Origin of the sequence: Pseudomonas nunensis, assembly GCF_024296925.1 — a bacterium.
Lineage (GTDB): Bacteria > Pseudomonadota > Gammaproteobacteria > Pseudomonadales > Pseudomonadaceae > Aquipseudomonas > Aquipseudomonas nunensis.
Genome location: NZ_CP101125.1, coordinates 2,232,875 through 2,348,217 on the forward strand (window position 1 = coordinate 2,232,875; position 115,343 = coordinate 2,348,217).

Consider the following 115,343-nt stretch of genomic DNA (forward strand, 5'->3'; position numbering starts at 1 on the left):
TCGACCCGCAAGCCGGGGACATCACCGAACAACTGCACCAGCGTTTCGACGCCCGCCACTATGGCCTCGACATCACCCAGGCGCCGCTGATGCGCCTGGCCTTCGCCGAGGACCAACCGAATCAGCGCTGGGTCGCAATGTTGCTGTTCCACCACATGGCGCTCGACCACACGGCGCTGGACGTGGTGCGCCACGAAATGCAGGCACACCTGCTCGGCCACGCGGATCAGTTGGGCGCGGCCATGCCGTATCGCAACTACGTGGCCCAGGCGCGCCTGGGTGTCAGCAGCGCGGAGCACGAAGCCTTTTTCAGCGACATGCTCGGCGATATCGACGAGCCAACGCTGCCGTTCGGCTTGCAGGATGTGCAAGGCGATGGCGGTGATATCGAGGAAGCCCGCGTTGTCATCGACCGCGACTTGAGCCGACGCCTGCGCCGTCTCGCTCGCCAGTCGGGTGTCGGTGCGGCGAGCCTGCACCACTTGGCCTGGGCACAAGTGTTGGGCCGTGTTTCCGGCCAGGACGACGTGGTGTTCGGCACCGTGCTGATGGGCCGGATGCAGGGCGGCGAGGGTGCTGATCGTGCCTTGGGCATGTTCATCAATACCTTGCCGTTGCGGGTCGATGTGGCCGCTCAAGACGTCAAGGCCGGCGTGCGAACGGTCCACGAACGACTGACCGCGTTGTTGGGGCATGAGCATGCTTCGCTGGCTTTGGCCCAGCGTTGCAGCGCAGTGGCCGCACCGACGCCGCTGTTCAGCGCGTTGCTGAACTACCGTCACTCTAGTGAACAGTCAGAGGAAGTGAATGCAGCGTGGCAGGGCATTGATGCCCTGGGCGGTGAAGAACGCACCAACTACCCGCTGACCCTGTCGGTGGACGACCTGGGCGATGACTTCGCCCTGACCGTACTGGTCGGCGGCGGTGTCAGTGCCGAGCGGGTTTGCGCCTACATGAATGCCGCGCTGCAAAGCCTGGCTACCGCGCTGGAATCCGTGCCTGCATCGGCCTTGCACAACCTGGATGTACTGCCGCAAATCGAGCGTCGACAAGTGTTGACCGGTTTCAACGCGACCGCTCGCGGCTACCCGCAGAGCAGCACCGTGCAGGCGGCGTTCGAAGCGCAGGTTCTGGCCCGTCCGACCGCCACCGCAGCGGTCCACGATGGACGCAGCCTGACCTACAGTGAACTCAACGTCCGCGCCAACCGACTGGCGCATCACCTGATCAGCCTTGGCGTGCAACCCGGCAACAACGTGTCGATCCTGCTGGAGCGGTCGCTGGACCTGCTGATCAGCCAGTTGGCGATCCTCAAGTGCGCCGCCGTTTATGTACCGCTGGACGTCAACGCCCCGACTGAGCGCCAGCAGTTCATGCTGCAAGACAGCCAGGCTGAATTCGTACTGACTCGCCGCGAAGAAGACGTCGCGCTCGACGTACAGCGAATCGATCTGGACACCCGCGCGCTCGACAACCTGCCAAGCCATAACCCGCAACGGCCGCAGTCCAGCGAGACGCCGGCCTACATCATGTACACCTCCGGTTCGACCGGCACGCCGAAGGGTGTGTTGGTGCCACACCGGGCGATCACGCGACTGGTGATCAACAACGGCTATGCGCAATTCAATGCCCGAGACCGCGTGGCCTTCGCCTCGAACCCGGCCTTCGACGCCAGCACCCTCGACGTCTGGGCGCCGCTGCTCAATGGCGGTTGCGTGGTGGTGATTGCGCAGGATGTGTTGCTCTCGCAAGAGCGCTTCAGCGCATTGCTGCTTGAACAAAAGATCAGTGTCTTGTGGATGACCGCAGGGCTGTTCCATCAGTACGCCGCCGGTTTGATGAGCATGTTTGGCCAGTTGCGCTACTTGATCGTTGGTGGCGATGTACTCGACCCAACGGTGATCGGTCGCGTGCTCAAGGAAGGCGCGCCGCAGCACTTGCTCAACGGCTACGGCCCGACGGAAGCGACCACGTTCTCCACCACTTATGAGATCAGATCGGCCGGCGCGGGCAGCATTCCGATTGGTCGTCCGGTCGGCAATACCCGGGTTTATGTGCTGGACGCCTACCAACGCCCGGCGCCCATCGGCGTGGCGGGCGAGTTGTACATCGGTGGCGACGGCGTAGCCAACGGCTATCTGAACCGCCCTGAGCTGACCGCCGAAAAATTTGTCGCTGACCCGTTCAGCACCGAACCGCAGGCGCTGCTGTATCGCACCGGCGACCTGGCGCGCTGGTTGCCGGACGGCAATGTCGAATACCTGGGCCGCAACGATGACCAGGTGAAGATTCGCGGTTTCCGCATCGAACTGGGCGAAATCGAAGCCCGGTTGGCGCAATACGCCGAGATCAAGGACGCGGTGATCCTGGCCCGCGAAGACGTGCCGGGCGACAAACGCCTGGTCGCCTACTACACCTCGGCAAACGCGCTGGACATCGATGCATTACGCAGCCACCTGCGAGCGCAGTTGCCGGACTACATGGTCCCGGCCGCCTACGTGCGCCTCGATGTGCTGCCCCTGACTGCGAACGGCAAACTCGACCGTAAGGCGCTGCCGGCACCGGACCTCGATGCGCTGATCACCCGCGAGTACGAAGCTCCGGTGGGCGACACCGAAATCATCCTGGCACGCATCTGGGCGCAGATCCTCACTGTGGAACAGGTCGGCCGTCACGATCATTTCTTCGAACTCGGCGGCCATTCGCTGCTGGCGGTGAAACTGATCGAGCAAATGCGCCAGTCCGGACTGAGCGCCGATGTACGTGTGCTGTTCAGCCAGCCGACCCTGGCTGCGCTGGCGGCAGCGGTTGGCAGCGGCAGCGAAGTGCGCGTCCCGGCGAACCTGATTCCTGTGCAATGCGAACACATCACCCCGAGCATGCTGCCGCTGATCGAGCTTGATCAAGCGGCCATCGATCACATCGTCAGCAGCGTTCCGGGCGGCGTGGGCAACGTGCAGGACATCTACCCGCTGGCGCCGTTGCAGGAAGGCATTCTCTATCACCATTTGGCCGCTGAGCAGGGCGACCCGTACGTGTTGCAGACGCTGTTCGAGCTGAGCAGCCGTGACCGGCTGACGGCGTTCGTCGCCGCGCTGCAAAACGTCATCGACCGCCATGACATCCTGCGCACCAGCGTGGTGTGGCAAGGGCTGGACGCACCGACGCAAGTGGTCTGGCGCGAGGCGAAGTTGCATCTGGAACAGGTCGATCTTGATGCCGCTGCCGGCGATATTGCCGCGCAGTTGCAGAACCAGTTCGACCCGCGACATTACCGACTGGATATCACCCAGGCGCCGATGCTGCGCCTGGCTTTCGCCGAGGACGCAGCCAATCAGCGCTGGGTCGCGGTGTTGCTGTTCCACCACATGGCGCTCGACCACACCGCGATGGAAGTGGTGGTGCACGAGATGCAGGCGCACCTGTTGGGTGAGGCGGATCAACTGAGCGTGGCGGTGCCGTATCGCAACTACGTGGCTCAGGCTCGGTTGGGTGCGAGCCAGCAGGATCACGAAAAATTCTTCCGCGAGATGCTCGGCGATGTTGACGAACCAACCTTGCCGTTCGGTTTGCAGGATGTGCAGGGCGATGGCCGCGATGTCGAAGAGGCGCGGCAGGCGGTGGACGCGAAGTTGAACCTGCGTCTGCGGGCTCAGGCGCGGCAGCTCGGCGTGAGTGCCGCGAGCCTGGTGCATCTGGCTTTTGCCCAGGTGCTGGGCAGGGTGTCCGGCAAGCAGGACGTGGTGTTCGGCACCGTGCTGATGGGCCGGATGCAGGGCGGCGAGGGTGCCGACCGCGCGCTGGGGATGTTCATCAACACCTTGCCGTTGCGGGTCGATGTCGGCGCGCAAGCGGTTCGCGACGGGGTGAAAGCCACCCATGCGCGGCTGACCGCACTGCTGGGGCATGAACATGCGCCGCTGGTGCTGGCGCAGCGTTGCAGTGGCGTGGTTGCGCCGGTGCCGCTGTTCAGTGCGTTGTTGAATTATCGACACAGCGCGGTGGCCGAGCCGTCGGCGATGTATCAGGCGGCATGGCACGGTATCGAGGTGCTTGGCGGGGAAGAACGGACCAACTATCCGCTGACGCTGAACGTCGACGATCTGGGTAACGGGTTTGCGTTGTCGGTGTTGGTGGCCGCGCAGGTTGGGGCGCAGCGGGTTTGCGCTTATGTGCATACGGCGCTGGAAAGTCTGGTGGAGGCGCTGGAGCAGGCGCCTCGGGCTTCGCTGAACAGCTTGGCGATTTTGCCGGTGTCGGAGCGTGAGCAGGTGTTGGTCGGGTTCAATGCGACTGATGCGTTGTATCCGCTGGATCAGACGGTTCATGGGTTGTTTGAGTCGCAGGTTGAGCGTACGCCGGATGCGGTGGCGGTGGTTTATGGCGATCAGCGGTTGAGCTATCGCGAGTTGAATGAACGGGCGAACCGGTTAGCGCATTACCTGCGCGGGCAGGGCGTGCGGCCGGATTCGCGGGTGGCGATTTGTGTAGAACGTAGTGCCGACATGGTCGTCGGGTTGTTGGCGATTCTGAAGGCGGGCGGGGGGTATGTGCCACTGGATCCGGCGTATCCGCTGGACCGGATTGCCTACATGCTCGAAGACAGCGCGCCGGCCGTGGTGTTGGCTCAAGCTTCGACATTGGGCTTGTTGGCCGAAGCTTCGATGCCGGTCATCGATCTGGATAACAGCGTTTGGCAGGACGAATCCGTCGCAAATCCTTCGATTGAAGGCCTGACACCGGCGCATCTCGCTTATGTGATCTACACCTCCGGCTCTACTGGTCTGCCGAAAGGCGTAATGATTGAACACCGCAACACGGTGAACTTCCTGACCTGGGCGCATCGTTCGTTCGATGACGCCACGTTGGCCAAGACGCTGTTCTCGACCTCGCTCAACTTCGACTTGGCGGTCTATGAATGCTTCGCGCCACTGACGTCGGGCGGCAGCATCGATGTCGTGACTAATGTGCTGGAACTGCGAGACGACATCACGCTGATCAACACTGTGCCGTCGGCGCTAAAGGCGTTGCTGGAATCCGGCGGACTCAGCAAAAACGTGCACACGGTGAACGTCGCCGGTGAAGCGCTCAAACGCAGCCTGGTCGAAAACCTGTTTGAACAAACCGGCGTCCAGCGCCTGTGCAACCTCTACGGCCCTTCGGAAACCACAACCTACTCCAGCTGGGTCTCGATGGACCGCGAAGACGGTTTTGCGGCGCACATCGGCAAACCGGTAGCTAACACCCAGTTCTACCTGCTTGATGAACATCAACAACCGGTTCCACTGGGCGTGCCGGGCGAAATCTACATCGGCGGCGCTGGCGTAGCGCGTGGTTACCTGAACCGCGACGACCTGACTGCCGAACGTTTTCTTAACGATCCATTCCGCACCAACGCCCGCATGTACAAAACCGGTGACCTCGGCCGCTACCTGCCCGACGGCAACATCGAATACCTCGGCCGCAACGACGATCAAGTCAAAATCCGCGGTTTCCGCATCGAACTCGGCGAGATCGAAGCCAAACTCGCGCAACACGTCGATATCCAGGAAACCGTAGTCCTGGCCCGCGAAGACGTCCCCGGCGATAAACGCCTGGTCGCGTACTACACCGCGCCGACAACCCTCGATATCGACGCGTTACGCCGCCATCTACAAGCACAACTCCCGGACTACATGGTCCCGGCAGCCTACGTCCATCTCGACAAACTGCCACTGACCCCCAACGGCAAACTCGACCGTAAAGCTCTGCCGATCCCGGACCTGGACGCCGTGATCACCCGAGGCTACGAAGCCCCCCTCGGCGAAACCGAAACGACACTCGCGCAGATCTGGCAAGACCTGCTGGGCCTGCCGCAAGTCAGCCGCCACGACCACTTCTTCGAACTCGGCGGTCACTCACTCCTAGCCGTCAGCCTGATCGAACGCATGCGTCAGGCTGGCCTCAGCACTGATGTCCGCGCATTGTTCAGCCAACCGACCTTGGCTGCACTGGCCGCAGCAGTTGGTAGCGGCAGCGAGGTCCACGTCCCGGCCAACCTGATCCCCGCAAACGGCGACTACATCTCCCCGGCCATGCTGTCACTGGCCACACTGACTCAAGAATCCATCGACAGCATCGTCGCCACGGTCCCCGGCGGCGCCCGCAACGTGCAGGACATCTACCCGCTGGCACCCCTGCAGGAAGGCATCCTCTACCACCACCTCGCTGCCGAGCAGGGCGACCCGTACGTGCTGCAAACCCAGTTCGCTTTCGACAGCCGCGAACACCTCGACGCGTTCACCCAAGCGTTGCAAATCGTGATCGACCGCCACGACATCCTCCGCACTTCGATGGTCTGGGAAGGGCTGGACGAACCGGTGCAAGTGGTCTGGCGTCACGCGCAACTGTCTGTGGAAGAAGTGGTGTTGGCAGCGGCCGAAGGCGATATCGCCGATCAGTTACGTGAACGTTTCGACTCCCGCCACCATCGTCTCGACATCCGTCAGGCGCCGCTGCTGTGCATTAAATTTGCGCAGGATGCGGCCAATCAGCGCTGGGTCGCGACCTTGCTGTTCCACCACATGGCACTCGACCACACCGCGCTGGACGTGGTGCGCCACGAAATGCAGGCGCATTTGTTGGGTCAATCGGACCAGCTGGGCGCTGCCGTGCCGTATCGCAACTACGTGGCCCAGGCGCGTCTGGGCGTCAGCGAACAAGCGCACGAAACCTTCTTCCGCGAGATGCTCGGCGACATTGACGAGCCGACACTGCCGTTCGGTTTGACCCAGGTCCTGGGCGATGGACGCGAGATCGAAGAAGCGACGCAAGCCGTCGATCAGGCCCTGAGCCTGCGTCTGCGAGCACAGGCCCGGCGCCTTGGTGTGGGTGCCGCGAGCCTGGTGCATCTGGCCTGGGCTCAGGTGCTGGGCATGGCTAGCGGTCAGCCGGACGTGGTGTTCGGCACCGTGCTGATGGGCCGGATGCAGGGCGGTGAGGGCGCTGATCGTGCCTTGGGCATGTTCATCAACACCTTGCCGATCCGCGTGCAGGTCGATGCACAAAACGTCCGCGCCGCTGTCACCGCCACCCACACACGATTGACCGGACTGTTGGGGCATGAACACGCCTCGCTGGCCCTGGCCCAGCGTTGCAGTGGCGTGGCCGCGCCAGCGCCGCTGTTCAGCGCACTGTTGAACTACCGCCACAGTTCGGTCCAGCTGACCGATGAAGTGCTGTCCGCCTGGAGCGGCATGCACCTGCTCGCCAGCGAAGAACGCACCAACTACCCGCTGACCCTCAACGTTGATGACTTGGGCCAGGGCTTCAGCCTGACCGCGCAGGTCGAGGCGCAGATCGGCGCGCAACGCATCTGCGGCTATATGCAGGTGGCGCTGGAAAGCCTCGTCCACGCCCTGGAGCACGCACCGCACACCGCAATGCGCGACTTGACCGTGTTGCCGCTGGCAGAACGTCAACAACTGCTCGAGACCTGGAATGCACCGACCGGCGAATACGGCCATGACTTCACCATTCATGGTCTGTTTGAAGCGCAAGCAAGCGTGCAGCCCGATGCAGTGGCGGTGGTGTTTGAGGATCAATCGCTGACTTATGGCGAACTCAACGCCCGGGCCAATCAGGTCGCCCATCGCCTGCTGTCGCTGGGTATTCGCCCGGATGACCGAGTGGCGATTTGCGTCGAACGTGGCCTGGAAATGATCGTCGGCCTGCTGGGTATCCTGAAATCCGGCGCCGGCTACGTGCCGCTGGACCCGGCGTATCCGGCAGAACGCATTGCCTACATGCTGGAAGACAGCACGCCCGTGGCGATCCTGGTTCACGCCGCCACCCGCGAGTTGCTGGCGGAAGAATCGGTGCGGGTGATCGACCTCGATTGCGCGTCGTTGCACAGCCAATCGACGACCAATCCGCCGGTGCCGGAGCTGACGTCGGCGCACCTGGCTTACGTGATCTACACCTCGGGTTCCACTGGCCTGCCGAAAGGCGTGATGGTCGAACACCGCAACGTCGCGCGGCTGTTTGCCGCGACGCAGGCATGGTTCGAATTCGGCCCGCAGGATGTCTGGGCGCTGTTCCATTCCTTTGCCTTCGACTTCTCGGTCTGGGAAATCTGGGGTGCGTTGACTCATGGCGGCCGTCTGCTGGTGGTGCCGCAAGCAACCAGCCGTTCGCCGGACGAGTGTTATGCCTTGCTGTGCGAGGCCGGTGTCACGGTGCTCAACCAGACGCCGAGCGCCTTCCGTCAACTGATTGCCGCCCAAGGCGAAAAACCTAGAGCCCACAACCTGCGCCAAGTGATTTTCGGCGGCGAAGCGCTGGAGCCGGGCCTGCTCAAACCATGGTATGCCCGTGCGGTTAACGACCAGACGCAACTGGTCAACATGTACGGCATCACCGAAACCACGGTGCACGTGACCTATCGCGCGTTGCAGCCAGTCGATGCGCAACGGGCCGGCGTCAGCCCGATTGGCGGGCGCATTCCGGATTTGCAGTTGTACATCCTCAATCCGCAGCGCGAGCCGGTGCCGGTGGGTGTCATCGGCGAAATGTACGTCGGTGGTGCCGGTGTCGCGCGGGGTTACCTGAACCGCGACGAATTGACCGCCGAACGCTTCTTGAGCAACCCGTTCAGCTGCGAGCCGAACGCACGCATGTACCGCACCGGTGACCTCGGTCGCTGGCTGGCGGATGGCACGGTCGAATACCTTGGCCGAAACGATGAGCAGGTGAAGATTCGCGGTTTCCGCATTGAGCTGGGTGAAATCCAGGCCACGTTGGCTACCTGCGCAGGCGTCAGTGAAGCGCTGGTCATCGCCCGCGAAGATGTGCCGGGTGACAAGCGCCTCGTAGCGTATGTGATTGCCGAAGATGGTGCGGAACTCAGCGCCGCCGAACTGCGCGCCCAACTGCTGGACACCCTGGCCGACTACATGGTGCCGAGCGCCTTCGTGACATTGACTGCGTTTCCGCTGACCGCCAACGGCAAGCTCGACCGCAAGGCACTGCCGGCACCGGATCAGGCTTCGGTGGCGTCCCAGGCCTACGCCGCCCCACAAGGCATCGTGGAAACAACCCTCGCGTCCATCTGGCAAGAGCTGCTGGACCTCGAGCAAATCGGTCGTCACGACAATTTCTTTGAGCTGGGCGGCCACTCGCTGCTCGCAGTGAAGTTGATCGAGCGCATGCGCCACGCCGGTTTGAGTGCCGACGTGCGAGTGCTGTTCGGCCAACCGACACTGGCGGCGCTGGCGGCTGCGGTCGGTGGCTATACCGAAGTGATCGTGCCGCTGAATCTGATTGCCACCGATTGCCAACGCATCACCCCGGACATGCTGCCCCTGGCGCGTCTGGAGCAGTCGGTGATTGATCACATCGTCTCGATGGTGCCTGGCGGCGTCAGTAATGTGCAGGACATCTACCCGCTGGCGCCGTTGCAGGAGGGGATCTTGTATCACCACCTCGCGGCCGCCCAGGGTGATCCGTACCTGCAATATGTGATGTTCGGCTTCGACAGCTTCGCGCGCCTGAACAGTTTCAGTCAGGCGCTGCAAGCCGTGGTCGCGCGGCACGACATCCTGCGCACCGGTGTGCTGTGGGAAGGTCTGGCCGAACCGATGCAAGTGGTCTGGCGTGACGCGCGACTGGTGGTAGAAGCCGTTGAACTGGAGTCGGCGGCCGGCGATATCGCCACACAACTGCACCAGCGCTTCGACCCACGGCACTATCGCCTGGACATCCGCGAAGCACCGATGATGCGCATCGCCTATGCGCAGGACACGGCGAATCAGCGCTGGGTCGGCATCTTGCTGTTCCATCACCTGGTGGACGATGCCACGTCGCTGGCGGTACTGGCCTCGGAAATCGAGGCGCACATGCTCGGCCAGGCACAACGCCTGCCGATGTCGGTGCCGTACCGCAATTACGTGGCCCAGGCTCGACTCGGTGTCAGCCGCGAAGCCCACGAAGCGTTCTTCCGCGACATGCTTGGTGAGGTCGACGAACCGACCTTGCCGTTCGGCTTGCAGGATGTGCAAGGCGATGGCAGCGGCATAGAGGAAGTGCGCGAGGACATCGACACCGACCTTAGCCGTCGCTTGCGGGTACAGGCCCGTCAGCTCGGGGTGAGTGCGGCGAGTTTGTATCACCTGGTCTGGGCGCAGGTGCTGGCCAAGGTCTCGGGCCGCGACGACGTGGTGTTCGGCACCGTGCTGATCGGCCGCATGCAGGCCGGCGAGGGCGCTGATCGTGCCTTGGGCATGTTCATCAACACCTTGCCGTTGCGCGTGCAAGTGGGCGAACAGGCTGTGCGAGCCGGCGTGAAAGCCACGCACAAACAACTGACCGCGCTGCTGGGCCACGAGCACGCCTCGCTGGTGCTGGCGCAACGTTGCAGCGGCGTGGCGGCACCGACACCGCTGTTCAGTGCCTTGCTCAATTACCGCCACACCGGGGCGATGACGTCGAAGGAAGCGTTGTCAGCGTGGAATGGCATCGAATTGCTCAGCGGCGAAGAACGCACTAACTACCCGTTGACCTTGTCGGTGGATGATCAGGGCGAGTCGTTCAGCTTCACCGTCATGACCCCGGCGCGGATCGGTGCGCAGCGTATCTGCGGTTATGTGCAGCAGACGTTGCAAGGCCTGATCAGCATGCTCGAACAGACCCCGGATGCGCCGCTGCACCAATTGTCGATCCTGCCGGCTGCCGAAACCGAGCAGCTGCGGGTGACGTTCAACGCCACCGAGCGCGATTACCCACGGGATCTGTTGATTCACGAGCTGTTCGAGCAGCAAGTCGCCCGCCGTCCCGAGGCCTGTGCGGTCAGCGATGACAGCGGCCAGGTCCTGACCTACGCCGCGCTCAATCGCCGGGCCAACCAAGTCGCCCATCAGTTGATCGAACTCGGCGTCGGTCCCGATGCACGGGTTGCCGTGTGCCTGCGCCGTAGCCCGGAGATGGTGATTGCACTGTTGGCGATCCTCAAGGCCGGCGGCGCCTATGTGCCGATCGACCCGGATCTGCCGGACGCTCGCCGCGAATACATGCTCGACGACAGCGCGCCGTTGGCGGTGTTGAGCAGCGCGGAGTTGGCGCAAACCCTGCCAATGCCGGGCGCGCCGGTGTTGGTGCTGGATCGCGATACTTATGACTTCCCCGACACCAATCCGCAAACACCGGGCCTCAACGCCACGCACCTGGCCTACGTGCTCTACACCTCGGGCTCGACCGGCATGCCGAAAGGCGTGATGAACGAGCATCGCGGCGTGGTCAATCGCCTGCTCTGGGCGCGGGACGAATACCGCGTCGATGAAACCGACCGCGTCCTGCAAAAGACCCCGTTCGGCTTCGACGTGTCGGTCTGGGAATTCTTCCTGCCATTGCTGGCCGGTGCGCAACTGGTGATGGCGCGGCCCGGTGGCCATCAGGAACCGGATTACATCGCGCACACCATTCGCAGCGCTGGCATCACCCTGTTGCACTTCGTGCCGTCGATGCTCGAGCTGTTCCTGGAACGTCGCGACAGCCAAGGCTTCCCTGGCTTGCGTCGAGTGTTGTGCAGTGGCGAGGCATTGCCCCGCAGTTTGCAAAAACGCTTCGAACAACAACTGGCCGAGGTCGAGCTGCATAACCTCTACGGACCGACCGAAGCGGCCATCGACGTCACCGCGTGGCAGTGCCGTCCGACGGATCAGGGCGACAGCGTGCCGATTGGCCGACCGATCGCCAACATCCAGATCCACATACTGGACAACCACGGCGCGCCAACGCCACTGGGCATTGCCGGGGAAATCAACATCGGCGGCGTCGGCGTGGCTCGGGGTTACCTGAACCTGCCGGAACTGAGTGCCGAGCGCTTTGTGGCTGATCCGTTTTCCAGCGATCCCGAGGCTCGCCTGTACAAAACCGGTGACCTCGGTCGCTGGCTGCCCGATGGCTCGGTCGAGTACCTGGGCCGTAACGACTTCCAGGTGAAGATTCGCGGTTTCCGCATTGAGTTGGGCGAGATTGAAGCCAAGCTGGCCAATCACCCCGAGGTCAAGGAAACCGTGGTGTTGGCCCGTGAAGACGTGCCGGGCGAAAAACGCCTGGTGGCTTACTACACGACCCCGGGTGGCGCGCTGGAGGTGGAAATCCTGCGCTCGCACCTGCAAAGCCGACTGCCGACCTATATGGTCCCGGCGGCCTATGTACACCTCGAGGCCTTGCCACTGACCGCCAACGGCAAACTCGACCGCAAGGCGCTGCCGGCACCGGACCTGGCGTCCCTGATCACCCGCGGCTACGAAGCACCCATCGGCGACACCGAAATCACCCTGGCCCAACTCTGGGCGGAAGTCCTCAACGTGGAGCGCGTCGGCCGTCACGATCACTTCTTCGAACTCGGCGGGCACTCGCTGCTGGCCGTCAGCCTGATGGAGCGCATGCGCCAGGAAGGTCTGGAAGCGGATGTCAGGACGTTGTTCGAGCAACCCACGCTCTCGGAATACGCAGCAACGACAGAAAAAATGGAGATTGTCCTGTGACTGTGATCGAACTGTTGGCAACACTAAAAGAAAAAGACGTACAGCTCTCAGTCAAAGGTGACCAGCTTGTTGTTCGAGGCCGCAAACAGTCTCTGGGCGAACCGGCCGTGCTGGCCTTGCTGCGTGAGCACAAAGCGACGCTGATCGAGTTGATCCAGACCGGGCAATATGACGCTAGCAAAGCCGGCGAAATCGAGATCCCCGGCAACGGCATACCGCTCGGCTGCACGCGCATCACGCCGTCGATGCTGACCCTGGTGAGCCTGGATCAACCAGCCATCGAGCGCATTGTCGCCACGGTGCCGGGCGGTGCGGCCAACGTACAGGACATTTATCCCCTGGCGCCGTTGCAGGAAGGGATTCTTTATCACCACCTGACCGCCAGCCAGGGCGACCCCTATGTCCTGCAAGCGCAGTTCAGCATCACCACCCGTGAACGCCTGGCGGATTTTGCCGACGCCTTGCAAAGCGTGGTCGATCGTCACGACATCCTGCGCACCGCCATCGTCCGCGAAGGCCTGGATGAGCCGGTGCAAGTGGTGTGGCGCCATGCGCGCCTGGGCCTGCAAGACATCAGCGCCGAGATCGTCGACGGCGATGCCATGGCGCAACTGCAAGCGCGTTTCGACCCACGCCATCATCGCCTCGACGTCAGCCAGGCGCCGTTGCTGTTGCTGGTGTTCGCCGAAGACCCGCTGAACCAGCGCTGGGTCGCGATGCTGCTGTTTCACCATATGGCCCTCGACCATGCGGCGCTCGCCGTGGTCCAGCATGAAATGCAGGCGTACCTGATGGGGCAGGCCGAGCAGTTGCAAGCTGCCGTGCCATACCGCAACTACGTCGCGCGCACTCGGCAGGCCGGTCAGCGCCAGGCCGACGAAGCGTTTTTCGGCGAGATGCTCGGCGATGTCGACGAGCCGACCTTGCCCTTCGGCCAGCAGGATGTACTGGGCGACGGCAGCGCCATCGAAGAAATCCAGCGGCCATTGCCGTCGGAACTGAGTCGTCGTCTGCGAGCACAGGCGCGATTGGTCGGGGTCAGCGCGGCGAGCGTGATCCATCTCGCCTGGGCCCAGGTGCTGGGCTGTGTGTCGGGCCGCGAGGATGTGGTGTTCGGCACGGTGATGCTGGGGCGCATGCAGGCTTCGGAGAACATGAGCCGGGCGCTGGGCATGTTCATCAACACCTTGCCGTTGCGGGTCGGCGTGGGCGCGCAAAGTGTGCGCGACGGGGTCAAGTCCACACACGCGCGGCTCAGCACCTTGCTCAGTCATGAATACGCGTCCCTGGCATTGGCCCAGCGCTGCAGCGGGGTGGCGGCGCCGACGCCGTTGTTCAGCGCCTTGTTGAATTATCGCCACAGCACCAGCGCGAGCCAAGCGATCCCGGCCGACGCGAGCCTGGCCTGGAGCGGCATCGAAACCCTCAGCGCCCAGGAACGCACCAACTACCCGCTGATTATCTCGGTCGATGACTTTGCCGATGACTTTGCCCTGACCGTGCAAGCGAGTGCGCAGATCGGTGCGGCGCGCCTGTGCGAATACATGCAGACCGCCGTCGAAAGCCTGGTCGCAGCGCTGGAAGAGGCCCCGGATTCGCAGCTCAACAGCCTGTTGATCCTGCCGGCCGCCGAGCGTGAGCAAGTGTTGCTGACGTTCAACCAGACCGAGCGCGAGTACCCTCGGCAGCAGACCGTTCACGCCTTGTTCGAAGCCCAGGCCGAGGCTCGCTCCGACGCGCCCGCCGCCGTAGAAGCAGGGCAAACCCTGACCTATGCCGAGCTGAACGCCAAGGCCGAACGCCTGGCCGCACACCTGACCAGCCTTGGCCTGCAACCGGGCGAAGCGGTGGCGATCCTGCTGCCACGCTCGCTGGATTTGCTGGTCAGCCAACTGGCGATCCTCAAATGCGCGGCGGTGTATGTGCCGCTGGACATCAATGCGCCCGTCGAACGCCAGCACTTCATGCTGCAAGACAGCCGTGCCGTGCTGGCCTTGACTCGCAGTGGCGAGGGGTTGGCCGACGGCGTGCGCAGGGTCGATCTGGATACGATTGATTACGCCAATCAACCGGTCCGCAACGCACCGCGCCCGCAATCCAGCGAAACCCCGGCGTACATCATGTACACCTCGGGTTCTACCGGCACCCCCAAAGGCGTGCTCGTACCACACCGGGCGATCAGCCGACTTGTGATCAACAACGGCTATGCCGATTTCAATTCAGCGGATCGGGTGGCCTTCGCCTCCAATCCAGCCTTCGACGCCAGCACCCTGGAAGTCTGGGCGCCGTTGCTGAATGGCGGTTGCGTGGTGGTGGTCGAGCAAGAGGTGCTGCTGTCACAGGCACGTTTACGCGAATGGTTGCTGGCGCAATCGGTGAGCGTGTTGTGGATGACGGCGGGGCTGTTTCATCAATACGCCGATGGCTTGATGCCGGTGTTCGGGCAGTTGCGTTACCTGATCGTCGGCGGCGATGTGCTGGATCCGGCGGTGATCGGCCGCGTCTTGCGGGACGGCGCGCCGCAGCATCTGCTCAATGGCTACGGCCCGACCGAAGCCACGACCTTTTCCACCACGTTCGAGATTACCTCGGTCGGTAGCGGTAGCATTCCGATTGGCCGGCCGATCGGCAACACGAAGGTCTACGTGCTCGACGCACAACTGCGCACCGTGCCCCTCGGTGTGCCCGGTGAGCTGTTTATCGCTGGCGCTGGGGTTGCCAACGGCTATCTGAACCGCCCCGAATTGAGCGCTGAAAAATTCATCGCCGACCCGTTCAACGGTCAATCGATGTACCGCACGGGCGACCTTGGGCGCCACTTGCCGGACGGCACGATTGAGTACCTGGGCCGCAACGACGACCAGGTGAAAATCCGTGGCTACCGCATCGAACTGGGTGAAATCGAAGCCCGCTTGGCGCAACACGAAAGCGTGAAAGACGCGGTGGTGCTGGTACGTGAAGACGTGCCGGGGGAAAAACGCCTGGTGGCGTATTTCACCGGCGCTGGTACGGCGGATCTCGACAGCCTGCGTACTCATCTGCAATCGGCGCTGCCGGACTACATGGTGCCGGCGGCGTATGTGCAGCTCGACCGCTTGCCGTTGACCGCCAACGGCAAGCTCGACCGCAAGGCGCTGCCGGTGCCGGACCTGGCGTCCATCGTCACCCGGGGCTATGAAGCGCCGCAGGGCGAAATCGAAATCACCCTGGCCCGGCTCTGGGCGCAGGTGCTTAACGTCGAGCGCGTCGGTCGCCACGATCACTTTTTCGAACTGGGCGGGCATTCGCTGCTGGCGGTCAACCTGATCGAGCAAATGCGTCAGGTCGACCTCAGCGCCGATGTGCGCGTGCTGTTCGGCCAGCCGACCCTGGCCGCCCTGGCCGCCGCTGTGGGTGGCGGCAATGAAATCCAGGTGCCGGCGAATGGCATCACCCCGGACTGCGAACGGATCACCCCGGCGATGTTGCCGCTGGCCGCGTTGGACCAGGACGCGATTGATCGCATCGTCGCCACGGTTCTCGGCGGCACGGCCAATGTGCAGGATATTTACCCGCTCGCGCCGTTGCAGGAAGGCATTCTCTACCACCATATTTCCGCCGGGCAGGGTGACCCTTACGTCCTGCAATCGCTGTTTGCCTTCGACAGCGAAGCGCGTCTTCAGGCGTTCACCCAGGCGTTGCAAGGCGTAATCGACCGCAACGATATCTTGCGCACGGCGGTGCTCTGGGAGGGCCTGGAGCAGCCGGTGCAAGTGGTCTGGCGTCAGGCCCGGCTCGACGTCGAGCACGTAGCGTTAAGCCGCGAAGACGGCGATGTCGTGACCCAGTTGCACGCACGTTTCGACTCCCGTCATCACCGCCTCGATATCCGCCAGGCGCCGTTGATGTGCCTGCGGGTGGCCGAAGATCCGGCCAACCAGCGTTGGGTGGCGATGTTGCTGTTCCACCACATCGCCCTCGACCACACCGCGCTGGAGGTGGTGCAGCAGGAAATGCAGGCGCATTTGCTGGGTCAGGAAGGTGGTCTGGCTGCGGCGATGCCGTACCGCAACTACGTGGCCCAGGCTCGCTTGGGTGTCAGTCAGACGCAGCACGAAGACTTTTTCCGCGAGATGCTCGGCGATATTGACGAGCCGACGCTGCCCTTCGGTTTGCAACAGGTGCAGGGCGACGGCAGTGGTATCGAAGAGGCAAAACTTGAGGTGAACGCCGAGCTGAGCCGACGCCTGCGGGCCCAGGCGCGGCAGCTTGGCGTAAGCGCCGCCAGCCTGCATCACTTGGCCTGGGCGCAGGTGATCGGGCGTTTGTCCGGGCGCGAAGACGTGGTGTTCGGCACCGTGTTGATGGGCCGGATGCAGGGCGGCGACGGCGCGGACCGGGCGCTGGGCATGTTCATCAACACCTTGCCGCTGCGGGTCAGCCTGGACGAGCAGGGCGTGCGCGCCGGGGTCAAGGCCACGCACGGGCGGTTGACGGCATTGCTCGGTCACGAACACGCTTCGCTGGCGTTGGCCCAGCGTTGCAGCCGCGTGGCGTCACCGGCGCCGCTGTTCAGTGCGTTGCTCAATTACCGCCACAGCGCGACCGGCGAAGTCTCGGCTGAAGCCACGAACGCGTGGCAGGGTATGCAAAACCTTGGTGCCGAAGAGCGCACCAATTATCCGCTGACCCTGTCGGTGGATGACTTGGGCGCCGGATTCCTGCTCAGCGCCCTGGTGCAGAAAGGCATCGGCGCCGCACGTATCTGCGCCTACATGCACACTGCGCTGGAGCAGTTGGCCCAGGCGCTGGAACAGGCGCCGCAAACACCGCTGCGTCACCTGGAGATTTTGCCGGACACCGAACGCCGCCAATTGCTGGTGGATTTCAACGCCACCACCCGCGCCTATCCCCAGGACAAAACCGTCCTGGCGCTGTTCGAAGCGCAAGTGGCACGTACACCGGACGCGGTCGCGGCGGTGCACGGTCAGGAAACCTTGAGCTACGCCGCATTGAATCAGCGGGCGAACCAACTGGCGCATCACCTGATCGGCCTGGACGTGCAACCGGACGACCGCGTGGCGATCCTGCTGCCGCGTTCCCTCGACTTGCTGGCCAGCCAACTGGCGGCGCTCAAATGCGCGGCGGCCTATGTGCCGCTGGACCGCAATGCGTCCCTGGAACGCCAGCGCTTTATGCTGGAAGACAGCCAGGCCTCGGTGTTGCTGACGTTCAGCGATCAGGATGCGCCTGAAGGTGCGCGCCGTATCGATCTGGACCGGTTGAATCTGGACGGCCGAACCGCTCACGACCCGGCTCTGGCGCAGTCCGCCGAAACCATCGCCTACATCATGTACACCTCCGGTTCCACCGGTCAGCCCAAGGGCGTGCTGGTGCCGCATCGGGCGATCAATCGTCTGGTGATCAACAACGGTTACGCCGATTTCAATGCGCAGGACCGCATCGCTTTCGCCTCGAACCCGGCGTTCGACGCCAGCACCATGGACGTGTGGGGCGCCTTGCTCAATGGCGGTCGGGTGATTGTGATCGACCACGAAACCCTGCTGGAACCGTCACGCTTCGCCGCCGTCCTGACCGAATCCGGCGCGACGGTGTTGTTCGTCACCACGGCGATTTTCAACCAATACGTGCAGCTGATCCCGCAAGCCATCGGTGGCCTGCGCATCCTGCTGTGTGGCGGTGAACGGGCGGATGCGGCGTCCTTCCGACGCCTGTTGAGCCTGGCGCCGAATCTGCGCCTGGTGCACTGCTACGGTCCGACCGAAACCACCACTTACGCCACCACCTATGAAGTGAAGACCGTGGCGCCCGACGCCGAAAGCGTGCCGATTGGTGGGCCGATTTCCAACACGCAATTGTATCTGCTCGACGCCCGCCAGCAGCTCGCACCATTGGGCGTGGTCGGCGAAATCTACATCGGTGGTCGCGGCGTGGCGAAGGGTTATCTCAACCGCCCGGAACTGACGGCGCAGGCGTTTATCGCCGATCCGTTCAGCGATGAGCCCGGCGCCTTGCTGTACCGCACCGGCGATCTGGGACGTTGGTTGCCCGAGGGGCAGTTGGAATGCCTGGGGCGTAATGATGATCAGGTGAAGATTCGCGGCTTCCGCATCGAACTCGGTGAGATCGAGGCCAAACTGGCTGCCTGCGCTGGCGTCAAGGACACAGTGGTATTGGTCCGGGCCGATGAGTCCGGCGAAAAACGCCTGGTCGCCTACGTGGTGGCGCAACCCGAGGTCACGCTGACGGTGGCGTGGTTGCGCGAGCAATTGTCCGCGTCCTTGTCCGAATACATGGTGCCGAGCGCGTTTGTGATCCTGCCGGTGTTTCCCCTGACCCTGAATGGCAAGATCGATCGCAAAGCGCTGCCCGCGCCACAAGCCGACGCCTTCGCGAGCCAGGCCTACGAGGCGCCGCAAGGTGAGATCGAACAGACCCTGGCCGGTTTGTGGGCAGACCTGCTGAATGTGGAGCAGGTCGGTCGTCGCGATAATTTCTTCGAACTGGGCGGGCATTCGCTGTTGGCCATGCGCCTGATCGAACGGATGCGCCAGGTTGATCTGGCGGTGGATGTGCGGGTGCTGTTCAGCCAGCCGACGCTGCTGGCGCTGGCCGCTGCCGTGGGCGGACACGCCGAAGTGGAGGTGCCGGCCAACGCGATCGTCGAAGGCTGTGAACGCATTACCCCGGCGATGCTGCCGCTGGCGACCTTGAGCCAGTCGGCGATAGACCGGATCGTCGAAAGCGTGCCCGGTGGTGTCGCGAATGTGCAGGACATCTATCCATTGGCACCGTTGCAGGAGGGCATCCTGTTTCACCACCTCTCGGCGGAACACGGCGATCCCTATGTGCTGCAATCGCAATTCGGCTTTGAGAGCCGTGCGCGTTTCAATGACTTCGCCCAAGCGTTGCAACAGGTTATCAATCGCCATGACATCCTCCGGACCTCAATGGCCTGGGAAGGTCTCGCAGAGCCGATGCAAGTGGTGTGGCGCCAGGCACCGCTGGTGTGCGAGCAGTTTGAGCCGGCCAGTGGCGATGTTGCCGAGCAGTTGTATGCGCATTTCGACGCCCGGCATTACCGCCTCGATGTGCGCCAGGCGCCGATGCTGCGCCTGGTGTTCGCCGAGGACGTGGCCAATCAACGCTGGGTCGCGACGCTGTTGTTCCACCATATGGTGCTCGACCACACGGCGCTGGAAACCCTGGAACATGAAATGCAGGCGCATTTGCTCGGTCACGGGCAGCGTCTGGGCGCTGCGGTGCCGTATCGCAACTACGTGGCGCAGGCGCGGCTGGGTGTCAGCCAGGATCAGCACGAAGCGTTCTTCCGCGAGATGCTTGGCGATATCGATGAGCCGACCCTGCCGTTTGGATTGCAGGATGTGCAGGGCGATGGCACCGGCGTCACTGAAGTGAAACGCGCGGTTGATGCCGGGTTGAGCCAACGCCTGCGCGCCCAGGCCCGGCAACTCGGGGTCAGCGCCGCCAGCGTGGTGCATTTGGCCTGGGCCCAGGTGTTGGGGCGGGTCAGTGGTCGCGACGAAGTGGTTTTCGGCACCGTGCTGCTAGGGCGGATGCAGGGCGGCGAGGGCGCCGACCGCGCGCTGGGGATGTTCATCAACACCTTGCCGTTGCGGGTCAGCCTCGGCGGGCAAGGCGCGGGTGCGGCGGTGAAAGCCACGCACATGCGCCTGACCGGCCTGCTCGGTCACGAACACGCGCCGCTGGCATTGGCCCAGCGTTGCAGCGGCGTGGTCGCGCCGACGCCGCTGTTCAGCGCCATGCTCAACTATCGCCATAGCGCCACCGAAGTCACTGAACAAATGGTCTCGGCTTGGCAAGGCATCGAGGCGCTGGGCGGTGAGGAACGCACCAACTATCCGCTGACACTGGCCGTGGATGACGAGGGCCAGGGTTTCAGCCTGGTGGTTCAGGCCGTGGAAGGGATCGATGCGCAGCGGATCGGCGATTACATGCAGATTGCGCTTGAGCGTTTGGTTAACGCACTGGAACGGGCGCCGGAAACGCCGCTGCATCAACTCGATAGCCTGCCGGACGCAGAGCGTCGGCAGTTGCTGGAGACCTTCAACGCTACGGCGGTCGAGTATCCGCAGGGTTTGACCTTGCATGGGTTGTTTGAAGCGCAGGTGAGTTCGGGGCCTGATGCGGTTGCGGTGAGCTTTGAAGACAGTCACTGGACGTATGCTGAGCTGAATCGCCATGCCAACCAGATTGCCCATCGCCTGATTGAACTGGGTATTCGCCCGGATGACCGCGTCGCAATTTGCGTGGACCGTAGCCTGGAGATGGTCGCGGGGTTGCTGGGGATTCTGAAATCCGGCGCCGCGTATGTGCCGCTGGACCCGGATTACCCGGCTGATCGGCTGGCCTACATGCTGGAGAACAGTGCTCCAGCCGTAGTCCTGACCCAACGTTCATTGCAGGGCAGTTTGCCGGCAACAGACGCGGACATTTTGCTGCTGGACGGTGACGGCTTCTCGAATCAACCGACCGTAGATCCCGTCGTAGAAAGCTTGAGTGCGGACAATCTGGCCTACGTGATCTACACCTCAGGCTCCACAGGTATGCCCAAAGGCGTGATGAACGAACATGGCGGTGTGGTTAACCGTCTGCTGTGGATGCAGGACGAATACCAACTGACGCCGTCGGACTCCGTGCTGCAAAAGACCCCATTCAGCTTCGACGTCTCGGTCTGGGAGTTCTTCTGGCCACTGTTCACCGGTGCACGCTTGGTCATGGCGCGTCCGGGCGGTCACCGCGAGCCTGCCTACCTGCGCGAAGTCATCCAAACCGAACGCATCACCACACTGCACTTTGTGCCGTCGATGCTGGACGTGTTCCTTGCCGCTGGCGATGTCAGCGACTGCAAAGGTCTGGTGCGCGTAATGTCCAGCGGCGAGGCACTACCGGGCCAACTGGTACGACGCTTCAAGCTGCAACTGCCGGGCACCGAGTTGCACAACCTCTACGGCCCGACCGAAGCCGCCGTCGATGTCACCGCGTGGAACTGCGCCGGCCCTGATACGCCGGACAGCACACCGATCGGCAAACCGGTGGCCAACACGCAAATTTACCTGCTCGATGCCCATCAACAACCCGTGCCCATGGGCGTGGCGGGGGAGATCTACATCGCTGGCGTTCAAGTCGCCCGTGGTTATCTGCACCGTCCTGAGCTGACAGTCGAACGCTTCCTGACCGACCCGTTCAGCACCACGCAAAATGCACGGATGTACCGCACCGGCGACCTCGGCCGCTACCTGGCAGACGGCAATATCATCTACCTGGGCCGCAACGACGATCAGGTCAAGATTCGCGGTTTCCGCATCGAACTGGGTGAAATCGAGGCGCGTCTCGCCGAGCATCCAGCGGTCGCGGAAGCGGTGATCCTGGCCCGTGAGGACGCCAGCGGCGACAAACGTCTGGTGGCCTATTACACAACACCGACAACGGACGAACCCCTCGACATCGAGACCTTGCGTGCCTTCCTGCAAGCCCGACTGCCGGAGCACATGATCCCGGCGGCCTACGTACATCTCGACGCATTGCCACTGACCCCCAATGGCAAGCTGGATCGCAAGGCGCTACCGGCGCCGGACGCGGATTCGGTGATCAGTCGTGGTTATGAAGCACCGCAGGGTGAAGTGGAAACCACCCTGGCGCAGCTCTGGAGCGACTTGCTCAACGTCGAGCAGGTCGGGCGTCACGATCATTTCTTTGAACTGGGCGGGCACTCCTTGCTGGCGGTGAAGCTGATCGAGCAGATGCGTCAGGCCGGTTTGAGCGCCGACGTGCGCGTGCTGTTCGGCCAGCCGACGCTGATGGCGCTGGCGGCGGCCGTGGGCGGAAGCAGCGAGATCGTGGTTCCGGTCAACGGCATCCCGGACGGCTGTGAACGGATCACCCCGGACATGCTGCCGCTGGCGCAACTGGATCAATCGACGATTGATCAGATTGTCGCAAGAGTGCCCGGTGGCGCGTGCAATGTGCAGGACATCTATCCGCTGGCACCGTTGCAGGAAGGGATCTTGTATCACCACCTCGCGGCGGCCCAGGGCGATCCGTACTTGCAATACGTGGTGTTCGGTTTCGACAGCTTTGCCCGTCTGGAAGGTTTCAGTGAGGCGCTGCAAGCCGTGGTCGCCCGTCACGACATTCTGCGTACCGGCGTGCAATGGGAAGGTCTGGCCGAAGCGGTGCAAGTGGTCTGGCGCGATGCGCCGTTGGCCTTTGAATCCGTGACGCTGGACCCGGCGCTCGGCGACATCGCCACGCAACTGCACGAACGTTTCGACCCGCGCCACTATCGCCTGGACATCCGCCAGGCGCCGATGATGCGCATCGCATATGCCCAGGACACCGCGAACCAGCGCTGGATCGGCATGCTGCTGTTCCATCACCTGGTCGACGACGCCACCTCCCTGGCGGTGCTGGCCTCGGAAATCGAGGCGCATATGCTCGGTCAGGGGCAACGTCTGGCGGCGTCGGTGCCATATCGCAACTACGTGGCCCAGGCGCGATTGGGTGTGAGCCGTGAAAAGCACGAAGCGTTTTTCCGCGACATGCTCGCCGATGTCGATGAGCCGACGTTGCCCTTCGGTTTGCAGGATGTGCAAGGGGATGGCAGCGGTATCGAGGACCTTCGCCAGGATGTCGACGCCGACCTCAGTCGTCGTTTGCGCCTTCAGGCCCGGCAGCTCGGCGTGAGTGCGGCGAGCCTGTATCACCTGGTCTGGGGCCAGGTGCTAGCCAAGATCTCCGGCAAGGACGATGTGGTGTTCGGCACGGTACTGATCGGCCGCATGCAGGGGGGCGAAGGCGCCGACCGGGCGCTGGGGATGTTCATCAACACCTTGCCGCTGCGGGTAACGCTGGGCGCACAAAGTGTGCGTGACGGCGTCAAGGCCACCCATGCACGACTCACCGCGCTGCTGGGGCACGAGCACGCTTCCCTGGCGCTGGCGCAACGCTGCAGCGGCGTGGAAGCACCGACGCCGCTGTTCAGCGCCTTGCTCAATTACCGTCATGCGTCCGCGACGGCCTCGACCGAGGCGCTGTCGGCCTGGAGCGGGATCGAGATGCTCAGCGGCGAAGAACGCACCAACTATCCACTGACTTTGTCGGTGAATGACCTGGGCGAAGGCTTCAGCTTCACGGTCATGACCCCGGCGCGGATTGGCGCGCAGCGTATCTGCGGCTATGTACAGACTGCGTTGGAAAGTCTGGTGCGGGCGTTGGAGCATGGATCGAAGGCGCCGCTGCATGGTTTGCGGATTTTGCCGGCGGATGAGCGTTTGAAACTGCTGGTCGAGTTTAATGCGACTGAAGCGGCCTATCCGCTGGACGAGACGGTTCACGGGTTGTTTGAGGCGCAGGTGGAGCGTACGCCAGATGTTGTGGCCGTAGTTTTTGGCGAGCAGCGGCTGAGTTATCGCGAGCTGAATGAGCGGGCGAACCGCTTGGCGCATCATTTGCGCGGGCAGGGCGTCCGGCCGGATTCTCGGGTGGCGATTTGTGTTGAGCGCAGTGCCGACATGGTCGTCGGGTTGTTGGCGATTCTGAAGGCGGGCGGGGGTTATGTGCCGCTGGATCCTGCATATCCGCTGGATCGGATTGCCTACATGTTGCAGGACAGCGCGCCGGCGGTGGTGTTGGCGCAAGCCTCGACATTAGGACTGTTAGCTCAAGCGTCGATGCCGGTGATCGATCTGGATAGCAGCATTTGGCAGGATGAATCCGTCTCCAATCCTGTGATTGAAGGGTTGACCTCTGCGCATCTGGCTTATGTGATCTACACCTCGGGTTCGACCGGTTTGCCGAAAGGCGTGATGATCGAACACCGCAACACGGTGAATTTCCTGACTTGGGCGCATCGTTCATTCGACGGTGCCACATTGGCTAAAACCCTGTTCGCGACATCTCTGAACTTCGACCTGGCGGTCTACGAATGCTTCGCGCCGCTGACCTCGGGCGGCAGCATCAATGTCGTGACCAACGTATTGGAACCACGAGACGACATCACCCTGATCAACACCGTGCCGTCAGCACTCAAGGCGTTACTGGAATCCGGCGGACTCAGCAAAAGCGTGCACACGGTCAACGTCGCCGGTGAAGCGCTAAAAAGAAGCTTGGTCGAAAACCTGTTCGAACAGACCAGCGTTCAGCGCCTGTGCAACCTCTACGGCCCTTCGGAAACCACCACGTACTCAAGTTGGGTATCAATGGACCGCGAAGACGGTTTCGCCGCCCACATCGGCAAACCCGTCGCCAACACCCAGTTCTACCTGCTGGATGAACATCAACAACCAGTCCCTCTGGGCGTTCCCGGCGAAATCTACATTGGCGGCGCCGGTGTAGCGCGCGGCTATCTGAACCGCGACGACCTCACCGCCGAGCGCTTCCTCACCGACCCATTCCGCACTAACGCCCGCATGTATCGTACCGGCGACCTCGGCCGTTACCTGAAAGACGGCAACATCGAATACCTCGGCCGCAACGACGACCAGGTGAAAATCCGCGGCTTCCGCATCGAGCTCGGCGAAATCGAAGCCAAACTGGCCCAACACGAGGACATCCACGAAACCGTCATCCTCGCCCGGGAAGACGTGCCCGGCGAAAAACGCCTGGTCGCGTACTACACCGCGCCGACAACCCTCGAAATCGACACATTACGCCTCCATCTGCAAGCGCAACTCCCGGACTACATGATCCCGGCGGCCTACGTCCACCTCGACAACTTGCCGCTGACCCCCAACGGCAAACTCGACCGCAAGGCCCTACCGGCACCCGACAGCAGCGCCTATTCCACCCGTCACTATGAAGCCCCTGTAGGTGACATCGAGACGAAACTCTCGGTGCTGTGGGCCGAGCTGCTGAAGGTCGAACGGGTGGGGCGTCACGACCACTTCTTTGAACTCGGCGGGCATTCGCTGTTGGCGGTCAGCCTGATCGAGCGCATGCGTCAGGACAACATGGAGGCCGATGTCCGCGTGCTGTTCGGTGCGCCGACACTCGCGTCGGTGGCAGCCGCCGTGGGCCAGGTGCAAAGGGTCGACGTGCCGCTGACGACCATCCCCGCGCTCACGCGCAAACGCCGTATCTGATTGATCCGCGATCCCGATCCGATGGGGTTCTCCCATCGGATTGCCTGCCTCCACACAAATCCGCAGCGCTCGACGCCGGGGGCTTGTCCCTGCTTCCCATGACAGACATTCAGCCCCGAATGTTCTAATTTTTTCGACCAGTAAAGGGCGTCATTGCTGCGAGTAGACCACTCCCGATCAGCGATCGCTTTTGACCCGATATTCATTCAAAGCCCTGACCCAAGCGCCGCCCTCGGCCCCTGAAACGCTGCCGATTCCCGCGTTCAGGCGCCACGCCGTATCTGAAAAGCACAATTTTCATCGTCAACCACCCCCGAATTCACACAGCAGGTTCTTCGATGCAATTCAGCGATTTGATGGCCGTTCTTTCTCTGCACCCGATTCGTCTCCAACTGGATGATGGCGACCTTGTGATCCTGGGCGATGACGAAGGGCTGGACAGCGCGCTGTGGGACAGTCTTGGTCTCCACAAGAACGAATTGATCGCGCTGGTGACGAGAAATGGCGGTGACTGGCTCAGCCCGGCGTTCCGCATCACCCCGGACATGCTGCCGCTGGCCAGCCTCAGTCAGGCCGAAATCGACCGCATCGTCGAAACCGTGCCCGGCGGCGCCGGTAATGTGCAGGACATCTATCCGCTGGCGCCGTTGCAGGAAGGCATTCTTTACCATCACCTCGCCGCCGAGCAGGGCGACCCGTACGTGTTGCAGGCGCTGTTCGGCGCCGAGCAACGTTCGCACCTCGAAAACTTCACCCAGGCCTTGCAGGGCGTGATCGATCGCCATGACATCCTGCGCACTTCGGTGGTGTGGGAAGGGCTCGACGAGCCGGTGCAAGTGGTCTGGCACGCGGCAACCCTGCCTTTGGAAGAGTTGGCGCTAGACCCCGCGCATGGCGACATCCTCGGGCAACTGCGTGAACGCTTCGATACCCGCCAGCATCGTCTGGACGTGGGCCGGGCGCCGCTAATGCGCCTGGTCTGCGCTCAGGACCTTGAGCAAAACCGTTGGGTTGCGATTCTGTTGTTCCATCACATGGCCCTGGATCACGCGGCACTGGAGCTGGTGCAGCACGAAATGCAGGCCTTCCTGCTCGGCGAAGGCGATGCCTTGCCCGCCGCGATGCCGTTTCGTAACTACGTGGCGCAGGTTCGGCTCGGTGTCGGTCGCGATGCGCATGAGGCGTTTTTCCGCGACATGCTGGGCGAGGTCGATGAACCGACCCTGCCATTCGGTTTGGCCGGTGTGCCTGAACTCGACCCGGTCATCGAAGAGGTGCATCTGTCGGTCGACGCCTCGCTCAGCCTGCGCCTGCGCGCCCAGGCCCGACAGTTGGGCGTGAGCGCCGCGAGCCTGCATCACTTGGCGTGGGCGCGAGTCTTGGGCTGTGTGTCGGGGCGTGAAGACGTGGTGTTCGGCACCGTGCTGATGGGCCGGATGCAGGGCGGCGATGGTTCGGATCGGGCCTTGGGCATGTTCATCAACACCCTGCCGCTGCGGGTCAAACTGGCTGGGCAGGGCGCGCGCGACAGCGTCAAAGCCACGCATGCCGATCTGGCAGCGCTGCTCGGTCATGAACACGCGTCGCTGGCACTGGCCCAGCGTTGCAGCGGGGTGCCGGCACCGGCGCCATTGTTCGGTTCGCTGCTCAATTATCGCCACAGTGGCACCGCCCAGGCGCCGACCACCGAATCGCTGAAAGCGTGGGCGGGTTTGCAGTCGCTGGGCGGTGAAGAACGTACCAACTACCCGCTGACGTTGTCGGTGGATGACCTGGGCGAAGGTTTCAGCCTGAGCGTGCTGGCGTTGGCTGAAATCGGCGCGCAACGGGTCGGCGATTACATGTTGACCGCGCTGGCGGGACTGGCCCGTGCACTGGAACAGACGCCGGAGTTGCCGCTGCATGAGCTGTTGGTTTTGCCGGACGCCGAGCGCCAGCACTTGTTGCTGGATTTCAATGCGACCACGCGCAGCTATCCGCAGGACCAGACCGTGCATGGACTGTTTGAAGCGCAGGTTCTGGCTCATCCCGATGCGACAGCGGCGGTCCACGACGGGCAACGCCTGACTTATCGTGAACTCAATGCCAAGGCCAATGGCCTGGCCCATTACCTTGTCGACCTCGGCGTGCGGCCGGGCGAATCCGTGGCGATTCTGCTGGAGCGTTCCCTTGAACTGCTGATCAGCCAGTTGGCCGTACTCAAATGTGCTGCGGTCTACGTGCCGCTGGACATCAGTGCGCCGGTCGAGCGCCAGGGCTTTATGGTGCAGGACAGCGGTGCGCGGATGGTGCTGACGTTGAGCACGGAATCGGTGCCTGAAGATGCTCGGCGTGTGGATCTGGATCGCGTGGCGCTTGATGGTTTTGCTCATGATCAGCACCTGCCACAGTCCAGCGAATCGCCGGCCTACATCATGTACACCTCCGGCTCGACCGGCACGCCAAAAGGCGTTTTGGTCCCGCACCGGGCGATCAACCGCTTGGTGATCAACAACGGCTACGCCGACTTCAACGCCGAAGACCGCGTGGCCTTCGCCTCGAACCCGGCCTTTGACGCCAGCACCCTCGATGTCTGGGCACCGTTGCTCAATGGCGGTTGTGTGGTGATCGTCGAGCAGGATGTGTTGTTGTCGCAAGAACGTTTCCGCGCGCTGCTGCTGGAGCAAAAGATCAGCGTGTTGTGGATGACCGCCGGTTTGTTCCATCAATACGCCGCCGGTTTGATGTCGGTGTTCGGCCAATTGCGCTACCTGATCGTCGGGGGCGACGTGCTCGATCCGGCGGTGATCAGCCGCGTACTGAAAGAAGGCGCGCCGCAACATCTGCTCAACGGCTACGGCCCGACGGAAGCGACCACGTTCACCACGACTTATGAAATCAACACCGTGGGCGAGGGCAGCATTCCGATTGGTCGTCCGGTCGGCAACAGCCGGGTTTATGTGTTGGACGCCTGGCAGCGGCCAGTGCCGGTCGGTGTGGCGGGCGAGTTGTATATCGGTGGCGACGGCGTGGCCAACGGGTATTTGAATCGTCCCGAGCTAACTGCAGAGAAGTTTGTCGCCGATCCATTTAACGCAGATCCGAGCGCCTTGCTTTATCGCACCGGAGACCTGGCGCGCTGGCTGGCGGACGGCAATGTGGAATACCTGGGGCGCAATGATGATCAGGTGAAGATCCGCGGTTTCCGCGTCGAACTGGGCGAAATCGAAGCCCGATTGAGCGACTGCGCGGGTGTGAAAGACGCCGTGGTGCTGGCGCGTCAGGACGAGTCGGGCCCTAAACGTCTGGTCGGTTATGTGATTGCCGAGCCCGGTGTGAGCTTGTCAGCGCAGGACCTGCGCGCCGAACTGGTCGCCTCGTTGGCCGAATATATGGTGCCCAGCGCCTTCGTGGTGCTGGAAAGTTTCCCGCTGACCGCCAACGGCAAGCTCGACCGCCGCGCGCTGCCGGCCCCTGATGCAGACGCTTATGCCAGTCGCGAGTACGAAGCGCCACAAGGCGAAGTCGAGGAAGTCCTCGCACGTCTGTGGGCCGATGTGCTCAAGGTTGAACGTGTGGGTCGCCACGACCACTTCTTCGAACTCGGCGGCCATTCGTTGCTGGCGGTGACGCTGATTGAGCGCATGCGTCAAGCCGAATTGAGCGCTGATGTACGCATTCTGTTCAGCCAGCCGACATTGGCGGCACTGGCTGCGGCCGTGGGTAGCGGTAAAGAAGTCAGCGTTCCCGAGAATCTGATTCCGCTGGACTGCGCACACATCACCCCGGACCTGCTGCCGCTCGCCAATCTGACTCAGGACACCATCGACCGTATCGTCGCCACCGTCCCGGGCGGTTCCCGCAACGTACAGGACATCTACCCGCTGGCGCCGTTGCAGGAAGGCATCCTCTATCACCATTTGGCCGCCGAGCAGGGCGACCCGTACGTGCTGCAAACGCAATTCGCCTTTGAAAACCAGGAACGCCTCGATGCGTTCATTCAAGCGTTGCAGGTGGTGATCGATCGCCACGACATCCTCCGCACCGGCGTGGTGTGGGAGGGTCTGGAGTCCCCAGCCCAAGTGGTCTGGCGCGAAGCGAAATTGCATCTTGAACAGGTCACTCTCGATCCGGCGGCCGGCGATGCCGTGGCGCAGTTGAGCCAGCGCTTCGACCCGCGTCATCACCGACTCGACGTCAGCCAGGCCCCGATGATGCGCCTGGCTTTCGCGCAGGATGAAGCCAATCAGCGCATTGTCGCGACGCTGTTGTTCCACCACATGGCGCTGGACCACACCGCCATGGAAGTGGTGCAGCACGAGATGCAGGCGTACTTGCAGGGTGAGGCGGATCAACTCACCGACGCCGTGCCGTATCGCAACTATGTGGCGCAAGCGCGGCTTGGGGTCAGCCGTGAGGAACATGAAGCGTTTTTCCGCGAGATGCTTGGCGATATCGACGAGCCGACGCTGCCGTTCGGTTTGCAGGATGTGCAGGGCGATGGCCGGGATATCGAAGAACATGCGCGGTTTGTCGACACGGAGCTGGACCTGCGGCTGCGGGCACAGGCACGCCAGCTCGGCGTGAGCGCAGCAAGCCTGGTGCATCTGGCGTTTGCCCAGGTGCTGGGCAAGGTGTCGAGCAAGCAGGACGTGGTGTTCGGCACCGTGCTGATGGGCCGGATGCAGGGCGGCGACGGCGCCGACCGCGCGCTGGGGATGTTCATCAATACCCTGCCGTTGCGCGTGGATGTCGGCGCCCAAGGTGTGAAAGCCGGGGTCAAGGCGACCCATGCAAGGCTGACTGCGTTGCTCGGTCATGAGCATGCATCGCTGGCATTGGCCCAGCGTTGCAGTGGCGTGACCGCACCGACGCCGCTGTTCAGCGCGTTGCTCAACTATCGCCACAGTGCGACGGGCGCGGTATCGGCTGAGGCTGTGGACGCGTGGCGTGGGATGCAAGTGTTGAGTGGTGAGGAACGTACCAACTATCCGCTGACGTTGAACGTGGATGATTTGGGTAATGGCTTCAAGTTGACGGTGTTGGTGGCCGCGCAGGTTGGGGCGCAGCGGGTTTGCGCGTATATGCAGGCGGCGCTGGAAGGGTTGGTATTGGCGCTGGAGCAGACGCCGCAGGCTGCGTTGTATCGGTTGCCGATATTGCCGGTGGCGGAGCGTGAGTTGTTGCTGGTTGGGTTCAATGCGACTGAGGCTGTGTATCCGCTGGACGAGACGGTTCATGGATTGTTTGAGGCGCAGGTAGAGCGCACGCCGGATGCGGTGGCGGTGGTTTATGGCGAGCAACGGTTGAGTTATCGCGAGCTGAATGAGCGGGCGAACCGCTTGGCGCATTATCTGCGCGGGCAGGGTGTGAAACCTGATTCGCGAGTGGCGATTTGTGTTGAGCGTAGTGCCGACATGGTCGTTGGGCTGTTGGCGATTTTGAAGGCGGGCGGGGGTTATGTGCCGTTGGATCCTGCGTATCCGCTGGATCGGATTGCCTACATGCTCGAAGACAGCGCGCCGGCTGTGGTGTTGGCGCAGACCGCAACGCTGGGGCTTCTGAGTGAAGCGTCGATGCCGGTGATCGATCTGGATCACAGCATTTGGCAGGACGAATCCGTCGCCAATCCCGTGATTGAAGGTCTGACGTCTGCGCATTTGGCCTACGTGATCTACACCTCGGGTTCGACCGGCCTGCCGAAAGGCGTGATGATCGAACACCGCAATACCGTGAACTTCCTGACCTGGGCGCATCGTTCATTCGATAACGCCACGTTGGCCAAGACCCTGTTCTCGACCTCGCTCAACTTCGACTTGGCGGTTTATGAATGCTTCGCGCCACTGACGTCCGGCGGCAGCATCGATGTCGTGACTAATGTGCTGGAACTGCGAGACGACATCACGCTGATCAACACCGTGCCGTCCGCGCTCAAAGCTTTGCTTGAATCCGGCGGACTCAGCAAAAACGTGCACACAGTCAACGTCGCGGGCGAAGCGCTCAAACGCAGCCTCGTCGAAAACCTGTTCGAACAAACCCAGGTTCAACGCCTGTGCAACCTCTACGGCCCTTCAGAAACCACGACCTACTCAAGTTGGGTCTCGATGGACCGCGAAGACGGTTTCGCCGCCCACATCGGCAAACCCGTCGCCAACACCCAGTTCTACTTGCTGGACGAGCACCAACAACCAGTCCCACTCGGCGTCCCAGGCGAAATCTACATCGGCGGCGCCGGCGTGGCGCGCGGTTACCTTAATCGCGACGACCTGACTGCAGAACGCTTCCTCACCGACCCATTCCGCACCAACGCCCGGATATATCGTACCGGCGACCTCGGCCGTTACCTGAAAGACGGCAACATCGAATACCTCGGCCGCAACGACGATCAGGTCAAAATCCGCGGCTTCCGCATCGAACTGGGCGAAATCGAAACCAAACTCGCCCAATACCCCGACATCAACGAAGCCACCGTCCTGGCCCGCGAAGACGTGCCGGGCGAAAAACGCCTGGTCGCCTATTACACCGCACAAGCATCGCTGGACATCGACGCACTCCGCCGCCACCTGCAAACCCAACTCCCGGACTACATGATCCCGGCAGCCTACGTCCATCTCGACAAACTGCCACTCACCCCCAACGGCAAACTCGACCGCAAAGCCCTGCCAGCCCCCGATTCCGCAGCCGTCATCACCCGCACCTACGAAGCCCCGGTCGGCGAAGTCGAAATCGCCCTCGCACACATCTGGCAAGACCTGCTCGGCCTGCAGCAAGTCGGCCGTCACGACCATTTCTTCGAACTCGGCGGCCACTCCCTGCTGGCCGTCAGCCTGATCGGCCGCATGCGCCAACTCGACCTGTCGGCCGACATCCGCGTCCTCTTCGGCCAACCCACCCTGGCCGCGCTGGCCGCAGCGGTGGGTGGCAGCACCGAAGTCGTGGTTCCGGCGAACAATATTCGCCTGGGCTGCACGCACATCACCCCGGACATGCTGACCCTGGTCAAACTCGACCAGGACGCCATCGACCGCATCGTCGCCAGCGTATCCGGCGGCGCGCGCAATGTGCAGGACATCTACCCGCTGGCGCCGTTGCAAGAAGGCATTCTTTATCACCACATCGCCGCGTCTCAGGGCGACCCCTATGTGCTGAAAGCCACGTTCACGGTTGCCGATCGCGAGCGGTTGGACGCTTTCGCCCATGCCCTGCAAAGCGTTATCGACCGCCACGACATCCTGCGCACCTCGGTGGTGTGGCAAGGCCTCGACGAGCCGGTACAAGTGGTCTGGCGCAAGGCGCAACTGGCGGTCGAGGAAATCAAGTTCGACGCCGGCGAAGGCGAGATTGCTGATCGCTTGCGCGCACAATTCGACACCCTGCATTACCGTCTCGACATGCAACAGGCGCCGCTGATGCGCATCGCCTTCAGCCAGGACGTCCCCAACCAGCGTTGGGTCGCCATGCTGTTGTTCCACCACATGGCCCTCGATCACGTGGCGCTGGAAGTGGTGCAGCAGGAAATGCAGGCGCATTTGCTCGGTCAATCCGAGCACCTCGGCGACGCGGTGCCGTATCGCAACTACGTGGGCCAGGCGCGGCTGGGTGTCAGCCGCGAGGAGCACGAAGCGTTCTTCCGCGACATGCTCGGCGATATCGACGAGCCGACGCTGCCGTTCGGTTTGCAGGATGTGCGCGGCGATGGCAGCGACATCGAAGAATCTGCGCTGGACCTCAGCACCGACCTGAGCCGCCGTCTGCGCGCCCAGGCCCGTCAGTTGGGCGTGAGCGTCGCGAGCCTGCATCACCTGGCCTGGGCGCAAGTGCTGGGTCGGGTGTCGGGTCGTGAAGACGTGGTGTTCGGCACTGTTTTGATGGGCCGGATGCAGGGCGGCGAGGGCGCCGAACGGGCGCTGGGGATGTTCATCAACACTTTGCCGCTGCGGGTCAGCCTCGGCGAACTCGGTGTGCGCGACGGGGTAAAAGCCACCCACGCACGGTTGAGCGGTTTGCTCGGGCACGAACATGCCTCGCTGGCCCTGGCCCAGCGTTGCAGCGGGGTGGTCGCGCCATTGCCGTTGTTCAGTGCTTTGCTCAATTACCGCCACAGCTCCGTCCAAGCGCATTCAAGCGAAACCCTGACGGCGTGGGAGGGGATCGAATCCCTCAGTAACGAAGAACGCACCAACTACCCGCTGACCTTGTCGGTGGACGATCTCGGTGAAGGCTTCCGCGTCACTGCGCTGGCCATGCCGCAAATCGGTGCCGAGCGTATTTGCGCCTATCTGAATATTGCTCTGGAGCATCTGGTCGATGCCCTGGAACAGGCGCCACACACCGCGCTGCTCAGCCTGCCGATCCTGCCGCCCGCCGAGCGCGAGCAACTGCTGGTGGACTTCAACGCCACGACGCGCAGCTATCCGCAGGACAGAACCGTTCATGCAGTGTTCGAAGCGCAGGTCCACGCCCAGCCAGAGGCCACAGCGGCAGTCCACGACACGCAAATGCTGACTTACAACGAACTCAACATCCGCGCCAATCAACTGGCTCACCACCTGATTGGCCTCGGCGTACAACCGGGCGATTCCGTGGCAATTCTGCTGGAGCGCTCCCTTGAGCTGTTGATCAGCCAGTTGGCGATCCTCAAATGCGCGGCGGTCTATGTGCCGCTGGACTTCAGCGCGCCCACCGAGCGTCAAGGTTTCATGGTGCAGGACAGCGGGGCACGAATGGTGCTCACGTTGAGCACAACCACGGTGCCCGAAGACGCGAAGCGCGTGGATCTGGACAGCGTAACCCTCGATAACCTGACCACTGACCCGCAACTGCCACAGTCCAGCGAAGCCCCGGCCTACATCATGTACACCTCGGGCTCGACCGGCACGCCAAAGGGCGTTTTGGTCCCGCACCGGGCGATCAACCGCTTGGTGATCAACAACGGCTACGCCGAATTCAACGCCCAGGATCGCGTGGCGTTTGCCTCGAACCCGGCCTTCGACGCCAGCACTCTCGACGTCTGGGCACCGCTGCTCAATGGCGGTTGCGTGGTGATCGTCGAGCAAGACGTGTTGCTCTCGCAAGAACGCTTCAGTGCATTGCTGCTCGAGCAAAAAATCAGTGTGTTGTGGATGACCGCAGGGCTGTTCCATCAATACGCCGCCGGCTTGATGTCGGTATTCGGCCAGTTGCGCTACCTGATCGTCGGCGGCGATGTGCTCGATCCGGCAGTCATCGGTCGCGTACTGAAAGAAGGCGCGCCGCAGCACCTGCTCAACGGCTACGGCCCGACGGAAGCGACCACGTTCTCCGCGACTTACGAAATCAAGAAAGCAGGCGAGGGCAGCATTCCGATTGGTCGCCCGGTCGGCAACACACGACTTTACCTGCTGGACCCACAGGGCAGCCCGGTGCCAATTGGCGTCGCGGGCGAGTTGTATATCGGTGGCGACGGCGTGGCCAAGGGATATCTGAATCGCCCCGAACTCACCGCCGAAAAATTTGTGGCAGATCCGTTCAGCACTGAGCCACAAGCCTTGCTCTACCGCACTGGCGACCTCGGTCGCTGGCTGCCGGATGGCAATGTCGAATACCTCGGTCGTAACGACGACCAGGTGAAAATCCGTGGTTTCCGTATCGAACTCGGCGAGATCGAAGCGAGATTGGGCCAGTGTGCCGGCGTGAAAGACGCCGTGGTGCTGGCGCGACAGGACGAATCGGGGCCAAAGCGCCTGGTCGGTTATGTGATTGCCGAACCGGGCAACATCCTGTCAGTACAGGACCTGCGCGCCGAACTGGCCGCCTCACTGGCCGACTACATGGTGCCGAGCGCCTTCGTGGTACTGGACCTGTTCCCGCTGACCGCCAACGGCAAACTCGACCGCCGCGCATTGCCAACCCCGGACGCAGACGCCTACGCCAGTCGCGAGTACGAAGCACCACAAGGCGAAGTCGAGGAAACCCTCGCACGCCTGTGGGCCGACGTGCTCAAGGTCGAACGCGTCGGTCGTCACGACCACTTCTTCGAACTCGGCGGCCATTCGCTGCTGGCGGTGACGTTGATCGAGCGCATGCGCCAGGCCGAATTGAGCGCCGATGTGCGTGTGCTGTTCAGCCAACCGACCCTGGCCGCATTGGCGGCGGCGATCGGCAGCGGCAAGGAAATAACGGTTCCGGCCAACCTGATTCCGCTGAACTGCGAACACATCACCCCGGACTTGCTGCCGTTGGCCACGCTCACTCAGGAAACCATCGACCGCATCGTCGCCACCGTCCCCGGCGGTTCGCGCAATGTGCAGGACATCTACCCGCTGGCGCCGCTGCAGGAAGGCATCCTCTATCACCACTTGGCCGCCGAGCAGGGCGACCCGTACGTGCTGCAAACGCAATTCGCCTTCGACAGCCGCGAGCGCTTCGACGCATTCGTCCAGGCCTTGCAGGTGGTTATCGGTCGTCACGACATTCTGCGCACCTCCGTGGTTTGGGAAGGGCTCGACGAACCGGTGCAAGTGGTATGGCGTGACGTCCTGCTGACCCCGGAACACATCGAACTGGACCCGGCCGCCGGCGATATTTCCACGCAATTGGGTACGCTTTTCGACGCCCGGCATTACCGTCTCGACCTGCGCCACGCGCCCCTCATGCATCTGGCGTACGCCCACGACGCTGCGCAAAACCGCTGGGTGGCGATCCTGCTGTTCCACCATTTGGCGCTGGACCACACCGCGCTGGACGTGATGCAGCACGAAATGCAGCTGCACCTGCTGGGTCAGGACGATCAGCTTGGCGAGGCGATGCCGTACCGCAACTACGTGGCCCAGGCGAAATTCGGTCTGAGCGCCGACGATCACGAAGCGTTCTTCCGCGAAATGCTCGGCGAGGTCGATGAACCAACGCTGCCGTTCGGCCTGCAGGATGTGCAGGGCGACGGACATGGCATCGACGAAGCGCGCCAACCGGTGGATCTGGCGCTGTCCAAACGCCTGCGGGCCCAGGCGCGGCAGCTCGGTGTGAGCGCGGCGAGCCTGGTGCATCTGGCCTGGGCGCAAGTGCTGGGCAAGGTGTCCGGCAAACAGGACGTGGTGTTCGGCACCGTGCTGCTGGGCCGTTTGCAAGCTGGCGACGGCGCGGATCGGGCGTTGGGGATGTTCATCAATACCTTGCCGCTGCGGGTGGATGTCGGTGCCCAAGGCGTGAAGGCCGGGGTCAAGGCAACCCATGCGCGGCTGACCGCGTTGCTCGGCCACGAATACGCGTCACTGGCCCTGGCCCAGCGTTGCAGCGGCGTGACCGCACCGACGCCGCTGTTCAGTGCGTTGCTCAACTACCGGCACAGCGCTGGCGAAGTCAGCGAAGAAGCCTTGTCAGCGTGGCAAGGCATCGCGGCACTCGGAGGCGACGAACGTACCAATTACCCGTTGACCCTAAACGTCGACGACTTGGGCGAAGCCTTCCACCTGACTGCTTTGGTCGCCCAACCGATCGGCGCGGAGCGTATTTGCGCGTACATGCAAGTCGCGCTGGAGAATCTGGTCGCAGCGCTGGAAACCGCGCCGCACACGCCACTGCAAGCGTTGACCGTGCTGCCAGCCGCCGAGCGTCAGCAACTGCTCGACACCTGGAACACCACAGACGTTCTCTACGAACATGACGCGCTGATCCACCACCAATTCGAAGCCCGGGCCGCCGCGCAGCCCGACGCCGTGGCGGTGGTCTATGAAGACCTGAGCCTGACCTACGGCGAACTCAACGCTCGCGCCAATCAGATGGCCCACCGTTTGCTCGCACTCGGTGTGCGCCCGGATGATCGGGTGGCGATCTGCGTCGAGCGTGGTCTGGAAATGATCGTCGGTCTGCTCGGCATCCTCAAGTCCGGCGCCGGCTACGTGCCACTGGACCCGGCTTACCCGGCCGAGCGCATCGCCTACATGCTCTACGACAGCGCCCCGGTGGCACTGCTGACTCAACTGCCATTGCGCGATCAACTGCCGCAAATGAACATCCCGACGCTGCTGCTCGACCTGATCGAAGCCAGCCACGAAGCGCCGCCCGCGCAACACAACCCAGACATTCCGGGCCTGACCTCGGCGCATCTGGCCTACGTGATCTACACCTCCGGTTCCACCGGCCTGCCCAAAGGCGTGATGATCGAGCACCGCAACGTCGCGCGGCTGTTCTCGGCGACGCAGCCGTGGTTCAACTTCGGCCCGCAAGATGTGTGGGCGCTGTTCCATTCCTTTGCTTTCGACTTCTCGGTCTGGGAAATCTGGGGCGCGCTGACCCACGGCGGCCAGTTGCTGGTGGTGCCGCAACTGGTCAGCCGCTCGCCACAATACTGCTACGCACTGTTGTGCGAGGCCGGCGTGACCATCCTCAACCAGACGCCGAGCGCCTTCCGCCAGTTGATTGCGGCCCAGGGCGAAATCGACCTGAGCCACAGCCTGCGCCAGGTGATCTTCGGCGGCGAAGCGCTGGAAACCGGGATTCTCAAGCCGTGGTATGCCCGAGCGCAGAACGCGCAAACGCAACTGGTCAACATGTACGGCATCACCGAAACCACGGTGCACGTGACCTATCGCGCCCTCGATGCGGCCGATGCGCAACTGATCGGCGTGAGCCCGATTGGCGGGCGCATTCCCGACCTGCAACTGTACGTGCTGGACGCCCAGTGTGAGCCAGTGCCGGTCGGTGTGATCGGTGAAATGTACGTCGGCGGCGCAGGCGTGGCGCGGGGTTACTTGAACCGCGACGAACTCACCGCCGAACGCTTCCTCGATAACCCGTTCAGCGCCGAGCCAGGCGCGCGGATGTACCGCACCGGTGACCTCGGCCGCTGGCTGGCTGACGGCAGCGTCGAATACCTGGGTCGCAATGATGACCAGGTGAAAATCCGCGGTTTCCGCATCGAACTGGGCGAGATCCAGGCCAAACTCGCCGCGTGCAAAGGCGTGCGCGAAGCCGTAGTTCTGGCCCGTCAGGACACCGGCGACAAGCGCCTGGTGGCGTATGTGATTGCCAAGGAAGGCGAGCAACTGACGGCCGCCGAACTGCGCGCCGAGCTGCTCGAAACGCTGGCCGAGTACATGGTGCCGAGCGCGTTCGTGACGCTCACATCATTCCCGCTGACCACCAACGGCAAGCTCGACCGTCAGGCGCTGCCGGTGCCGGACCAATCCTCGGTGGTGAGCCGCGCCTATGAAGCTCCGCTAGGCGAAGTAGAAATTGCCATCGCGAAAATCTGGCAAGAGCTGCTGCAACTGGAGCAGGTCGGTCGCCACGATCATTTCTTTGAGCTGGGCGGGCACTCGTTGCTGGCGGTGAAACTGATCGAACGCATGCGTCAGGTCGATCTGGCGGCGGACGTACGCGTCCTGTTCGGTCAGCCGACCTTGGCGGCACTCGCCGCAGCGGTCGGCGGCACCGTTGAAATCGTGGTGCCGGCCAATGCGATTCCGGACGGCTGCACGCGCATCACTCCGGACATGCTGCCGCTGGCGACGCTGACCCAGGATGAAATCGACCGCGTAGTGGCGGCGACTCCCGGTGGCGTGGCCAATGTGCAAGACATCTATGCGCTGGCGCCGTTGCAGGAGGGGATTCTGTATCACCACCTCGCGGCGGAGAAAGGTGATCCGTACCTGCAATTCGCGATGTTTTCCTTCGACACTCGCGAGCGCTTGAACATCTTTGCCAACGCGCTGCAAGGCGTGGTTTCGCGACACGACATTTTGCGCACCGGCGTGGTCTGGGAAGGCCTGGACGAACCGGTGCAAGTGGTCTGGCGTGCGGCTCAGTTGGGTCTGGACGAGATTGTGCTGGACCCGGCGGCAGGCGATATCGCCGAGCAACTGCGCGAACGCCTCGACCCACGGCATTACCGCCTGGACATCCGTCAGGCGCCGATGATGCGCATCGGTTATGCCGAAGACCCGGTGAATAACCGCTGGATCGGCATGCTGCTGTTCCACCACATGGTGGATGACGCGACTTCGCTGGGCATGCTCACTGCGGAAATCGAAGCGCACATGCTCGGTCAGGAGCATCTGCTGGGCACCTCGGTGCCGTACCGCAACTATGTGGCCCAGGCACGCCTGGGTATCAGCCGCGAAGACCATGAAGTGTTCTTCCGCGACATGCTCGGCGACATCGACGAGCCGACGCTGCCATTCGGCCTGCAGGATGTGCAGGGCGAAGGACGCGATATCGAAGAAGTCCGCCAGGTGGTGGATGCCGCGCTGAGCAAACGTCTGCGGGCCCAGGCCCGTCAGCTTGGCGTGAGTGCTGCGAGCGTCTATCACCTGGCGTGGGCGCAGGTCCTGGCCAGCGTTTCGGGCAAGGACGATGTAGTGTTCGGCACGGTGCTGTTGGGCCGGATGCAGGGCGGCGAGGGCGCCGATCGGGCGCTGGGCATGTTCATCAACACCTTGCCGCTGCGCGTCAGCCTCGGCGCACAAGGTGTGCGCGCCGGGATCAAGGCGACCCACGAGCGCCTGACTGCGCTGCTTGGTCACGAACATGCGTCGCTTGTACTGGCCCAGCGTTGCAGCGGCGTGACCGCGCCGACGCCGTTGTTCAGTGCACTGCTCAATTACCGTCACCTCGGCACCCGCGCGGTGTCGACTGAAGCCATTGCTGTCTGGGACGGCATCGAGGCGCTGGAAGGCGAAGAACGCACCAACTATCCACTGTCATTGTCGGTGGATGACCTCGGTGAAGGCTTCAACCTGACGGTCATGGCCTCGGCGCAAATTGGCGCCGGGCGCGTGTGTGGCTACATGCAGTCGGTGCTGGAAAATCTGGTCGAGGCGCTGGAGCAAAACCCGCAAGCGCCGTTGCATGGCTTGAAAATCCTGCCAGCGGCCGAGCGTTCGCAGTTGCTGGAGACGTGGAACGCGCCGGTTGGCGAATACGCCAGCGAGCACACGGTCCATGCTTTGTTTGAAACCAGGGCGGCGGCGCAACCTGATGCCGTGGCGGTGGTGTTTGAAGATTTGACGCTGACTTACGGCGAACTCAACGCCCAAGCCAACCAGGTCGCCCATCACCTGATCGGCTTGGGCATTCGCCCGGATGAGCGGGTGGCGATTTGTGTTGAACGCGGTCTGGAGATGATCGTCGGCTTGCTGGGGATCCTGAAGTCCGGCGCCGGTTATGTGCCGCTGGATCCGGCGTATCCGCAGGATCGCATTAGCTACCTGCTGGAAGACAGCACGCCGGCTGCGGTGCTGGCTCAAGCCTCCACGCGGTGGTTGCTGGAGGCGGTCGCAGTGCCGGTGGTTGATCTTGATGGCGGCAGCTGGCAGGGCGAATCCGTCACCAATCCTGATGTTGACGGTTTGACGTCTGCGCATCTGGCCTACGTGATCTACACCTCGGGTTCGACCGGTCTGCCGAAGGGCGTGATGGTTGAACACCGCAACGTTGCTCGCTTGTTTTCGGCGACTGAGGCGTGGTTCAACTTCGGCCCACAAGATGTCTGGGCCTTGTTCCACTCGTTTGCCTTCGACTTCTCGGTCTGGGAAATCTGGGGCGCGCTGACCCATGGCGGGCGTTTGCTGGTGGTGCCGCAACTGGTCAGCCGTTCCCCGGCGGATTGTTATGCGCTGCTGTGCGAAGCCGGTGTCACGGTGCTGAACCAGACGCCGAGCGCGTTCCGGCAGTTGATTGCCGCTCAGAACACCACGGCACATAGCCTGCGCCAGGTGATTTTCGGCGGTGAAGCGCTGGACACCGGGATTCTCAAACCCTGGTATGCCCGTTCGCAGAACGCGCAAACGCAACTGGTCAACATGTACGGCATCACCGAAACCACGGTGCACGTGACCCATCGTCCGTTGACCGCCGCCGACGCGTTATTGGTCGGCGTCAGCCCGATTGGCGGGCGCATTCCCGATCTGCAACTGTATGTGCTGGACGCCCGGCTCGAGCCGGTGCCGGTGGGTGTGGTCGGCGAAATGTACGTCGGCGGTGCCGGTGTGGCTCGCGGTTACCTGAACCGCCCTGAACTCAATACCGAACGCTTTATCCCCGACATTTTCAGCGGCCGTGCCGATGCGCGGTTGTATCGCACGGGCGACCTCGGTCGCTGGCTGGCGGACGGCACGGTGGAGTACCTGGGCCGTAACGACGATCAAGTGAAGATCCGTGGTTTCCGCATCGAACTGGGTGAAATCGAAGCCAAACTCGCGGCTTGTGAGCATGTGCGTGAAGCCGTGGTCATCGCCCGTGAAGACGAACCGGGTGACAAACGTCTAGTCGCCTACGTGATTGCCGATCAGGACGTGCAGTTGTCAGCGTCCGACTTGCGCACGCAACTTCTGGAATCTCTGGCTGAATACATGGTGCCCAGCGCCTTCGTGATGCTGTCGGCATTCCCGCTGACCACCAACGGCAAACTTGACCGCAAGGCACTGCCAGCCCCCGATTCAATGGCCTACGCCAGTCGCGAATACGTCGCCCCGCAAGGCGAGATTGAAAGCACCATCGCCGGAATCTGGCAGGACCTGCTGAAAATCGAGCAGATCGGTCGGCATGACAATTTCTTTGAACTGGGCGGGCATTCGCTGCTGGCCGTGAAACTCATCGAACGCATGCGCCAGGTTGATCTCGCCGCTGACGTTCGTGTCCTGTTCGGCCAACCGACATTGGCCGCGCTGGCCGCTGCCGTGGGCGATCAGACCGAAGTGCTGGTGCCGGCGAATCAGATTGCAATCGATTGCCAACGCATCACCCCGGACATGCTGCCGCTGGCCGACCTCGATCAGCAGGCCATCGACCGCATCGTCGCCACCGTTCCGGGTGGCGTTGCCAACGTGCAGGATATCTATGCGCTGGCACCGTTGCAGGAAGGGATCTTGTATCACCACCTCGCGGCCACCCAGGGTGACCCTTACGTCTTGCAAGTGCTGTTCGGTTTTGACGGCCGTGACCGCGTGGATGCGTTTGCCGAGGCCTTGCAGAGCGTGGTGTCGCGTAACGACATCCTGCGCACCAGCATGGTCTGGCAAGGGTTGGCTGCACCGGTGCAAGTGGTCTGGCGCCGGGCGCAGATGGTGGTCGAGGAAGTCGCGACCGATCCGGCAGCGGGGGATGTGGTGCAGCAACTGCACGAGCGTTTCGACCCGCGTCACTATCGACTGGATATCTCCCAGGCTCCGCTGATGCGGCTGGCCTATGCGCAAGACCCGGCGAATAACCGTTGGGTCGGCATGCTGCTGTTCCATCACATGGCGCTGGACCACACCGCACTTGAAGTGGTGGTGCATGAAATGCAGGCCCATCTGCTGGGCCAGTCTGGGCAACTCGGCGCGGCGGTGCCGTACCGCAATCATGTAGCGCAGGCCCGATTGGGTGTGAGCCGCGAGCAACACGAAGCGTTCTTCCGCGACATGCTCGGCGATATCGACGAGCCGACGTTGCCGTTCGGTTTGCAGGATGTGCAGGGCGATGGCAGCGGGATTGAAGAGCAACATCAGATGGTCGATATGGCGCTGGCCCTGCGTTTGCGGGTGCAGGCGCGGCAACTTGGCGTGAGTGCGGCGAGCCTGGTGCATCTGGCCTGGGCGCAGGTCGTCGGTCGGGTGTCGGGGCGCGAGGAGGTGGTGTTCGGCACCGTGCTGATGGGCCGGATGCAGGGCGGCGAGGGCGCTGATCGCGCGCTCGGCATGTTCATCAACACCTTGCCGCTGCGTGTGAGCGTGGGGGCACAAGGTGCACGCGCCGGGGTCAAGGCGACCCATGCGCAACTCTCGGCCTTGCTCGGTCACGAGCATGCCTCGTTGTCCCTGGCCCAGCGTTGCTGCGGCGTACCGAGTTCATTGCCGTTGTTCAGCACCTTGCTGAACTACCGGCACAGCGCGGGTGAAGCGGTGTCGGATCAGGCGGTTTCGGCCTGGCACGGGATTCAAACCCTGAGCATGGAAGAACGCACCAACTACCCGTTGTGCCTGAACGTGGATGATCTGGGCGAGGGCTTTATGCTGACCGCGCAAGCGGTGGTCGAGGTCGGGGCGCAGCGGGTTTGCGACTTTATGCATTCGGCGCTGGGTGCGTTGGTTGAGGCGCTGGAGAACGCGCCGGAGTCGCCGTTGCGTGGGTTGTCGATCATGCCGGTGGCGGAGCGTTTGAAACTGTTGGTTGAGTTCAATGCGACTGAGGCTGCGTATCCGCTGGATCAGACGGTTCATGGGTTGTTTGAGGCGCAGGTTGAGCGCACGCCGGATGCGGTGGCTGTGGTTCATGGCTTGGAACAGTTGAGCTATCGCGAGTTGAATAATCGCGCTAACCAATTGGCGCATTATCTGCGCGGGCTAGGTGTGAAGCCGGATTCGCGAGTGGCGATTTGTGTTGAGCGCTCGGCGGATATGGTTGTTGGGTTGTTGGCGATTCTGAAGGCGGGCGGGGGTTATGTGCCGCTCGATCCGGCGTATCCGCTGGACCGGATTGCCTACATGCTGGAAGACAGCGCGCCGGCTGTGGTGTTGGCGCAGGCCTCCACACTTGGATTGTTGGCCGAAGCTTCGATGCCAGTGATCGATCTCGATAGTGGCATTTGGCAGGACGAATCCGTCTCCAATCCTGTGATTGATGGGCTGACATCGGCGCATCTGGCGTATGTGATTTACACCTCGGGTTCGACCGGTCTGCCGAAAGGCGTGATGATCGAACACCGCAACACGGTGAACTTCCTGACCTGGGCGCATCGTTCATTCGATGAGGCCACGTTGGCGAAGACGCTGTTCTCGACTTCGCTCAACTTCGACTTGGCGGTCTACGAATGCTTTGCGCCGCTGACCTCGGGCGGCCGCATTACGGTCGTGAAGAATGTGCTGGAACCGCAACACGACATCACGCTGATCAACACCGTGCCTTCAGCGCTTAAAGCCTTGCTGGAGTCCGGTGGACTGAGCGCCAATGTGCACACGGTCAACGTCGCCGGTGAAGCGCTCAAACGCAGCCTGGTTGAAAACCTGTTTGAACAAACCAGCGTGCAGCGTCTGTGCAACCTCTACGGCCCTTCGGAAACCACCACCTATTCAAGTTGGGTGTCGATGGATCGCGAGGATGGATTCGCCGCACATATCGGCAAACCCGTCGCCAACACCCTGTTCTACTTGCTGGATGAACACGGTCAGCCTGTGCCACTTGGCGTTGCGGGTGAAATCTACATCGGCGGCGCCGGCGTGGCGCGCGGTTACCTTAACCGCGACGACCTGACTGCAGAACGCTTCCTCACCGATCCATTCAGCACTAACGGCCGGATGTATAGAACGGGCGATTTGGGCCGCTACCTGCCCGACGGCAACATCGAATACCTGGGCCGCAACGACGATCAAGTCAAAATCCGTGGTTTCCGCATCGAGCTCGGCGAGATTGAAGCCAAACTCGCGCAACACGTCGACATCCACGAAGCCGTGGTCCTGGCCCGCGAAGACGTGCCGGGCGACAAACGCCTGGTCGCGTACTACACCGCGCCGCAAACCCTCGATATCGACCAGTTACGCCGTCACCTGCAAACCCAACTCCCGGACTATATGGTCCCGGCAGCCTACGTCCATCTGGACAAACTGCCACTGACCCCGAACGGCAAACTCGACCGCAAGGCGTTGCCAGCCCCGGACGCTGCCGCTGTCATCACCCACACCTACGAAGCCCCGGTCGGCGAAGTCGAAATCGCCCTGGCGCACATCTGGCAGGACCTGCTTGGCCTGCCGCAAGTCGGGCGTCAGGATCAGTTCTTTGAGTTGGGCGGCCATTCGCTGCTGGCGATCCAGTTGATTTCTCAAGTGCGTCTGCGACTCGGTGTGGAACTCGGTCTGGCGGACCTCTTCGTCCAACCCGAACTCGCCGCACTGGCGCAAGCCGTGGCCCAGGCCAGTCGCAGCACCTTACCGGAGATCGTCACGGTTTCCCGCGAAGAAGACCTGCCGCTGTCCTTCGCCCAGCAACGTTTGTGGTTCCTGGCGCAGATGGAAGGTGGCAGCGCGGCGTATCACATGCCGGCGGGCCTGCGTCTGCGCGGCACGCTGGACACCGATGCCCTGCAACGGGCGCTGGACCGCATCGTGTTCCGTCACGAAGCGCTGCGCACGACCTTCGTCCAGACAAAGGGCGAAGAAGCGCTGCAACGTTTCGCTGCGGCAGATTGCGGTTTCACCCTGCGCCAGCAGGATTTGCGCGGACAGGCCGATGCCGAAGCGCAATTGCAGGTTCTGGCGGCTGAAGAAGCGGTAGAACTGTTCGACCTGGAACACGGCCCGTTGATTCGTGGCCGACTGATCCGGCTCGATGCGCAGGACCATGTGCTGCTGGTGACCATGCACCACATCGTTTCCGATGGCTGGTCGATTGGCGTGCTGACCACGGAACTGGCGGCGCTGTATGAAGCGTTCCGCCACGGTCTGGAAGATCCGTTGCCAGCGCTGACCGTGCAATACGCCGATTACGCCGTGTGGCAACGTCGCTGGTTGAGCGGCGAAGTGCTGCAAACCCAGAACCTTTACTGGCAACAAACCCTGGCCGATGCGCCAGCGCTGCTGATGCTGCCGACCGATCGACCTCGTCCGCCGCAACAGGATTACTCGGGTGCCGCAATTCCGCTGGTCTTCGATGAAGGCTTGACCGCAGCCCTGAAAAACCTCAGCCAACGCCACGGCACCACGTTGTACACGACACTGATGACCGGTTGGGCGTTGCTGCTCAGCCGCCTCTCGGGGCAGGATGAAGTGGTGATCGGTTCGCCGGTGGCCAACCGCACCCGCGCCGAAGTCGAAGGCTTGATCGGCTTCTTCGTCAACACCCTGGCGGTGCGTGTCGATGTCTCCGGCGCGCCGAATGTTGAAACCTTGCTCGCTCGGGTCAAGGCGCAAACCCTTGGCGCCCAGGCCCATCAGGACCTGCCGTTCGAGCAAGTGGTGGAAGTGCTGAATCCGGTGCGCAGTCTGGCTCACAGTCCATTGTTCCAGGCGATGTTGTCCTGGCAAACGGCGGGCGGCGCCGATCTGGTGCTCGGTGACCTGAAACTTGAAGGGCTGGGCGTGGCCAACCATGTGGCCAAGTTCGACCTGTCGCTGGAACTCGGTGAGATTCAGGGGCAACTGTTCGGCAGCCTTGAATACGCCACGGCGTTGTTCGACGAAGCCACCGTGCAGCGTTATCTCGGTTATTTCGAACGGGTGCTGCGCTGGATGGTGGCGGATGATCAGGTGCTGGTTGACCGCATCGAATTGATCGATGCCGGCGAGCGTCAGCGTTTGCTGGTTGACCTCAACGCCACCCACGTCCCGTACCCACGCGACAAAACCATTCACCAATTGTTTGAAGCCCAGGTCGAAGCGCAACCGGATGCCATCGCGGTGGTCTTCGACGGCGAGCAATTGAGCTACGCCGAATTGAACCGCCAGGCCAACCAACTGGCGCATCACCTGATCGGTTTGGGCATTCGCCCGGATGATCGGGTGGCGATTTGCGTCGAACGTGGCGCGGAAATGCTGGTCGGCTTGCTGGCGATCCTCAAATCCGGTGCCGGTTATGTGCCGTTGGATCCGGCTTATCCGGCTGAACGTCTGGCCTATATGCTCAGCGACAGCACCCCTTCGTTGTTGCTGACCCAACGTGCATTACAAGCGAATTTGCCAACGCTGGACATTCCGGTGGTCCTGCTCGATAAAGTCGAACGCATCGTCGACGGCTACGACGACAATCCGGTGATCCTGTCCCTCGGCGTGCGGCATTTGGCCTACGTGATCTACACCTCCGGTTCGACCGGCACCCCGAAAGGCGTGATGATCGAACACCGCGGGCTGGTCAACTACACCCTCGACGCGATTCGGTTATTCGGCCTGACAAATGCCGACACCGTGCTGCAACAAAACACCCTGAACTTCGACTTGTCGGTGGAAGAAATCTTCCCTGCGCTGATCGCTGGTGCGACCCTCGCGCCAAGCCGCAACATCTTCGGCACCTCCCAGGACGATGTCCGCCCAACCTTCCTGCACCTGACCGCCGCCCACTGGCACACCCTGGCCGCCGAGTGGCACTACAACCCGGCGTTGGCCCAGGAACAACTGCGCGACGTTCGCTTGATCAACGTCACCGGCGACGCGCTCTCCACGCAAAAACTGCAAATGTGGGAACAGATTCGCCCGGCGCACACCAGACTGGTCAACACCTACGGTCCGACCGAAGCCACCGTTTCCTGCACCGCGAGCTACGTAACCTTCGAAGCGCTGAACAGCAATGCGAGCATCGGCACACCGATGGCCAACACCCGCATCTACCTGCTCGATGCGCACCTGAAACCGGTGCCCTTCGGCGTCACCGGCGAAATCTACATCGGCGGCGACGGCGTGGCGCGTGGTTACCTGAACCTCGACAAGATCACCGCAGAACGCTTCCTCGCCGATCCGTTCAGCGACGTACACAACGCCAGGATGTACAAAACCGGTGACCTTGCACGCTACCGCCCAGATGGCGGTCTCGAATACCAGGGCCGCAACGACTTCCAGGTCAAGGTTCGCGGGTTCCGTATCGAACTCGGCGAGATCGAAGCCAAACTCGGCGATTGCACCGGCGTAAAAGAAGCCGCCGTCATCGTCCGTGAAGACGCTCCGGGCGAAAAACGCCTGGTCGCTTATGTGGTCCCGCAAGCCAATACAATCCTGACGGCCGCCAACCTGCGCGCCCAACTGGCACCGCAACTGGCCGAATACATGCTGCCGAGCGCCTTCGTCAGCCTCGACGCGCTGCCGCTGACGCCGAACCGCAAACTCGACCGCCAGGCCCTGCCAATTCCCGACGCCGAGGCCTACGCCAGCCGCAACCACGAAGCACCGCAAGGCGCGACGGAAATCGCCCTCGCGCAGATATGGCAAGACCTGCTCAAGGTCGAAGCCGTAGGCCGCCACGATCATTTCTTCGAACTCGGCGGCCACTCGCTATTGGTCATGCGCCTGATCTCGCAAGTTCGCCAGCAGCTCGGCGTGGAGATGAGCCTGACCGACGTCTTCGCCCACCCGAGCCTGATCGCCCTGGCGCAAGTCCTGTCGCAAGCCGCACACAGCACTCAGCCGGATATCGTCCCGGTATCCCGCGACCAGGCCTTGCCACTGTCCTTCGCGCAGCAACGCCTGTGGTTCCTCGCGCAACTGGAAGGCGCGAGTGCGGCGTATCACATTCCCACCGGCCTGCGCTTGCGCGGCGAACTGGACAACATCGCGCTGACCCGCGCCCTGAACCGGATCGTCGCCCGTCACGAAGCGCTGCGCACGACGTTCGTGCAGGAACACGGTCGGGACGCGGAGCAACGCATTGCCGACGCCGATTGCGGTTTCGCTTTGCAATTGCATTCGCTGGCCAAGCACCCGGAGGCCGAAGCCGAGCTGTTGATCATGGCCGCCGAGGAGGCTCGCGAGGCCTTTGATCTGGAGCGTGGTCCGCTGATTCGCGGGCGTCTGGTGCGCATGGCCGAAGACGACCATGTGTTGCTGGTGACCATGCACCACATCGTCTCGGACGGCTGGTCCGCCGACGTACTGACCCGTGAACTGGGCGTGCTGTATGAAGCGTTCCGCGCCGGTCGCGCCGATCCGCTGCCGGAATTGGCGGTGCAATACGCCGACTACGCGATCTGGCAACGCCTGTGGCTGACCGGCGAAGTGTTGAGTCAGCAGGAAGTCTACTGGCAGCAGGCATTGAGCGGCGCGCCGGCCTTGTTGACCTTGCCGACTGACCGCCCACGTCCGGCGCAGCAGGATTATTCCGGCAGCGCCGTCGGCCTCGCGCTTGACGAAACCCTGACCAGCGAGCTCAAGGCGTTGAGTCAACGCCAGGGCACCACGCTGTTCATGACGATCATGGCCGCGTGGGCCACGGTGCTCAGTCGCCTGTCTGGGCAGAGTGATGTGGTGATCGGCACGCCGGCGGCGAATCGCCTGCGCGCCGAGGTGGAAGACCTGATCGGCTTCTTCGTCAACACCCTGGCGCTGCGCGTCGAGGTGTCGGCTGAGCTGACGGTCGAAGCCTTGCTGCAACAAGTGAAGGCGCAGACCCTCGGTGCCCAGGCGCATCAGGACTTGCCGTTCGAACAAGTGGTGGAAGTGGTCCGGCCGGTGCGCAGCCTGTCCCACAGTCCGGTGTTCCAGGCCATGTTGTCGTGGCAGAACGATCAAGGCGCCGGCCTCGAACTGGGCGACATGACGCTGCAAGGGCTGGGTGTGACCAGTCGTACCGCGAAGTTCGATGTGCTGCTGGATATGGCGGAAATCGGCGGGCGCCTGTTCGGTTCGCTGGAATACGCGACTGCGCTGTTTGACCAGACGACGATGGAGCGTTACCTCGGCTACCTCGAATGCGTGCTGCGCGGCATGGTTGCCGACGAACACGCGTTACTGGCGCAGATCCCGCTGTTGGGTGACGACGAACGTCAACATCTGCTGGAAACCTTCAACAGCACCGCCGTCGAATATCCGCAGGGTCTGACCTTGCACGGGATGTTTGAGGCGCAAGTGGCTTCGCGTCCGGATGCGATCGCGGTGAGCTTTGAACACAGTCACTGGACGTATGCCGAACTGAATCGCCATGCCAACCAGGTTGCCCATCGCCTGATTGAACTGGGTATTCGCCCGGATGACCGCGTGGCGATTTGTGTGGATCGTAGTCTGGAAATGGTCGCGGGGTTGCTGGGCATCCTGAAATCCGGTGCGGCGTATGTGCCGCTGGATCCGGATTACCCGGCGGATCGTTTGGCCTACATGCTGGAGAACAGTGCTCCAGCCGTAGTCCTGACCCAACGTTCATTGCAGGGCAGTTTGCCGGCAACAGACGCGGACATTTTGCTGCTGGACGGTGACGGCTTCTCGAATCAACCGACCGTAGATCCCGTCGTAGAAAGCTTGAGTGCGGACAATCTGGCCTATGTGATCTACACCTCAGGCTCCACAGGCATGCCCAAAGGCGTGATGAACGAACATGCCGGAGTGGTTAACCGCCTGCTGTGGATGCAGGACGAATATCAACTGACAGCAGCGGACACCGTGCTGCAAAAGACCCCATTCAGCTTCGACGTTTCGGTGTGGGAATTCTTCTGGCCACTGTTCACCGGCGCACGCCTGGTCATGGCGCGTCCCGGTGGCCACCGCGAGCCTGCCTACCTGCGCGAAGTCATCCAAACCGAACGCATCACCACGCTGCACTTTGTGCCGTCGATGCTGGATGTGTTCCTCGCCGCAGGCGATGTCAGCGAGTGCAAAGGTCTGGTGCGGGTGATGTGCAGCGGCGAGGCACTACCGGGTCAACTCGTACGCCGCTTCAAGCTGCAACTGCCGGGCACCGAGTTGCACAACCTCTACGGCCCGACCGAAGCGGCCGTCGATGTCACCGCGTGGAACTGCGCCGGTCCTGATACGCCGGACAGCACGCCCATCGGCAAGCCAGTCGCCAACACGCAAATCTACCTGCTCGATGCCCATCAACAACCCGTGCCCATGGGCGTGGCGGGGGAGATCTACATCGCTGGCGTTCAAGTCGCCCGTGGTTATCTGCACCGTCCTGAGCTGACAGGCGAACGCTTCCTGACCGACCCGTTCAGCACCACGCAAAATGCACGGATGTACCGCACCGGCGACCTCGGCCGCTACCTGGCAGACGGCAATATCATCTACCTGGGCCGCAACGACGATCAGGTCAAGATCCGCGGCTTCCGCATCGAACTCGGCGAAATCGAAGCCCGTCTCACCGCGCACCCAGCCGTGCTGGAAGCCGTGGTGATGGCCCGCGAGGGCGAGCCCGGCGACAAACGTCTGGTGGCCTATTACACCTTGCAGCTGCAAGAGCAACCGGTGGACATCCAGGCCCTGCGTGCGCACTTGCACCTTCAGTTGCCGGAATACATGGTGCCGGCCGCCTACGTGCGCCTCGATGCCTGGCCACTGACCCCGAACGGCAAACTCGACCGCAAGGCCTTGCCGGCGCCGGACCTGGATTCGCTGGCGACCCACGGTTACGAGGCACCGCAAGGCTCTGTCGAAACCACCCTGGCGCGACTCTGGGCCGAATTGCTCAAAGTCGAGCAGGTCGGTCGTCACGATCACTTCTTTGAACTGGGCGGTCATTCGCTGCTGGCGGTCACGTTGATCGAACGCATGCGCCAGGCCGGTTTGAGCGCGGATGTGCGCGTGCTGTTCGGCCAGCCGACGCTTGCCGCGTTGGCGGCGGCAGTCGGTGGCGGTATGGAAATCGTGGTGCCGGTCAACGGCATTACCCCGGATTGCCAGCGCATCACCCCGGACATGCTGCCGCTGACCACGCTGTCCCAAGAAGAAATCGAGCAGGTCGTCGCGCGAATCCCCGGCGGCGTGGCGAATGTGCAGGACATCTATGCCCTGGCGCCGTTGCAGGAAGGGATTTTGTATCACCACCTGGCAGCACAGCAGGGCGATCTCTATCTGCAACAAGCGCTGTTCAACCTTGCGGATCGAGCGCGGCTGGAAGCCTTCATCGATGCGCTGCAAGGCGTGATCGGTCGCCACGACATCCTGCGCACCGCTGTGCTTTGGGAAGGACTGCGCGAGCCGGTACAAGTGGTCTTGCGCGAAGCTCGATTGATCGTGGATGAGTGCGTAGTCGAGCACGGCGATGTCTCGGCACAGCTTCGCGAACGTTTCGACCCAAGCCACTACCGACTCGATGTGCGCGAAGCTCCGTTGATGCGTCTGGCCTTCGCCTATGACGAAGCCCGTCAGCACTGGGTCGCGTTGCTGCTGTTCCATCACATCGCCCTCGACCACACCGCGCTGGAAGTGATCCAGCACGAAATGCAGGCGTATTTGCTGGGCCAGCAAGCGCAACTGGGCGAGGCGGTGCCGTACCGCAACTATGTAGCGCAGGCTCGCCTCGGCATGAGCGAAGGTGCGCACGAAGCGTTCTTCAGCGACATGCTCAGCGACATCAAGGAACCGACCTTGCCGTTCGGCCTGCACGATGTGGAGGGCGACGCCACCGGCGTCGAGCAAGCGCAGTTGGTGGTCGAAGAAGGCTTGAGCCGACGTCTGCGAGCGCAGGCCCGGCAACTGGGCGTCAGCGCCGCGAGCCTGCATCACTTGGCGTGGGCACAAGTGGTGGCGGGCGTGTCCGGTCGGGAAGACGTGGTGTTCGGCACCGTGCTGATGGGCCGGATGCAGGGCGGCGAGGGTGCCGATCGTGCGTTGGGCCTGTTCATCAACACCTTGCCGTTGCGGGTGGATGTCGCAACCCTGGGCGCGAAAGCCGGGGTCAAGGCCACTCACACGCGTCTCGCTGCATTGCTCGGTCACGAACACGCATCGTTGGCCCTGGCGCAACGTTGCAGTGGCGTGGCGGCACCAGCGCCGCTGTTCAGCGCACTGCTGAACTACCGACACAGCGCCACCCAAGTCACCAGTGAGGCGCAGTCAGCCTGGAGCGGGATTGAAGGCTTGGGCGGCGAAGAATGGAGCAACTATCCGCTGTCGCTGAACGTCGACGACCTCGGCGAACCGTTCGTGCTCACGGCGTTAGTGGTTTCGCAGATCGGTGCGAAACGGGTCTGCGGCTATATGCATGCGGCACTGGAAAGCCTGGTCGATGCGCTTGAACGCACGCCGGAAGCGCCGCTGCGCAGCCTGTCGATCCTGCCGTTGAGCGAACGTCAGCAACTGCTGATCGAGTTCAACGCCACCGACGCGATCTACCCGCAAGAGCAGACGGTGCACAGCCTGTTTGAAGCCCAGGCTGCGGCGCGTCCCGACGCAATTGCCGTCGAACATGCCGGGCTGCAAATGACTTACGGCGAGCTGGAGTCGCGGGCCAATCGCCTGGCACATTACCTGCGCGACCAAGGCGTCACGCCGCAAGCGCGCGTGGCGATTCTGTTGAATCGTTCGTTCGACCTGATCATCAGCGAACTGGCGATCCTCAAGTGCGCCGCCGTGTATGTGCCGTTGGATCATCATGCACCGCAGGACCGCCAGCGCTTCATGCTGGAGGACAGCGCGGCAACGTTGATCCTGACCAGCAGCGACCGCGTTGTGCCCGAAGGCACGTTGCGGGTAGATCTGGACACGCTGCTGCTGCCGGATGAGTCGCCTGCCGCCGAACCGATCCAGGCCAGCGATACCCCGGCGTACATCATGTACACCTCGGGTTCCACCGGCCAACCGAAAGGAGTGATCGTGCCGCACCTGGCGATTGGCAGACTGGTGATCAACAACGTTTACGCAGACTTTTCCGAACAGGATCGCGTGGCCTTCGCCTCGAACCCGGCCTTCGACGCCAGCACCATGGAAGTCTGGGGCGCGCTGCTGAATGGCGGGCGGATTGTGGTGATTGATCACGAAGCGTTGCTCAACCCGACGTCATTCGCCGAAGTGCTGACGGACTCGGGCGCCACGGCGTTGTTCCTCACCACGGCGATGTTCAACCATTACGTGATGCTGATCCCGGACGCCCTGGCACGCCTGCGCATTCTGATGTGTGGTGGCGAGCGCGCGGACCCGATGTCGTTCCGACGCCTGTTGGCCCACGCGCCGGCGTTGCAGTTGTTGAATTGCTACGGCCCCACCGAGACCACGACTTTCGCCACCACACAAAGGGTGACTTCGGTGCCGGATGGTGCCGTGAACATCCCCATCGGCCGACCGATTTCCAACACCCGCATCTACATCCTCAACGCGGCCGGGCAACCGGTGCCGGTCGGGGTGGCGGGGGAGATTCATATCGGCGGCGCCGGTGTGGCCCTGGGTTACTTGAATCGTCCTGACTTGACCAAGGAGAGCTTTATCATCGACCCATTCAGCGACACCACAGGGGCACGCCTGTACCGCACCGGCGACCTCGGCCGCTGGTTGCCCGACGGCAGCGTCGAGTACCTCGATCGCAATGACGGCCAGGTGAAAATTCGCGGTTTCCGTATCGAAGTCGGCGAAATCGAAGCCCGTCTGCACTTGTGCGACGGCGTGCGCGAAGCCTGGGTCATGGCGCGTGAAGACAGCCCGGGCGACAAGCGTCTGGTGGCTTACTTCACCGTGCAGGCCCGGGGTGAACACCTCGACGCCGAGACCTTGCGCCTGCAACTGCAATCCCTGCTGCCGGAATACATGATCCCGGCAGCCTTTGTGAAACTCGATGCGTTGCCGCTGACGCTCAACGGCAAAGTCGATGTCCGCGCATTGCCAGCACCGGAAGCCGACGCCTATACCAGCCGCGATTACGAAGCTCCATCGGGCGAGCTGGAAACTACGCTGGCCGCGCTGTGGGCCGAAGTACTGAAGCTGGATCGCATCGGCCGCCATGACAACTTCTTTGAAATGGGCGGTCATTCGCTGCTGGCGATCCGCTTGATCGGGCTGCTGGCCCAGGCTGACCTGAGCGTTTCCCTCGCCGAGTTGTTCCAGCACGAAAGCATCGCGTCGATGGCATCGATGCTTGAGGCGCGCAGCAGCGATGTTTCTTCACCGACCGGGATCCTGCCGGTGCGCGAGGCGGGCACGCAGAATCCGCTGTTCCTGGTGCATGAATTCAGTGGCCTCGACGTGTACTTCCCGGCACTCGGCAAACACATTGATCCGGATACGCCGGTCTACGGCTTGCCGGGCATTCCGTGGGGCGAGCAACAGTTGCAGACCATGGAATGCCTGGCGACTCGCCTGCTGGGTATCATCCGTTCGGTGCAACCGCAAGGGCCGTACCGCCTGGCCGGCTGGTCGTTCGGTGGGGTGCTGGCCTACGAGATCGCCATTCAACTGATTGGCCTGGACGAGAAGGTCGAATTCCTCGGCCTGATCGACACCTACCTGCCACGACTGGTGGATCAGGGCCGGGCACGCTGGTCGCCGGTCGATGCGCACAAAGTGCATCTGCTGGACCGTTGCGAGGTGTTCTGGAAAGCCCAGGACTCGGACGTCTCCGCTGTCCTGGCGAAACTGACCCGTTTGCAGGTGAACACTTTCGACTTTGAAGCGCTGGTGCAGCATTGCGCCGCCGAAGGTCTGCTGCCGGCGGAACTCGCCGATTACAGCGCCGCGCAACTGTGGCACTACCTGGACCGCGAAGTGGCACACGGTCACGCATTGGCCCACTACACGGTGTATCCGGTCAGCGCGCCAGTGCACCTGTTCATTGCCGAGCAGCGCAAGGACGACGCACCCGCGCATTCCGGTTATCTGGGCTGGGACGCCGTGCTGCCGAAGGCGCAGATCCAATGTGTCACGGTGCCCGGCGATCACCAGACGATGATGCAGGCACCGCATATCCAAACCCTGGCGCGGTTCATCGACGAGGCACTACACACCGCCGCAACACGTCCGCCAGCCGTCGCATCGAAGACCGACTACCAACCGCTGCTGACCATTCAGGGCGGACGTTCCGGTCAGGCGCCGATCTTCTGTGTGCCGGGGGCGGGTGACAGCGTGACCGGGTTTATCGGCCTGACCGATGCCTTCGGCCCGGACTGGCCGATTCATGGGCTGCAACCTCGCGGACTGGACGGCACCACCGTGCCTTACAGCCTGGTGGAAACCGCCGCCGAAGCGTATCTGCAAGCGGTTGATAGGGTGCAACCCGAAGGGCCGGTGCATTTGCTCGGGCATTCCTTCGGCGGCTGGATCGTGTTCGAGATGGCCGCACGCTTGCGCGCCAATGGACGTGACGTGGCGTCGTTGACGTTGATCGACAGCGAGTCACCGGGCGGCAACGGTGTGGTCGGCAAACCTTACACCGCAACCGGCGTGTTGAAGCGCTTGATCGAAGCGATGCAACTGGCGTCCGGCAAGTCGCTGGGGATCGATGCCACAGCCTTCAGTCAGCAAGACGACGCCGGACAGATGCGCATGCTGCACGCCGGCATGGTCCGCGCCGGTATGTTGCCCCAGCGTTCGGCGGCGAACTCCATGAACGGACCGGCACGCGCCTTTGGCACGGCGCTGCGTACGGTCTATCAACCTGAACATCAATACACCGGGCCGGTGCGCCTGGTGCTGGCCGACGATCCGACTCTGGACACGGCTGGTAACAAACGCGAGCAAGAAGAAATGATCGAAGGCTGGCGCAAGCATGTACCCAATCTGAGTATCTGGTACGGTCCGGGCAACCATTTCACCATCCTCAAGGCACCTCACGTACACAACCTGGCAGCCTGGTGGCAGGACAGCCTTCCGATCCTCGATGAGGAGGCCGCCAATGACTACGTCTAGGCGTCGTCTCCTCGTGCAGAACAGTCGTCACTCAGCAGTGCCGGCGAACCCCTGAACCGGGCTTCGCCAACCATGAGCGGCGACGGTTCCAGGCAACACGACGCTCTTATCAATGGCTCCCGGCCGCAGTCTGGCCGGGCCTGACATCAACGCATTCGTGGTCATTTATGGAAAAGTCGAAGTTTCGCAAGATTGCTATCGTGAGCGTACTGGTCGTGGTGGCTGGTCTGATTTTCTACAGCGCTCAATCCCCCGGAAAACCACCGGAGTACCTGACTGCCACGGTTGAACGCGGCGACATCGAGAACGCCGTGCTGGCCGCTGGGATCCTGCAGGGCATCAAGCAGGTAGACGTCGGTGCGCAAGTTTCCGGCCAGCTCAAATCCCTCAAGGTCAAACTGGGCGACAAGGTCACCAAGGGCCAGTGGCTGGCGGAGATCGATCCGGTGGTGCTGCAAAACGCCCTGCGCCAGTCCCAGGTTAATGAAGAAAACCTGGTGGCGAAGAAACGCGCGACCGCCGCGCAACTGAAGGACGCCAAGGCGACTTACGACCGCTACAAAAAACTGCAACCGGACGATGCCATTTCCAAGCAGGAGTACGAAACCGCCGAGTCCAACTACCAGGTACAGAATGCCAATCTGGTGTCCCTCGACGCACAGATCAAGGACGCGCGAATCCAGATCGAAACCGCACGGGTCAATCTGGCCTACACCCACATCGTCGCGCCCATCGACGGCTATGTGGTCGGGGTCGTGACCCAGGAAGGCCAGACCGTGATCGCCCAGCAACTGGCGCCGGTGCTGCTCAAACTGGCTGACCTCGACACCATGACCGTCAAGGCCCAGGTCTCCGAGGCCGACGTGATTCACATCACGCCGGGCCAGGAAGTGTATTTCACCATCCTCGGCGAGTCGGAAAAACGCTACTACGCCAAGCTGCGCGGCACCGAACCTGCGCCGCAAAACTTCCTGGAAACCCAGGCTTCCGGCACCACCAAGCAAAACACCGCGGTGTTCTACAACGGCTTGTTCGACGTGCCGAACCCCGACCATCGCTTGCGCATTTCGATGACCGCGCAAGTGCGCATCGTGCTGGACAAGGCCAAGGATGTGCTGACGGTTCCGGTCGCGGCGCTGGGCTCCAAGAACAGCGACGGCAGCGTTTCGGTGCGGGTGCTGGACGCTCAGGGCGTGGCACAGATGCGCAATGTGAAGACCGGCATCAATAACAACGTCAAGGCCGAGATCAAGGAAGGCCTGGCCGAAGGCGACAAGGTCGTGATCGGTGAGCCGACGCCGGCCGTGGCAGGGGCCTGACCATGAGCCGACCATTACTGGAACTCAAGGGCGTCAGCCGCAGCTTTATGGCGGGCGAGAAGGATTTCAAGGCGCTTAAAGACATCAACCTGACCATTAATGCGGGCGAGATCGTTGCGATCACCGGGGCCTCGGGTTCGGGTAAATCAACGCTGATGAACGTGCTCGGCTGCCTCGACCACGCCAGCTCCGGCAGCTACAAGGTCGACGGGCGAGAAACCAGTGCCATGGACGACCGGGAACTGGCGGTGCTGCGGCGCGATCACTTCGGTTTCATCTTCCAGCGCTACCACTTGCTACCGCATTTGAGCGCTTTGCATAACGTGGAGATGCCGGCGATCTATGCGGGTGTCGCCGAAACGCAACGGCACAACCGAGCCGGGGAATTGCTGGCGCGGTTGGGGCTGGACGGGCACTTGTTGAACCGGCCGAGCCAGTTGTCCGGTGGTCAGCAGCAGCGGGTGAGTATCGCGCGAGCGTTGATGAACGGCGGCGAAGTGATCCTCGCCGATGAACCGACCGGCGCCCTCGACACCACCAGCGGCAAGGAGGTGATGAAGATCCTGCTGGAGCTGAATGCGGCGGGGCATACGGTGATCATCGTGACCCACGATGAAAAAGTCGCGGCCAATGCCAAGCGCATTATCGAGATTCAGGACGGCGAGATCGTCAGCGACCGCGTCAACCTCGACCGTCCGGTGGAGGACCTGCCGGTGCAGGACGAACGCCCGCCCAAGGTCAAGCAGGCCAACCGCCTGGTCGCTGGCCTGGGGCTATTCAGTGAAGCGTTCAACATGGCTTGGGTAGCGCTGATCTCGCACCGGATGCGCACCTTGCTGACCATGCTCGGGATCATCATCGGCATCACCTCGGTGGTGTCGATCGTGGCCATCGGCGAAGGCGCCAAGCGCTACGTCCTCAAGGACATCGCCGCGATCGGCAGCAGCACCATCGAGATTTTCCCCGGCACCGACTGGGGCGACAGCCGTGCGTCCGCCATCGAAACCCTGGTGCTGTCCGATGTCACCGCGTTGAGCGATCAGTACTACATCGACAGCGCCACCCCCAACGTCGGGCGCAACCTGTTGCTGCGCTACGAAAACATTGATGTGACCGCCACGGTCAACGGCGTGAGCGAGAGTTACTTCCAGGTGCGCGGGATCAAGCTGGGCGAGGGCGTCGTGTTCGGCAAGGACGATGCCCGGCGCCAGTCCCAGGTGGTGGTGATCGACCACAACACCCGCGTGCGCATGTTCGGCCCGAACGTCGACCCGCTGGGCAAGGTGATCCTGGTCGACAACCTGCCGTGCACGGTTATCGGCGTGACCGAGGACAAGAAAAGCGTGTTCAACACCAGCAAGGCCCTGAACGTGTGGATGCCCTACGAAACTGCGGCCGGTCGGCTGCTGGGCCAACGCTACCTCGACAGCATCACCGTGCGCATGAAGGACGGCCAGCCGAGCAAAGTGGTCGAGGACAACATCATCAAGCTCATGGAACAACGTCATGGCGTGAAGGACTTCTTCACCTACAACCTCGACAGCATCATGCAAACCGTGCAGAAAACCAGTCAGTCGATGGCGTTGCTGCTGTCGCTGATCGCGGTGATCTCGCTGGTGGTCGGGGGGATCGGGGTGATGAACATCATGCTGGTCTCGGTGACCGAGCGCACCCGTGAAATCGGGATTCGCATGGCGGTTGGCGCACGCCAGTCGGACATTCGCCAGCAGTTTTTGGTCGAGGCAGTGATGGTGTGCCTGGTGGGCGGCACGATCGGGATCGCCCTGTCATTCGGCATCGGCTTCATCTTCTCCTTGCTGGTCAAGGAATGGCAGATGGTGTTCTCGATGGGCTCGATCATCATGGCGTTCGTCTGCTCGACACTGATCGGCATCGTGTTCGGCTTCGTACCGGCGCGCAATGCAGCGCGGCTTGATCCGATCGAAGCACTGGCGCGGGACTGATAGGAAAAGACCATCCCCCAGTGGAAGACCATCCCCTGTGGGAGCGGGCTTGCTCGCGAAAGCGGTATATCAGTCGACATCAATGTTGAAGCTGAAGCCGCCTTCGCGAGCAAGCCCGCTCCCACAATGGGATTTGCTGTGAACTCATGATTTGTGAGTGCCCGAGATCGAATGTGGGAGCGAGCCTGCTCGCGAAAGCGGTGGGTCAGTCAACAGAGATGTTGAACATGCCACCGTCTTCGCGAGCAGGCTCGCTCCCACAGGTTGAATGTCAAGCTTTAGGCTTTTTCACCGGCATAGAGCTGGCGGGCTTCTCCGGATTTTTTTACCGCTTGTTCGAAGCGATCCAGCACCATGCCAACCTCGGATTCGGTGATGGTCAGTGGCGGCAGGAACCGCAGCACAGCCCCATGCCGTCCACCGGTCTCCATGATCAGTCCGTTCTCGAAGCAGTTGAGTTTGATCGCCCGTGCCCGGGCACCGTCGCCAGGGCCAGCGCGTCCGTGGGTTCCGGGCTTGGTGATTTCCACCCCGAGCATCAGCCCGCGACCGCGGACGTCGCCCATGAATGAATAACGCTGCGCGATCTGTTGCAAACCGCTTTCCAGCAGCGTGCCCATTTTCGCCGCGTGGGCAACCACGTTAGCTTCCTTGATATGCCGCATGGTGGCCGCACCGGCGACCATCGCGATCTGATTGCCACGGAAGGTGCCGGCGTGCATGCCCGGGCTCCAGGTGTCCAGGTGCTCGGCAAACACAATCACCGACAACGGATAGCCGCCACCGATGGCTTTCGACAGCACCAGAATGTCAGGAACGATCCCCGCGTGCTCAATGGCGAAGGTGCTGCCAGTGCGGCCGAGTCCGGTCTGGACTTCGTCGACAATCAGCAAGATCCCCTGTTCCTGGGTGATGTCCCGCAACGCCCGCAGCCAATTCGCCGAGGCCGGAATGCAGCCGCCTTCACCTTGCACGACTTCGACAATGACCGCCGCCGGTTTGGTCACGCCACCCTCCGGGTCGGACAGCACGGTGCGAATGTAATCGATGGACAGCTGATCCGTGGCTTCGCCATCGGTGCCGAACGGGCAACGAAAACGATAGGGGAAGGGCAGGAAGTGCGTGCCCTGGGCGATCAGGCCGTTATCGGCTTTCGGATGCAGGTTGCCCATTGCCGACAGTGCACCGGCGGTCATGCCGTGATAGCCGCCATGGAAGGCCATGAGGGTCGAGCGTTTGGTGTAATGGCGTGCCAGTTTGATCGCGGCTTCGACCGCATCCGAACCGCTGGGACCGCAGAACAGGATTTTGCTGGTGTTGCGCATTTTCGGCGGCAACATCGAAAACAATTCCTGCACGAAGGCGTGCTTGGCCGGCGTGGCCAGGTCTAGGGCCTGCTGCAGGTGATCGCCGCCGAGGAAATGCAACACCGCGTCCCGGACCTCGGACGGATTATGTCCCAGGGCCAACGTGCCGGCATTCGCCAGGCAATCGAGGAACTCATGGCCGCTGGCGTCCTTGACGCGCATGCCCTTGCCACTGACAAACAGGCGCTGGAACGTTCGCGCGTAAGTGCGCGCATTCGATTCGACTTTGCTGAGATAGCTTAACTCTTCCATATTCGATCACTCATTGGCCGTAGGAAAGATCATCTGACCGGCGTTGAAGTCCGGGATAGGCGATGTCGCAGTGTTCGCCCGCGCGATGGGTTTCGATCAGGCGTAGTTAGCCAATTGGCTCAACAGCCGATTGGCTGGCCCGATCAAGTTTGCCTGTCATGAGAAACAGATAACGACGTTATCTTTTATTGTTCAATCGTTTGTATTTAAAGGAATTAACTGTTCAGGGTGGCGAACTTTCGACTCGATGAAACCCGAAGTTTTATCTAGTGCGAAAGACGTTTTTTGAACCGGATTTGATTCTGCTGGAGCCCTGCGTTAATCGCCAATTTATCTGCCGGGACATGTCCCTGTTTCCCATGCCAGACATAAAAACAGGCATAGGTTTAAATCAATCACATACCCGCCTCATTCATTCATGTCGAGGCCAGCAACTTTGAAGCACAACTATTACGTCGTCTTCGTTGACTGATCATCTTGCATGTATCGCCTTCCTGAGCCGTGCCTGTGCCTGCGTCAGGCGCCAAGGGACTTTTATGTATGCCTTCAAGCCTTCAGGCCGAAAATTGTGGATGGCACTGTGCGCCATGGCTCTGAGCGGCTGCACGCTTGGACCTGACTATAAGGAGCCGGCGGTGCCGATCCCCGCGAAATGGCAAGCGCCGCTGCCGCATGGCGCCTCCGTGGCCGCCTTGACCAACTGGTGGCAGCAGTTCAACGACCCGGCACTGGCCGAGTTGTTGCGCCTGTCCGAAGCGGACAGCCCGTCGCTGGATCAGGCATTTGCAAAGATCGCTTTGGCCCGGGCGACCCTGGACAGTAATTCAGCGGATGCGTTGCCGAATGTCCAAGGCACTTTGTCCGGGGGGCGCGGGGGGCAGTTGACCAGCGTCGACCGCATCAGCGGGTCCGGCTCTTCCGCCGAGTTCGATGCGGCGTGGGAGCTGGACCTGTTCGGCAAACTGCGCCGTAACAAGGAAGCTGCGCGGACCCGCATCGAAGCGCGGGTGGATGACTGGCATGATGCCCGCGTCTCGCTGGCGGCCCAAGTCGGCGACAGTTACGTGCAATACCGTGGTTGTCAGAAGCTGGCGCTGGCCTACAGCGATCAGGCGCAGTCCCAACAACAGACGGCACGTTCGACGCGCCAGTCGCTGCTGGCCGGATTCACTTCGTCTGCCGATGCCGCCCTGGCAGACGCCACTGCTGCGAGCAACGAATCAACCCTGATCAGCCAGCAGAGCGAGTGCCAGGTGTTGCTTAAGAGCTTGGTCGCGCTGACCGGCAGCGATGAAGGCAAACTGATCGAAGTGCTCAGCCGTACACCGGCGCAATTGCCTCAGCCTGCGCAACTCAACGTCCAGCAAATCCCCGCCGACCTGCTGCGTCAGCGCCCGGACCTGGCGTCCAGCGAGCGCGAACTGGCGGCGGCCAATGCGGACATCGGCGTCGCCCAAGCTGACCGCTTTCCCAGTCTGAGCCTGTCCGGCAACTTTTCCGTGAGCAGCATCCTCGGTGATCTGAACCGTTCCTGGACATTCGGCCCGGCCTTGTCGATTCCAATATTCGACGGCGGCAAGCGCCGTTCGGTGGTGGACAGCGCCAAGGCGAACTACGACTCAGCGCTGGCGCTGTATCGCCAGACCTTGCGCACCAGCGTGATGGAAGTCGAACAATCCCTGGTGCGCCTCGATGCAGCGCGGCGCCGGGAGGTTGAAGTCGAGCGTTCCACCGCCGGCTACCGAGAGTCCTACGCGGCCATCGACCGCAACTGGCAGGCCGGCAGTGTCAGCCTGCTTGACCGTGAAACCGCACGCCGTTTGGCCCTTACGTCAGAGATTGAATTGATCACTTTGCAGCAGGACCAAGTGCGTTACTGGATCGCCCTGTACAAGGCCTTGGGTGGTGGCTGGCAAGCTGGCCAGGCGCAAACGGCATCCCGGGGGGACGGAGCGTGAGGCCGGCCCTGCGCAATGGGTTGATCGCTGCGGGCGTAATCGTGGCGGTGGTGATTTTTGTCTCCCTGCGCCGAGACCCGGAGCCGGTGGCGCAAGCGGCGGCCCCGAGTGTCAGCAGCTTGAGCGTTGAAGTCGTCCAGGCACGTCGGCAACAGTGGCCGCAGTTGCTGTCGGCCAGCGGTGCGTTGGCGCCGTGGCAGGAAGCGGTGATCAGTGCCGAGACCAGCAGCCTGCGCATCGCCAGCCTCGAAGCGGATGTCGGCAGTAGGGTGAAAAAAGGCCAGTTGCTGGCGACCTTGGCTCCGGAAACCGTGCTGGCCGAAGAGAGCAAGCAGCAGGCACTGGTCGCCCAGGCTGTCGCCAGTTTGCAGCAAGCCAATTCCAATGATCGCCGTGCCGGTATCGTCGGGCAGGGCGGCGCCTTGTCGGAACAACAGCGCGAGGATTACCGGATCAAGGTTGCCACCGCGAAGGCCGATCTGGCCGGCGCCAAAGCCGAACTGCAAACCGCGCAGATCCGCCTCAAGCAGACACGCATCGTCGCGGTTGACGACGGCATTATCTCCTCGCGTACGGCGCTGCTCGGCCAGGTGCCGACGGCGGGTGACGAGCTGTTTCGCCTGGTGCGCGACGGGCGCATCGAATGGCAGGCGGAACTGGATGCGCGTCAGCTCTCCCGCGTCGAGGCAGGCCAGGTCGCGCGCCTGACACTGCCGGGCGGACAAAGCCTGGAAGGGCAGGTGCGGCTGGTGTCGCCGACGCTCAGTACCAAAACCAGTCGCGCTGTGGTGTATGTCGCGCTGCCGAAAGACAGCCCGGCCCAGGCTGGCATGTACGCCAGTGGCCAGATCGAACTGCCGCCGCGCGAAGCCCTGACCGTGCCGGATACGGCGGTGATCCTGCGGGACGGTCGTTCTTACGTGTTCACCCTGAGTGACGATTCCCACGTCGCCCAGCGTCCGGTCGAAGTCGGCAGGCGCCTGATGAACTCGGTGGAAATCCTCTCTGGCCTGGATGAACCCGCGCGCATCGTGCGTGCTGGCGGCGCCTTTCTCAGCGATGGCGCGAGCGTGACCCTGGTCCCGGCGCAGCCGCAGGTGGCCCAGCCATGAATATTTCGGCGCTGTCGATCCGCCATCCGGTCCCGGCGGTGATGTTGTTTATCCTGCTGACGATCTTCGGCCTGGTGGGGTTTGACCGGCTCGGCATCCAGGATTTTCCGGACATGGACTTGCCGGTGGTGGTGATCAGCGCCTCCCTCGAAGGCGCAGCGCCCGAGCAACTGGAAACCGAGGTGGCGCGCAAGCTTGAGGATCAACTCACCTCCCTGCGCCTGCTCAAGCATGTGACGACCGTGATCACCGACGGTGCGGTCAACATCAGCGTCAGTTTCGCCATCGACAAGGATGGCAACGAGGCGCTCAACGAAGTGCGCAACGCAGTGGACAGTGCCATGCCGCAATTGCCGGCCAGCCTGGATACGCCGTCAGTCTCACGGCTGACCACCAGCGCCAGTTCGCTTCTGACCTACGTGATCGACTCCGACAGCCTCGATGAAGAGGCGTTGTCGTGGTTCGTCGACAATGAATTGAGCAAGAAGCTGCTGTCGGTGCCGGGTGTGGCGCTGATCTCCCGGGTGGGCGGTGTCGATCGGGAGATTCAGGTCAACCTCGATCCTGCGTTGATGGCGGGGCTCGGTATCCGTGTTGCGGATGTGGCCAGCCAGTTGCGGGCGATGCAAAAGGACAACTCCGGCGGCCAGGGCAATCTGGGCAGCGGGCAGCAATCACTGCGGACCCTGGGCGCGATTGACGACCCGGCCGCACTCGGTGCCATCGACATTCCCAGCGGCGACGGCAGGCTGCTGGCGTTGCGGCAACTCGCCGACATTCGCGACACCCACGCCGAACGCAGCACCCGGGCGTTTCGCGATGGCAAGCCAGTGATCGGTTTCCAGGTCGTGCGCTCGCTGGGTTTCTCCGATGTCGGTGTGGCCACGGATGTGCGAGAGGCGATGACTGAGTTTGCCAAGCAACATTCCAACGTGCACATCGTCGAGGCCAGCGACGCGGTGGAGTCGGTCCTCGATAACTATCGCGGTTCGATGAGCCTGCTGTACGAAGGCATGCTGCTGGCGGTGCTGGTGGTCTGGTGGTTTTTGCGCGATTGGCGCGCGACGCTGATTGTCGCGACGGCGCTGCCGCTGTCGATCATTCCCACGTTTGGCGTGATCTACCTGGCCGGGTTTACCCTCAACACCGTGTCTTTGCTGGCCCTGGCCCTGGTGATCGGCGTGCTGGTTGACGATGCCATCGTCGAGATCGAGAACATCGCCCGGCATTTGCGTATGGGCAAGACCCCGCGCGAGGCGGCCATCGAAGCCGCAGACGAAATTGGTCTGGCGGTGCTCGCCACCACGGTGACGCTGGTGGCGGTGTTTCTGCCCACGGCGTTTATGGGCGGGATCGCCGGCAAGATTTTCCGTGAGTTCGGGGTGACAGCCTCGGCGGCGCTGCTGTTTTCGTTGCTGGTGGCGCGGCTGCTGACGCCGATGATGGCGGCGTATTTCCTGCGGGCCCGTCACGAGGCCGAACACGATAGCCGCTTGATGACGCGCTATCTGGGCTGGATTCACGGCACCCTGAATCGGCGCAAAACCACCATGCTCTGTGCCGGACTGTTTTTTATCGGCTCGCTGATGCTGATCCCGCTGTTGCCCACCAGTTTCCTGCCGCCCGCCGACACGGCCCACAGCAAAGTCATTCTGGAACTGCCGCCCGGCACGACCCTGGATCAGACCACCGCAATCACCCAGCAGGCCAGCGAACGACTGAACGCCATGCCCGAAGTCAAACACGTCTTCAGCTCGATCGGCACCGCCAGCAGCTCGGGCTCGGGGCCCAAGGACATTACCGGCAACGGCGACGCGATCCTCACCGTCGACCTGGTGCCTCGCGATGAACGCGATCTCAAGCAAGTCGAGGTCGAAGCGAAGATCCGCCAGGTGCTGCGCTCACTGCCCGGTGTGCGGGTGAATGTCGGCGGCGATGGCAGCGGTGAGAAACTCGACATCGTGCTGGCCAGCGACGACGGCGACTTGCTGGTGCGCACCGCCAGTGCTCTTGAGCCGCAGCTGCGGCAATTGAAGGGCATCGGCAACGTGACCTCCAGTTCTGCCTTGCAGCGCCCGGAAATCCAGATGCACCCCGATTTCGCCCGCGCCGCAGAGCAAGGCATCACCAGCCAGGACATCGCTGACACCTTGCGCATGGCGACCTACGGCGAGTATTCCTCGGCACTCGGCAAGATCAACTTGTCCCAGCGTCAGGTAGATGTTCGGGTGCGCATGGATCCGCTGGTGCGCAACGATCTCGATGCGATCAACCAATTGCGCGTGACCGGTCGCGACGGCCAAGTGGCGCTGGCGTCCCTGGGTGAACTGCGCATGGGCAGCGGGCCGGCGCAAATCATGCGCCTGGATCGATTGCGCAATATCACGCTGTCCATCGAACTCAACGGCCGCACCCTCGGCGAAGTTATGGCCGAGGTTACTCAGTTGCCGGTGATGCTCAACTTGCCCTCCGAAGTGAAACTGGTGGAGGCCGGCGAGTTGCAATTGATGAGTGAACTGTTCGGCAGCTTCGGCCTGGCCATGGCCATCGGTGTGTTCTGTATCTATGCGGTGCTGGTGCTGCTGTTCCACGATTTCCTGCAGCCGGCGACGATTCTGTCGGCATTGCCGCTGTCTTTGGGCGGTGCATTGGTGGCGCTGCTGGTGTGCAACCTGAGCTTTTCCCTGCCGTCGGTGATCGGTTTGCTGATGCTGATGGGGATCGTGACCAAGAACTCCATCCTGTTGGTGGAGTACGCGATCATGGCTCGGCGTGATTTTGGCCTGGGTCGCTATGAGGCATTGATCGATGCCTGTCACAAACGGGCGCGTCCGATCCTGATGACCACCATCGCCATGGGCGCTGGGATGCTGCCGACCGCGATGGGCATAGGCGAAGACCCGAGTTTCCGTCAGCCGATGGCCGTCGTGGTGATCGGTGGTCTGCTGACATCAACGTTGCTGAGTCTGTTGGTGGTGCCGGTGATCTTTACCTATGTGGACGACCTATTGCAGTCGCTCAAGCGTCGGGTTGGAGCAGTGCCAGGCAGGGAGGTGGTGAATGAAGGCTGAAGCGGGTTTCCCCGACACGCGCCTGTTGTGGGCTGCGGTCGGGAAAAGAGTGGAAGTGGGGTTAGACGGCGTTGCGCAGTGCGGGTGTGGCAGGTTGTGCATCCACCGAATGCATCCAGCGAATCAGCGAACGGCGCCCGCCGATCCCCATTTTTATCGCCGCGCGTTTCAGGTAGCTCTCGACGGTATTCACTCGCAGGTCGAATTGCTCGGCCAGTTCCGGCGCCGTATGCCCGGCCAACAGGCCAACGCACACTTCGGTTTCGCGAGATGAGAGGGTCAATCCCGATTCCAGCAGGCGATCGGCAAAGCGCTGGCGCAACGTTTCCATGCCGCCGTGCTCGGGTTCATCCAGCGCAATGTGCGCGTCTGGTCGAGACGGTGCCGAGGGGAGCAGGGCAGCAACGTGCTCTTCAACCATGGGCAGCAGCAGGCAGGAAAAATCTTTCAGGAAGGCACATTCCTGTGGCGAAAAGCCTTGGGAAAGATGGGAGCGGTAGACCGACAGGACGTAGCGGCGACCGTTTTTCCGGGAGGTCAGATGCAACTGGGCGCCTGCCTTGGGCGGCACTTTGTCTGACTGGTCCTGGGCGAGCAAGCAGCAGGAAAAATCTGGCAGCTTCTGATATTTCGCGTCTTCGAAAAAAATATCATCAGCCAGCAGGTACGGCTTTTTTACCGTGTGGGTGTCCATAATGGCATCGATACAGGTGTTGTTCAGTCCGACGCAGCCAATACTTGATGTGCTCAGTTCAGAAATATCCCTGTCGTCTATCCACTGCTCCGTAATATGGGTGGCGTCTACAGGTACTTCCGTCACTATCAGATCATGCAACATTCGGGGGAAGTGGCGGCTACCTGTACTGGCAATGACTTTGCCAACGTGCGGGAACAATCTTTGTAAGTTCATCGGCTCTCCATGTCATGATTTCGATTGGGGTTGTTTTTGTTCAATTTCGACATGCCATCAGTGTATATACAGCGCGTTTCTGATTTGTTTCAGTTTGTGGTTTAAAGTTCATTCGGGCGGGATGGCTCTATGATGTTAGCAGGCCATCAATGAGTCGCTTAGAACTTCGTCGTATAACGTTGTGCGGGCTGGAGTGTTCTTGTTGAATACCTCTTCGAAGACTGAGGTTGTGCAGGGGAGAGTGCCGTATATGACCTTTTCGCCCTTTGTTCCCTGGGCGATGTTGCGCCTGTTGACTGTCCATCCGGAGCGTTTGAGGATCTTCTCCATCATGGCATCTACAACAACTTCATAGGTATGTACGTTTTGTTTGAAGGCGAACTTTATCATTGACAGAAAAATTGCCGCCGTGCGAAAATCGATGTTCGATTTATTAAGTTCTCCCATGCAGTTATCGTTGGCTGCCAGTGCAAATCGGGTGGCCTCCCAACAATGTTTTGTGTTGGGTCTGGTCTTATCCGTGGTCAGCATGAAACTTAATGCGCCAGATATAAGGGTTGGCTTGCTGGAAGGTCGAAGTCTGACGCATCCGGTGACGCGATCTCTTTGGTGGGAGTAGATATAGATGGCGTCGGTGTCGTCGTATTCGTCGGACTCATAATCGCTGCCTTGATAGCTTTCAATGTCCCATTTTTTTCTATCAATGAACGCGACTTTTCGAATTGAGAGTATTTGCTCTAGGATTGTTGGCGGGATTGTCGAGTAACTGCCGACGCTTGTGTATACACCGGAAAACTCGAATTCACTATGAAATTGTTTCATGGTCTGACGTTCTTGGTTGTGCGTGGGGACTTTACTGTTAACGCTAGACTAAAGTATTACAACTGTCCTTAAGTACAGTGTCTGGTTTTCTCCAGTTGTTGTTTAATTGATAGTTTGGTTTTTCAATAGGTGTGGCGCATTAATATTAGTTGTCCTACCTGTGCTGAATACTGACTGTTGAATAAATTATTGGCAGGCCTGTGGCCTCGATCACAAACTCGACGACAGGTAGTTTCGGGCTGTCATTATTCTGGGTAGGCGGGAGGTGTGGAGCCATTGATACAGTTGAGCTTTTTATTCGCATAATAAAATAGCAATAAAGGTGTGGGAACGTGGTTCCCTTGCCCGAGAACTCTGTCCGCTTGAGTCATGGCCGATAATTATTGCAGTTCTGCCCACTGGCTGAGTGCGGTTGTAATCCCGATTCTTCTTTCGGTGTGATGCCATATAACGCTTATCAGTCCTGGCACGTATTGCATAAGGATGGACTGATTCGTCTCCTGAAAATATAAGCCGCCTCGGCTTTTGGTATGGATGACCTTATGTACTACATTGCGATTTCCCTGCTGACCGTGCTGTTGGTTCCGGGCCCCACCAATTCCCTGCTGCTGCAATCGGGCATCAGCCGGGGCCTGAACGCCCACTCGTTCCGGCTGATTGCCGCAGAATGGCTGGCGTATATGATCCAGATTACGCTCTGGGGTGTGTTCATTGACCGCCTGGCCGTGGATTATTCATGGGTGGTGACTGGCACCAAGATCTTTGCTGTGTGTTTCTTGTTCTACATATCGCTGAAGTTATGGTTTTCGACCAGGGGCAATGCGTCTTCCGTTGTCGCGGCGATTACGGTTCCTGAACTGTTTCTGGCGACACTGACAAATCCCAAGGGTTTGTTTTTCGTTTCGTTTGTTGCACCCACCGGCACATTCCTGGCGCTTAATAGTTATGTGCCATTCATGTCGCTGTTTTCGATTGTTATCTTTCCGGTTGGACTTGTCTGGGTGGCAACGGGTGCCTACTGCGGGCGCAAACTGCATTCGTCTATAACCGGGCGGATGGTCAATAGAACGATATCCGTGGTAATCGGACTCTTTGCTTCGGTGATGCTGTTTAACGTCGCATCCAAAGTCGTGTTTGCGTGATTTGGAAAAAATGTGATGACTGTCCCATTTCTGCACTATTGATGTGCGGTCATGGGGCGGTGCGGAACTTGAGGTGACGAGGGGTGTCGCGGGAGATTAACTGACCAGTACAGTAAAGGTTAAATCAGGTTCAGGTAGAGCGCTTTGATCATGGCCTGCTTGACGTTTATACAATCCAGCTTTTCAGTCATTTGCTTGGCGTGGAATTTAACCGTTCGCTCGGTGATGCTCATGATCAGGCCTATTTCCTTGTAGTTTTTCCCAAGCGCGAGCCAGTGCAAGAATTCATGCTCTCTGGGCGTCAATTTCAGTGCACTTTCGGTACTGGTTTCGATGGGACGATACTGATGGGCAATAATGCTGATGGTTTTGATGATGAACATGTTTTCCCGGACAATGCGCACAAAGTCAGGATCGTTGTCTTCCGAGGTTAAATGAATGGAGCCGAATGCCCGACCTGGCTCATGCAGCGGAATACTGAACCCTTGCTGGATGCCATATTCCTGCGACTGCTCGAATATCTCGGTGTTTGATTCGACCGGAATTTCATTCCAGAAAAACGGATTCGAGGTGATGGCGGAGTTCGCCATGACGGGATCTGACTTGTAGAGGGCGTTTTTGCGATAGGTCTCGACCCATTCGGCGGGGTAATTGCTGTGGATCGCAATGTCGGAGCTTTCGAAAGGGCTGGCGTCCATATGCACATAGGCGAATTTACTCACCTCTAACTTGCCGAATATCCACTCCAGTATTTCAACGTACTCTTTTTTATTCAATCCCGGGATGTTGTTCTCAAGCTCTTGGATTAAATCAAAAATGCTTTGGCTTGAGGAAAGCTTGGGCATGGTGGGAGGGCTCGGATAATGGGGCGATTTTTATAAAGCAAGAGCCCTTATTAGACCAATTGCTCTAATATTCGTTGGATGTTAGTTGAAATATGACGGAGTTATAGCATCGGCAGTCAGTGATGACAAGAATGTTTTTTAAGATGAAGAATTGAAAAATTAGCATGGCATATACATGCTTTTTCAGAGAATCTGAGGGGCTGTGTGCTCAGTCAAGGCAGGATAAAAAGTTGGCGCACCTGCACTCGGCGGGTGCGCTCTTTCGCGGATTATTCAATGATAATCAGGCAGCCAGTTGTTGCTGCAATTGCAGGTTCCCGTCAACATCCTTGACCAAACCACTGGCCAAAAACAGCGGTTGCAAGCGCTTGTGCAATTGCGGTTCGGCAAACTCCTTGACGGTCGCCAGCACCAGATTCCCGTACACCTCCAGCTCCGCTTTGGTATACGACAGCCAGGCCTTCTTCAGCACCATCAACACATCGCTACCGGCTGTGGACGCGAAGCGGCGGTGCACCACTTGGCCTTCCAGATTGAAGGTGTGCTGGTACTCATAACCGGTCTCGTCGCCCTGGCTTTCGACACACCGAATGCAGGTGCACTTGCCGTCGCCGAACGCCACGCGCAGATAGCTGTTGAAGTCCACGACGGGCTTGAGCCCCAGACGCTTATCGTCGACTGCGAACAAATCCCCGGTCATTTTTTCTTCAGTACTCAACGTCAAATTCCCCTCAGTCATACGGCATATTTTCACAGCGCTGCACAATACCAGCCGGATCGTCCTTGCGGTGACTTTCCAGGCCGGCGGACACGCAAACGCCACTCTGTGAGTGGCGTTTTTTTGTCCCGGATTCAGGGGTCAACTCAACCAGTTACCGCCATCCACGTTGTACGTCTGGGCCACGATGTAGTCACTTTCGGCCGATGCGAGGAAGATCGCCATCCCCACCAGGTCTTGTGCGGTCGCCATGCGTCCGAACGGCACTTCTTCGCCCACCAGTTTTTTCTTTTCCCCGAGCGGCCGGTTTTCGTACTTGGCGAACAACGCATCAACGCCGTCCCAGTGCTCACCGTCCACCACACCCGGAGCGATGGCGTTCACATTGATGCCGTGCTTGATGAGGTTCAGACCCGCCGATTGTGTGAGGCTGATCACCGCAGCCTTGGTTGCGCAATACACCGCCACCAACGCTTCGCCCCGGCGCCCGGCCTGGCTGGCCATGTTGATGATCTTGCCGCCATGGCCCTGGCTGATCATCTGCCGGGCGGCGGCCTGCAAGGTGAACAGCGTGCCGGCCACGTTGATCGAGAACAGTCGGTCGTAGCTCTCTCGGGAAATCTCCGTGATTGGCGCGAGGTCGAACAACGCTGCGTTGTTGATCAGGATATCGAGCTTGCCGGTTTTCGCGACAACGGCTGCGAGTGCGCCGTCGATGGACGATTGGTTAGTCACGTCCATCTCCACCGCATAGGCATTCGGCCCCAACTCGGCCGCCGTGGCTTGTGCCTGTTGCAGGTTGATGTCGGCGATTGCGACAGTCGCGCCTTCGTTGATATAGGCGTGGGCGAATACCCGGCCGATACCTCGGGCGGCGCCGGTGATGAGGGTGCTTTTTCCTTCCAGGCGTTTCATGTTCTTCTCCGTTTGTTGGAGTGATAGGCAAGTACATCAATCCAGTGTGGGAGCGGGCTTGCTCGCGAAGGCGGTGTGTCAGTCAGCACATTTGTTTAATGACACACCGCCTTCGCGAGCAAGCCCGCTCCCACAGGGGGTAGGACCGTGGTTATTTGGGATAGCCCGCGCGTTTCATTTCGCGTTCGGTGGACTGCTGCGCACTGGCCAGGGCCTGTTCGACCGACATCTGCCCGGTGAGGGCGGCGGACAACTGTTTGCCGACCGACGTGCCGATGGCCTGGAACTCGGGAATGGTCACGTACTGGATGCCGACGTAGGGCACCTGCTGCATGGACGGGTGCGCCGGATCGGCGTTCTGCATCATCTGCAAGGTGACCTTGGCAAACGGCGCGGCCTGCAAGTAGGCGTCGCTGTAAGTGGACATCCGCGTACCTGGCGGCACGTTGGTGATGCCGTCTTTCTGCGCGACGAGCTGGATGTATTCCTTGGACGTGGCCCAAGTGACAAAGGCCTTGGCCGCGTCTTTGTGCTGGGAGCTGGTCGGAATCGCCAGCGACCAGGCGTAGAGCCACGACGAGCCTTTGTCCGTGACCTGCGTCGGTGCCGCCACGAAGCCGACCTTGTCGGCGACATTGCTCTGGGTCTTGTCGGTGATGAAGGAACCGGCGACGCTGGCATCGACCCAGATCGCGCACTTGCCACTGTTGAACAGGGCCAGGGTTTCGTTGAAACCGTTGCTCGACACGCCGGGCGGGCCGTAGCGCTTCAGCGTATCGACGTAGAAGTTGGCGGCGGCGGTCCATTCCGGGCCAGTCAGTTGCGGCTGCCATTTCTCGTCGAACCAGCGCGCGCCAAACGCGTTGGCCATGGTCGACAGCAGCGCGATATTTTCACCCCAACCGGCCTTGCCCCGCAGGCACATACCGTATTGCTCTTTGTCCGGGTGGTGCAGCTTGCCGGCGAACTCGCCGAGCTGGGTCCAGGTCGGGTGCTCGGGCATGCTCAGCCCGGCGTCCTTGAACAGGTCGGTACGGTAATAAGTGACGGTGCTTTCGCCGTAGAACGGCAGGGCGTAGAGCGTGTCGTTGATGGAAAGGCCCTGGCGAACCGAGGGGAAGATGTCCGCGACGTCATAGTCGGCGGGCAAATCCTTCATCGGTTCCAGCCAGCGTTTGGCCGCCCACAACGGCGTTTCGTAGGTACCGATGGTCAGCACGTCGAACTGGCCACCTTGCGTGGCGATGTCGGTGGTCAGGCGCTGGCGCAGGACATTCTCTTCCAGCACCACCCAATTGAGCTTGATGTCCGGGTGCGCGGCTTCGAATGTTTTCGAGAGCTTTTGCATGCGGATCATGTCGCTGTTGTTCACCGTGGCGATGGTTACGGTGTCGGCGGCGTGGCCGAGCAGGGCGAAGGAAATACCGGCGGACAGAAAAAGTGCGTTGGGCAATAGCTTCATCGTGTTCTCCGCTCTGCGGCCTGGGCAGCAGAAACTTTTATTGTTGTAATCCGGGATGGCGAATCGATTACAACAGCTGCCCAAGGGCCTCACAAATGAATGGCATACGCTGCACTGATACTTTTTTAACCGGCCCTGCGCCCGGCAAAAAAGTATCAGTCGTCGTCCGGCATTGCGCTAGGCAACCCCTACGCCTTAGTGTGAATCTTGCTTGGTCTACAAAAATAATAAGGACTCGACAGTGATGAGCCATTACGCCACCGCGGAAAAACAGCCCGCGCTCGAAGTCATCCTCAACGAGCCCCAACACAGTTTTCGTTGGTATCAGCATGACTATCCCTTCGATCTGGCGCGCTGGAATCATCATCCCGAATTCGAAATCCACCTGATCCGCGAGGGCAGCGGTCGGCTATTGGCGGGGGATTACATCGGCCTGTTCGAGGCTGGCCACGTGGCGCTGATCGGCCCCGGCCTGCCGCACGACTGGATCAGCGACTTGGGCAAAGGCGAGGTGATCGCCGGCCGTGACGTGGTGTTGCAGTTCGACGGCCAAGCATTGATGCAACTGCGCAACCTGGTGCCTGAGCTCAACGAACTGCAAAGCCTGTTTCGGCAAGCGGCCCAAGGCATCGAGTTCAGCGGTGCGACGCGCAAGAAAGCCGCCGAGTTGCTGGAACAGATCGGCCAGAGTCAGGGTTTTGCGCGGTTGTGCCTGTTCCTGTCGCTGCTGCAACTGCTGGCCTCGGCGCCGGAAAGCCAAAGAAAAACCCTCGCCAGCCTGCAATACGCACCGATGCTCGACGCCTTGACGGCCCAGCGCATGAGCATCGTCTTCGACTACATCCTCAACGACCTCGCCGAGGAACTGCGCCTGTCCGTGATCGCCCAGCGCCTGGAGATGAGCGAGCCGGCGTTCTCCAAGTTCTTCAAGCGCGCCACCGGCCACACATTCGTCGACCTGACGCGCAAACTGCGGGTGCAGCGGGCCTGCCGTTTATTGGCGCAAAGCAGCCTGAGCGTGGCGAATATCTGCTTCGAAGTCGGCTATGCCAACCTGTCGAATTTCAATCGACACTTCCGCCATGAAATGCACGAGACCCCGAGCGAGTATCGGCAGCGCTTGCAGGCTGGCTGAACAATCACATCGCGCTGTTCCACAGATCCGTCACCAACATACAGCCCGGCGCATGGGTGATGCACAGCGGTGGACGCGAGGCTTGCACCACCGATTGCGGCGTCACACCGCAGGCCCAGAACACCGGGATTTCATCGGCTGCGATCGGCACCGCGTCGCCGTAATCCGGCGCGTCCAGCGAGCGGATGCCTATCAGCGACGGATCGCCAATATGCACCGGAGCGCCGTGAACGTTGGGCATGCGCGCGGTGATCTGGATCGCCTGGATCGCGGCGGCGGCTTTCATCGGCCGCATGCTGACCACCAGTTTGCCGCCCAGGCGCGCGGTGGGTCGGGTGTCGATATTGGTCTGGTACATGGCGACATTGCGCCCCAGATCGATGTGCTTGAGGGCGATGCCGGCGTCCAGCAGCGGTTGTTCGAAGGAGAACGAGCAGCCGATGGCGAAGGCCACGAGGTCGTCCTGCCACAAGGACTCGATGTCCAGCGGTTCCTCGCACAACTCGCCATGGCGATAGACCCGGTAGCGCGGCACGTCGTGGCGAATGTCGATCGCGGTGCCGAGATTGCGGAAGAACGGATCCCCCGGTTCGGTCACGTCCAGCAGCGGGCAAGCCTGGCGATTCAGGGTGCAGTAGCGCAGGAATTCATTCGCCCAGTCGCTGGGCAGAATCACGATATTGGCTTGCACCCGGCCTTGGCCGAGGCCGCTGGTGTGGCCCTGATACTGTCCGGCGGCGATGCTTTGGCGCAGGGCCAGCGGGGCGCGCTGTTGTAATTGTTCGAAGGACAGGGCGGGTTGATTCATCACGGTAGCTCCACAGGTTCGTGGGTACTTTTTAGAAAACCGTGGCGATGCCGTCCAACAAGGAATGTTGTTGCCCCCAGACAACTAAAAGTTATTCGAGGGGTTGCCGACTGTTCAGACCCGGTGCCGCGACCATGCGTTGCGGGCCGACATCGATGGCGTATTGGCCGACGACCTGGCGGCTCATGTCGACAATGCTTTCTATCAGCTCCAGACCGACCCCGGCGCGCCACGAAGCCACGACATCCAGTTGCGGCAGGCCGGTGCCGGGCTCCAGCTGAATCAATTCGCCGCTGGCCAGGGGCTTGGCCACCAACGCCGCCGGCAACGCACCAATTCCGAAGCCGTCGCGAATCAGCCGGGTCATGGCTGACACCGAATTTACGCAACTGACCCGTGGCGCGCTGATGCCATGGGCGTGCAGGAGGTTGAGCACGTCCTGATGCGGCCGCGAGTGTTTGACGAACGTGATGATGCGCTCGCTGGCCATGTCGATCAGCGACGCGTAGGGCCGGGCATAAATCGAGTTGCTGGCAGCGATCCAGTGCATGGGGTAATGCGCCAATTCGAGGTTTCGCACGCTTTCGTGGCGGATCAGGTCGGTCTGGAACACGATGTCCAGATAACCCTTTTGCAGTTGTTCGCAGAGATTGCGCGCGGCGTCGGCGGTGATTTCGATTTCCACGGCGGGAAACGTCTGCATCAGGGTCGACATCAACGGGCTGAGCCAGGTGTGGATCACTGTGTCCATCACGCCGATGCGCACCAGGCCCTGTTGCGGGCTGGTGTTGTCCAGCGAATGCTTCAACGCGCGCTGAACCTCAAGCATCTGCTCGGCATAGTCGAGCACCTTCAAGCCTTCGGGCGTCAGCGACACCCCGCGCGAGTCCCGCACGAACAGGCGCAAGCCCAACTCGTCTTCCAGCGCAGCGATGCGGCTGGAGATCGCAGCCTGGGTGCTGAACATTTTCTCGGCGGTCAGGCTGAAACTTTGCAGGCGAGCGACCCAGACGAAGGTTTCGAGGAATTTGAGGTTCATGGCGGTTCTCTTGGTGTTTGTGGTTCTTATGCAGAGACTGGTTGCAATTGTTACTCCAGAGTCGGCCTTCGGGCGCATCAAATTTTCTTATGCCTGACCTCGCTTTTTTCCCGTTTGACGCCGCTGCGTCCTGACGCAAAGAATCCGCTCCCGACGCCGCTCATTGCGTCAGCTCCCCCATGACCACTTTATAAAAACAATATCGGACGCGACCGCCACGCCCCCGAGAGGGTCCGCTCGTGTCTGCAAAAGGAGCACGGCATGCGCCATTTCAATTCCACCCAGCGGCTGTACACCCCAGTCGGCACCTTGCTCGGCTTGAGCTTGATCGGACTGCCCAGCGCCCAGGCGGATTTTATCGCTGACAGCAAAGGCAGCCTCGAAGCCCGCAACTTCTACTTCAACCGCGATTTTCGCCAGGACGGTTCCCGGGACAAAGCCGAGGAGTGGGCCCAGGGTTTTCTGTTGCGGATGGAGTCCGGCTACACCGCCGGCACCTTTGGTTTTGGCCTGGACGCCTTGGGCATGGCCGGTTTCAAACTGGATTCCGGTGGCGGCACGGCAGGCACCAATCTGTTGCCGCCGGATCTGTCCGGTGGGTCCCAGGATCAATATGGCGAACTGGGCCTGACCGCCAAAGTGCGTTTATCCAACAGCACGCTGAAACTGGGAACGTTGCAGATCAAGGACCCGGTGGTCAGTTCCAACGACACGCGTCTGTTGCCGGGCACGTTCAAGGGAGGATTGCTCAGCGTGCAGGAAATCGACCGTTTGAAACTCACAGCCGGGCAAATTACCCAGATCAACTTTGTCGATTCCACCGACTATCAGGACATGACCGCCAACCGCATCGGCGGCAACAGCGACAAATTCCAGTTCGCCGGTGCGGACTACCAGTTCCTGCCCAACCTCACTGCGCAATACCGCTACGGCAAACTGGAAAACATCTACCAGCAGAACTACCTCGGATTTGTACACGTGCTGGATCTGGGCGCCGGCCAGTCGTTGAAAAGCGACGTGCGTTATGCCCGCAGTGCTGAAGACGGCAACTTTCGCAAGATTGATAACCAGGCCTTTGGAGCGCTATTCACCTACAGCCTCGGCGGCCATGCGTTGGGCTTCGGCTACCAGCGCATGAGCGGCGACGATCCGTTTCCGTACATCGGTCGCAGCGATCCGTACCTGGTCAACTTCGTGCAGATCGGCGACTTCGCCAATATCGACGAACACTCCTGGCAAGCCCGCTACGACTACAACTTTGCCGCACTCGGCGTGCCGGGATTGACCTTCATGACACGCTACATCTCCGGCGACAACGTGCAACGCAGTGCACCGGGAGAGGGCAAGGAATGGGAGCGCAACACCGACATCGCCTATGTGGTGCAGGACGGCACGTTGAAAGGGCTGGGGTTTAAATGGCGTAACGCTTCCGTGCGCTCTAATTTTGGCAATGATCTGGATGAGAATCGGCTGATCGTCAGTTATACCGTTGGGCTTTGGTAACTCCGTTACTCAAGAAAATCTTGAGGCAACGAAGATACCTGTGGCCCAGCCCTCTCTCTGTAGCAGCTGGCGCAGCCTGCGTTCGGCTGCGCAGCAGTCGTAAAACCCGACGCTGCGGTCTGTCAGGCAAACCGCGTGTGCAGGATTCACGACTGCTGCGCAGCCGAACGCAGGCTGCGCCAGCTGCTACGGGATCGCCAACCACTCACCCACAACTTTCTGATAATTGCCGGTGACCTTGCTCAGGTGCAGCCACTGATCGACATACTGCTTCCAGGTCACGTCATCACGCGGCAGCAAATACGCCTTCTCGCCATACTGGAAATACTGACTCGGGTTCACTGCGCACAACCCCGGCTTGAGTTTCTGCTGGTACAGCGCCTCGGACGCATCGGTGATCATCACGTCAGCTTTCTTGTCGAGCAGCGCCTGGAACAGCGTGACATTGTCGTGCAGCATCAACTGCGCCTTGGGCAGGAACGCATGCACAAAGGCTTCATTGGTGCCGCCGGCCGGTTCAATCAGCCGCACCGATGGCTGGTTGATTTGCTCGATGGTCTGGTAGCGCGACTGATCTTCGCAGCGCACCAGCGGCACCTTGCCATCGACGTCGAGGGTGCTGCTGAAGAAGGCTTTTTTCTGCCGCTCCAGCGTCACCGAAATTCCGCCCATGCCGATGTCGCATTTGCCGGCGAGCAGGTCGGGCATCAGGGTTTTCCAGGTGGTCTGCTCCCATTTCACCTTGACGCCCAGGCTGTCGGCGAGTGAGCGGGCCATCGCGATGTCGATGCCTTCGTACTCGCCGTTTTCATTTTTGTAGGTGTAGGGCTTGTAGTCACCGGTGGTACAGACCGTCAGCACACCTTGCTGGATGACGCTGTCCAGGTGTGAAGGCGTTTCCTGTGCGTGCGCGCCCAAGGGCAGGGCGAGTAATCCGCAGAGGAGCAGGGCGTGTTTTTTATCGTTCATATGCTCGACGCTCACTTCAAATCCTATGAAAGGTGCGCCGAGTATTGCCGAAAAATCGCTGCGATTCGACTACTTGACCGCATACACCTTGCGCACATACCGCGTGCTTTTCCACGCGCACGGCGCACCTTGTGGCACGAATACGCTGTCGCCGGTGTTGACCGTCACGCTTGATCCATCGGGTGCGAGCAAGGTCACGCTGCCTTCGATCAAGTGCATCAGCTCATTGAGTTTGTGCGCTCGGCCATGGCGCTCGTAAGGCGTCGAGTCCCAGACGCCGACGCGCAGATCGGTTACCGCGTCTTCGAAGGCGTTGCGCGAACGGCACTGTGGCGTCGGGCCGATCAGTATTTGCGGTTCCGGTGCTGCGGAGGGCGAGAGCATCGCCAGCGGGTCAAGCAAGGTCAGGCCGGGTGTCGGCGCTTCGGTGGCCATGGCACAGAATGCCCACTGCGTGCCGGGATGCGCGTCGATCCGCAGCGCCGTGCCGCGACCGATCACGGCGCTGCTGCCGACACCCAGTTCCAGCGTCTGCTCCGGGGTTTTCAGAGCTACGTGACCAGCGTGCACCACCAGTACTTCAGTGTGCGGGAAGTCCTCGATATCAAACACATCGCCGGTTTCGACGATGCCGGCCGACACGCCATCAACGCCGGACCAGGCCACCTGGCGAGTGTCCATAAATGGGTCGGCCGCATTTAATGCCAGCGTTTTGAAAGGCGTGACAACGCGGCTGCCGTCGGCGCGCGCCAACAGCAGAACAGTAGGTAGGGACATGCGGGTGATGCTCCAGACAAATAAAGGTGTGGGTTCGGCCATCAGCCGATGGCTTGGGTAACCAGGGCAAACTGGGTGATGCCGTTGGCGGCGTGCGGTGGTGTGCCACGAGCCATTTGCGCCACGGTGTCGATGTTTTTGAGACCGACCGTTTCCAGCCAGTCGCTCAAGCCGCAGTCCGCCGGAATGTCGATACGTACGAAGGTTTCTGGCACTTGCGCAAGCAGCACCGCGATCAGGTGTTGGGCTTGTTCAAGGTTTTCGGCGACCACCGGGCCAACGCCGCGACCACGGCCATAGGGGCGCAACATCGCAAAGGCACGCAACTGGCCGTCGCGCTCGATACCGACCGCAGACTCGATGACATCGAACAGATCGGTGATCACCGTTCGCCGGTCCAGCCCGGTCCCGGCGTTGGCCAGTTCCAGCACTCGCGCCTGGTCAGCGCTACGCAGCGCACGACAGGTTTCACCGTTGGCCAGCGGCTTGAGATCCGGAGCTTGTACCAGGCCCTGATGTTGCTGGATCCGCCCGAACTCGACAAAACCCTGGCTGACATACAGCGGTGCGCCGGCGAGGGTCGCGTTCAGGATCGGCGTGCGTGACTGACACGCCTCAAGCGCCAGTTCCATCAACTTGCGACCGATGCCCTTGCCTTGATAGTCGTCGCTGACGATCACCAGCCCGATGGTGGCGAAATCCCCCTGAGGGCAGGCGAACGCCGTACCGATCAGACGCTCGCCATCGAGCACCACAAAACCGTCGCTGAGGCGCAGCACCATCGCCCAATCATCCAGCCGATGCGGCCACTTCAATTGCACGGACAAGGCATGGGCCGAGGGCAGGTCGGCATCGGTCATCGGGCGATAAACATACGGGGCGGACATGGCGAGTCTCCGTTGAACAAGGTACGCGTGCGGCCGGTTGTCCGGCGTGATGGTGCCTGTATCCCATCTGTGTGCAGGCCTGACAAGGGGCCTGCGAACATTCGGCAGATTCCGCGAGGCAGAGGCCACAAGACCACACTTACTACTAAATTGCACCGCAAGGTCGGCAGCAAATGCCAGGGCTTTTTTTCTACGATGGAAGCCTGAGTCAATGACTCGCCGACCCTATTTGGAGTGCTCCATGGATAGCTTCGATCCTCGTCTCATCGCTGTGCGCAGCGCTCACTTTATCGGCGGCCAATACCGCGATGCTCAACCGGGTCTTGAGGTGGTGCGGCCCTCGGATGGCCAGGTGTATGCAGAGTTGCCGATTGCCGATGCTGACCTGGTGGACGAAGCCGTCAACAATGCCTGGCAGGCCTTCAACCGCAGCGATTGGGCCAGTCGTCCGCCCCGGGAGCGTGCGCGAGTAATGCGGCGTTGGGCTGACCTGATCGAAGCGGACGCCGAGATCCTCGCACCGCTGGAAGCCGTCGGTTCGACGCGCCCGCATAAAGATGTGATCGCGTGGGACATTCCTTATGTCGCCGAAGGCATTCGCTTCTTTGCCGAACTGGCGGACAAGCACGGTGGCCAGGTGGCGGCGACCCAGACTGATCGACTCGGCATGCAGATCGCCGAACCCTACGGCGTGATCGCGGCCATCGCGCCGTGGAATTTCCCGTTGAGCATGGCGTCCTGGAAAGTCGCCCCAGCCCTCGCAGCCGGCAATGCCGTGGTGCTCAAGCCTTCGGAACTGACGCCGTTCTCCAGCCTGCGATTTGCCGAACTGGCCTTACAGGCAGGGATTCCGGCGGGGATTTTCAACGTGGTGCAGGGCGATGGCCGCACAACCGGCGATGCCTTGTGCCGTCATCCACGCGTTGGCAAGGTGACCTTTACCGGCTCTACCGCGACCGGGTCGAGCATCATGTCCACTTGTGCGCTGGCAGGGCCGAAACCGGTGACTCTGGAGCTGGGCGGCAAGAGTCCGCAACTGGTGTTCGCCGATATCCCGGACATCGCCAAAACCGCGCGCACCGTGGCGCTGGCGATTACCGGTAACGCCGGGCAAGTCTGTGTGTCCGGTTCGCGGTTGTTGATTCAGCGCTCGATCATGGAACCGTTTGTTGCGCACTTGCAGGCGTATTTCGAAGAATTGCGCCCCGGTCCGACGTGGTCATCAGAGAGCACGCTCTCGCCGATCATTTCCCGGCTCCAGGCCAGCCGCATCGACGGCATCGTCCAGCGCTCGCGCCAGGCCGGGGCCGAAGTGTTGACCGGTGGTGGATTGTTTGAAGGGCTGGGCGGCGCCTATTACCAACCGACATTGCTGGCGGGCCTCGACAACCAGAACCCGGCGGTCTGCGAAGAAATCTTCGGCCCGGTGCTGACGGTGCAGGCGTTCGATGACGAAGAACAGGCGCTGAGTCTCGCGGCCCACGCCACTTATGGCTTGGCGGCCGGGGTGCACACCGCTGATATCAACCGCGCGTTGCGACTGGTGCGCAAGCTGGAAGCGGGAACGGTTTGGGTCAATCGTTACGGGCGCAGTAACGACTACATCCTGCCGACGGGTGGCTATAAGCGTTCCGGGATCGGCAAAGATCTGGGGCGCGAAGCATTCGAAGCCAATTTGCGCTTCAAAAGCGTCCTGATCGACATCCTCCAGTAACCCCTGTAGCAACTGCCGAGCCCTCATTCACAGGTGTAGCAGGTGTAGCAGGTGTACCTGATGTAGCTGATGTAGCTGATGTAGCTGATGTAGCTGGTGTAGCAGCTGTCGAGCCTGCGAGGCTGCGTTCGGCTGCGAAGCAGTCGCAAGATCTGACACCGCGGTGTTTCAGTCAGACCGGGATTACGGTTCTACGACTGCTCCGCAGCCGAACGCAGCCTCGCAAGCTCGACAGCTGCTACGGATGTTTGTGGGCAGGCTTGAAAATCTCGGCCAAACGGGCGCTTCCTCAGGGAAGCGCCCGTTTTCGTTCAGCCCGGCGCAGTTTCTGCGGCCAATCGCGGCACAGCAGGGCCGTACAGGGTTATAAAGGTCCATAAGAGCGCATAAATACGGGGTTTGCCCAAGGCTGGAGCGAGCCGCAAAGTCTGCTGAGGGGGGTGGCTAAAACGGTGGTTTGTATCGGGCAGAGGCTGCTTTTAACGCCATCTGCTGATTTCACGGTGTTGTAATGACGGTGTGCTGCAGCGTTGCATCAGCGCTTCGCAAATGAAGCAAATGCTCGTCGCGCCATGACCTCAACGAACTTCAGGACCGCACTCAATGAGCTTTCTTCGCCCCAAATTCATTACGTTCGACTGCTACGGTACGCTGACCAATTTCCACATGGGCACGATGACCCGCGAGCTTTTCGCCGATCGCGTCAAACCCGAGCAGATGGATCAGTTCGTCAAGGATTTCTCGGCCTATCGCCTGGACCAGGTCATGGGTGACTGGATGCCCTACGACGAAATCCTCAAGACTGCTCTGGCTCGTACCTGCAAGCGTTGGGGCGTCGAGTACCGCGACGAAGGCCAGCTGTATTACGACGCCGTGCCGACCTGGGGCCCGCACCCGGACGTACCGGCCGGCCTGTCGAAAATCGCCGACACGATCCCGCTGGTGATTTTCTCCAATGCCAGCAACAGCCAGATCATGTCCAACGTCGACAAGCTCGGCGCGCCGTTCCACAAGGTCTTCACGGCGGAACAGGCCCAGGCCTACAAGCCGCGTCTGGCGGCGTTCGAGTACATGCTCGACAACCTCAACTGCGGCCCGGAAGACATCTTGCATGTGTCCTCCAGCTTCCGTTACGACCTGATGCCGGCCCACGACATGAAGATCAAGAACAAGGCCTTCGTCGCCCGTGGTCATGAAGTCCCGGGCAATGCCTTCTACGGCTATCAGCAGATCACCGACATCGGTGGGCTCGCGGCACTGGTTGGTCTCTGAGTCATTAGCGCATAAGGGGTTGGACATGGGCAGTGAATCCTACTGGCTCGACACCGCACCGGCCTTCACCGGTGCCCAGCTCGGCGCGTTGCCGGGACAGGTCGATGTGGCCATCGTCGGTGGCGGTTTCACCGGTCTGGCGGCGGCCCGGGCATTGGCCCTGAAGGGCGCCAGTGTGGTGGTGCTCGAAGCCGGGCGGGTGATCGGCGAAGCCTCGGGGCGCAACGGTGGCCAATGCAACACCGGCGTGGCCCAGGATTATGCCGGGCTCAGTGCCAGCCTCGGCGCCGACAAGGCCCGGGCGTATTACCAGGCTTATGAAAGCGCCGTGCAAAGCGTGGTGTCGCTGGTGGAACAGGAGCAGATTGCTTGCGACCTGATCCGCAACGGCAAGCTCAAGTTGGCCGCCAAGCCGATGCACTACGAAGGCCTGGCACGGACCTGCGAATTGATTCGCAAGGAAGTCGATGCCGAGGTCGAGCTGCTGTCCGCCGAACAGACCCGCGCCGAAGTCAATTCGGCACAGTTCCACGGCGGTTTGCTACAGCGTAACGGCGTGCAGATGCACGTCGGGCGTTTCGGCGTCGGTTTGGCCGAAGCGGCAGCTCGCCACGGCGCGCTGATCCATCAAGGCACCTCGGTGCTGGACTGGAAAGCCCGGGCCGGCGGTTATCAGGTCAACACCAGCAAGGGTTCGCTGCACGCCGGGCAAGTGTTGCTGGCTACCGGCGCCTGTCAGCATGGTGGCTTGGGCTGGTATCGGCGGCGGATTGTGCCGGTGGGCAGTTTCGTGATCGCCACTGAAGTGCTTTCAAAAGAGCTGATCGAGCAACTGCTGCCGGGACGTCGCGCCTATGTCACCAGCCGCATGATCGGCAACTACTTCCGCCTGACCCCGGACAACCGCCTGCTGTTCGGCGGTCGCGCTCGGTTTGCGATGTCCGACAGCGTCAACGACGCCAAGAGCGGCAAGGTGCTGCAAGCGGCGATGGTGCAGATGTTCCCGCAATTGGCCAACGTGAAAATCGATTACTGCTGGGGCGGATTGGTCGACATGACCTCCGACCGTTTGCCCCGGGCCGGCCAGCACGGCGGGGTTTATCACTCCATGGGCTACAGCGGCCACGGGGTGCAGATGTCGGTGCACATGGGTCAGGTCATGGCCGAAGTGATGGCTGGCAAAGTCGAGGCCAACCCCTGGCGCGAACTCGACTGGCCGGCGATTCCCGGGCATTTCGGCAAGCCGTGGTTCCTGCCGTTCGTGGGCGCCTATTACCGCTTCCAGGATTATTTGCATTGAGTTGATGTTGTGGCGTCACCGTCGTTTGCGTTTCAACGCTCCGGACAACCCGAGCCTTCTCATTATCGACAGGTACAACTGATATGACTGACAAAAAGATCGACTCCCAACTGATCTCCGGCCAAGAAAGCCTGCGAGTATTTGAAGGCCTCAATCGCGGCATGTCGCGCCGCAACGCCCTGCAAATGCTCGGTGTGGCGGGTGTCGCCGCAGCGGGCGCCGGCAGCCTGTTTGGCGCCGCCGGCAAATTGTTCGCCGAAGAAGCCGCCACCCCCGGCAAAGGCAAGCCAGGCGGGCGGATTCGTGTCGCCGGCATGTCCAGCTCCACCGCCGACACCCTCGACCCGGCCAAAGGCGCGCTGTCCACCGACTACGTGCGCCACTTCATGTTCTACAACGGCCTGACCCGCTTCGACACGCACCTGGTGCCGCAACTGGAACTGGCCGAGCGCATCGACAACACCGACGCCACACTGTGGACCATCACCCTGCGCAAGGACGTGACCTTTCACAACGGCAAGACCCTGAGCGCCGCCGACGTGGTGTTCTCGCTGTCGCGGCACAAGGATCCACTGACCGGTTCCAAGGTCATGCCGCTGATGGAGCAATTCACCGAAATCAAGGCCACCGGCACCAATGAAGTGCAGATCCGCCTCAGCGCACCGAACGCCGAATTGCCGTCGATCCTCGCCGTGTCGCACTTGCTGATCGTTCCCGAAGGCACCACCGACTTCAACCAGGGCATTGGCACCGGGCCGTTCAAGGTCAAGGAATTCAAACCGGGCGTACGTTCGATTGCCGCGCGCAACACCGGCTACTGGAAACCCGGCCTGCCGTACCTCGACGAGATCGAGTTCATCGCGATTGCCGACGAACCTTCCCGGGTCAACGCGCTGCTGTCCGGCGACGTGCACATGATCAACGAGGTCAACCCGCGTTCCACCACACGGATCAAGGCCAGCGCCAAGCACCGGGTCGTCGATGCGCCGTCGGGCAACTACACTGACTTGATCATCCGTCAGGATCAGATGCCGGGCAAAAGCGCCGAATTCACTCAGGCCATGAAATACCTGCTGGACCGCGAACAGGTGAAATCCGCCGTATTCCGTGGTTTTGCCGTGGTCGGCAACGACCATCCGATTGCGCCCGGTTCGCGCTACTACAACGCCGACCTGCCGCAAACCGTCTACGACCCGGAAAAAGCCAAGTTTCTGCTGAAGAAGGCCGGCATGGAAAACATCAGCATGCCGCTGGTCGCATCGCCAGCCGCCACCGGTTCGGTAGACATCGCGGTGCTGTTGCAGCAATCGGCGAAACAGGCCGGGCTCAAGCTCGACGTCAACCGCTTGCCGAGCGACGGCTACTGGTCCAACCACTGGATGAAGCACCCGCTGAGCTTCGGCAACATCAACCCACGGCCGAACGCCGACGTGATGTTCTCGCAGTTCTTCCAGTCGAAGGCGCCGTGGAACGAATCCGGTTGGCAGAACGACCAGTTCGACCAGTTGCTGATGCTCGCGCGTGGTGAAACCGACGACGCCAAGCGCAGCAAGATGTACGCGGACATGCAGACCCTGGTGCATGACCACAGCGGTATCGGCGTGCCGGTGTTCATCAGCAACATCGACGGCGTCGACCAGCGCATCAAAGGCTACGGCAGCAATCCGCTGGGTGGCTTCATGGGCTACATGTTCGCCGAGCAGGTCTGGCTGGACGCTTGATGGGTAGTTGGGTTGTACGTCAGGGACAGTGCAGGAGGGTAGGCGATGAATAGCAACACACTGTGGTTGATCGGCCGGCGTCTGGGCGCCGCGATCGTGACTTTGTTGATCGTGTCCATGGTCGTGTTTGCGATCACGGCGGTACTGCCGGGGGACGCGGCGCAACAATCCCTCGGGCAGTTCGCCACGCCGGAACAGGTGGCGGCACTGCGCCTGAAACTGGGGCTCGACCAGCCCGGTGTGCTGCGTTACCTGCACTGGTTGATGAACCTGCTCAGCGGCGACATGGGCCTGTCGGTGTCCAACGCGATGCCGGTCGGCGAGTTGATGGCCGGCCGCGTGCCCACACCCTGATGCTGGCGGCCGCCACGGCGCTGGTCTCGGTGCCGGTGGCGTTGATCCTCGGCATCGGTTCTGCGATGGGCCGTGGCGGGCGCATCGACAGCTTCTTGAGCTTTTTCACCCTGGCCATGGTCGCCGTTCCGGAATTCCTTGTAGCGACCCTGGCGGTGCTGATTTTTGCGGTGAACCTGGGCTGGTTGTCGGCGCTGTCCTATGCCAGCGACATCACCTCACCGTGGCAATTCATGCGCACTTACGCCTTGCCGGTGATGACCCTGTGCTGCGTGATCGTCGCGCAAATGGCCCGTATGACCCGCGCTGCGGTGATCGATCAACTCGACAGCCCTTACGTGGAAATGGCCCGGCTCAAAGGCGTGAGTCCGATGCGCATTGTGCTGCGCCACGCCTTGCCCAACGCGATCGGGCCGATTGCCAACGCCATCGCCCTGAGCCTTTCGTATCTGCTGGGCGGGGTGGTGATTGTCGAGACGATCTTCAACTATCCCGGCATTGCCAGCCTGATGGTCGATGCCGTGACCAACCGTGACATGGCGCTGGTCCAGGCATGCACCATGCTGTTTTGTACCGCGTACCTGGGGTTGGTGCTGATTGCCGACCTGTGCGCGATTCTGTCCAATCCGAGGCTGAGAAACCAATGAACAATCTCATTGTGAAATCGACGCCTGCAACCCCCGACCTGTCGGTTGGCAAGGTGTCCCATGGCCCGGCGTGGCTGGGTCTGATCGGCGCTGCAATGTGCGTAATCTGGTTGCTGGTGGCGTTCTTCGGCCCATGGCTGGCGCCGCACCCGGTGGGTGAAGTGGTCTCCGATAATGTCTTCGACAGCATCAGTGCGCTGTACCCGTTCGGCACCGATTATCTGGGCCGCGACATGCTCAGCCGCGTGCTGGTCGGTGCGCGGTTTACCGTAGGCCTGGCGTTGATCGCGGCGGTGTTGGCCAGCGGCCTGGGCACCAGTTGCGCGTTGTTGTCGGTGGTTTCGCCGAAGTGGCTGGACGAGGTGATCAGCCGTTTGATGGATGCGTTTATCTCGATCCCGAGCAAGATGCTGGCGCTGATCATGGTCTCGGCTTTCGGTTCGTCGGTGACTTTGCTGATCTGCACCGCCGTCCTGAGTTTCACCCCCGGCGCATTCCGCATTGCCCGCAGCATGGCGGTGAACATCGAAGCCCTGGAATACGTGCAAGTCGCCCGTACCCGTGGCGAGCGCCGCTTGTATATCGCTTGCGTGGAAATCCTGCCGAACATGCTTAACCCGGTGCTGACTGACCTGGGCCTGCGCTTCGGCTTTATTGTATTGCTGCTCAGCGGCATGAGCTTCCTCGGCCTCGGCGTGCAACCGCCGGATGCCGACCTCGGTTCGCTGGTGCGGGAAAACATTGGCGGCCTCAACCAAGGCGCGCCGGCCATCGTGATTCCAGCGCTGGCCATCGGCACCCTGACCATCGGTGTGAATCTGTTTATCGACAGACTGTCGTCCCGACGTAGTCGCCGCACGGGAGGGCATTGATATGAGCGAATTGATTCGAGTCGAAGACCTGCGCGTGGTCGCCTGTGGCGAGCGCGGTGAAACGGAAATCGTCAAAGGCGTGAGCTTCGCCCTGGAAAAAGGTGAAGTACTGGCGCTGATCGGTGAATCCGGCTCCGGCAAGACCACCATCGCGTTGGCACTGCTGGGCTATGCACGACGCGGCTGCCGGTTGTCCGGCGGCGTGGTACAGGTCGGCGAGCACAACATGCTCGCCCTCAGCGAAAAGGAATTGCAGGGCCTGCGCGGCAACCGCGTGTCGTACATCGCGCAAAGCGCGGCGGCGGCGTTCAACCCGGCGAAAAAACTGATCGACCAAGTGGTTGAGGGCGCATTGATTCATGGCCTCGGCACCCGCGCAGTGCTTGAAGCCAAAGCCATCCAGTTGTTCCGCGACCTGGCGCTGCCGGACCCGGACCACATTGGCCAGCGCTACCCGCACCAGGTGTCCGGCGGGCAACTGCAACGGGTAATGGCGGCGATGGCGCTGATCAGTGATCCATTGCTGGTGGTGCTCGATGAACCGACCACCGCCCTCGACGTCACCACGCAGATCGACGTGTTGCGCGCCTTCAAACGCGTGGTCCGTGAGCGCGGGGCCACGGCGGTCTACGTGTCTCACGATTTGGCCGTGGTCGCGCAAATGGCCGATCAGATCGTCGTGCTCAACGGCGGCCAGATCTTCGAACAGAGCGCCACCGCGCCGCTGCTCAAAGCCCCGTCCCACGAATACACCCGCAGCCTGTTGGCGGCGGCGCGCCCCGACACCACGATTCGTCCACCCTGCGGTGTGGCGGAAGACACGCCGTTGCTGACGATTCAGGGCCTGACCGCCGGTTACGGCAACAAAAACATGCACGGCATGCCATCGATTCGCGTGCTGGAAGACATCGACCTGACTGTGCGCCGGGGCCAAGCTATCGGCGTGATCGGTGAGTCCGGTTCCGGTAAATCGACCTTGGCACGAGTGGTCGCGGGCTTGCTGACCCCGGCGCTCGGCGGCTTGACCTTCGACGGCCAACCCTTGGGCGGTTGCTTGTCCGAACGCACCGACGAACAGTTCCGTCGCATTCAGATGGTGTTCCAGAACGCCGACACCGCGCTCAACCCGATGCACAGCGTCAGCACCATTCTGAGCCGGCCGTTGAAGATGTATTTCGGCCTCAAGGGCGCCGCGTTGCGCGAGCGCATTGGCGAACTGCTGGACTTGGTGCGTCTGCCTCGGACCTTGGCTGAGCGGCGGCCGAATGAGCTGTCCGGCGGGCAAAAGCAGCGGGTCAACCTGGCCCGGGCGCTGGCGGCGAAACCGGATCTGATCCTCTGCGATGAAGTCACCTCGGCACTGGACACGGTGGTCGGCGCAGCGATTCTCGAACTGCTGCGCGACCTGCGTCAGGAGCTGGGGGTTTCCTATCTGTTTATCAGCCACGACATCTCCACCGTGCGCGCGCTGTGCGACGACATTGTGGTGATGTACAGCGGCCACAAGATCCAGGCCGGCACCCGTCAGTCGTTCGCCCAGGCACCGTTCCATCCTTACACCGACCTGTTGATTCATTCGGTGCCGGAACTGCGTCAGGGCTGGCTGGAAAACTGCGGCACCACCTGCGCCGAGCTGCCGCCGATTGGCGCCAGGGCCAACGTGCCGGAGCTGTGCACGTTCCTCAGTCGTTGCCCGGTGCGCGTCGATGGCCTGTGCAATCGCACCGCGCCGAACCGCCGGATCATCGATGGCGGCAGTGAAATCCTCTGCCACCACGACAGCGCCGAGTTGCTGAAAACCCAGCAGGATGTGATCACCATGAGCCACGGAGCCTACGCATGAAGGGACGTTTTGTGAGGCTGGCCGAGCAGGGCCGGCCGACCGTCAAACTGCAAGTGGACGGCGCAGCCATCGAGGCCTTGCAGGGCGATACCCTGATGGTCGCGTTGCTGACCCAGGGCAATGCGTTGCGCCAGTCGGAGTTCGACTCCGGCCGGCGCGCCGGTTTCTGCCTGATGGGCGCATGCCAGGATTGCTGGGTCTGGACCCGCAGCGGTGAGCGTCTGCGCGCCTGTTCGAATGAAGTCCGCGAAGGGCTGGACATCGTCACCACACAACCGGAGGCGACATGGCCACTGCACGGATAGTCATAGTCGGCGCCGGGCCGGCGGGTATTCGCTGCGCCGAAACCCTGGTGGCGGCGGGGTTCAAACCGATCCTGATCGATGAAAATCGTCGGGATGGCGGGCAGATCTATCGTCGCCAGCCTGAAGGGTTTACCCGTAATTACGCGACGCTGTACGGCACCGAAGCGCGCAAGGCCCGGGACCTGCACGACAGTTTTGATCGTCTGCGCGGCGTTATCGATTACCGCCCCGATACCTTGGTGTGGAACCTGACGGCGGGGCAATTGTGCTGTGTCAGCCAGGGTAAACACTCGACGGTGGATTACGACGCACTGATCCTCTGTACCGGCGCCACTGACCGTTTGATGCCGATCGAAGGCTGGCAACTGGCGGGCACCTACAGCCTCGGCGGGGCGCAGATTGCGCTCAAGTCCCAGGCGGTTTCCATTGGCCACAGCGTGGTGTTTATGGGCAGCGGGCCGTTGTTGTATCTGGTTGCCAGCCAATACGTGAAGGCGGGCGCGAAGGTGGCGGCGGTGCTCGACACCTCGCCGTTCAGCAAGCGCATTGGTGCCTTGCCCAAATTGCTGGCGCGGCCCGGATTGCTGTTCACCGGGATGAAATTGTTGGCGCAGCTGTATCAGGCGAAGATCCCGGTGCACCTGGGGATCAAACCTTTGCAAGTACGGGGCGATGCGGCCAGCGGTGTCAGTGGTGTCCGAATACTGACGGCGCGTGGCGAGGACTTGAGCATCGAGTGCGATGCCGTGGCGCTGGGTTATCACTTACGCCCGGAAACTCAACTGGCTGACCTGGCCGGTTGCCGTATGCGCTTTGACGAGGCGTCCGGTCAATGGTGGCTGGCAGTGGATGATGAAGGCCGGACCTCGGTCAGCGGCGTGTACGCGGCTGGCGATGGTTCGAAGATTCGCGGCGCGGATGCCGCCGAACACGCTGGACGGCTGGTCGCCATGGCGTTGCTGGAAGATCAGCAGCAACCGGTAAACGCCGGATTACGCGACGAACAACGCCAGGCACTGGCCGTAATGGACCAGTTTCGCCTCGGTCTGGCCCAGGCGTTTCCCTGGCCTGCCGAGCAAGCCAAAGCCTTGCCTGACAGCGCCATCGTGTGCCGCTGCGAGATGATCAGCGCCGGTGAACTGCGCCGTACCGTCAGCGAGAAGGGCGCTTGCGAAGTCAATCGGGCCAAGGCTTTCAGCCGGGTTGGGATGGGCCGTTGCCAGGGCCGTTATTGTTCGCAGGCGGGCGCCGAAGTGATCGCCGCAGCGGCGGTGTCAGCGTGCAACAGGTCGGCCGCCAACGCGGTCAGGCACCGGTCAAACCGCTTTCGATGCTCACCGAGGAGGTGTCGCCATGACCGTACAGAAAGCCGATGTGTTGATTGTCGGGGGCGGCCTGATGGGCTCGGCGACGGCATTTTTTCTGCGCAAGCGCGGCCAGTCGGTGATCTTGCTGGAGCGCGACCAGATCGGTCAGTACGCCAGCGGCGTGAACTTCGGCAACGTGCGGCGCCAGGGACGTTACCTCGGGCAACTGGAACTGGCCAACCGCTCCTGGGCATTGTGGAAACGCTTGCCGGAACTGATCGACGATGACCTGGAGTTCATCGCCAGTGGGCACATGCGCGTGTGTTATCGCGAAGATGAAATCGCCGAGCTGGAGGCGTATGCCGCCGCGCCTGAAGCTGCGCAACTGGATCTGAAAATCTATCGCGGTGCCGAGTTGCATCAGCGCTTTCCATTTCTCGGGAAAGACGTGAAGGGCGGCTCCTACGCGCCTCACGATGGTCACGCCAACCCGCGTCTCGCGGCCCCGGCGTTTGCCCGCGCCGCACGCCGACTCGGCGCGCAGATAGAGGAACAGACCGAAGTCGCCGAGGTGCAGAAAGTCGGCGGCGAATTCAGCGTCACCACCACCGACGGTCGTCAGTTCAGCGCCGCGCAACTGCTGATCACGGCCGGGGCGTGGGGGCAAAAGCTTTCGGGTCAGTTCGGCGAACCAGTGCCACTGGACACCCACGGCCCGCAAATGGCCGTGACCGAACCGGTGCCCTACGCCTTGCCGACGGTGATCGGCGTCTACACCAAGATTCCAGAAGAAGTGATTTACTTCCGGCAGATTCCGCGCGGCAACATCGTCATCGGCGGCGGTTATCGCAGCAAACCGGACATGCTCAATCGCCGGGCCTACGTCGAGCCGCGCAGCATTCTCAACCAGATGGATCAAATGCGTCGCCTGCTGCCGGGTGTCGGCAATCTCAACATCATCCGCGTCTGGAGCGGCATCGAAGGTTATCTGCCAGACTCCTTGCCGATCATGGGCCCGAGTGGCACCACCGACGGTTTGTTCTACGCGTTCGGCTTCTGCGGTCACGGCTTCCAGCTCGGCCCCGGCGTCGGCGACGTGATGGCCGAACTGATCAGCACCGGCAGCACCAGCACTTCGATTGAGCCGTTCTCCATTCGCCGGTTCGCCCCTTTAGCCGAGCAACGGAGCAAGGCCTCATGAAACCCCGTGTACTGGATATTCTCAAACGCCTGATGGCCTTCGACACCGTGTCTTCGGAGTCGAACATGGCCCTGATCGAGTACGTGCGTGACCTGCTGCTGAGCAAGGGCATCGAGTCGCTGATCGTCAAGGATGAAACCGGCAAGAAGGCCAACCTGTTCGCCAGCACTGGGCCGAAAAACCTGCCGGGAATTCTGTTGTCCGGCCACACCGACGTGGTGCCGGCGGCGGGGCAGGCCTGGACCGTGCCGCCGTTCCAGGCGACGGTGCAGGACGGCAAGATCTACGGGCGCGGCAGTTGCGACATGAAGGGTTTTATTGCCCTGGCCATCGACGCCATGCTCGACGCCGCCGACCATTCGCTGAGCCGGCCGCTGCAACTGGCGCTGTCTCATGACGAAGAAACCGGTTGTGTCGGCGTGCGGCGTTTGCTCGACGTGCTGCACCTGACCCCGGTGCGCCCGTTTTTGTGCCTGATCGGCGAGCCGACCAACATGCAATTCGTGCTCGGGCACAAGGGCAAGGGTTCGTATCGCACCTATTGCCGGGGACTGGAGGCGCATTCGTCGTTGGCGCCGCGCTCGGTCAATGCGATTCACGTGGCCTGCGATTTCATCGCCGCGCTGCGCCAGAGTCAGCAGCAATTGCAAGAGCAGGGCGCCCAGGACGCTGATTACGACGTGCCTTACAGCACCGTGCATGTCGGGCAGATCGGCGGCGGTCGGGCGCTGAATATCGTGCCGAACCTGTGCACCCTGGATTTCGAAGTGCGCAACTTGCCGGCGGATAATCTGGATCAGTTTCTGGAGCAAATGCAGGAACGCGCTGAACTGATCGTGCGCGAAGCGCGGTTGTTGTCGAGCGTGGCAGCGATCGAGATCGAAACCCTTAACGTCTATCCCGGTCTCGATACGCATCCGAGCGTCGAAGCGGTGCGCTTCCTGAAAAACTTCGCCGCGCCGGATACCGGCACGGCCAAGGTTTCGTTCGGCACCGAGGGCGGGTTGTTCAAGCAGCGGCTGGATGTGCCAGTGGTGGTCTGCGGACCGGGCTCGATTGAACAGGCGCACAAGCCGGACGAGTTTATCGAGATCAGCCAGATGGAGGCCGGGGAGCGGTTTCTTGAAGGATTGTTGGGGTCCCTGAAGCTGTAATCAGATCCCATGGCAAACAAAGATCAAATGTGGGAGATCAAATGTGGGAGCGAGCTTGCTCGCGATGGTGTCCTCTCAGTCGATATTTATGTCGCCTGACACACCGCTATCGCGAGCAAGCTCGCTCCCACAGCGTTCGGTGTTTATCCTGAAAGACCCTATACCCCCTCAGTAGAGCCTGCCGTCCCACCCCGAATTTCAGCATCCGACACTGTCCTCAAATCGCTTTCAGCATCCTCCTCCGCCACACCTCCCTAGACTGGAGCATGTCTCGGATCAGGACTCGACCATGCTCAAGAATCGTTTGAAAGACCCCAGCCTTCTGGCAGAACTCGCGTATGTGGACGGGCAGTGGATCGGCGCCGATAACGCCGCGACACTCGACGTCATCGACCCGGCCAGCGGCCAGTTACTCGCCCGTGTCCCGGCCATGCAAGGTGCGGAAACCCGGCGTGCCATCGAGGCCGCCGACAAAGCCTGGCCGGCCTGGCGCGCACGTCCGGCCGCCGAGCGTGCGGCGCTGCTGGAGCGCTGGTTTCAGGCCATGATCGACAACCTCGACGACCTGGCGCTGATCATGACCTGCGAGCAGGGCAAGCCACTGAACGAAGCCAAAGGCGAAATCCGCTACGGCGCCGGTTTCGTCAAATGGTTCGCCGAAGAGGCCCGACGAGTCTACGGCGAAACCATGCCGGCCCCCAGCGGCGACCGTCGATTGCTCACGCTCAAACAACCGGTGGGCGTCTGCGCCGCAATCACGCCGTGGAATTTTCCCAACGCAATGATCACCCGCAAATGCGCACCGGCATTGGCGGCGGGCTGCCCGATCATCGTCAAACCCTCGGACCTGACACCGCTGTCGGCCTTGGCTTTAGCGGTATTGGCCGAACGCGTCGGCATTCCGGCCGGGGTGTTCAACGTGTTGACCGGCATGCCTGCCGGCATCGGCGAAGAGCTGACCAGTAACCCGACGGTGCGCAAGATTTCCTTCACCGGATCGACTGCCGTGGGCCGCTTGCTGATGCGCCAGAGCGCGGAACACATCAAGCGTTTGAGTCTGGAACTGGGCGGCAATGCGCCGTTCATTGTGTTCGACGACGCGGACCTGGAGCAGGCCGTGGCCGGGATCATGCTCAGCAAGTTTCGCAACGCCGGCCAGACCTGCGTCTGCGCCAACCGGATTCTGGTGCAAAACGGCATCTACGAACGTTTCGCCCAGCGCCTGGTGGAAGAGGTGGGCAAGCTCAAGGTTGGCAACGGTCTCGACGCCGACGTCACCATCGGCCCGCTGATCAACCCGGCGGCGGTGAGCAAAGTTGCCCGGCACATTGACGATGCCTTGAGCCAAGGCGCGACATTACTCTGTGGCGGCATTCCCGAGGGCGACAACCAGTTCGTGCAACCCACGGTGCTCGGCGATACCCACGCCGGCATGTTGCTGGCCAACGAAGAAACCTTCGGCCCGGTCGCGCCCTTGATGCGGTTTACCTCTGAGGCCGAAGCCCTCGCGCTGGCCAACGCCACGCCTTACGGTCTGGGCGCCTACTATTTCACTCAGGATCTGCGTCGTTCATGGCGTTTCGGCGAGGCGCTGGAGTTCGGCATGGTCGGCCTCAACACCGGGATCATTTCCATGGAAGTCGCGCCGTTCGGTGGCATCAAGCAATCAGGCCTGGGCCGCGAGGGCAGCAAGTACGGCCTGGACGAATACCTTGAAGTCAAAGCCTTCCACATCGGCGGGCTGTAATTCACAGACACTGGGGGAGGCACGTTGATGAGCAAGACATTCAGAATCGCCGCGATCGCGGGCGATGGTATCGGCAAGGAAGTGCTGCCGGAAGGGTTGCGCGTGCTGGAGCAGGCCGCGAAGAAATGGCAGCTCGATCTGAGCATCGAAGTGCTGGATTGGGCGCACTGCGATTACTACCTGGAACACGGGCAGATGATGCCCGATGACTGGTTCGAACAGCTCAAGGGTTTCGACGCGATCTACTTTGGCGCCGTGGGCTGGCCGGAAAAAGTACCGGACCACATTTCCCTGTGGGGTTCGCTGTTGAAGTTTCGCCGCGACTTCGACCAGTATGTGAACATCCGTCCGGTGCGGTTGTTTCCCGGCGTGCCGTGCCCGTTGGCTGGGCGCAAGCCGGGTGACATCGATTTTGTGGTGATCCGTGAGAACACCGAGGGCGAGTACTCCTCGGTCGGCGGCAAGATGTTCGAAGGCACCGAGCATGAATTCGTGCTGCAGGAATCGGTGTTCACCCGGCGTGGCGTGGACCGGATTCTAAAATTCGCCTTCGACCTTGCCCAGACCCGACCACGCAAACGCCTGACGGCGGCGACCAAGTCCAACGGGATTTCCATCAGCATGCCGTACTGGGACGAACGCACAGCCTTGATGGCGGCGAAGTACCCGGAGATCACCTGGGATAAGCAGCACATCGACATTCTGTGCGCGCGGTTTGTGCTGCAACCGGATCGGTTTGATGTGGTGGTGGCGTCGAATCTGTTTGGCGACATTCTTTCCGATTTGGGTCCGGCGTGTGCGGGGACCATCGGGATTGCGCCGTCGGCGAATCTTGATCCGGAGCGGCGGTTTCCGTCGTTGTTCGAACCGGTGCACGGATCGGCGCCGGATATCTATGGGCAGAACATCGCGAATCCGATTGCGATGATCTGGTCCGGGGCGTTGATGCTGGATTTCCTCGGCAATGGCGATGAACGCTATCGCGCGGCGCATGACGGGATTTTGCAGGCGATTGAACGGGTGATTGCTGACGGCCCGATAACCCCGGACCTGGGCGGGAAGGGCTCGACGCAGGACGTCGGCAAAGCCATCGCCGACATTCTCTAACCTCTCGCCCCCCTGTAGGAGCGAGGCTTGCCCGCGAAGGCGTCATGCCAGTCAATATTAATGTCGACTGACACACCGCTTTCGCGAGCAAGCTCAGCTCCTACAAGGGATTTGCGCCGCGAAGTAGATTTTTGCCATCACCCATACCCTGTAGGAGCGAGGCTTGCCCGCGAAGGCGTCGTACCAGTCAACATCGATGGCGACTGACACACCGCTTTCGCGAGCAAGCTCAGCTCCTACAAGGGATTTGCGCCTCGAAGTAGATTTTTGCCATCACCCATACCCTGTAGGAGCGAGGCTTGCCCGCGAAGGCGTCGTACCAGTCAATATTGTTGGCGACTGACACAATGTCTTCGCGGGCAAGCCTCGCTCCTACAGGTGTTCGGGGTGTGGTCAGTAACCTTGGCTGCGGTCGATCTGGCCCAGCATCGGCTGGCCTTTTTGATGTCGCCGGATATTCTCCAACAATACCCCAAACGCACTCTCCGGCTGAGTCATCGCGGCAATATGCGGTGTCAGCAGAATTTGCGGATGCGCCCAGAACGGGTGATCCGCCGGCGCCGGTTCCTGCTGCAGCACATCCAGTACCGCGCCGCTGAGTTGCCCACTGTCCAGCGCCTCCAGCAGATCACCTTCCACCAAATGCCCACCACGGCCCATGTTGATCAACGCCGCGCCATGGGGCAGTTGCCGGAACAAATCACGATCCAGAATCCCCTGGGTCTGTTCCGTCAGCGGCAACACACACAACAGAATGTCGCATTGGCTGAGAAACGCCGGCAGTTGCTCGCGACCGGCATAACACTCCACGCCCGCCACCTTATGCGCACTGCGCGCCCAACCTTTCAACGCAAACCCCAATGGTTGCAACGTCGCCAGGATCTGCTGCGCCTGCGCCCCCAGACCCATCACCCCGACCCGACGTTTGCTCGCCGGTTGCAGCATGTGCGCCTGCCAACACCGCGCCATCTGCTGCTGCCGATAACGCAGCATGTCCCGATGCAGGCTCAGCACGGCAAAACTCGCGTACTCGCACATGCCACGGGTAATGCCCGGATCGAGCAACCGCACCACCGGCAAGCTCTCCGGAATACGGCTGAGGTCCAGTTGATCGACCCCGGCAGACAGCGCGAACAGCACTTTCAGCTTCGGTAGCAACGCTTCCAAATCGTCCGGCGCCTGCCACGCCGCCAGGTATTCAATTTGTGACGGATCGCCAATGTCCGGCCAAGCGCGCCATTCGATATCCGGGGCGTGTTCGGCGAACAGCGCTTGCCACTGTTCGCCGCGCACCGGGTCAGCTTTATAAAGCAGGGCCATGGGCAATTCCTGAATGGATGAAGGTGTTCTCATCATCGCGCAATGCCAGCGCAGGATCTGTCGAAAGCGCCGGGTTAAACGGCTCCGGCCACGGTGTATCGCCAAGGCTGCGGCAGATTCGGCGGGCTGAAGGAATCTGCCGTTTGGCAGGGTGAAAACAGTCGATCCGAATTTCTCAGGGGGCAAGTTCGGCGTAGTTCGTTTCGCTCAAGCCTTAATCTGAACAGCATCGCAACCACCTCCCGGTTGCCGGACTCACGATGGGAAATGCCATGAATAGCAAAGTCGACGAAACCCCTCATTTGCTCCGTCAGCGCGATCAATTCGTGCCGCGTGGCCTGGTCACCGCTCACCCGTTGGTGATCGATCGCGCCCAAGGTGCCGAGTTGTGGGATGTGGATGGCAAGCGCTACCTGGATTTTGTCGGCGGCATCGGTGTGCTGAACATCGGCCACAACCACCCGAAAGTCGTCGCGGCGGTGCAGGCGCAACTGCAAAAAGTCTCCCACGCCTGTTTCCAGGTGGTCGCCTACAAGCCTTATCTGGACCTGGCCCAGCGCCTGTGCGAAATGATCGGCGGTAAAGAAGCCTATAAAGCGGCGTTCTTCACCTCCGGCGCCGAGGCCGTGGAAAACGCGGTGAAGATCGCACGCGCGCATACCAATCGCTCGGCGGTGATCGCGTTTCGCGGCGGTTTTCACGGACGCACCTTGCTCGGCACCACGCTGACCGGCATGAGCCAGCCGTACAAACAGAACTTCGGGCCGTTCGCGCCGGAAGTGTTCCATACGCCGTATCCGAATGCCTATCGCGGCGTCACCAGCGACATGGCGCTCAAGGCACTGGATGAGTTGCTCGCGACTCAAGTGGCACCAGAGCGGGTCGCCGCGATCATCATTGAACCGGTGCAGGGCGACGGTGGTTTCCTCTCGGCGCCGGTGGAGTTCCTCAAAGGCCTGCGTGCGCTGACCGAGAAGCACGGCATCGTGCTGATCCTCGATGAAATCCAGACTGGTTTCGGCCGCACCGGTAAATGGTTCGGCTTCCAGCACGCCGGCATCCAGCCGGACCTGGTGACCGTCGCCAAGAGCCTGGCCGGTGGCTTGCCGCTGTCGGGTGTGGTCGGCAAAGCCGCGATCATGGACGCGCCGCTGCCCGGTGGCCTCGGTGGCACCTACGGCGGCAACGCGTTGTCGTGCGCGGCGGCACTGGCGGTGATTGATGCCTTCGAGGAAGAACAGCTGCTGGCGCGCGGTGAAGCGTTGGGCGAGCGTCTGCGTCAGGGGCTGCTGCACTTGCAGAGCCGTCACCCGCAAATCGGTGACGTGCGCGGCGCCGGGTTCATGCTGGCCATTGAGCTGATCAAACCAGACGACGCCCGCACGCCGGACGCCGACCTCAATCAGCGGCTGATCGATGAAGCGCGCAAGGGCGGTTTGCTGGTGATCAAATGCGGCGTGTACCGCAACGTCCTGCGGTTCCTCGCGCCACTGGTGGCGACCGAAGCCCAGGTCGACGAAGCGCTGCAAATTCTCGAAGGCGCTTTGGCACGCGTCTTGAACTGAGCTCCTGAAGGCGTGGGGCGCGGCTGCAAGGTCGCGCCCGTGAGCGTTTATGGAGCATGGATTGATGGAATGCATCATCGGAGGCTTGGCACACCATGGGGCTGACTGAATATCGCGCGCTGCTCATCGATTGCGATGAAGTCCTGGTCGATCGCGACTCGGGGGTCTGGGCGGCGTTGCAACCGCTGCTCGACAGCCGGGGCGGGCACCCGGACAAGGAACAGGTGCTGGCCGAATACAGCGAGGTGGTGCGCGCACTGTATCCGCGCTTCAGTGAGCTAGGCTTCAGTGGACTGCTGTGTTTCGCCCATCGCCAGTTGGCCGAGCGCTGGGGCCTGAAAGCCAGTTGGGAGGAGGGCATGAGCTTCGCCCGTTCGGTGGCCGGCTGGTCGCTGTTCGAGGACGCGCCGGGGGCGATGCTGTACCTGCGCAAGTTCTACCGCCTGCTGGTGCAGGGTGATCGGGATGCCGAGGATCGCGGGCTGCTCTGTGAGCGGTTGGGGATCATGCCCGATGACTTTATCTCGCTGGCCAGCGACCCGTTGCAGGACGCGGATTGGCTGGAGGCCAATGCGTTCAAGCCCGGCGAGATCCTGCAAGTGACTCGGCCTTCCGCCGGTCGGCAGGCGATCAGCGACGTGTGCCTGATCTGTCGCGGCCGGGTCAAACACCCGACACCGTGTGCGGCGGATTACTGCATCAACAGCATGGCGGATCTGGTGGCGCAGCATCAGCTGTCTTTACGGCGCTGATTTTGCTAGAAGATTGTCTTACAAACGGCAGTCAAGAGGTACGCAATGGAAGGTTTAGTAAAACTGGACCGAATCGACATCAGCATCCTGGTCGAGCTGCAAAAGGATGGGCGCATGACCAACGTCAGCCTCGCCGATGCCGTGGGTTTATCGGCCAGCCCCTGCCTGCAACGGGTCAAGCGGCTGGAATCGGCCGGGTATATTTCCAGCTACAAGGCGCACCTGAACCTGGCGAAAATCACCGAATCGGTGACGGTCTTCACCGAAATCACCCTCAGTGACCACAAGCGCGAAGACTTCGCCAAGTTCGAATCCAACATTCGCCTGGTGGACGAAGTGCTCGAATGCCATTTGATCAGCGGTGGCTACGATTACCTGGTGCGCTTCATGACCCGCAGTATTCAGCACTATCAGGAAGTGATCGAAAGCCTGCTGGACAAGAACATCGGCATCTCCAAGTACTTCAGCTACATCGTCATCAAGTCGCCTGTGCTCAAGGACGGCGTGCCGTTGCGTAAGTTGTTGCGGCACTGACTGGCAGCATTCCCAACCCCAACACCAATTCCCCTGTGGGAGCGGGCTTGCTCGCGAAGGGGTCGTGTCAGTTGATAGAAATGTTGACTGACACGGCCCCTTCGCGAGCAAGCCCGCTCCCACATTGTTTTTTAGTGCTGCATGCACCGCGTTTGGACATGAGTCCGCTAGAACCACCCATCCCGCCTCATCCTGGCGCAAGCCGCATAAACCACCGTTTCCCCCCGCCAAAACAGTCTCCGATGACTCCACACGCACTGATTACAGAACACCGCGCAAAAGTCTTCGCGCTGTAATGCGTACAGAGAGAGGGGCGCGGTTTGTGATGTCGCTGATTTCGGGAGGATGAAGCGTCGGCACGAATCGCTGAATAACACCAATCGGAGCCAAAAAAAATGCGAATGAGCAACGCAAAAGCACTGTTGGGTTACGGCGTCTTGCTGCTGGCTGGCAGCAGCGAGGCGCATCAGATCTGGTACGAACAGCCACCCGGGCAACCGTTGGCGCTGTACTACGGGGAATACGACAAGAACATGCTGGAGGTGACGCCGGGCGGGATGGACCGGTTCCAGCAACTCAAGGGATGGTCGATCAGCAACAATTCGAAACCATTGAATCTGACCTTGCAGCGTCAGGCATTTGCGGTGGCGCATCAGGCCAAGCGCGATGACTCACTTCTGGCCCAAGATCCGCATTATCCGATCTTCGACCTGCACGAAGCCGACAAGACGCTGAAAACCCACTGGACGCCGGCAACCCGCTGGGTCGGCGATTTACGTGCGCGAACCCCGGAATTGACCCTGGACATCGTGCCCACCGGAATCGTTGACGCAAACAAGGCGCAGTTCCAAGTGTACTATTCGCAAAAACCGCTGGCGGATCAGGACGTTATATTGGAAACCGGCTCCGGCGAGGTCTTCACCCAGCGCACCGATGCGACGGGCAAGGTCAGCTTCGAGTTGCCCTGGCAGGGCACGTATGTGGTGGCCGTCGAATACAAGGACCGCACGCCCGGTGAACGCGTCAGCCCCCAAGGCAAGACCGAGCCGTACGACCTGAAGAGCTTCAGCTCCACGCTGTCGTTCTACCGGACCGAGGGCAAGCCGTCGTTGCCACGGGCACCGTCGCAGCTGCCGGCCTCTGAAGTCGCCCGCTTGAAGAAACAGGCCTGATCCATCGCCCCCAAAGGAGTCACCACTATGTCCCAATCTTCAGGATTGGCCGGGCAGGCGGGAAGTATTTCCCCGGCGCTGGCCACCTCCGCTGTAAAAGCCAACACCCGGATGCTGGCGATCGATGCCCTGCGCGGCTTCGTCATGTTGTTGATGCTGATCGACCACGTGCGCGAAACCTTCCTGCTGCACCGTCAGGTCACCGACCCGATCGACGCCTTGAGCGTCACGCCGGACCTGTACTTCACCCGCATGCTCAGCGAAATCTGCGCCCCGGTGTTTATCTTCCTCACGGGCCTGTCAGCCTGGCTCTACAGCCAGAAGCACACGGCCAGCGAAACGTCGGTGTTCCTGCTCAAGCGCGGTTTCTTCCTGGTGTTTCTGGAGATCACCTTCGTCTGTTTCGCCTGGAACGCCGAGTTCCCGCCCAAGACTCTGTGGCTGCAAGTGATCTGGTGCATCGGCATCTGCATGATCGTGCTCGCCGGGTTGTTGCACTTCAAACGCAGCTGGCTGATTGTGCTGGGGCTGGCCATCGTCGCCGGACACAACCTGTTCGATAACGTGGTGGTCGGGCCGGAGTCGCCGTTCTATGTGCCGTGGTCGATCCTGCATCAGAAGGTGTTTATCGACATCACCGAATTCACCCGGGCACGCACTACCTATCCGGTGCTGCCGTGGATTGGCGTGATCCTGTTGGGCTGGGCGATCGGGCCGTGGTTCGGCAAGGACATTGACCCGGCGGAGCGGATTTCCCGCTTGGTCAAACTCGGCGCAGGCCTGCTGGTGGCGTTCGTGTTTATCCGTTACCTGAACGTCTATGGCGAGAAGCCGTGGGTGCAGACCGGTGACTCGTTGCGCACCTTCATGAGCTTCATGAGCGCCAAGAAGTATCCGCCGTCGCTGATGTTCCTGATGCCGACCCTCGGTCTGGGCCTGCTATTGCTGGCGTTGTTCGAGAAGCTGCAGGATCGCTGGTCCACCGCGACGCTGGCGATCTACGGCGGGGCGCCGATGTTCTTCTATTTGCTGCACCTTTACGTACTCAAGGCCATGTACCTGGTGGCTGTCGCGATCTGGGGCGCCAATCAGGGCGCGTACTACGGCTTCGATAACCTGCCGACCGTGTGGCTGTGGAGCGCGATCCTCGGCGTATTGATGTTCTTCCCGACACGCTGGTTCGCCAGCCTCAAGCAGCGCCGTCGCGACATCGCGATCCTCAAATACCTCTGAGTTGGCCAAGGGTGTCCCGCGTCTGGCGGGACACCTTGCAGACCCCGAATTTCGTGGAGTTGCCCTGTGAAAACCCTATCGACACACACCCTGCTATTGGCATTGGGCGGGCAGTCGCTGCTCGCCCTCGCTTCAGAGCAAGACAACGCAAAAGGCTTTGTCGAGGACAGCCAGTGGAGCCTGCTCAACCGTAGCGTCTACGACCGCCGCGACTATGAACACGGTGCACTGAGCAACGGCGCCCGCAATGCCTACAAACCGCGCGCCCAGCGTAGCGACCTCGCCGAAGAATGGGCCTACGGCCTGATGGCCGATTTCACCTCTGGCTATACACGCGGCACCGTAGGTTTTGGTTTCGATGCCCACGCCTATTCCGGCTGGGAACTGGACAGCGGAGGCGGGCGGGCCGGCAAGGCGCGGTTGCTCGGCGTGGACAATGACGGTCATCCCAAGGATGAATACAGCCGCGGTGGCGCCGTAGCGAAAGTGCGTTTCTCTTCAACCGAACTGCGTTTCGGCGAGCAACGGGTAAAAACTCCGGTGTTCGGCTCATCCGATAGCCGCCTGCTACCGGAAACCGCCACCGGCTGGCTGCTGACCAGTCGCGAACTGCCAGCCACCACGCTCTACGGCGGACACTTCAACGAAAGCACCGACCGCAACGCCACCAGTCACGACCAGGGATTTGTGGTCAATTATTCCAACGGCAAACAGGGCGACAGCTTCGATCTGGTGGGTGTGCGCAACACCGCGCTCAAAGGACTGAATGCCAGCCTTTTCAGTGCGGTCTACGCCGACACCTGGCGCCAGCACTACCTGGGCGCGGTCTACACCCAGCCGATAGCGGACGGCCAGGATCTGACTTTCGACCTCAATCTGTATCGCACCCAGGACACCGGCAAGGCCCTATCTGGCCGTATCGACAACACCACTTGGAGTTTTCTCACGACGTATAAGGCCGGTTCCCACAGCTTCGGCCTGGGTTATCAAAAGGTCGATGGCGATACGCCCTATGACTACGTCACCCGCGGCGCGATCTACCTGAGCAACGCCGTGGCCCTGTCCGACTTCAACGCCCCGCAGGAGGCGTCCTGGCAAGCGCGCTACGACCTGAACCTGGCCGGCTACGGCATCCCCGGGCTGACCTTCGGCGCACTCTATGTGCGTGGCAGCGGCATCGACGGCAGCCACATGGACCCGAACGGTGGTTACAAATGGTTGGGATACGGCGAGGGCGGCAAACACTGGGAGCGGGATCTGCAGGCAAAATACGTGGTGCAATCCGGCGCAGCGAAAAACCTCGCGTTTACCCTGCGCCACGCCGTGCATCGCGGCAACGCGGCGCAGGCCGAACTGGATGCCAACCAGATTCGGCTGGCGGTGGAGTATCCGTTGGGTGGAAAATTCTGAGAGAACAAACGGGGCCGGGGGCGAACGCCGTCTGTTCGCCCCGGAAGAAATTTTTTTGAAATCAAGGGGTTGCCAGCCTCGGGAAATCAGTACATAATTCACGCCATCGAAAGCACTGACGGCTTAAAAAGCTCAATGTTTTCAAAGAGTTAGAGAATGATTCAATCAACTCTCGAAGCTCAGCGTTTGTATGCATTTGGTGTCGTGCTACTGACATCAGATGTTTGAGGCCGAGTAGCAAAATGGTTATGCAGTGGATTGCAAATCCACCTACGCCGGTTCGATTCCGACCTCGGCCTCCACTTTAAACGAGCTCCGTAGATCCTTGATCTACGGAGCTTTTTTATTTTCGCTATCCTGCAAGATTTAGTCTTGAAAAGGACATATGCGAACTTGCTTCACGGGGGAGGGATGTATATATTTCCACCTCTGTTGCACAAGCGTCAGAACTGCCAGATGTTTATCCTGCAGCATTCAGACCGCTTAACCGCGCTACCGCCCGAATGGCGAAACTGGTAGACGCATGGGACTTAAAATCCCCCGCTCGTAAGGGCGTGCCGGTTCGATTCCGGCTTCGGGCACCATCTTGCATTCCACTGAGCGCTTTTGAGTTCTGTGGAAACCTTGAAAAACCTGCCTTCTGGCGGGTTTTTTCGTTTTAGCATTCCGTTGGATTTTTGCCCAGTCTTCTGGAATGTTGCGCACAACTGCTCGCTTGCCTACGCTGCCTGCCGTTTAGCCAAGCCAGCAGGCCGTCCCTACAAACCTTTCGACGGCGACGGTCTCTATCTCTTAATCCAATCCATTGGCCGTGGTCGCTGCCCGAGACAGCGAGCCCTTGTGTTTGAGAAGCTGCTTTAAATAAACTTCCGCATAAATATGCCTGACTTTTTGGGTTTTGATTTTCACCAGGGAAGTGAGTCTTTTGTGGTTGAAGTCGCTACTAAGGTCCTATTGATAATAGAGCCTGGCTTAAATTGTTGTAGCAATAATGATTATGTTAGTTGGCTAGGTATTTATTATTTGGCGTGAAGTGTCCACGTCTCGGTAAATATTTTCAGCCATCATAAAGTCGTCTTGATGGCTGTGCTAGCTTCTGTCCTGGTGATTTTGGCGTTTTGAGTGGTCGCACATATTCGGGAAACTTCTATTCGTAAAGTTTTCTATGCGCTAGTATTAAATTCAAGGACGCTTTAAATATAGCAAGGAACCTAAGTACTTTGCAGAGTAGGTGACCTGCTGATCGCATAAAATTCAGCTGTAACTTTCTTAACGCCTGGTGGAGGCGGTGAGCTTGTTTGTGTCTACTCTTGACGAATCTTATTCATACTATCGTGGCGATGCCAATTAAGGCGCTTCGCCTACCCGCCATGCCGGCCATACATCCACTGTCGAAGGCTCCGATCTGCTTTACCCGCTGTCCGCTTCATCCCTGCAGGATCGCCAACCCAAGGAAGTACGCACCATGGAAAGTTGGAAAGTCAGAACTCATCTGTTTTTGCTTGCCGGATTTTTAATGCTTGGGTTGCTGTGTGTTGGTGGACTCGGGCTGTATGGCATGCGCTCCACGTTACATGGTCTGGAAACCGTTTATCTGGATCGAGTGGTTCCACTAAGGGACCTGAAAAAAATCGCCGATCTGTATGCGGTGAACATTGTCGACGCCACTCACAAGGCGCACAACGGCAGTTACACCAAGGCTCATGCGTTGGCCCAGATCGAGCAAGCTCAAGTTGAGATAGCCAACACTTGGTCGACCTACAAATCGACTGAACTAATCGCTGAAGAAACACGTTTGATCGGACAAATCACGCCGCTGATGGACGCCACTCAAGGACCGTTGACGGAGCTTCAAGGCATGCTGAGTCAAGGTGATGAGGCAGGTTTGGCGGAGTTCGCGGCAAAGCGGCTATACCCACTGATTGATCCGTTATCGGAGAAGTTTTCCGAATTGATCGAGGTGCAACTGAGCGAAGCCATGCATCGCTTCGAAGAAGGCCAGGATGCCTATCGTGCCTACGTGAAGCTCAGTTTGCTGATCCTGTCGCTAGCTCTGGTTCTGGGCTGCGTTTATGCGTTCTTTTTCTCAAGGCGCTTGAGCCTTCAACTGGGAGCGGAACCAGGCGAGTTGGCAGCAATGAGTTTAAGCATCGCTGAGGGGCATCTGGCCAGCTCTGTGCTCGATCAAGGTAAACACCCGACCGGCGTGTTGCACTCGGTGCAAGGCATGCGCCAGAGCCTGCGGGCTATGATCGGCAACATCAACCAGGCTTCGGTGCAAATCGAGAGCGCTACCCGGCAGTTGGCTCTCTCGTCTGAACAAGGGCTGAGCAGTGCTTCCTTGCAAAGCGATACAGCATCGTCCATGGCGGCTACGGTCGAGCAGCTTTCGGTGAGCATCAATCACATCGCCGATAACGCTCGTCAGGCCCAGAGTACGGCGCAGAGGGCGGGGCAGATCACCGATGAAGGCATGGGGGTGATGCGCAAATCAATCCATGAAATGAGTCAGATTGCCGAGTTGGTGACGCAAAGTTCGTCCGATATTGATCAGTTGGCAATTCAGTCCAACGATATCAGCCAGATTGTCGGTGTGATTCGCGGCATCGCCGAGCAGACCAACCTGCTGGCCCTCAACGCCGCCATTGAAGCGGCGCGGGCGGGTGAACAAGGTCGTGGCTTTGCCGTCGTGGCCGATGAAGTACGCAACTTGGCAAGTCGCACGGCACAGTCGACGAAGGAGATCGTTACCCTGGTCGATGCCATACAGAACGGTATGCTCAAGGCTAAAGGAAGCATGGCCGCCGGTTGCGAGCGAGTGACCAATGGGCTTCAACTTGTGGAAAGTGCCGGCGCTTCGATGGTCACTATAAAAAAGGCACTGGATGAATCTATGGAGGCTGTCAGTTTCATTTCCCTGTCACTGCAGGAGCAGCGTGCCGCCAGTGATCAGGTGGCCTATAACGTGGAGCAAGTAGCACAGATCGTTGAACAGAATTCCGCTGCTCAGGGGGGGATTGTGCAAGCGACTCAGGCACTCAAGGCAATGTCCGCCGGGTTGGAGGTCAGCTTGAGCCGCTTTAGTTTGTAGTGAACCCTTTTTCGTTTCATGCCATTAAAGATGTGCGGTCGCATCAAACTTCACCCCGGTAGACGGGGCAGTCACCGGGTCGTGCAGCAGCGAGTAGCCGCGGTCCAGCAGCGTGTGGCCGATAAAGCGTGATCCCACCTCATTCAAGTGCGAGTCATCCAGGTACAGCAGTTGGCCGTTGATAATCGGGCTGCACACGCCTTCCGGGCATATCACTTGGTTGGGATCGATGAAGTGCACCTGCGGGAATTCCACACGTATATCAGCCCAATAAGGCGCTAATGCACTTTGGGCAACCGAGCAATCGTGATCGGTACCGAACATCAGGTGACGAATCGGGCAACTGGCGGCTTTGTCAATGTGTTGATTCCTCAGGATGACGATGACTTCGCCGCTATTCTCGACTGCGCGCTTTATACTCGCTTCGACCATGTCATGGGCAATCGCATCCCTGGGCCAGATCGCTGCCAGCACTACATAGCGGTAATGGTTGCGCTCGATCAGGCTGAACACCCGTTCGTTGCGTTTTGCACAATGGGCGGCGTAGACCGCAGACATGTCGATGGTGTAGCCGACAATCGGCGGGCACGAGTCCATGGTGTAGTCCATGATCGACAGGTTGTTCGGCTTGGCCAGCAGATCGACCATGCCGGTGAAGTGATTGGCAAACGAGTCACCGATCATGATGCCGTCCAGCTCGGGTTTTTTGACCCCCAAACGGCATGCGTCATTGGGCTCCGTGCTGTACAGGGCATTGGAGACGTGGCAGCCCTTGCGAATCTCACTCGGCTTTTGCAGGGTCATCGCTTCAAGGACTGAAACTTCGGGGCTGAAGCGTTGTGGAAACCCGTTGAAATGCAGGCTCAACACCGCCAACGCCGCCAGGCTCAATGCCGGAAAGGCAAATCGACGCGTGAAGACTCGGGAAAAGTGCCACGTCGCCCCATCGCGCCGAAACGGCACCTCGACATAACGCCAGGATAGCCACGCGAGGATGATCGAGCTCGCGATCAGCATCACCCCGACCGGCAAATCGATGGGGATTTCCAGGTAACTCAGGTATGCAATCAGCGGCCAGTGCCACAAATAGAGCGAGTAGGAAATCAAGCCGATGAACACCATGGGCCGACTGGTGAGCAAGCGCGAGCGCATCTCGCCACTGCCGGCCAGGATCAACAGCGCAGCTCCCAGGCAAGGGATCAGGGCGTTGATCCCGGGGAAGGTCGAGTCCGCGTCCAGGCCGAACAGCGAAAAACCGATCAACAGGAAGCCCGCCACAGCGACGCCGTGGGCCGTCAGCTTGCCGATGTTGCGTGGTTTATTGAGGTAGACCGCCAGCAACCCACCCAACATCAATTCGAAAAAGCGCGTAGGAAGCAGGTAATAGGCGGCCGTCGCGAAGACGCCTGTTGCGTATTGTGAAACGCCTACTGCGGCCACCACGCCAATGCCTAATATTGGCAATACATAGCGCGGCGCGAAGCGATAGAGCAACACAATGAACAGCGGCCAGACCAGGTAGAACTGTTCTTCAATGCCCAGCGACCAAGTATGTAGCAGCGGGGCTTCATGGGCGTCAGCGGCGAAGTAGTTGCCGTACTTCATCCAGATATAGACGTTCGAGACGCCCAGCAAAGAAAGCAGTGCGCTGACGTTAAGGCGGATCAGGTCGACTGGGGAAAGGATGAATATCCCGACGATCACAGTCGCCAGCAATACCGTTACCAATGCAGGAACAATCCGATTGATGCGTCGCTGATAAAAGCCCTTCAGCGAGAAAGCACCTAGCTTGACCTCGGAAAACACCTGTGAGGTGATCAAAAAACCGGAGATCACAAAGAAGATGTCAACGCCTACGAAACCCCCAGGTAACAGGGTGGTGTTGATGTGATGCACAAGCACCGCAATCACCGCCACGGCCCGCAGTCCATCGATGTCGGAGCGGTACTTTCCTTTAGCCATGTGCCTGACCATCCCTATGCTATTGCATCTATTGGGCGTCCGACTCATGGCAGAGACTGTCAAGATTTGGACGTAGTTGACCTCCAATATCATTTGTAGTTGGAAATTTGACGGTAAGCAAAATTGAAAATGGAATAACAGCGTCGATAGAGGACGATTTAAAGGCGTATAGCTTCAGGTCCGTCTTCTGGATCCTTGTAATATCAATCGTTTGAGAGCGATACATGATGTAAATACTTGTTTGTTGTCGGACCACTATTTTTGCGGAATGTACCGGTGATCGGTATTTATGAATCATTCACCAAATTACGCGCTCAACTGATCCGGGAGCATTTGCTGCTAGTCGTGGCAGGCGGGAGGGTTGACCGAATGACATCTGTCGATGATTTCAGGATCAAGTCACATGAACTTCTTATGGATCTGGATGCTGCAACGACGGAGATGATGAAGTTGATTTCATCCCGAACGGTGTCGGGACCTCTATGGGAGGAGGCCGTCAAACGCCAGCACGACGCCTATGTGCACTGGAACGCATTCATCAATAGTCGCGATGGTAGCGATCCGCCCGATGTGACGTCCGTGGTCTGAATAGACCAGAATGGACACCGTTGCGGATCGCTGGTTTGAATACAGCGGGTCAGCTAAACGAAAGGCTGGCCTCTGAATCCGCGTGGCAGACGTTGCATTCCGGCCATCGCGGTGAGTCGCTGAACCCACTCGGCACGCCAGTCATTGGCGGTATGAGTGACCTTGGCCTTGCGCGCCGCGCGCCGTGCCGCATTGCGTTCGTCTTTTCGCGCGTCCTTGAACGCATCGGTGTTGCGGCAGCTTCTGCATTTGACCTGGGCGAGTATTTTGCTCGAAACCAGTTTGCTGCCTGTATGACCGCAGGCCAGATGCCCGCCGACTTTGAAGTGAGTGACCATTGGGACGTCTCCTTTGTGACGTGTGATCGTTTGACCTCCATTCGTCGGCAGCGTTCGTTGATGCAATTATGCGCAAAACCTGGGCAAAAAAAGGCCCGCATGCGGGCGGGCCAAGGGATTCTTCAAAGGAGTGAGTCCACAGTAGGGCGTCGGTTGTGAACAGGATGTGAAAGCCTTGGGGGCAAAAAAAAGCCCAGCGCGTGGCCGGGTTGCGGGTGTGGCAGGAGGCTATCAGGCAGGCAGGGTCTCGGTGACAAGGCAGTCGCCGTTCATGCTTCCTGAATCAGGCCTGTCCTTAATGATTATCTGAACCGGGGCAGCGGTGGTTCGACAGGGCGCAGAGATGACAGCGTGCTGCGAATCAGCGGCGCGTCTTTCTCGATGTCGTTCAGCCGGTCACGAATTTTCAGGGCCGTAGGATGCCCGCCTTGATGATCGACCCAGTCGGCAATCTCCTTGCACGCGGCCGCGAGTCTTGCCTGACGTGAATCAAGCAGGGTAAGCAGGGTGGTGATGGACTCTTTTTCGGACATGACACACCTCCATTTAAAGCAAACCTGGCAGTTGCAGCAAAAAGCCCGCTGATGCGAGCTCTCTGCCGATGGGGTCGCTGGTCCTTCAGCTGATTTCAGTATAGCCCCGGTAGAAAATCCTGGAGTTATTCAGCTTTGTCGGGCTGTCACTTGTGAGCGGGCGTTGAGTTGGTAACATTCGCGGCGGGCGTCTTCTTCATGATCGTAACCGTCACCGATAAAGCCGCGGGTGCGGGTATCGGCGATGCGATACCAGACGGCGGCGTCGGGTGGCGCGTGGTTCACTTCTCCGGCTCGGCGGCCATGAATGATGATTTTGTTGCAACGCTTCACAACGAAAATGTCTTCCATGGCACCACCGTAGCTGATTCGTGTTCAGATCAACTATAGAAGCCCTTTGCGATCGTGCAAAAAATAGACAGGTCAGTTCGTCGGTTGGTTGCCTGTTCAAGCACCGACAGATTGAAGCTGCCAGCCCTGCGGCAGCTCTTACCGGGTCGGCGGTCACGATTTTTCGGCAGCGGCGACCATTTTCTCGAGAAAGATCGCGAGCCCGACCTCTTCGGCCCTGAGTCCTTTGCGCACCCGTGGCCGGGGCAGCTCAGCCAAGGCGCCGAGCAAAAATCCATCCAGAACCGCCGGGTGGATGTAGCACTTGCGGCACACCGCCGGGGTGTTGCCCAGTTGTTTGGCGACGTTCTTGACCATCTCCACCACATGTCGCTTGGCGTCGGATTCCGGCTCCCAATGCAGTTCGCGCAACACCGCCAACGCCAGTGCGCTGCCGGCCCAGGTGCGGTAGTCCTTGGCGGTAAAATCGGCGCCGGTGAGGGTTTGCAGGTAGGCATTCACGTCGGAGGAAGTAACGGTGTGTCGCTCGCCGTTTTCGTCGAGGTACTGAAACAGGTTTTGCCCGGGGATTTCCAGGCAGCGCTTGATGATCCGCGCCAGGCGCCGGTCTTTCACGGTGATCTGGTGTTCGACGCCACTCTTGCCGCGAAACTGGAACAGGATTGCACTGCCATTCACCTCGACGTGCCGGTTGCGCAGGGTGGTCAGGCCATAGGAACGGTTGTCCCGTGCATATTGAGTGTTGCCGACGCGGATCAGCGTTGCGTCGAGCAAGGTGATGACTGTGGCCATGACCTTGTCGCGGCTGAAACCCGGCGCCTCCAGCAGGGCTTCCAGTTGCTTGCGCAGTTTTGGCAGGGCAAGGCCGAAGTCGCGCAGCCGCGAATATTTGTCGGCATCGCGCACTTCGCGCCAGCGTGCGTGATAACGGTATTGCTTGCGGCCCCGGGCATCGCGGCCGGTGGCTTGCAGATGGCCGCGCGGGTCGGCGCTGATCCACACGTCGATGTAGGCCGGTGGCACCGCAAGAGCGTTGATGCGCTTGATTTCGTCGGGATCGGTGATGCGCTGGCCCGCCGGATCGAAATAACAGAACTTGCCGCGCAGTTTCTTGCGGGTAATGCCGGGCTGGGTGTCATCGACGTAATGCAGGTCGGGCGGCAACACATCGATCAGCGCGGAATCGGGCATGGCAGTAGTCCTTGGCAACGAATAGAGGGCTTGTAAAACCATTGACCGCGCCCTATCGCCGTGGTGCCAAGAGATTCAGGCCAGCACCGCTACCGCTTTGATCTGCGCCCAGAGTGACTGGCCAGGATGAATGCCCAGTTGATCCCGGGAATAGCGGGTGATCCGTGCCAGCAGTGGTGTACCGCCAGCGTCGAGTCGGATCAGCACATGGGCGGCGTTGTCGGCGCCGAGCTCACTGATCACCGTCACCGGCAGGCGATTGAGGATGCTGCTTTGCTCGACGCTGTGCAGGCTCAAACTGACGTCTCGCGCCTGCACTTTGCAGCGCAGCGCCTGGCCTTCAGTCATTGGTGAATGGGGCACGCGCAGACTCAGGCCGGAATTCGGGAGTTGCAGGGTCAGCAGTTGATAAGCGCTGTCGTAGGCGCTGACGTGTCCTTCAATCACCACGCCAGCGTCGTCGCCCAGCGCCAGCGGCAGGTCGAGCCGGGCCAGGGTTTCGCCGATCGGGCCGCTGGCCAGAGCCTGGCCGTCGCTGAGCAGCACAATATGGTCGGCCAGTCGCGCCACTTCATCCTGGGAATGGCTGACGTACAGCACTGGAATGTCCAATTCATCGTGCAGCCGTTGCAGATACGGCAGGATCTCGTTTTTGCGCCGGCTATCCAGCGCCGCGAGCGGTTCGTCCATCAACAGCAGTTTCGGGCTGGTGAGCAACGCGCGGGCGATGCCGATGCGCTGGCGCTCGCCGCCGGACAGGTGTTGCGGATGCCGGCCGAGCAAATGGCCGATGCCCAGCAGTTCGGTGGCGTGGGCCATATCGACCCGACGCTGCTGTTTCGGGATGCGTTTGAGGCCGAATTCCAGGTTAGCCAGCACGGATAAATGCGGAAACAAGCTGGCCTCTTGAAACACATAACCGAGGGCACGTTTGTGCGGCGGGACGAAAATCTTCCGGCTG

49 protein-coding genes, 2 tRNA genes and 3 pseudogenes (2 of these 54 running past the window's edge) are annotated in these 115,343 nt (G+C 61.0%); 35 read left to right on the plus strand and 19 right to left on the minus strand.

The window, feature by feature from the left end:
* The 5 genes from NK667_RS09785 to NK667_RS09805 form a co-directional block, all read left to right on the plus strand.
* Window positions 1-12,527, plus strand: the final stretch of a protein-coding gene (locus NK667_RS09785) for a non-ribosomal peptide synthetase (RefSeq protein WP_063869670.1). 16,381 nt of this gene lie to the left of the window's left edge; 12,527 of the gene's 28,908 nt are visible here — the last part of the coding sequence; its start codon lies off the left edge, out of view; its stop codon occupies window positions 12,525-12,527.
* Window positions 12,524-25,651, plus strand: coding sequence for a non-ribosomal peptide synthetase (locus tag NK667_RS09790; protein WP_054614544.1), 13,128 nt, complete (start codon window positions 12,524-12,526; stop codon window positions 25,649-25,651). Before NK667_RS09785 ends, NK667_RS09790 begins: the two co-directional genes overlap by 4 nt.
* Window positions 25,652-25,989: 338 nt before the next feature.
* Window positions 25,990-56,823, plus strand: coding sequence for a non-ribosomal peptide synthetase (locus tag NK667_RS09795; RefSeq protein WP_054614545.1), 30,834 nt, complete (start codon window positions 25,990-25,992; stop codon window positions 56,821-56,823).
* Window positions 56,824-56,990: 167 nt separating this feature from the next.
* Window positions 56,991-58,142, plus strand: coding sequence for a macrolide transporter subunit MacA (gene macA / locus NK667_RS09800; protein WP_054050451.1), 1,152 nt, complete (start codon window positions 56,991-56,993; stop codon window positions 58,140-58,142).
* Between the two features lie 2 nt (window positions 58,143-58,144).
* Entirely contained in the window at window positions 58,145-60,106 is a 1,962-nt protein-coding gene (locus NK667_RS09805; RefSeq protein ID WP_054614546.1) for a MacB family efflux pump subunit, read from the plus strand.
* 278 nt (window positions 60,107-60,384) lie between these two features.
* On the opposite strand, the gene NK667_RS09810 is transcribed toward NK667_RS09805, so the two are convergent.
* Window positions 60,385-61,725, minus strand: coding sequence for a diaminobutyrate--2-oxoglutarate transaminase family protein (locus NK667_RS09810; protein WP_054614547.1), 1,341 nt, complete (start codon window positions 61,723-61,725; stop codon window positions 60,385-60,387).
* Window positions 61,726-62,312: 587 nt separating this feature from the next.
* Between NK667_RS09810 and NK667_RS09815 the strand changes: the two genes are divergently transcribed.
* From NK667_RS09815 to NK667_RS09825, 3 genes are read left to right on the plus strand one after another with little or no spacing between them, the layout of a single operon-like run.
* On the plus strand, window positions 62,313-63,683 hold the full coding sequence (locus tag NK667_RS09815) for an efflux transporter outer membrane subunit (protein ID WP_269084489.1): 1,371 nt from the start codon (window positions 62,313-62,315) through the stop codon (window positions 63,681-63,683).
* On the plus strand, window positions 63,680-64,795 hold the full coding sequence (locus tag NK667_RS09820; RefSeq protein ID WP_413786144.1) for an efflux RND transporter periplasmic adaptor subunit: 1,116 nt from the start codon (window positions 63,680-63,682) through the stop codon (window positions 64,793-64,795). Before NK667_RS09815 ends, NK667_RS09820 begins: the two co-directional genes overlap by 4 nt.
* Window positions 64,792-67,866, plus strand: a complete 3,075-nt coding sequence (locus NK667_RS09825) for an efflux RND transporter permease subunit (RefSeq protein WP_054614549.1) — start codon at window positions 64,792-64,794, stop codon at window positions 67,864-67,866. Before NK667_RS09820 ends, NK667_RS09825 begins: the two co-directional genes overlap by 4 nt.
* Window positions 67,867-67,927: 61 nt before the next feature.
* Here NK667_RS09825 and NK667_RS09830 read toward each other — a convergent pair whose 3' ends face one another.
* The gene (locus tag NK667_RS09830) at window positions 67,928-68,776 is read right to left on the minus strand and encodes a helix-turn-helix transcriptional regulator (protein ID WP_054050462.1); all 849 of its coding nucleotides are present in this window, start codon (window positions 68,774-68,776) and stop codon (window positions 67,928-67,930) included.
* A gap of 135 nt (window positions 68,777-68,911) precedes the next feature.
* Window positions 68,912-69,598, minus strand: a complete 687-nt coding sequence (locus tag NK667_RS09835) for an acyl-homoserine-lactone synthase (RefSeq protein WP_054614550.1) — start codon at window positions 69,596-69,598, stop codon at window positions 68,912-68,914.
* A 542-nt stretch (window positions 69,599-70,140) separates the two neighbouring features.
* Between NK667_RS09835 and NK667_RS09840 the strand changes: the two genes are divergently transcribed.
* Entirely contained in the window at window positions 70,141-70,740 is a 600-nt protein-coding gene (locus tag NK667_RS09840; RefSeq protein WP_054614551.1) for a LysE family translocator, read from the plus strand.
* Window positions 70,741-70,859: 119 nt separating this feature from the next.
* On the opposite strand, the gene NK667_RS09845 is transcribed toward NK667_RS09840, so the two are convergent.
* The 4 genes from NK667_RS09845 to NK667_RS09860 form a co-directional block, all read right to left on the minus strand.
* The gene (locus NK667_RS09845) at window positions 70,860-71,585 is read right to left on the minus strand and encodes a helix-turn-helix transcriptional regulator (protein WP_082356697.1); all 726 of its coding nucleotides are present in this window, start codon (window positions 71,583-71,585) and stop codon (window positions 70,860-70,862) included.
* A gap of 283 nt (window positions 71,586-71,868) precedes the next feature.
* Window positions 71,869-72,303: a hypothetical protein gene (locus NK667_RS09850; RefSeq protein WP_054616238.1), complete on the minus strand. Its 435-nt coding sequence runs from the start codon at window positions 72,301-72,303 to the stop codon at window positions 71,869-71,871.
* A gap of 141 nt (window positions 72,304-72,444) precedes the next feature.
* Window positions 72,445-73,218: an L-iditol 2-dehydrogenase gene (locus NK667_RS09855; protein WP_054614552.1), complete on the minus strand. Its 774-nt coding sequence runs from the start codon at window positions 73,216-73,218 to the stop codon at window positions 72,445-72,447.
* A gap of 151 nt (window positions 73,219-73,369) precedes the next feature.
* The gene (locus tag NK667_RS09860; RefSeq protein ID WP_054614553.1) at window positions 73,370-74,680 is read right to left on the minus strand and encodes an ABC transporter substrate-binding protein; all 1,311 of its coding nucleotides are present in this window, start codon (window positions 74,678-74,680) and stop codon (window positions 73,370-73,372) included.
* A gap of 244 nt (window positions 74,681-74,924) precedes the next feature.
* Between NK667_RS09860 and NK667_RS09865 the strand changes: the two genes are divergently transcribed.
* On the plus strand, window positions 74,925-75,815 hold the full coding sequence (locus NK667_RS09865) for a helix-turn-helix domain-containing protein (RefSeq protein ID WP_054614554.1): 891 nt from the start codon (window positions 74,925-74,927) through the stop codon (window positions 75,813-75,815).
* Between the two features lie 4 nt (window positions 75,816-75,819).
* On the opposite strand, the gene NK667_RS09870 is transcribed toward NK667_RS09865, so the two are convergent.
* Both NK667_RS09870 and NK667_RS09875 read right to left on the minus strand, forming a co-directional pair.
* Complete coding sequence (locus tag NK667_RS09870; protein ID WP_054614555.1) at window positions 75,820-76,623, minus strand: putative hydro-lyase; 804 nt, start codon at window positions 76,621-76,623, stop codon at window positions 75,820-75,822.
* Between the two features lie 91 nt (window positions 76,624-76,714).
* Window positions 76,715-77,662 (minus strand): LysR family transcriptional regulator, encoded by a 948-nt coding sequence (locus NK667_RS09875; protein WP_054614556.1) that lies wholly within the window; start codon window positions 77,660-77,662, stop codon window positions 76,715-76,717.
* Between the two features lie 261 nt (window positions 77,663-77,923).
* On the opposite strand from NK667_RS09875, the gene NK667_RS09880 reads away from it, so the two are divergent.
* Window positions 77,924-79,165, plus strand: a complete 1,242-nt coding sequence (locus NK667_RS09880) for an OprD family porin (protein ID WP_054614557.1) — start codon at window positions 77,924-77,926, stop codon at window positions 79,163-79,165.
* Between the two features lie 186 nt (window positions 79,166-79,351).
* Here the strand turns inward: NK667_RS09880 and NK667_RS09885 are convergent, their stop codons facing one another.
* From NK667_RS09885 to NK667_RS09895, 3 genes are all read right to left on the minus strand, one after another.
* Window positions 79,352-80,134, minus strand: a complete 783-nt coding sequence (locus NK667_RS09885) for a transporter substrate-binding domain-containing protein (RefSeq protein WP_054614558.1) — start codon at window positions 80,132-80,134, stop codon at window positions 79,352-79,354.
* Between the two features lie 69 nt (window positions 80,135-80,203).
* Entirely contained in the window at window positions 80,204-80,911 is a 708-nt protein-coding gene (locus NK667_RS09890; RefSeq protein ID WP_054050484.1) for a cupin domain-containing protein, read from the minus strand.
* A gap of 41 nt (window positions 80,912-80,952) precedes the next feature.
* On the minus strand, window positions 80,953-81,798 hold the full coding sequence (locus NK667_RS09895; protein WP_054614559.1) for a GNAT family N-acetyltransferase: 846 nt from the start codon (window positions 81,796-81,798) through the stop codon (window positions 80,953-80,955).
* 241 nt (window positions 81,799-82,039) lie between these two features.
* Here NK667_RS09895 and NK667_RS09900 point away from each other — a divergent pair, with 241 nt between their 5' ends.
* The 13 genes and pseudogenes from NK667_RS09900 to NK667_RS09960 all read left to right on the plus strand — a co-directional run bounded on the left by NK667_RS09900 (window position 82,040) and on the right by NK667_RS09960 (window position 98,342).
* The gene (locus NK667_RS09900) at window positions 82,040-83,512 is read left to right on the plus strand and encodes an aldehyde dehydrogenase family protein (protein ID WP_054614560.1); all 1,473 of its coding nucleotides are present in this window, start codon (window positions 82,040-82,042) and stop codon (window positions 83,510-83,512) included.
* Between the two features lie 603 nt (window positions 83,513-84,115).
* Window positions 84,116-84,784 (plus strand): haloacid dehalogenase type II, encoded by a 669-nt coding sequence (locus NK667_RS09905; protein WP_054614561.1) that lies wholly within the window; start codon window positions 84,116-84,118, stop codon window positions 84,782-84,784.
* A gap of 25 nt (window positions 84,785-84,809) precedes the next feature.
* Window positions 84,810-86,084 carry an NAD(P)/FAD-dependent oxidoreductase gene (locus NK667_RS09910; RefSeq protein WP_054614562.1) on the plus strand — a complete coding sequence of 425 codons (1,275 nt, stop codon included), beginning with the start codon at window positions 84,810-84,812 and terminating at the stop codon, window positions 86,082-86,084.
* Between the two features lie 83 nt (window positions 86,085-86,167).
* Window positions 86,168-87,805 (plus strand): ABC transporter substrate-binding protein, encoded by a 1,638-nt coding sequence (locus NK667_RS09915; RefSeq protein ID WP_054614563.1) that lies wholly within the window; start codon window positions 86,168-86,170, stop codon window positions 87,803-87,805.
* A gap of 45 nt (window positions 87,806-87,850) precedes the next feature.
* Window positions 87,851-88,806: pseudogene (locus NK667_RS09920) on the plus strand (ABC transporter permease).
* Window positions 88,803-89,678, plus strand: a complete 876-nt coding sequence (locus NK667_RS09925) for an ABC transporter permease (protein ID WP_054614564.1) — start codon at window positions 88,803-88,805, stop codon at window positions 89,676-89,678. Before NK667_RS09920 ends, NK667_RS09925 begins: the two are co-directional and overlap by 4 nt.
* Before the next feature lies 1 nt (window position 89,679).
* The gene (locus NK667_RS09930; RefSeq protein ID WP_054614565.1) at window positions 89,680-91,521 is read left to right on the plus strand and encodes an ABC transporter ATP-binding protein; all 1,842 of its coding nucleotides are present in this window, start codon (window positions 89,680-89,682) and stop codon (window positions 91,519-91,521) included.
* Window positions 91,518-91,826: a (2Fe-2S)-binding protein gene (locus NK667_RS09935; protein ID WP_054050502.1), complete on the plus strand. Its 309-nt coding sequence runs from the start codon at window positions 91,518-91,520 to the stop codon at window positions 91,824-91,826. Before NK667_RS09930 ends, NK667_RS09935 begins: the two co-directional genes overlap by 4 nt.
* A pseudogene (locus NK667_RS09940) lies at window positions 91,808-93,183 on the plus strand (FAD/NAD(P)-dependent oxidoreductase). The gene NK667_RS09935 and the pseudogene NK667_RS09940 overlap by 19 nt, the downstream one beginning before the upstream one ends.
* Window positions 93,180-94,334: an NAD(P)/FAD-dependent oxidoreductase gene (locus NK667_RS09945; protein WP_054050507.1), complete on the plus strand. Its 1,155-nt coding sequence runs from the start codon at window positions 93,180-93,182 to the stop codon at window positions 94,332-94,334. The pseudogene NK667_RS09940 and the gene NK667_RS09945 overlap by 4 nt, the downstream one beginning before the upstream one ends.
* Complete coding sequence (argE, locus tag NK667_RS09950; RefSeq protein WP_054614566.1) at window positions 94,331-95,488, plus strand: acetylornithine deacetylase; 1,158 nt, start codon at window positions 94,331-94,333, stop codon at window positions 95,486-95,488. The genes NK667_RS09945 and argE overlap by 4 nt, the downstream gene beginning before the upstream one ends.
* 289 nt (window positions 95,489-95,777) lie before the next feature.
* Entirely contained in the window at window positions 95,778-97,235 is a 1,458-nt protein-coding gene (locus tag NK667_RS09955; RefSeq protein WP_054050511.1) for an NAD-dependent succinate-semialdehyde dehydrogenase, read from the plus strand.
* 27 nt (window positions 97,236-97,262) lie between these two features.
* Window positions 97,263-98,342 carry a tartrate dehydrogenase gene (locus tag NK667_RS09960; protein ID WP_054614567.1) on the plus strand — a complete coding sequence of 360 codons (1,080 nt, stop codon included), beginning with the start codon at window positions 97,263-97,265 and terminating at the stop codon, window positions 98,340-98,342.
* A 393-nt stretch (window positions 98,343-98,735) separates the two neighbouring features.
* Here the strand turns inward: NK667_RS09960 and NK667_RS09965 are convergent, their stop codons facing one another.
* Complete coding sequence (locus NK667_RS09965) at window positions 98,736-99,662, minus strand: 2-hydroxyacid dehydrogenase (protein WP_054614568.1); 927 nt, start codon at window positions 99,660-99,662, stop codon at window positions 98,736-98,738.
* 272 nt (window positions 99,663-99,934) lie between these two features.
* Between NK667_RS09965 and gabT the strand changes: the two genes are divergently transcribed.
* The 10 genes and pseudogenes from gabT to NK667_RS32810 all read left to right on the plus strand — a co-directional run bounded on the left by gabT (window position 99,935) and on the right by NK667_RS32810 (window position 109,419).
* Window positions 99,935-101,227 carry a 4-aminobutyrate--2-oxoglutarate transaminase gene (gabT, locus tag NK667_RS09970; RefSeq protein WP_054614569.1) on the plus strand — a complete coding sequence of 431 codons (1,293 nt, stop codon included), beginning with the start codon at window positions 99,935-99,937 and terminating at the stop codon, window positions 101,225-101,227.
* A gap of 95 nt (window positions 101,228-101,322) precedes the next feature.
* The gene (locus tag NK667_RS09975) at window positions 101,323-101,979 is read left to right on the plus strand and encodes an HAD family hydrolase (protein WP_054614570.1); all 657 of its coding nucleotides are present in this window, start codon (window positions 101,323-101,325) and stop codon (window positions 101,977-101,979) included.
* A 45-nt stretch (window positions 101,980-102,024) separates the two neighbouring features.
* The gene (locus NK667_RS09980; protein ID WP_027616181.1) at window positions 102,025-102,513 is read left to right on the plus strand and encodes an Lrp/AsnC family transcriptional regulator; all 489 of its coding nucleotides are present in this window, start codon (window positions 102,025-102,027) and stop codon (window positions 102,511-102,513) included.
* 401 nt (window positions 102,514-102,914) lie between these two features.
* Entirely contained in the window at window positions 102,915-103,685 is a 771-nt protein-coding gene (locus NK667_RS09985) for a DUF4198 domain-containing protein (RefSeq protein WP_236708574.1), read from the plus strand.
* 27 nt (window positions 103,686-103,712) lie between these two features.
* Window positions 103,713-104,918, plus strand: coding sequence for an acetyltransferase domain-containing protein (locus NK667_RS09990; protein WP_054614572.1), 1,206 nt, complete (start codon window positions 103,713-103,715; stop codon window positions 104,916-104,918).
* Between the two features lie 66 nt (window positions 104,919-104,984).
* Window positions 104,985-106,328: an OprD family porin gene (locus NK667_RS09995; RefSeq protein ID WP_054614573.1), complete on the plus strand. Its 1,344-nt coding sequence runs from the start codon at window positions 104,985-104,987 to the stop codon at window positions 106,326-106,328.
* Between the two features lie 228 nt (window positions 106,329-106,556).
* Window positions 106,557-106,630 (plus strand) — tRNA-Cys (locus NK667_RS10000).
* A gap of 195 nt (window positions 106,631-106,825) precedes the next feature.
* A tRNA-Leu gene (locus NK667_RS10005) sits at window positions 106,826-106,912 on the plus strand.
* Window positions 106,913-107,793: 881 nt separating this feature from the next.
* Window positions 107,794-108,300: pseudogene (locus tag NK667_RS32805) on the plus strand (Tar ligand binding domain-containing protein); the annotation flags it as partial.
* A gap of 501 nt (window positions 108,301-108,801) precedes the next feature.
* Window positions 108,802-109,419 (plus strand): methyl-accepting chemotaxis protein, encoded by a 618-nt coding sequence (locus NK667_RS32810; protein ID WP_413786153.1) that lies wholly within the window; start codon window positions 108,802-108,804, stop codon window positions 109,417-109,419.
* Between the two features lie 24 nt (window positions 109,420-109,443).
* On the opposite strand, the gene NK667_RS10015 is transcribed toward NK667_RS32810, so the two are convergent.
* Window positions 109,444-111,381 (minus strand): acyltransferase family protein, encoded by a 1,938-nt coding sequence (locus NK667_RS10015; RefSeq protein ID WP_054614575.1) that lies wholly within the window; start codon window positions 111,379-111,381, stop codon window positions 109,444-109,446.
* 276 nt (window positions 111,382-111,657) lie between these two features.
* Between NK667_RS10015 and NK667_RS10020 the strand changes: the two genes are divergently transcribed.
* The gene (locus NK667_RS10020; RefSeq protein ID WP_330220014.1) at window positions 111,658-111,969 is read left to right on the plus strand and encodes a hypothetical protein; all 312 of its coding nucleotides are present in this window, start codon (window positions 111,658-111,660) and stop codon (window positions 111,967-111,969) included.
* 53 nt (window positions 111,970-112,022) lie between these two features.
* Here the strand turns inward: NK667_RS10020 and NK667_RS10025 are convergent, their stop codons facing one another.
* The 5 genes from NK667_RS10025 to modC all read right to left on the minus strand — a co-directional run.
* A complete protein-coding gene (locus tag NK667_RS10025; RefSeq protein ID WP_054050529.1) occupies window positions 112,023-112,307 on the minus strand; it encodes a hypothetical protein in 285 nt (94 codons plus the stop codon).
* Between the two features lie 302 nt (window positions 112,308-112,609).
* Complete coding sequence (locus NK667_RS10030) at window positions 112,610-112,840, minus strand: hypothetical protein (protein ID WP_054050531.1); 231 nt, start codon at window positions 112,838-112,840, stop codon at window positions 112,610-112,612.
* A 129-nt stretch (window positions 112,841-112,969) separates the two neighbouring features.
* Window positions 112,970-113,191: a hypothetical protein gene (locus NK667_RS10035; protein WP_054614576.1), complete on the minus strand. Its 222-nt coding sequence runs from the start codon at window positions 113,189-113,191 to the stop codon at window positions 112,970-112,972.
* A gap of 153 nt (window positions 113,192-113,344) precedes the next feature.
* Window positions 113,345-114,382: a DNA topoisomerase IB gene (locus NK667_RS10040; protein WP_054050535.1), complete on the minus strand. Its 1,038-nt coding sequence runs from the start codon at window positions 114,380-114,382 to the stop codon at window positions 113,345-113,347.
* Between the two features lie 75 nt (window positions 114,383-114,457).
* A protein-coding gene (gene modC / locus NK667_RS10045) for a molybdenum ABC transporter ATP-binding protein (RefSeq protein ID WP_054614577.1) crosses the window boundary here: on the minus strand, window positions 114,458-115,343 show its 3' portion. 194 nt of this gene lie beyond the right edge of the window; 886 of the gene's 1,080 nt are visible here — the last part of the coding sequence; the start codon falls outside the window, past its right edge; its stop codon occupies window positions 114,458-114,460.

Bases quoted from the DNA above. Each gene is read 5' to 3' on its own strand.
- NK667_RS09795 (WP_054614545.1), top strand. From the start codon at position 25,990: ATGCAATTCAGCGATTTGATGGCCGTTCTTTCTCTGCACCCGATTCGT.
- macA (WP_054050451.1), top strand. From the start codon at position 56,991: ATGGAAAAGTCGAAGTTTCGCAAGATTGCTATCGTGAGCGTACTGGTC.
- NK667_RS09805 (WP_054614546.1), top strand. From the start codon at position 58,145: ATGAGCCGACCATTACTGGAACTCAAGGGCGTCAGCCGCAGCTTTATG.
- NK667_RS09810 (WP_054614547.1), bottom strand. From the start codon at position 61,725: ATGGAAGAGTTAAGCTATCTCAGCAAAGTCGAATCGAATGCGCGCACT.
- NK667_RS09815 (WP_269084489.1), top strand. From the start codon at position 62,313: ATGGCTCTGAGCGGCTGCACGCTTGGACCTGACTATAAGGAGCCGGCG.
- NK667_RS09825 (WP_054614549.1), top strand. From the start codon at position 64,792: ATGAATATTTCGGCGCTGTCGATCCGCCATCCGGTCCCGGCGGTGATG.
- NK667_RS09830 (WP_054050462.1), bottom strand. From the start codon at position 68,776: ATGAACTTACAAAGATTGTTCCCGCACGTTGGCAAAGTCATTGCCAGT.
- NK667_RS09835 (WP_054614550.1), bottom strand. From the start codon at position 69,598: ATGAAACAATTTCATAGTGAATTCGAGTTTTCCGGTGTATACACAAGC.
- NK667_RS09840 (WP_054614551.1), top strand. From the start codon at position 70,141: ATGTACTACATTGCGATTTCCCTGCTGACCGTGCTGTTGGTTCCGGGC.
- NK667_RS09845 (WP_082356697.1), bottom strand. From the start codon at position 71,585: ATGCCCAAGCTTTCCTCAAGCCAAAGCATTTTTGATTTAATCCAAGAG.
- NK667_RS09855 (WP_054614552.1), bottom strand. From the start codon at position 73,218: ATGAAACGCCTGGAAGGAAAAAGCACCCTCATCACCGGCGCCGCCCGA.
- NK667_RS09860 (WP_054614553.1), bottom strand. From the start codon at position 74,680: ATGAAGCTATTGCCCAACGCACTTTTTCTGTCCGCCGGTATTTCCTTC.
- NK667_RS09865 (WP_054614554.1), top strand. From the start codon at position 74,925: ATGAGCCATTACGCCACCGCGGAAAAACAGCCCGCGCTCGAAGTCATC.
- NK667_RS09870 (WP_054614555.1), bottom strand. From the start codon at position 76,623: ATGAATCAACCCGCCCTGTCCTTCGAACAATTACAACAGCGCGCCCCG.
- NK667_RS09875 (WP_054614556.1), bottom strand. From the start codon at position 77,662: ATGAACCTCAAATTCCTCGAAACCTTCGTCTGGGTCGCTCGCCTGCAA.
- NK667_RS09880 (WP_054614557.1), top strand. From the start codon at position 77,924: ATGCGCCATTTCAATTCCACCCAGCGGCTGTACACCCCAGTCGGCACC.
- NK667_RS09885 (WP_054614558.1), bottom strand. From the start codon at position 80,134: ATGAACGATAAAAAACACGCCCTGCTCCTCTGCGGATTACTCGCCCTG.
- NK667_RS09890 (WP_054050484.1), bottom strand. From the start codon at position 80,911: ATGTCCCTACCTACTGTTCTGCTGTTGGCGCGCGCCGACGGCAGCCGC.
- NK667_RS09895 (WP_054614559.1), bottom strand. From the start codon at position 81,798: ATGTCCGCCCCGTATGTTTATCGCCCGATGACCGATGCCGACCTGCCC.
- NK667_RS09900 (WP_054614560.1), top strand. From the start codon at position 82,040: ATGGATAGCTTCGATCCTCGTCTCATCGCTGTGCGCAGCGCTCACTTT.
- NK667_RS09905 (WP_054614561.1), top strand. From the start codon at position 84,116: ATGAGCTTTCTTCGCCCCAAATTCATTACGTTCGACTGCTACGGTACG.
- NK667_RS09910 (WP_054614562.1), top strand. From the start codon at position 84,810: ATGGGCAGTGAATCCTACTGGCTCGACACCGCACCGGCCTTCACCGGT.
- NK667_RS09915 (WP_054614563.1), top strand. From the start codon at position 86,168: ATGACTGACAAAAAGATCGACTCCCAACTGATCTCCGGCCAAGAAAGC.
- NK667_RS09925 (WP_054614564.1), top strand. From the start codon at position 88,803: ATGAACAATCTCATTGTGAAATCGACGCCTGCAACCCCCGACCTGTCG.
- NK667_RS09930 (WP_054614565.1), top strand. From the start codon at position 89,680: ATGAGCGAATTGATTCGAGTCGAAGACCTGCGCGTGGTCGCCTGTGGC.
- NK667_RS09935 (WP_054050502.1), top strand. From the start codon at position 91,518: ATGAAGGGACGTTTTGTGAGGCTGGCCGAGCAGGGCCGGCCGACCGTC.
- NK667_RS09945 (WP_054050507.1), top strand. From the start codon at position 93,180: ATGACCGTACAGAAAGCCGATGTGTTGATTGTCGGGGGCGGCCTGATG.
- argE (WP_054614566.1), top strand. From the start codon at position 94,331: ATGAAACCCCGTGTACTGGATATTCTCAAACGCCTGATGGCCTTCGAC.
- NK667_RS09955 (WP_054050511.1), top strand. From the start codon at position 95,778: ATGCTCAAGAATCGTTTGAAAGACCCCAGCCTTCTGGCAGAACTCGCG.
- NK667_RS09960 (WP_054614567.1), top strand. From the start codon at position 97,263: ATGAGCAAGACATTCAGAATCGCCGCGATCGCGGGCGATGGTATCGGC.
- NK667_RS09965 (WP_054614568.1), bottom strand. From the start codon at position 99,662: ATGGCCCTGCTTTATAAAGCTGACCCGGTGCGCGGCGAACAGTGGCAA.
- gabT (WP_054614569.1), top strand. From the start codon at position 99,935: ATGAATAGCAAAGTCGACGAAACCCCTCATTTGCTCCGTCAGCGCGAT.
- NK667_RS09975 (WP_054614570.1), top strand. From the start codon at position 101,323: ATGGGGCTGACTGAATATCGCGCGCTGCTCATCGATTGCGATGAAGTC.
- NK667_RS09980 (WP_027616181.1), top strand. From the start codon at position 102,025: ATGGAAGGTTTAGTAAAACTGGACCGAATCGACATCAGCATCCTGGTC.
- NK667_RS09985 (WP_236708574.1), top strand. From the start codon at position 102,915: ATGAGCAACGCAAAAGCACTGTTGGGTTACGGCGTCTTGCTGCTGGCT.
- NK667_RS09990 (WP_054614572.1), top strand. From the start codon at position 103,713: ATGTCCCAATCTTCAGGATTGGCCGGGCAGGCGGGAAGTATTTCCCCG.
- NK667_RS32810 (WP_413786153.1), top strand. From the start codon at position 108,802: ATGGGGGTGATGCGCAAATCAATCCATGAAATGAGTCAGATTGCCGAG.
- NK667_RS10015 (WP_054614575.1), bottom strand. From the start codon at position 111,381: ATGGCTAAAGGAAAGTACCGCTCCGACATCGATGGACTGCGGGCCGTG.
- NK667_RS10025 (WP_054050529.1), bottom strand. From the start codon at position 112,307: ATGGTCACTCACTTCAAAGTCGGCGGGCATCTGGCCTGCGGTCATACA.
- NK667_RS10030 (WP_054050531.1), bottom strand. From the start codon at position 112,840: ATGTCCGAAAAAGAGTCCATCACCACCCTGCTTACCCTGCTTGATTCA.
- NK667_RS10035 (WP_054614576.1), bottom strand. From the start codon at position 113,191: ATGGAAGACATTTTCGTTGTGAAGCGTTGCAACAAAATCATCATTCAT.
- NK667_RS10040 (WP_054050535.1), bottom strand. From the start codon at position 114,382: ATGCCCGATTCCGCGCTGATCGATGTGTTGCCGCCCGACCTGCATTAC.